The sequence below is a fragment of the Candidatus Zixiibacteriota bacterium genome, assembly GCA_017999435.1.
GTDB lineage: Bacteria > Zixibacteria > MSB-5A5 > GN15 > FEB-12 > JAGNLV01.
This window is the reverse complement of the sequence record JAGNLV010000003.1, coordinates 230,686-346,028: the sequence shown is the minus strand read 5'-3', so window position 1 is coordinate 346,028 and position 115,343 is coordinate 230,686. Positions and strand designations below refer to the sequence as shown.

Annotated in this window: 85 protein-coding genes, 1 tRNA gene and 1 pseudogene (2 of these 87 only partly in view); 61 read left to right on the top strand and 26 right to left on the bottom strand. The window is 63.8% G+C overall.

What is annotated here, in order from left to right:
* The 5 genes from KA261_09530 to KA261_09510 form a co-directional block, all read left to right on the top strand.
* Positions 1-1,279: the 3' portion of a trypsin-like peptidase domain-containing protein gene (locus KA261_09530; GenBank protein ID MBP7698038.1), read on the top strand. The gene continues 104 nt to the left of window position 1, outside the view; the window shows 1,279 of its 1,383 coding nt (coding positions 105-1,383); its start codon lies off the left edge, out of view; it ends in the stop codon at positions 1,277-1,279.
* The gene (locus KA261_09525) at positions 1,272-2,726 is read left to right on the top strand and encodes a PDZ domain-containing protein (protein ID MBP7698037.1); all 1,455 of its coding nucleotides are present in this window, start codon (positions 1,272-1,274) and stop codon (positions 2,724-2,726) included. Before KA261_09530 ends, KA261_09525 begins: the two co-directional genes overlap by 8 nt.
* A 371-nt stretch (positions 2,727-3,097) precedes the next feature.
* Positions 3,098-3,955, top strand: coding sequence for a T9SS type A sorting domain-containing protein (locus KA261_09520; GenBank protein MBP7698036.1), 858 nt, complete (start codon positions 3,098-3,100; stop codon positions 3,953-3,955).
* An 81-nt stretch (positions 3,956-4,036) separates the two neighbouring features.
* Positions 4,037-5,749 (top strand): serine/threonine protein kinase, encoded by a 1,713-nt coding sequence (locus KA261_09515; protein ID MBP7698035.1) that lies wholly within the window; start codon positions 4,037-4,039, stop codon positions 5,747-5,749.
* 146 nt (positions 5,750-5,895) lie between these two features.
* Positions 5,896-7,914: a tetratricopeptide repeat protein gene (locus KA261_09510; protein ID MBP7698034.1), complete on the top strand. Its 2,019-nt coding sequence runs from the start codon at positions 5,896-5,898 to the stop codon at positions 7,912-7,914.
* 24 nt (positions 7,915-7,938) lie between these two features.
* Here KA261_09510 and panB read toward each other — a convergent pair whose 3' ends face one another.
* From panB to KA261_09480, 6 genes are read right to left on the bottom strand one after another with little or no spacing between them, the layout of a single operon-like run.
* A complete protein-coding gene (panB, locus tag KA261_09505; protein ID MBP7698033.1) occupies positions 7,939-8,772 on the bottom strand; it encodes a 3-methyl-2-oxobutanoate hydroxymethyltransferase in 834 nt (277 codons plus the stop codon).
* Positions 8,773-8,784: 12 nt separating this feature from the next.
* Positions 8,785-9,450 (bottom strand): deoxynucleoside kinase, encoded by a 666-nt coding sequence (locus KA261_09500; protein MBP7698032.1) that lies wholly within the window; start codon positions 9,448-9,450, stop codon positions 8,785-8,787.
* On the bottom strand, positions 9,431-9,943 hold the full coding sequence (gene folK / locus KA261_09495) for a 2-amino-4-hydroxy-6-hydroxymethyldihydropteridine diphosphokinase (GenBank protein MBP7698031.1): 513 nt from the start codon (positions 9,941-9,943) through the stop codon (positions 9,431-9,433). The genes KA261_09500 and folK overlap by 20 nt, the downstream gene beginning before the upstream one ends.
* A 10-nt stretch (positions 9,944-9,953) precedes the next feature.
* Entirely contained in the window at positions 9,954-10,355 is a 402-nt protein-coding gene (gene folB / locus KA261_09490) for a dihydroneopterin aldolase (protein ID MBP7698030.1), read from the bottom strand.
* On the bottom strand, positions 10,352-11,533 hold the full coding sequence (locus tag KA261_09485) for a pyridoxal phosphate-dependent aminotransferase (protein ID MBP7698029.1): 1,182 nt from the start codon (positions 11,531-11,533) through the stop codon (positions 10,352-10,354). Before KA261_09485 ends, folB begins: the two co-directional genes overlap by 4 nt.
* Positions 11,534-11,536: 3 nt before the next feature.
* The gene (locus KA261_09480; protein MBP7698028.1) at positions 11,537-12,202 is read right to left on the bottom strand and encodes a class II aldolase/adducin family protein; all 666 of its coding nucleotides are present in this window, start codon (positions 12,200-12,202) and stop codon (positions 11,537-11,539) included.
* 315 nt (positions 12,203-12,517) lie between these two features.
* Here KA261_09480 and KA261_09475 point away from each other — a divergent pair, with 315 nt between their 5' ends.
* Together KA261_09475 and KA261_09470 are read left to right on the top strand one after the other, a co-directional pair.
* The gene (locus KA261_09475; protein ID MBP7698027.1) at positions 12,518-13,942 is read left to right on the top strand and encodes a trypsin-like peptidase domain-containing protein; all 1,425 of its coding nucleotides are present in this window, start codon (positions 12,518-12,520) and stop codon (positions 13,940-13,942) included.
* A 99-nt stretch (positions 13,943-14,041) separates the two neighbouring features.
* The gene (locus tag KA261_09470; protein MBP7698026.1) at positions 14,042-14,896 is read left to right on the top strand and encodes a sigma-70 family RNA polymerase sigma factor; all 855 of its coding nucleotides are present in this window, start codon (positions 14,042-14,044) and stop codon (positions 14,894-14,896) included.
* A gap of 58 nt (positions 14,897-14,954) precedes the next feature.
* Here KA261_09470 and KA261_09465 read toward each other — a convergent pair whose 3' ends face one another.
* A complete protein-coding gene (locus tag KA261_09465) occupies positions 14,955-16,466 on the bottom strand; it encodes a glycosyltransferase family 39 protein (protein MBP7698025.1) in 1,512 nt (503 codons plus the stop codon).
* Between the two features lie 2 nt (positions 16,467-16,468).
* Positions 16,469-19,054: a hypothetical protein gene (locus KA261_09460; GenBank protein ID MBP7698024.1), complete on the bottom strand. Its 2,586-nt coding sequence runs from the start codon at positions 19,052-19,054 to the stop codon at positions 16,469-16,471.
* A gap of 269 nt (positions 19,055-19,323) precedes the next feature.
* Between KA261_09460 and KA261_09455 the strand changes: the two genes are divergently transcribed.
* Positions 19,324-19,407 (top strand) — tRNA-Leu (locus KA261_09455).
* 110 nt (positions 19,408-19,517) lie between these two features.
* Entirely contained in the window at positions 19,518-20,603 is a 1,086-nt protein-coding gene (locus KA261_09450; GenBank protein MBP7698023.1) for a site-specific integrase, read from the top strand.
* Positions 20,604-20,811: 208 nt separating this feature from the next.
* On the opposite strand, the gene KA261_09445 is transcribed toward KA261_09450, so the two are convergent.
* From KA261_09445 to KA261_09420, 6 genes are all read right to left on the bottom strand, one after another.
* Positions 20,812-21,654 (bottom strand): hypothetical protein, encoded by an 843-nt coding sequence (locus KA261_09445; protein ID MBP7698022.1) that lies wholly within the window; start codon positions 21,652-21,654, stop codon positions 20,812-20,814.
* A gap of 499 nt (positions 21,655-22,153) precedes the next feature.
* The gene (locus tag KA261_09440) at positions 22,154-22,366 is read right to left on the bottom strand and encodes a helix-turn-helix domain-containing protein (protein MBP7698021.1); all 213 of its coding nucleotides are present in this window, start codon (positions 22,364-22,366) and stop codon (positions 22,154-22,156) included.
* Positions 22,359-23,480 carry a tyrosine-type recombinase/integrase gene (locus tag KA261_09435; protein MBP7698020.1) on the bottom strand — a complete coding sequence of 374 codons (1,122 nt, stop codon included), beginning with the start codon at positions 23,478-23,480 and terminating at the stop codon, positions 22,359-22,361. Before KA261_09435 ends, KA261_09440 begins: the two co-directional genes overlap by 8 nt.
* Complete coding sequence (locus KA261_09430; protein MBP7698019.1) at positions 23,470-23,922, bottom strand: hypothetical protein; 453 nt, start codon at positions 23,920-23,922, stop codon at positions 23,470-23,472. The genes KA261_09435 and KA261_09430 overlap by 11 nt, the downstream gene beginning before the upstream one ends.
* 280 nt (positions 23,923-24,202) lie before the next feature.
* Positions 24,203-26,092, bottom strand: coding sequence for a 7-cyano-7-deazaguanine synthase (locus KA261_09425; GenBank protein MBP7698018.1), 1,890 nt, complete (start codon positions 26,090-26,092; stop codon positions 24,203-24,205).
* Complete coding sequence (locus KA261_09420; protein ID MBP7698017.1) at positions 26,076-26,864, bottom strand: hypothetical protein; 789 nt, start codon at positions 26,862-26,864, stop codon at positions 26,076-26,078. The genes KA261_09425 and KA261_09420 overlap by 17 nt, the downstream gene beginning before the upstream one ends.
* 269 nt (positions 26,865-27,133) lie before the next feature.
* Between KA261_09420 and KA261_09415 the strand changes: the two genes are divergently transcribed.
* From KA261_09415 to KA261_09335, 17 genes are all read left to right on the top strand, one after another.
* On the top strand, positions 27,134-27,718 hold the full coding sequence (locus KA261_09415; protein MBP7698016.1) for a hypothetical protein: 585 nt from the start codon (positions 27,134-27,136) through the stop codon (positions 27,716-27,718).
* Between the two features lie 11 nt (positions 27,719-27,729).
* Positions 27,730-29,232, top strand: coding sequence for a type I restriction-modification system subunit M (locus tag KA261_09410; GenBank protein MBP7698015.1), 1,503 nt, complete (start codon positions 27,730-27,732; stop codon positions 29,230-29,232).
* A complete protein-coding gene (locus tag KA261_09405) occupies positions 29,222-30,181 on the top strand; it encodes a patatin-like phospholipase family protein (protein ID MBP7698014.1) in 960 nt (319 codons plus the stop codon). Before KA261_09410 ends, KA261_09405 begins: the two co-directional genes overlap by 11 nt.
* A complete protein-coding gene (locus KA261_09400; GenBank protein ID MBP7698013.1) occupies positions 30,178-31,314 on the top strand; it encodes a nucleotidyltransferase in 1,137 nt (378 codons plus the stop codon). The genes KA261_09405 and KA261_09400 overlap by 4 nt, the downstream gene beginning before the upstream one ends.
* Entirely contained in the window at positions 31,299-32,048 is a 750-nt protein-coding gene (locus KA261_09395) for an SEC-C domain-containing protein (GenBank protein ID MBP7698012.1), read from the top strand. Before KA261_09400 ends, KA261_09395 begins: the two co-directional genes overlap by 16 nt.
* A 128-nt stretch (positions 32,049-32,176) precedes the next feature.
* Complete coding sequence (locus KA261_09390) at positions 32,177-33,376, top strand: restriction endonuclease subunit S (protein ID MBP7698011.1); 1,200 nt, start codon at positions 32,177-32,179, stop codon at positions 33,374-33,376.
* Between the two features lie 11 nt (positions 33,377-33,387).
* Positions 33,388-34,635 (top strand): hypothetical protein, encoded by a 1,248-nt coding sequence (locus KA261_09385; GenBank protein ID MBP7698010.1) that lies wholly within the window; start codon positions 33,388-33,390, stop codon positions 34,633-34,635.
* Entirely contained in the window at positions 34,625-37,834 is a 3,210-nt protein-coding gene (locus KA261_09380; GenBank protein ID MBP7698009.1) for a type I restriction endonuclease subunit R, read from the top strand. Before KA261_09385 ends, KA261_09380 begins: the two co-directional genes overlap by 11 nt.
* The gene (locus KA261_09375; GenBank protein MBP7698008.1) at positions 37,831-38,565 is read left to right on the top strand and encodes a M48 family metallopeptidase; all 735 of its coding nucleotides are present in this window, start codon (positions 37,831-37,833) and stop codon (positions 38,563-38,565) included. The genes KA261_09380 and KA261_09375 overlap by 4 nt, the downstream gene beginning before the upstream one ends.
* A gap of 815 nt (positions 38,566-39,380) precedes the next feature.
* Complete coding sequence (locus tag KA261_09370; GenBank protein ID MBP7698007.1) at positions 39,381-41,510, top strand: sigma 54-interacting transcriptional regulator; 2,130 nt, start codon at positions 39,381-39,383, stop codon at positions 41,508-41,510.
* A gap of 754 nt (positions 41,511-42,264) precedes the next feature.
* Complete coding sequence (locus KA261_09365; protein MBP7698006.1) at positions 42,265-45,834, top strand: T9SS type A sorting domain-containing protein; 3,570 nt, start codon at positions 42,265-42,267, stop codon at positions 45,832-45,834.
* Positions 45,831-46,970, top strand: a complete 1,140-nt coding sequence (locus KA261_09360; protein ID MBP7698005.1) for a hypothetical protein — start codon at positions 45,831-45,833, stop codon at positions 46,968-46,970. The genes KA261_09365 and KA261_09360 overlap by 4 nt, the downstream gene beginning before the upstream one ends.
* Positions 46,971-47,058: 88 nt before the next feature.
* Entirely contained in the window at positions 47,059-47,802 is a 744-nt protein-coding gene (locus KA261_09355; protein MBP7698004.1) for a hypothetical protein, read from the top strand.
* A gap of 1,186 nt (positions 47,803-48,988) precedes the next feature.
* Positions 48,989-51,064: a tail fiber domain-containing protein gene (locus KA261_09350; GenBank protein MBP7698003.1), complete on the top strand. Its 2,076-nt coding sequence runs from the start codon at positions 48,989-48,991 to the stop codon at positions 51,062-51,064.
* Positions 51,065-51,234: 170 nt separating this feature from the next.
* Entirely contained in the window at positions 51,235-51,465 is a 231-nt protein-coding gene (locus KA261_09345; GenBank protein MBP7698002.1) for a hypothetical protein, read from the top strand.
* A 75-nt stretch (positions 51,466-51,540) separates the two neighbouring features.
* Complete coding sequence (locus KA261_09340; protein ID MBP7698001.1) at positions 51,541-51,705, top strand: hypothetical protein; 165 nt, start codon at positions 51,541-51,543, stop codon at positions 51,703-51,705.
* A gap of 383 nt (positions 51,706-52,088) precedes the next feature.
* Positions 52,089-53,027 (top strand): DUF1016 family protein, encoded by a 939-nt coding sequence (locus KA261_09335; GenBank protein MBP7698000.1) that lies wholly within the window; start codon positions 52,089-52,091, stop codon positions 53,025-53,027.
* A 497-nt stretch (positions 53,028-53,524) separates the two neighbouring features.
* Here the strand turns inward: KA261_09335 and KA261_09330 are convergent, their stop codons facing one another.
* From KA261_09330 to KA261_09320, 3 genes are all read right to left on the bottom strand, one after another.
* On the bottom strand, positions 53,525-56,755 hold the full coding sequence (locus KA261_09330) for a PKD domain-containing protein (protein ID MBP7697999.1): 3,231 nt from the start codon (positions 56,753-56,755) through the stop codon (positions 53,525-53,527).
* Positions 56,756-57,102: 347 nt separating this feature from the next.
* Positions 57,103-58,281: a terpene cyclase/mutase family protein gene (locus KA261_09325; GenBank protein MBP7697998.1), complete on the bottom strand. Its 1,179-nt coding sequence runs from the start codon at positions 58,279-58,281 to the stop codon at positions 57,103-57,105.
* On the bottom strand, positions 58,278-58,979 hold the full coding sequence (locus tag KA261_09320; protein ID MBP7697997.1) for a hypothetical protein: 702 nt from the start codon (positions 58,977-58,979) through the stop codon (positions 58,278-58,280). The genes KA261_09325 and KA261_09320 overlap by 4 nt, the downstream gene beginning before the upstream one ends.
* 397 nt (positions 58,980-59,376) lie before the next feature.
* On the opposite strand from KA261_09320, the gene KA261_09315 reads away from it, so the two are divergent.
* Together KA261_09315 and KA261_09310 are read left to right on the top strand one after the other, a co-directional pair.
* The gene (locus tag KA261_09315; GenBank protein ID MBP7697996.1) at positions 59,377-61,344 is read left to right on the top strand and encodes a TonB-dependent receptor; all 1,968 of its coding nucleotides are present in this window, start codon (positions 59,377-59,379) and stop codon (positions 61,342-61,344) included.
* 36 nt (positions 61,345-61,380) lie between these two features.
* Positions 61,381-63,561 (top strand): TonB-dependent receptor, encoded by a 2,181-nt coding sequence (locus KA261_09310; protein MBP7697995.1) that lies wholly within the window; start codon positions 61,381-61,383, stop codon positions 63,559-63,561.
* A gap of 25 nt (positions 63,562-63,586) precedes the next feature.
* Here the strand turns inward: KA261_09310 and KA261_09305 are convergent, their stop codons facing one another.
* Complete coding sequence (locus tag KA261_09305) at positions 63,587-65,038, bottom strand: O-antigen ligase family protein (protein MBP7697994.1); 1,452 nt, start codon at positions 65,036-65,038, stop codon at positions 63,587-63,589.
* Positions 65,039-65,331: 293 nt separating this feature from the next.
* Here KA261_09305 and KA261_09300 point away from each other — a divergent pair, with 293 nt between their 5' ends.
* The gene (locus tag KA261_09300; GenBank protein ID MBP7697993.1) at positions 65,332-68,994 is read left to right on the top strand and encodes a PKD domain-containing protein; all 3,663 of its coding nucleotides are present in this window, start codon (positions 65,332-65,334) and stop codon (positions 68,992-68,994) included.
* Between the two features lie 88 nt (positions 68,995-69,082).
* On the opposite strand, the gene KA261_09295 is transcribed toward KA261_09300, so the two are convergent.
* From KA261_09295 to KA261_09285, 3 genes are all read right to left on the bottom strand, one after another.
* A complete protein-coding gene (locus tag KA261_09295; GenBank protein MBP7697992.1) occupies positions 69,083-70,237 on the bottom strand; it encodes a glycosyltransferase family 4 protein in 1,155 nt (384 codons plus the stop codon).
* A 56-nt stretch (positions 70,238-70,293) separates the two neighbouring features.
* A complete protein-coding gene (locus KA261_09290) occupies positions 70,294-71,319 on the bottom strand; it encodes an NAD-dependent epimerase/dehydratase family protein (protein MBP7697991.1) in 1,026 nt (341 codons plus the stop codon).
* A 133-nt stretch (positions 71,320-71,452) separates the two neighbouring features.
* Positions 71,453-71,644 carry a ferredoxin gene (locus KA261_09285; GenBank protein MBP7697990.1) on the bottom strand — a complete coding sequence of 64 codons (192 nt, stop codon included), beginning with the start codon at positions 71,642-71,644 and terminating at the stop codon, positions 71,453-71,455.
* A 414-nt stretch (positions 71,645-72,058) separates the two neighbouring features.
* Between KA261_09285 and cysK the strand changes: the two genes are divergently transcribed.
* Together cysK and cysE are read left to right on the top strand one after the other, a co-directional pair.
* The gene (cysK, locus tag KA261_09280) at positions 72,059-72,979 is read left to right on the top strand and encodes a cysteine synthase A (GenBank protein MBP7697989.1); all 921 of its coding nucleotides are present in this window, start codon (positions 72,059-72,061) and stop codon (positions 72,977-72,979) included.
* Positions 72,980-73,051: 72 nt separating this feature from the next.
* Positions 73,052-73,723, top strand: a complete 672-nt coding sequence (cysE, locus tag KA261_09275; GenBank protein MBP7697988.1) for a serine O-acetyltransferase — start codon at positions 73,052-73,054, stop codon at positions 73,721-73,723.
* A 52-nt stretch (positions 73,724-73,775) separates the two neighbouring features.
* Here cysE and KA261_09270 read toward each other — a convergent pair whose 3' ends face one another.
* Together KA261_09270 and KA261_09265 are read right to left on the bottom strand one after the other, a co-directional pair.
* Positions 73,776-74,183 (bottom strand): hypothetical protein, encoded by a 408-nt coding sequence (locus KA261_09270; protein MBP7697987.1) that lies wholly within the window; start codon positions 74,181-74,183, stop codon positions 73,776-73,778.
* A 774-nt stretch (positions 74,184-74,957) separates the two neighbouring features.
* A complete protein-coding gene (locus KA261_09265; GenBank protein MBP7697986.1) occupies positions 74,958-75,761 on the bottom strand; it encodes a class I SAM-dependent methyltransferase in 804 nt (267 codons plus the stop codon).
* 53 nt (positions 75,762-75,814) lie between these two features.
* Here KA261_09265 and KA261_09260 point away from each other — a divergent pair, with 53 nt between their 5' ends.
* The 22 genes and pseudogenes from KA261_09260 to ftsZ all read left to right on the top strand — a co-directional run bounded on the left by KA261_09260 (position 75,815) and on the right by ftsZ (position 105,329).
* On the top strand, positions 75,815-76,867 hold the full coding sequence (locus KA261_09260) for a phosphoribosylformylglycinamidine cyclo-ligase (protein ID MBP7697985.1): 1,053 nt from the start codon (positions 75,815-75,817) through the stop codon (positions 76,865-76,867).
* 146 nt (positions 76,868-77,013) lie between these two features.
* Positions 77,014-78,243 (top strand): 2,3-bisphosphoglycerate-independent phosphoglycerate mutase, encoded by a 1,230-nt coding sequence (apgM, locus tag KA261_09255; GenBank protein ID MBP7697984.1) that lies wholly within the window; start codon positions 77,014-77,016, stop codon positions 78,241-78,243.
* Positions 78,244-78,832: 589 nt separating this feature from the next.
* Positions 78,833-81,538: a C10 family peptidase gene (locus tag KA261_09250; GenBank protein ID MBP7697983.1), complete on the top strand. Its 2,706-nt coding sequence runs from the start codon at positions 78,833-78,835 to the stop codon at positions 81,536-81,538.
* Between the two features lie 232 nt (positions 81,539-81,770).
* Positions 81,771-83,369 carry an apolipoprotein N-acyltransferase gene (gene lnt, locus KA261_09245; protein ID MBP7697982.1) on the top strand — a complete coding sequence of 533 codons (1,599 nt, stop codon included), beginning with the start codon at positions 81,771-81,773 and terminating at the stop codon, positions 83,367-83,369.
* Positions 83,321-85,546, top strand: a complete 2,226-nt coding sequence (locus KA261_09240) for a hypothetical protein (protein MBP7697981.1) — start codon at positions 83,321-83,323, stop codon at positions 85,544-85,546. Before lnt ends, KA261_09240 begins: the two co-directional genes overlap by 49 nt.
* Entirely contained in the window at positions 85,543-86,466 is a 924-nt protein-coding gene (locus KA261_09235) for a GNAT family N-acetyltransferase (GenBank protein ID MBP7697980.1), read from the top strand. The genes KA261_09240 and KA261_09235 overlap by 4 nt, the downstream gene beginning before the upstream one ends.
* Positions 86,457-87,704 carry a glycosyltransferase gene (locus tag KA261_09230; protein MBP7697979.1) on the top strand — a complete coding sequence of 416 codons (1,248 nt, stop codon included), beginning with the start codon at positions 86,457-86,459 and terminating at the stop codon, positions 87,702-87,704. The genes KA261_09235 and KA261_09230 overlap by 10 nt, the downstream gene beginning before the upstream one ends.
* On the top strand, positions 87,704-88,957 hold the full coding sequence (locus tag KA261_09225) for a hypothetical protein (protein ID MBP7697978.1): 1,254 nt from the start codon (positions 87,704-87,706) through the stop codon (positions 88,955-88,957). The genes KA261_09230 and KA261_09225 overlap by 1 nt, the downstream gene beginning before the upstream one ends.
* Positions 88,958-89,238: 281 nt before the next feature.
* Entirely contained in the window at positions 89,239-89,715 is a 477-nt protein-coding gene (gene mraZ / locus KA261_09220) for a division/cell wall cluster transcriptional repressor MraZ (GenBank protein MBP7697977.1), read from the top strand.
* On the top strand, positions 89,702-90,646 hold the full coding sequence (rsmH, locus tag KA261_09215; protein ID MBP7697976.1) for a 16S rRNA (cytosine(1402)-N(4))-methyltransferase RsmH: 945 nt from the start codon (positions 89,702-89,704) through the stop codon (positions 90,644-90,646). Before mraZ ends, rsmH begins: the two co-directional genes overlap by 14 nt.
* Before the next feature lie 8 nt (positions 90,647-90,654).
* Positions 90,655-91,137: a hypothetical protein gene (locus tag KA261_09210; protein MBP7697975.1), complete on the top strand. Its 483-nt coding sequence runs from the start codon at positions 90,655-90,657 to the stop codon at positions 91,135-91,137.
* Positions 91,137-93,215 carry a PASTA domain-containing protein gene (locus tag KA261_09205; GenBank protein ID MBP7697974.1) on the top strand — a complete coding sequence of 693 codons (2,079 nt, stop codon included), beginning with the start codon at positions 91,137-91,139 and terminating at the stop codon, positions 93,213-93,215. The genes KA261_09210 and KA261_09205 overlap by 1 nt, the downstream gene beginning before the upstream one ends.
* Positions 93,216-93,224: 9 nt before the next feature.
* On the top strand, positions 93,225-94,721 hold the full coding sequence (locus KA261_09200) for a UDP-N-acetylmuramoyl-L-alanyl-D-glutamate--2,6-diaminopimelate ligase (protein ID MBP7697973.1): 1,497 nt from the start codon (positions 93,225-93,227) through the stop codon (positions 94,719-94,721).
* 5 nt (positions 94,722-94,726) lie between these two features.
* Entirely contained in the window at positions 94,727-96,115 is a 1,389-nt protein-coding gene (locus tag KA261_09195; GenBank protein MBP7697972.1) for a UDP-N-acetylmuramoyl-tripeptide--D-alanyl-D-alanine ligase, read from the top strand.
* A complete protein-coding gene (locus KA261_09190; protein ID MBP7697971.1) occupies positions 96,115-97,203 on the top strand; it encodes a phospho-N-acetylmuramoyl-pentapeptide-transferase in 1,089 nt (362 codons plus the stop codon). The genes KA261_09195 and KA261_09190 overlap by 1 nt, the downstream gene beginning before the upstream one ends.
* Positions 97,204-97,207: 4 nt before the next feature.
* A complete protein-coding gene (gene murD / locus KA261_09185) occupies positions 97,208-98,599 on the top strand; it encodes a UDP-N-acetylmuramoyl-L-alanine--D-glutamate ligase (protein ID MBP7697970.1) in 1,392 nt (463 codons plus the stop codon).
* Entirely contained in the window at positions 98,565-99,689 is a 1,125-nt protein-coding gene (gene ftsW / locus KA261_09180; GenBank protein MBP7697969.1) for a putative lipid II flippase FtsW, read from the top strand. The genes murD and ftsW overlap by 35 nt, the downstream gene beginning before the upstream one ends.
* Positions 99,686-100,831, top strand: coding sequence for an undecaprenyldiphospho-muramoylpentapeptide beta-N-acetylglucosaminyltransferase (murG, locus tag KA261_09175; protein MBP7697968.1), 1,146 nt, complete (start codon positions 99,686-99,688; stop codon positions 100,829-100,831). The genes ftsW and murG overlap by 4 nt, the downstream gene beginning before the upstream one ends.
* A gap of 56 nt (positions 100,832-100,887) precedes the next feature.
* A complete protein-coding gene (locus tag KA261_09170) occupies positions 100,888-102,267 on the top strand; it encodes a UDP-N-acetylmuramate--L-alanine ligase (protein MBP7697967.1) in 1,380 nt (459 codons plus the stop codon).
* A complete protein-coding gene (locus KA261_09165; protein MBP7697966.1) occupies positions 102,258-103,055 on the top strand; it encodes a hypothetical protein in 798 nt (265 codons plus the stop codon). The genes KA261_09170 and KA261_09165 overlap by 10 nt, the downstream gene beginning before the upstream one ends.
* Before the next feature lie 6 nt (positions 103,056-103,061).
* The gene (gene ftsA / locus KA261_09160; GenBank protein MBP7697965.1) at positions 103,062-104,288 is read left to right on the top strand and encodes a cell division protein FtsA; all 1,227 of its coding nucleotides are present in this window, start codon (positions 103,062-103,064) and stop codon (positions 104,286-104,288) included.
* Positions 104,289-104,312: 24 nt separating this feature from the next.
* Positions 104,313-105,329 (top strand): annotated as a pseudogene (gene ftsZ, locus KA261_09155) (cell division protein FtsZ).
* Positions 105,330-105,860: 531 nt separating this feature from the next.
* On the opposite strand, the gene KA261_09150 reads toward ftsZ, so the two are convergent.
* Positions 105,861-106,706, bottom strand: coding sequence for a response regulator (locus tag KA261_09150; protein ID MBP7697964.1), 846 nt, complete (start codon positions 106,704-106,706; stop codon positions 105,861-105,863).
* 10 nt (positions 106,707-106,716) lie between these two features.
* Positions 106,717-108,378: a hypothetical protein gene (locus KA261_09145; GenBank protein ID MBP7697963.1), complete on the bottom strand. Its 1,662-nt coding sequence runs from the start codon at positions 108,376-108,378 to the stop codon at positions 106,717-106,719.
* A 254-nt stretch (positions 108,379-108,632) separates the two neighbouring features.
* On the opposite strand from KA261_09145, the gene KA261_09140 reads away from it, so the two are divergent.
* Genes KA261_09140 through KA261_09110 form a run of 7 tightly spaced genes read left to right on the top strand, consistent with a single transcriptional unit; the run spans position 108,633 to position 113,906 of the window.
* Entirely contained in the window at positions 108,633-109,784 is a 1,152-nt protein-coding gene (locus tag KA261_09140; protein ID MBP7697962.1) for a 4Fe-4S dicluster domain-containing protein, read from the top strand.
* Positions 109,785-109,798: 14 nt separating this feature from the next.
* Complete coding sequence (locus tag KA261_09135; protein MBP7697961.1) at positions 109,799-110,257, top strand: cyclic nucleotide-binding domain-containing protein; 459 nt, start codon at positions 109,799-109,801, stop codon at positions 110,255-110,257.
* Positions 110,244-111,113 carry an FAD/NAD(P)-binding protein gene (locus KA261_09130; protein MBP7697960.1) on the top strand — a complete coding sequence of 290 codons (870 nt, stop codon included), beginning with the start codon at positions 110,244-110,246 and terminating at the stop codon, positions 111,111-111,113. Before KA261_09135 ends, KA261_09130 begins: the two co-directional genes overlap by 14 nt.
* Before the next feature lie 4 nt (positions 111,114-111,117).
* Positions 111,118-111,897, top strand: a complete 780-nt coding sequence (locus KA261_09125) for an oxidoreductase (GenBank protein MBP7697959.1) — start codon at positions 111,118-111,120, stop codon at positions 111,895-111,897.
* On the top strand, positions 111,887-113,176 hold the full coding sequence (locus tag KA261_09120; protein MBP7697958.1) for a nickel-dependent hydrogenase large subunit: 1,290 nt from the start codon (positions 111,887-111,889) through the stop codon (positions 113,174-113,176). Before KA261_09125 ends, KA261_09120 begins: the two co-directional genes overlap by 11 nt.
* A gap of 6 nt (positions 113,177-113,182) precedes the next feature.
* The gene (locus KA261_09115; GenBank protein ID MBP7697957.1) at positions 113,183-113,662 is read left to right on the top strand and encodes a hydrogenase maturation protease; all 480 of its coding nucleotides are present in this window, start codon (positions 113,183-113,185) and stop codon (positions 113,660-113,662) included.
* Positions 113,663-113,717: 55 nt separating this feature from the next.
* The gene (locus KA261_09110; GenBank protein MBP7697956.1) at positions 113,718-113,906 is read left to right on the top strand and encodes a hypothetical protein; all 189 of its coding nucleotides are present in this window, start codon (positions 113,718-113,720) and stop codon (positions 113,904-113,906) included.
* Positions 113,907-113,952: 46 nt separating this feature from the next.
* Here the strand turns inward: KA261_09110 and KA261_09105 are convergent, their stop codons facing one another.
* On the bottom strand, positions 113,953-114,510 hold the full coding sequence (locus KA261_09105; GenBank protein ID MBP7697955.1) for a hypothetical protein: 558 nt from the start codon (positions 114,508-114,510) through the stop codon (positions 113,953-113,955).
* Between the two features lie 179 nt (positions 114,511-114,689).
* Between KA261_09105 and KA261_09100 the strand changes: the two genes are divergently transcribed.
* A protein-coding gene (locus tag KA261_09100; protein ID MBP7697954.1) for a transglycosylase SLT domain-containing protein crosses the window boundary here: on the top strand, positions 114,690-115,343 show its 5' portion. 180 nt of this gene lie beyond the right edge of the window; the window shows 654 of its 834 coding nt (coding positions 1-654); the start codon lies at positions 114,690-114,692; its stop codon lies beyond the right edge, outside the window.

The window sequence follows — 115,343 nt, the reverse complement described above, 5'->3', positions numbered from 1 at the left end:
CCGCGACCGGGTGCTCCCGGCGCTCGTGCATATCCAGCCGGTCATCAGGAACTACGACACCGGAGAACTCGAGAAGCAGGCCGTCATCGGCTCCGGGGTGATTTTTCACAAAGACGGCTACGTCGTGACCAACTACCACGTGGCCGGGAAAGCCGTGCGGATTATCTGCACCCTGTACGACAAGGAGCAGGTACCGGCGGAGTTTGTCGGGGGGGATCCAATGACCGATCTGTCGGTGATCAAGCTGGACCTCTCAAAGTATGACAAGCCGCTGCAGCCGGCGGAGTTCGGCGACTCCGATTCGATCCATGTCGGCCAGTACGTGCTCGCCATGGGCTCGCCCCTGTCCCTCTCCCGCTCGGTCAGCGCCGGCGTCATCTCCACCCGCGACCGGTATTTCGACGATGACGTGCGGCTGCCTACCGGCGAGCAGACCGGAAAGTACAATCTCTGGATTCAGACGGATGCGGCGATCAACCCGGGGAATTCCGGCGGCCCGCTGGTCGATCTGGACGGTCGGGTGGTCGGAATCAACTCGCGCGCCACCCTGTTCGCCAACAACATCGGGTTCGCCATCCCGGTCAACGTAGTCAAGGAAGTGACGGCGGCGATTCTCGATCACGGAGCGGTCGAACGAAGCTGGATCGGGGTCCACGCCCAGGCGCTCCAGGAGCTGGCCGATTTCTTCGGCGCCGACAGCGGCGAAGGCGTGCTCATATCCTCGATCGACCCCGGGTCGCCGGCGGAGGCACGCTTCCTGAAAGCCGGCGATATCATCACGGCGGTCGACGGGCGCCCGGTGTCGGCCCGGTTCGTCGAGGAACTGCCCGCATTCTACAACCGGATCTCCCGCATCCCCCCGGGGAGTGAGGTGACGCTCTCGGTGAAACGGGACGGCGCGACCATGCCGGTGCGCCTGCGGACCAAACGCCTCGGCGACCTGCAGGGGGAAGATTTCGAGGCCAAAGGATGGGGGTTTACGGTGAAAGCGATCACCCGGCAGATGCAGATTGACGCGACCCTTCCCGACACCCTCGGGGTCATCGTGGTCGGGGTGAAGCGCACCGGCCCGGCGGGGGAAGGGGGCCTGCGGGCGGGCGATGTGATTCAGAAAGTCAACGACGCTGCGGTGGGCTCCCTCGAGGAGTTCGCCGCGCGCTATCGGGAACTGTCGGCGCTGGACACGGAGAGGATCCTGCTGACGGTGAGCCGGACGGGATCGACGCGGTTTGTGCTCTTGAAGGCGGACAAGAACCAGGAGGTTACCCCCCATGAGTAAGCGCGGCCACGGGCGGATGGTACCGAGGCTTGCTCCGGCGGCGGTGTGGGCGGCCCTGTGGCTGCTGGCGCCGGCCGCTGCATTCGCTCAGCATTTCGATTTCCGCACCCTCGAAGAGAAGGTGCGCGCGTTCACGGTCGTCATCGACATGGATGTCGAGATCTCATTCGGGGTCCACTCCACCGAGCAGACCGACCGGTATCTCGGCACGATTGTCAACGACAGCGGGCTGGTTATTTTCGACGGTTCGGGGGTGGGGACCGAAACCGCTATCCCCTCATTCTCCGGATTCGCCGTCAAAACCCGGCCGGTCCGCATTACGGTCACCAGCATGGACGGAAAGACCTACGCGGGCGAATACCTCGGCTATGACCGCTACACCAACTTCGCTTTCCTCCAGATCGACGGCAAAGGGGACACCTTTACGCCCGTGGCGTTCCGGGGCGGCCAGGAGTTCCAGGTCGGGCAGTGGGTCGGCCTGTTCTGGCTGCTCCCGGAGTTCGTGAGTCCCCCGCTGGCGGCGGATGTGGGCATGGTTGCGGCGCGAGTGACTTCGCCGGAGGAGATGGCGCTGACCGTGGGATTCAGTTCGCTCCAGGCGGCCAGTGTCCTCTTCAGCGAGCAGTTGGAGCCGGTCGGGATGCTGGGAGCGCTGGCGGATCCGACCACCGGGGGGGATGACGGCTCCGGGATGCTCGGCACTTTCGGGGATGCCGGGATACCGCTCCTGGGCGTGGTCACGGCGGAGCGCCTAACGCGCCTGATCGCGGAACCGCCGCGCCAGGGGGAGGGCGGCCGCGGCTGGCTGGGCATCACCCTCCAGGCGCTGACGGCCGATATCGCCGCGTTCTGGAATCTGGAAACGCTCGGAGGGATCATCGTCAACGAGGTCGTCAAGGGCTCCCCGGCGGAGGAAGCCGGTCTGGAAGTGGGGGACGTCATTTTCGAAATCAACGGCCAGGCGATCGATGTGGACAAGGAAGAGAAGCTGCCGCTCTTCCAGCGGACCATCTCTGACCTCGGCCCGGGAGCGGCCGTCGAGCTCGGCGTGCTCCGACTCGGGCCCAGCACGATCGACACCCTTCACGTGCTGGTGACGCTGGCGGACGCGCCCATCGCCGCGGCCGACGCGAAGGAACTGAAGGTCGATGAGTTCGAGTTCACGGTCCGCGACCTCGTCTTCTCCGATTACATGATCGCCAATCAGGATCCCGAGAAGTTCGAAGGGGTCGTGGTCTCGAAGATCGAGGCGGGTGGGCTGGCCGAACTCAGCGGCCTGCAGATCGGCGACGTGATTCAGCGGCTCGGCTCCACACCCGTGCGGTCGGTGGCCGACGTCGAGAGTGTCATGACCGGAATGAAGGTTGAAAAGCCCCGGGAGGTCATTCTCTTCGTGTGGCGGGGCGGCAAGACAATGTTCGTGAATTTGAAGACCGACTGGCCGTAAGGCAAACGCCTGATCCGGCAGCAAGAACGGCTAAGCCGACCCGGCGACGGGTCGGCTTTTCTTTTGCGTAGCTGGATCGCCCCAACCGCAAGCGAATGCACAACGCACAGGCCCCGCCACCCGGCATAAATCTCCGGAGCCGATAGCCCCTCTCTCGTCGACAATCGTAAGTTGTTGACTTCGCGTTAATTGCGGGAGCCCACCGGCGGCGGGCCGCGTCGCTCACACCGCCGGCGTTTTTCGGGGACCCGGCATGAAGGTTGCCCAAAGGGGGGCCGGACCTGCCGGTCTCCTCCAACTCGTGCGCGGACGGATCGGCAGGGTCAGAAGACGCCAAAGCACAGAAGGATGATAAGGAAAGGGATTGCAGTATGAGAAAGCTGTTGTTAACGGTCCTGGCGGTGCTCCTCTGTGCGGCCGGCAGCGAGGCGGTTCCGCCGGTCGCCCCATGGGCGGCGCAGGTCACACTGGATACGGTCGCGGCCCGGCCCGGGCAGCACGTGGCCGTACCGATTCGACTGAGCAACAACGACCAAGTGAGCACCGGCATCTATATCCCGCTCCGCCTAGCGAGTTCCTCCCTCACGGTGGATTCGGTCAGCTTCGTCGGCTCCATCATGACGGCCGATTTCACCGGCATGGCCCACGTCAGTGCGTCGGGTCTCACAACGGTGGAGATTGCGCTGGCGCCGAATCTGGTAGCGCCCATTCCAACGATTCCGGCCGTCAACGGGATCATTGCGCGCCTCTGGGTGACGGTGTCGCCCTCGGCGCCGCTCGGGCTGGCCCGGATCGATTCCCTGGCGATCGACTCGGCGCTTTCGGATGGCGGACCGGCCGCCCGCTTGTGGAAGTACGTGCAGGGAGCGACGGCGGAGGGGGTGACGATGATGCCGGGGTTCCGGGCCGGTGGAGTGCTGGTGGAGTCGCCGACCGGGATTGAGGACGAGGAAAACCTGATGCCGGGGCGGTTTGAGCTGGCGCAGAATTATCCGAATCCGTTCAACCCGAGCACGACGATCGGCTTCACTTTGCCGACCGCGCAGGACGTGCAGTTGGTTGTCTACAATGTACTTGGGCAGGAGATCGCCACGCTGGTGAACGGTCGGATGGCGGCCGGGAGCCACCAGGTGACATTTGAGGCCTCGGGGCGGCCGAGCGGCGTCTATTTCTACCGGCTGACCTACGAGGATGGGGTCGAGACCCGAAAAATGACGCTCGTCAAATAAGAAATCAGGCCTTCGTGCCGATGATTACAGGGATAGCGGGATTCTCCGCTATCCCTGTTTTTCTTTGCCGATGGGCACGATATGACGCAAGCTGTCGACAACCCGGCGCCCCCCAAGGCGGTCCGGATCGGGCCGTACCTGCTGACGGCGAAAATCGGCCAGGGAGGGATCGCCGTCATCTACAAGGGCCGGCAGGAATCGCTCGACCGGGACGTCGCGATCAAGATTCTCTCGCCGAATCTTTCCACCGACCCGGACATTGTCCGCCGCTTCGAGCGCGAGTCGATGGTCATCGCCCGGCTCAACCACCCCAACATCGTCCACATCATCGACAAGGGGGAGGCGGGCGGCCGCTACTACTTCGTCATGGACTACATCGACGGGACCTCGCTGCGGGAGGTGATCGACTCGGCCAAGATCCCGCTGCGGACGAAACTCGAGATGATCGTGCAGGTGTGCAAGGCGCTCGACTACGCCCACAAGAACGGCGTGATCCACCGCGACATCAAGCCGGCCAACATCCTCATCGACCGCCAGGGCAATGCCCTGGTGGCGGATTTCGGAATCGCCCAGATTGTCGGGACGCCGGAGGCCGAGATGACGGCTTCTGACGTTGTGATGGGGACGCTGTCGTACATGTCGCCCGAACAAAAAGTCAGCTCAGCCGGGGTGGACCACACCACCGACATCTACGCCGTGGGCGTGATCCTGTACGAGATCCTGTGCGGGAAAAAGCCGCTCGGGAAGTTCAAACTCCCTTCGGAGATCACGGCCGACCTGGGAGAGGCCTACGACGGGATCATTTCGAAGTGCCTCGCCCAGGACCGGGGCGAGCGGTACCAAGCGGCGGTCGAGCTCAAGGACGCGCTGCTTGAGGCAATGGGGGGCGGGAGCCTGCGCGGCGACACCTCCGACCTGACCGTCTCCGGGACCGAATCGTTTCTGGGGAAATGCCGGTACCTCGACACCATCCGCGAGACCCAGTTCGGCTCGACCATCCTGGTGGAAAACCGGGTCAACAAGCGGCTCTACGTGATCAAGAAACATCACAAGGGAGAGGCGGGGCGCAAGGAGGCCAAGCTCCTGGCGACGCTCAAGCACGAGCACATTGTCGATATCTACGGAGCGGGCGGGGACCGGAAGTCGACGGTGATTATCGCGGAGTACATGCAGGGCGGCTCGCTGGCCGACCGGATGGTGCGGAAGTACGACTGGGAGAAAGCGCTCGCGATCATCCGTCAGGTCGCCGCCGCCGTCGACTTCGCCCACAAGAACAACATCCTCCACGGCAATCTCCGCCCCTCCAACATCCTGTTTGACAAAGACGACGTCGTGAAGCTCTCCGATTTCGCCCTGCCGATTCACTACGACGGTCCCAAGCAGAAGAACTGGTACAGCCCGCCGGAGCGGAAGAGCTCGCGCCAGGGGGATGTGTACGGGATCGGCGTGATCCTGCACCAGATGCTCACCGGGCGCAACCCGCGGTACGACGAGAACGACAACCTGGATCTCGACGACATCCGCATGTTCCTGCCCGAAGAGATCGCGGCCATGCTTGACCGGCTGCTGGCGATCCGGATCGCGCGGCGGTACAGGTCGTGCGCAGAGTTCCTCCTGGACTGGGAGGATTTCGACCGCCGGCGGCAGGAGGAGCGCCGGCAGCAGGAGAGCCGCGCGGCGGCGGCGCCGGCCGCGGTCCCCGGAAAACCGGTCTGGCTCTACCTGGCGATCGGAGCCGGGATTGCCTTCGCCCTGTTCACCGTGCTCTACCTCGCCGGCGTCTTCAGCCTCTGACTACCCCACTCACCGGCCGGTCCTCACCCGAGGCCGGCCCATTCTCCGCCGACCAGGGCCGCCGGGAAAGCTTGTCTTGCACCCGCCGCCGGTGTATACTGGCGTAAGTCTTCCTGCGGAGGGAACACGGCGCCATGGCGGCAACAATGCGAAGAGAGTTCATCGGGGTCGGCATCATCTACGCGCTCGCTACCGGGCTGGTGCTCCTCGCTTCGACCGTTCGGCCGAGGGGGCTCTGGGCTTTCTCGGCCGCGTCGTACTTCGGGGATCCGTGGGCGTGGGCGCCGGCGGCGGCGGCCGTGCTGTGGGCCGCCGCGGTCCTTCTCTATGGGCGGCGGGCCGGCGACGGGGGGGACGCGTCCGACGGCGGTCGCCGTTTCGCCTGGTGGGCGGTCAGCCACACGGCGCTTATGGCGGCGCTGTTTATCGGCCTGCGGGCCAGAACCCATTTTCTCGGCGACGGCTACACGCTGCTGGGGACGTACGCCACGGAGAATCCGCTCATCAAGTCGCGGGCGCTCGGGGAAGCGCTCGTGCACCTGTGGGTGCGCGACCTGGTCGGCGGGCCGACCAAGGCGGCGGCGCTGCTGAGTTTTCAGGTGCTGGCGGTGGGGGCCGGGCTGATCTACTTAGGGCTGGTCTGGTGGGCGGCCGCGCGGCTGTTTGAACACCGGCGCGAGCGCCTGCTCTTTGCGGTCGGGATGACAACCCCGGGGTACATGCTGCTGTATTGCGGCTACGTTGAACTGTACGCCCTATTTGTCACGGCCGTGGCGGCTTTCGGGCTGGTGGGTCTGCTGGCGGCGGAGGGGCGCATCCGCCGGTGGTGGATCCTCGCGCCGCTGGCGGCAGCCGCCCTGCTTCACGTCATGGGGGTCGTGCTGATTCCGGCGGCCGTGTTCCTGCTCCTGGCCGATACCGGGATCGGCCGCGCGCTGGGGCGCGCCTCGCGCGGCGTGAAAGCAGCGCTCGCGGTGGGTCTGCTGGCGGCCGTACTCGCCGTCTTCCGGCATGCGATGGCGACGTGGTCTTTCTTCCGGCTGGCGTTTTTGCCGCCGACCCCGAACCGGTTCACCGTCGGAGGGTACACCCTCTTCTCCGACACGCACCTGCTCGACTTTGTCAACCAGGCGCTGGTTCTGTTTCCGGGGCTGTTGGTGTGCGTGCCGGCGTTGATGCCGGCGCTCCGGCGGCGCGGCGCCGGGAAACGGGCGGTGATGTTTCTCGCGCTCTTTGGTCTCGGCGCCGCCGGCGCGGTGTTCATCTTCGATCCAAAACTCGGGATGCCGCGCGACTGGGATCTGTTCGCCTTCGCGGGCGTGCCGATCGCGCTCGTCTGTCTGTATCCGCTGGTCCGGCGGCTCCGCGCGGTGGCGGTCGCGGCGCCGGCGGTGCTGCTGGCGCTCGGCCTCAACGTCATCATCCTGGGCGGCCGGGCGGCTCTCCAGACGGCGCCCGAAGCCTCCGCCGACCAGTTCCAGCAACTCATGAACTGGGATCTGCCGAAGAGCCAGATCAGTTGGACCATCCTCGTCTCCTACTACCTTGACCGGGGAGACTCGACGCAGGCGCAGGAGTTGTACGACGCCTGGCTGGCCCGGTTTCCCGGCTACCTGTGGAATCGCGACGGGCTGGATCGGCTCCACGAGGGGAAATATCCGGAGGCGCTCGCTCTGTTTCGGCAGGTGATGCAGGCCAACCCGGCGTTCAGCCCGGCCTACGGCAATCTCGGTGCAACGTTCCTGGCCGCGGGTCGGCTCGACAGCGCTGAAATCTATATCGACATTGCTCTCGGAATGAGTCCGCATCAGCCGGTCAACATGGTGAACCGCGGCAAGCTCCTCTGGTTGCAGGGCGACAAGGATGGGGCGGTGAAGTGGTATCGCCGGGCGCTGGCGATGGATTCCACCGAGCATCGGGCCGCGCTCGGGCTGGCCGACTACTACCGCGACAAGCGCGACCGCGATCTCTATTTCCGGTACCTCGAGCTCGCCAACGCGTATGGCGGGGCGCCGCCGGGCCGGATGGCGGAACTGGGAACATACTTTCTCGCGACCGGGCGGCGGACACAGGGGGAGGAGTGCATCCGGCGCGCCGTGGAGGCCGGGCTGGACTCCGCCACGACGAACCGCTTGCGGGAGCTGTACCCGGACCTGGGCTTGTAGGGGATAAGGCGCCCGGGCGTCCGATCAGTGCGGCTGCGGGCCGAACGATTCGTCATCGCCGGGGAAATCGCCGGATTTCACGTCTTCGATGTAGCGCCTGACGGCGTCGGCGATGATCGTCTTCAGGTCCGCATATTCCCGCAGGAACTTGGGGCGGAAACCCTCCTCGTGCAGACCGAGCATGTCGTTGATCACGAGCACCTGGCCGTCGCAGTGCGCGCCGGCGCCGATGCCGATCGTGGCGGCCGTGTGGAGTGACTCGGTGATCTCGCGCGCGACGTCGGCCTGCATCAATTCGAGCACGATCGAGAAGCAGCCGGCCTCTTCGAGAGCGAGCGCGGATTCTCTCAGGTAGGTGCGGGAGCGTTCCTCGCGTCCCTGGACCTTGGGGCCGCCGAAGCGGTGGATCGACTGCGGGGTGAGCCCGATGTGCCCCATGACGGGGATGCCGAAGCCGACCAGTTTAGCCGCCAGCGGAGCGATTTCCAGCCCCCCCTCGATCTTCACCGCCTGCGCACCCGCCTTGAGAAACCCGCCGGCGTTGCGGATCGCCGTCTCCTCGGAGGGCTGGAAAGAGAGGAAGGGCATGTCGGCGATCACCAGGGCGCGTTTCGCCCCGCGGGCGACCGCGGCCGTGTGCGCGACCATGATCTCGGTCGTGATCGGAATCGTGGAGTCGAAACCGTGGAGCACATTCGCGGCCGAGTCGCCGACCAGAACGGCGTCGATACCGGCCGCATCGAGGAGGGCGGCCGTGAAAGCGTCGTACGCGGTCAGGACAGTGATCTTCTCGCCTTTGGCCTTCTTCGTGATGAAGGTCTGAATCGTGGTGCGCTTGGTTTGGCTGACTTTCGACATGGGCTTGCTCGCTCACCCGATGCGGGCGGTGTCGCCGGACGGGGAGTAGTACTTCTTGCCGGCGATCGGTTTGTGCAGCTGGTCGATGAGATCGTCGAAATGGCTCGGGTTGTTGACGAAGTCGATGTTCTCGGTCTTTACCACCAGCAGCGGCGTCTCGGTGTAGTTGAAGAAGTAGTAGTCGTAGGCCTTGTTGAGCACTTCGATGTAGTCGGTGTCGATCGATTTCTCGAACGGGTAGTTGCGGTGCCGAATGCGCTCGAGCAGTTTGGGCGTGGAGGCCTGGAGGTAAATCACGAGATCGGGCTTCGGGACATCCTGGGCCAGCGCCGGGGCGATCTTGTTGTAGAGGGCCAGCTCGCGGTCGGACAGATTGACCGAAGCGAAAATGGCGTCTTTGGCGAAGAGGTAGTCGGAGACGACGCGTTTGGCGAACAGGTCGTGGGTGCGAAGCTGCTGCTGCTGCTGGAACCGCGACATGAGGAAATAGAGCTGGCAGGACAGGGCAAAGCGCTTGCGGTTCTTGTAGAAATCGACCAGGAAGGGATTGTTGAAGGCGTCTTCATAGATGACGTCGGCCTCGATCCGCTCGGCCAGCATGGTCGCGAACGTCGTCTTGCCGACGCCGATGACGCCTTCGACGGCAATGTAATTCGGCTCAGATGAAACGGGCGGCATACTCTTTGTACAGCAGCACCTGGTTTCGGTGGTCATCGGTCACTGACGCGGCAATCGGTTCCCGGGTGACCGGATGCACGAGCTCGGGGTCGATCTGGAGAAGCGGGATCATGACAAACCCGCGGTGGAGCAGTTCGCGGTGGGGAACGGTCAGCCGGTCGGTCGCGATCACGGCGTCGCCGAACAGGAGGATGTCGAGGTCGATGGGGCGGGGGAGTTTGCCGCCTTTGTCGGTGCGGCCGAGGAGCCGTTCGATTTTCTCCAGCTCGTCGAGGAGTTCCTGCGCGCGGTAGGCGTACTCCGCCTTGACGACCTGGTTGAGGAAAGCGGGGTTCTCCCCCTCCATCCCGTCGGCCTCGCTGATGTAAATGGCCGACGCGTCGATCAGCTCGATGCCGGGAATGTGGGCGAGGCGGTCGCGGGCGGCCCCAAGGTTGCGTTCGCGGTCGCCGAGGTTGGATCCCAGGAGCAGGTAGACAGTGGTCGCGGGCATGCGGGTCTCCTCAGAGTGTAGAGCGGTTGTCGCCCACCAGTTTTGACGGATCGGCCTGATAGCGGGTGATCTCGACCTCGATATACCTGATATGGCCGGCTATCGGCGGCGTCAGTTTGCGCACGTGCAAAGTTACCCGGTACACGGGAAATCTGTCAAGCAGTTTGATGGCGAGGTCGGCGGCCAGGCGTTCGAGCAGGGCGAACGATTTCCCCTCGACCGTCTCGCGCACGACCGTGTACACTTCGTCGTAGTCGACCGTGTCGCGGAGTTCATCGGAGCGTCCGGCCTCGGCCAGATCGACCTCGAGCGCGCAGTCCACCTCGTAGCGCCGGCCGGTGGCGCGCTCCTCGGCGGTTACGCCGTGGTAGCCGTAGAAGGCCATGCCGACGATGCGGATGACGTCTTTCATGAGTCCTCCGGCGGCCGCAGCAAGTGGGGGCGCCGGCGGAGGCGCTCGCCCGCCTGGGCATAAAGTTCAGCGGGGGCGGTGAGGGAGAAGCGGAGGTATCCTTCGCCGCTGTCTCCGAACGCGGTGCCGGGCAGGGCGAGGATGCGCCCGCGCAGGTACAGGCGGCCGGCTGCAACCGCCGCCGACCGCCGCCGTTCCAGGCGCGCCCAGAGGAAGGGCACGGTATCGTAGCCGCTGACTGCCAGGCCGAGCCGGTCGACGAGCCGGACAGCCTCCGCCCTGGAGGCGGCGATGGCGGTCTGCAGGCGCCGGAGCGGTTCGCCGGGGAACTGGCGGACGGCGGCGATGGCCCGCTCGACGGCGTACGCCGGGAGGAAGGGGGGCGCCAGGCGCAAAGCGTGGCGCACACCGCTGATGATGTCCCGGTTGCCGGCCACGAATCCGAGAGGAAGGCGGGGCAGGCCGAACAGGTAAGAGAATGACCCGATTTCCGCCCCGTTACGCCGTCCCCCGGGAAGTGCCAGCAGCGAGGCCGGTCGGCCGGGGGCCAGCGTCAGGTAGGCGGCGTCGTTGATCACGCCGGTCTGGTGGCGGGCGGCCAGGGCGAGCAGATCCCCCAGTTCGCGTTCGCCGAGGACGGCCCCGGTCGGGTTGTGCGGGGTGTTCAGAAACAGCAGGCGAGCGGCTTTGCCGACCCGGCTCTCCAGCGGCTCGAAGTCAGGCTGCCAGCCATTCTTCGGGCTGACCCGGTAGACGATCGGTTCGCCGCCGCAGGCGACGGCCGCGCGGCGGTACAGCGGCAGACCGATTTCGGGCACCAGGACGGCGTCGCCGCGGTCGACAAAAGCAGTCGCGAGCGCCATGGTCAGGATCGTGACTCCGCCGCCGATGCAGATTTCTTTGTCGGGATGGAGCCGCACCCCGAAGCGCGTCTGGTACCAAGCCGCCAGTTCGCTCCGAAGGCGGGCGAGCTGTTCGCGGTCGGCCTGGCCGAGCCGAGCCGGGGGCGCCGGGTCGCCCTCATCGAACGCAATTGGCCAGGAGAAAGTCGCCAGGTCGGTGGCCGGCGTCTTGCGGATGAGCGAGCGGCGGGCCTTTTCCGGAAGGAACGCGGCCAGTTCGGGTGGGAGTTGGTAGAGCCGGTCGGCCTTTTCGATAACAACTTTCTTGGGGACCATATATCAGCGTCCTGAACCCCCCGCCCAAGGTTGCGCGGACCGGCGGCGCAGGTCGGTCAGGCGGCGGAAATCTTCATCAGGGATACGGGCGATTGTTCCTAACTGACGGGCCAGCAGAAGGATGCGGGCATAGTGTTCGACCGTCTCGTGGCGGTTGTAGGCCTCTTCCGGGTCGGCTCCGAGCGTGAGCAAGCCGTGGTTCTGCAACAGGAAAGCGTTGTGGTCTCGGAAAAAGGGCGTCAGGGAAGCGGGCACGGCATCGGTTCCCGGCGGGGCGTACCCGGCCAGGGCGATGGGGCCGACGAATAGAACGACCTCAGGGAGTATGTCCTCGGGGAGCGGTTCGCCGGCCACGGCGAAGGCGGTGGCGTGGGGGGCGTGCGAGTGGACGCAGGCGCCGACATCGGGCCGCGCGCGGTAGACCGCGAGGTGCATCGCGCACTCGCTGGAGGGGCGGTGCGCCCCCGAAAGCTGACGGCCCTCGGCATCCACCACGACCAGGCTGTCGGGGGCCAAAAAGCCCTTGGCGGCTCCGGAGGGGGTGACCAGTATGCTGCCGTCAGCCAACCGGATCGACAGGTTTCCATCGGTGCCGGCCAGAAGGCCGCGCTCGTAGAGACGGCGACCGAGCGCGACTATCACCTCGCGGGCGTCGCGGAGAGAATCCATTGGGCGCAAGGTAGGCCGTTTTCGTCCGTAAGTCAATATTTCCGCAGGAACTTCGGGGCCGGGCGGGGGTTTGACCAGGAGAGGATGCGAGAAGAATGAATCAATTGGGCGAGGGGTGCGTAGATCAGGCGGGGTTGGGCGGTCCGGGTGCGCGTGTGTGAGGACGAGTCAAACAAAATCTTGACATGGCGATGGAAATTTCGTATCATAATAGGCTCTTTGGCTGGAGGAAAGCGACAAGTGGATAGGACTGTCCGTTCCCCGCAGAAACACACATTTCGGGGGTTTACATCTGTCGCGGTGGCTTTTTTCGCCGTGGCGTGTGTGGCGGTGGGGGTGCTGATCTCCGCCGGTTTCGACCTTTCTCCCCAGTCGGCCGCCCAGCCGCCCGCGGGCGCGGGCGATCTCAGCGTCTACCCGGTGGTAGAACGCAACGGGGAGTTGGAGTCGCCCTTTGTCGCGGTGGTCGAGCGGGTGCAGGACGCCGTGGTCAACATCGCGGCGCGCTCGCAGGAACAGGATCTTCCCTGGTGGCACCAGCGGGCCGGCCTGGCGACCTCGTCGGGCAGCGGCTTTTTTTTCCGCAAGGACGGCTACATCCTGACCAACAATCACGTGGTGGCCAACGCGCTGGAACTCACGGTGCGCACGGCCGACGGATTTGAATACGAGGCCAAGCTGGTCGGCGCCGACTCGGCCACCGACCTGGCCGTCATCAAGGTCGAGCCGGAACACGACGCAACCGTCATCCCGTTCGGCGACTCGGACAAGCTCAAGGTAGGGGACTGGGCGATCGCGATCGGCAACCCGTTCCCGCAGCAGGGGCTGGACCGGACCGTGACGGTGGGGGTCATCTCGGCTATCGGCCGTAGCCAGCTCAATTTCGGGCTGGGGGAGACACCCGAATACCAGTACTACATCCAGACGGATGCCTCGATCAACCCCGGAAACTCGGGCGGGCCGCTGCTGAATCTGCGCGGGGAGTGTGTCGGCGTGAACGCGGCGATTTCTTCGCCGACAGGCGGGTCGGTCGGGATCGGCTTCGCCATTCCGATCAACCTCGCGCGGGCGGTGGTCCCGGACCTGATTGAACTGGGACGGGCGCAGCGTGGCTGGCTGGGGGTGTGGCTCGCCAACGTGACCGAGCGCGAGGCCAAGCGCCAGGGGCTGGATGCCGTCCGGGGCGTGCGCATCGACTCGGTGTTCTCCGGTTCGCCGGCCGAGCGGGCGGGGATCCGCAGCGGCGACATTATTCTGAAATTCAACGGGCGGGAAGTGAACAACGCCAGCCAGTTGTCGGTCCTCGTGTCGACCGTGCGCAGCGGCGACCAGGTGGACGTGGAACTGGTGCGGAACGGGGCGCGCCAGACGGTGCGGACGGCGATCGGCGACCGGGATTCGTACCTGGCGTCGGCCGAGACCGCTCCCGCGCCGGCCGAGGGTTACGATCTCTACCGCTGGCTGGGGATGGAGTTGCTGACGTTCACGCCGGAAATCGCGGCCGCCGTGTCGGTCGAGCATGTGCCGGGCGTGTATGTCGGGCGGGTCTACCCGGGTTCTCCCGCCGACCAGGCATCGATCACCCGGGGCACGATTATTTTGCAGGTGAACAACGAGGTTGTCAAAGCGCTGGACGATGTCGAGAAGATTGCCCGCGGGCTCGCCGGGACCAGGCAGCGCGTGCCGCTGATTGTCCAGGAGCCGGACGGATCGATCACCCGGAAGGTGTTGCGACCGTAACCCAGCGCCGGTGGTATAAACAGCAGTCGAGCAAGCGTGCCGCGCGGGGTCGCGCAGCGGTTTACCGCTACTTCTACAGGAAGGAGATAGTCGTAAACAGTGGCTAAACAGTCCCTTAAGTATCGCGATGAGGACAGATCGCTGGATCTGTACCTGCGCGAGATCGGGGAAACACCTTTGATCAGCGCCGAGGAAGAGGTGCGCCTGGCCCGTCGGATCAAGCAGGGCGATAAGAAGGCCCTGGAGAAACTTACCAAGGCCAATTTGCGCTTCGTCGTCTCGGTCGCCAAGCAGTATCAGAATCAGGGTCTGTCCCTGGCCGATCTCATCAACGAGGGCAATATCGGCCTCATCAAAGCGGCCAAGCGGTTTGACGAGACCCGCGGATTCAAGTTTATTTCGTACGCGGTGTGGTGGATTCGCCAGGCGATTCTGCAGGCGCTCGCGGAGCAGAGCCGGATCGTGCGCCTCCCCCTCAACCGGGTCGGCACCCTCCACAAGATCGGCAAGGTGTCCAGCCGGCTGGAGCAGGGGCTCGGCCGCGAACCCTCCCCCGAGGAGATCGCCAAAGAACTCGAGTTGACCGAAGGGGAGGTGGCGGATACGCTCAAGATCTCCAACTCGCACCTGTCGCTCGACGCCCCGTTTTCGGTGTCGGAGGACAACTCGCTCATCGACGTGCTCGAGGACGAGTTCCAGCCGTCGCCCGACGAGGCGCTCCTGAAAGACTCGCTGCGGGTGGAGATTGAGAAGGCGCTGGATACGCTGACGCCCCGCGAGGCGGAGGTGATCAACCTGTATTTCGGTCTGAACCACGAGAAGGCGCTGACGCTCGAGGAAATCGGCGCGCGTTTCTCGCTGACCCGCGAACGGGTCCGTCAGATCAAGGAGAAGGCGATTCGCCGCCTTCGCCACGCCTCGCGCAGCCGTTCGCTGCGCGCGTACCTGAACTGATCGACAACAGAATAGGCATCGTGAGAAGCCGGCCGCAAGGCCGGCTTTTTTGTCTGGGCTAGTCGGCTTTCGGGACGTACAGGCGGTCAGGACGGACCAGCCATCCCGCGCGAGGGTAAAACACGTGCTGCAGTTCGAACAGCGGGGCGCCGGGGGCATAGGCGGCTTCGACGTCCTTCTGGAAGAAGTCGCCGTCGAGGACAATCGCGGCAAACCGGCGGCCGCGAATGGCACGCGATATGGTGCCGGTCATCTCGCGAGTAATCTCGGGATGTTCGGCCGACGACCAGACATCGCGGATCGCCTGAAAGTGCGCCCACGTGCGCTTGCCGGCCATGGAGGCGTAGTAACCGTGGTAGGGGAGGTACACATCGCCGGGAATGGCGGCCAGGCGTTCGATGAGCTGGCGCCCTGCGGCTTTGTCCTCGGCCGCCGGAACGTGGTTCGACGGGTTGTACACACCGAGCGTCAATTGCAGGGCCGCGAGCAGATACGCCGCGAGCAAGCCGGCGCGCCACTTGGCTGTCCCGTCGGCCCGGATCGCCGCCTCGAGGCGCCCGAGGCCAAGGCCGAAGAGGAGGGCGATCAGGACGCAGGCGGGAATGAGCGTGTTGGTCCAGCCGCCGGGCTGGACGCGGGCGATAAACGCGATGGCGATCAGCCCGAGCGCGAGGGCAGCGTAAAACAGGCGCGCGTACCGATTTCCCCTGACCATCAGGCAGACCAACGCCGCAAGGGCAACCGGCGCGGCAATCGGAAAGGCCCGCAGGAGATCATCGACAACCACCGTGAGCAGCAGCGCGGGCAGATTCTGAGCGGTGAAGACGTTATCGCCGAGTTCAACGGCATAGAAATAAAACCAGCCGTCGGAGACGAGATTGAATGCCAACGAGGCGCCGCCGGCGACCACGATTGCGCCCGCGGCAGAGAGGAACGCTCGACGCCACTGCACAAACAGGCACGCGAACAACACGGCCGCGGCGACAGGACCAGCCGCCTGTTTAGTGAGGAAGGCGAGGGCGAACAGCACGCCGGAGACGACGGCGCCGCGAGTTGAGAGATCGAAACGGAACACATACGCGGCGGAGAGAAGAAGCGCAATGAAGAGCGAGTCGACCCGGGCGAGGTCATAAAAATACCCGGTGACCGGGTAAGCAGCCGCGAACAACCCGGCGGAGATGAGGCCCGGAAGGGCTCGTCCGGTCTCCCGTTTGACGAACAGGTACAAAAGGAGCATGGCCAGCAGCGCGCCGAGAATGGAGACGAGACGCAGGGGAAAGAACCCGGGACCTGTGATCACGCATAAAGCGGCAGAGACATAGTAGTACAGCGGCGTGTAGCGGAAGGGGACAAAATCAACCGTCGGTGCCACATATAGCAATCGGCCGTCGAGAATGCGGCAGACATGATCGACCACCGCCCCCTCCATCCATTCCAGCTCGAAGGGATAAGCCAGCCGCAGGGCGGCAGTGGCGAGGACAACACCGACAAATGCGAAGGAGCCGAGTCCCAGGACGATCTTAAGTCCACGTTCGACGAAACGGAAGAGGCGATCGGCGCGCGGCGGCATGCTCACGGCTCCGGAATTGACGTGGCGCGGGCGTCGGCGGCGAATTGACTGGCCTCGTGCCGGAAGAGCTCGTCGCCAGATTCGGCTGCGAGGTTGCTGCACGTGCTGACTGGGAGGGCGCGGCGGTCAACATTGGCGGGCAGGCGGCGGCCGAGGCAGCAGAAGCTGCGCGTCACAGGCTGACGCGACTCAACGAGATAGCGCTTCACACAAGTGACCGATGCCTCGTAAAGCCGGCGCGCTGAAACGGATCGCGCGAAGCGATAGTAGTCGGAGACGCCGGTGACTGCGGCGAGAATGCCCTCGGGGGCAGCGCCCGACGTAACGCGATGCGGATACTCCTCGATCCGGATGTAGCCGCCGGAATCCACCGGCGTCACCCACGGATTCCTCCCCGCTCGAGTCGGGACGAGGAAGTTGAAGTAAGTGTGACCGAGGTTGCGGAATTCCTCGTTCCCAGTCGTCTCCCACAAACGCATACTCACGCAGAGGGCCTCGCCCTGGGCCGTTCCGGAGTAACAAGCGGCCTTGCGAGTGGTTTCGCGCGGCGAACGGTTCTTCTTGTCAAAAGGATACGGCAGAGAGCGGGCATCGCGAACTGTATCGGCGCGTGACACCGGCTCGCGGATCCGTTTTGCGTCCCGGTCGAGCAAGTCCGGCTCTTGGGTCGCGGGACATGCACCCACAAAGTGCGGACATCGGTGAATCGCCTCGACCGGCTGGCAGTGGAAATAGCCATCGAGATCGATCATCTCGATACCGTCAGGGTTAAGGGGTTGGCGGAAGCTTCGGCCGCAGTCGACACCGACGCTGGTTGCGGGTGGATTGCCGCCGGGAAGGGCAACAAGACCCCGACTGAGGGTGCAGGCGTGGGCCAGGGAGAGGGTGTCGGGCGTCCGGGTCACCGGTGCAGGCAGGTTCAAGCTGTCGATAAGGTACTCCCTGCCGACGATGGCATCGCGGCGGACGTAGTGACCGGACATCATATCCCGGCCGTAGTTTGCTTTCACCCAATTGTCCGGCCATTCCAGGATGGCGATATACTGCTGTCTGAATCGTGGATCGTCATCAAAAGAGGCACGGTAGGTCCAGTTGCCGTGCGTGTGGATGAAGGTGGGCTTGATCTGGTCGAACACGTAGTCACGGAATTTTGGCGCTTTGCGATAGAGGGTTCTCGCGATTACTTTGTCTGTCAGGCGCCCCAAGTCGTACACTTTCAGTCGGGAGTACCAGAGCGGGGCGCCGACATCAGGGAGGAGCACGGAAGCGTCGGGGATGCGCAGAATGTCGGCGTAGCGGTCGAAGCGGAAGGCGTAGTCCTCGGCCACGCGCCCAAAGTCGACCACCGGCGCCTTGTAGAATGCCTGGAGTCGGGGCCAGTGCTCGCGGGCGGTCCCGCCCAGGAGAACGGCCCCGGTCAGCAGGACCAGGGCGTCGAGTGTCCAGCGCCGCTGCGTAATGTGGTCGAGCCAGAGGAAGGCCACCGCCCCCGCCAGCGCGCACCAGAAAAGGAAAAACGGGGTGGCGAAACGGTACTCCCCCATCCAGTCATCCGGCATGAGAAGGTAGACGCCGTAGGCGACAAACGTGAGAGCCACCATCATCACCAGAGGACGCACCCGGATCGACCGGGCCAGCAGCGCGGTGATCCCGGCCACCAGAATGAGCAGCAGCACCGCCCACCACTGCGGGCCGAAAAACGAAGAGAGAAGTTCGTCGGCTTTGGGGAGGAATTCCCCCTGCAGGGTCAGGGCCGGGATGAGATCCCGCGGCCGGGGCCCGCCTTTCGCGTAATACGTGTTGGGCAGCCAGTCCCCGAAATACCAGTGGCGGAAATAGAGGAAGCCGCCGCAGAGGAGACTGAGGTAGAGCAGGTACTGCAGCAGGTGGGAGAGTTTGCGGCCGACCAGTTCGCCCACCATCGAAAACGGCCGCAGAAGGACCGCCAGCGGAAAGATGACGGCGTAGGCGATTCCATCGGGGCGCGTCAGCCCAGCGGCCAACACCAGCAGGGCGGCTCCGAGCGGATACCGGAACGATGTGTGGTTGCGCTCGATATAGCGCAGGGTGAGCAGGAGGAGGGCGGTCGCGAGCAGCGCGTAAAGAGAATTCTCCAGCCCGGAGGTGGTCCAGATCACGAACGAGGCGTTGGCGGCGAGCAGCAGAAGAGCCAGCAGAGCGGCGGCGCGGCTGCCGTTGGTGAGCCGCACGACCGCCCGGTACATCAGGTAAAACGTGATGACGATGAGGCCGAGACCGACCAGTTTCGGCGTGAGGTACACGTCGAACGCCTGGAAGCGGATAAACGGGACCATCAGGAGCAGCCACAGCGTGTTGGAGTAGCCCTCGACCGGACTGGCGCCGGGCTGCGCCACCAACCCGTGCCCCTGGGCGAGACTGCGGGCATAGGCGAACGTGATCCCGGCGTCGTCGACCAGCCACATCCGCAGAGGGTACGCCAGGGCGGCATATACGGCGAGCGGGATCAGGACTACGAGTATGTCGCGCCAGCGGTGGCGGAGGTTTTCGGGCTGCAGGACAGTTTCGCCTCGTTGGAGGGGAAGGCCGGGATCGGCGTGAGTATACATGATGCCGCTTGCAGTCTCCGTTTGGCGGTACCGTCGCCGCCCCGGCCGAGAGCCATGGGGTCGGGCGCTCCGCCACGGTCTCGGGCGGGGCACGGTATCGTCTTTTCGGGAAACAAGTTGGGGACCGGCCGGGGCGAGGCGCAAGGTTAAAACCGGGCGCCCGGGCGACGGGGAATAGCCTGAAAATTGGGGTTGCGCGGCGGAGAATTGCCCGTATATTGGCCCCTACCGAGCCCGGTCGCCGGGTCCGGACGGATCTGACACACACTGCCGAAGTGGTGAAACTGGTAGACGCGCTGCGTTCAGGGCGCAGTGTCCGCAAGGACGTGGGGGTTCGAGTCCCCCCTTCGGCACTTAGATTTGATCGTTCCGATCAACTTTCCATTTGACAATGACTTAGCCTGTTGTATATTGGCCATAGCGGCGGTCTGTGACCAATTTGTGACCATGAGAAGACGCCACCATGGGTACGATATACAAGCGCGGCGATGTCTGGTACCTCGACATCCGCGTCAATGGCCGTCGCGTCAGACGCCGCGTCGGAAAGACGAAGAGGATAGCCGAACTCGCCCTCAGAGATGCTGAAGTCAAGGTCGCCCGGGAAGAGTTCGGCTTCAGCCATGCGAGGGTTCCGCTGCGGGAGTTCTTCGAGTCGTTTCTCGATTACAGCTGGGCGACTCATCGGCCGACAACGACAGACCGCTACCGGGCCGTCATCGACCACTTCAGGGAGTTTCTGCTTGGGATGCCGAAGGTCAACTGCGTTTCCGATGTCAGCCCCGAGGTTATCGATCGCTTCAAGGTCTTCCGCAAGAGCCCAAACGGAAATGCCACCGGCGTCCAGACGGATGGAAACGAGTCAACCAGGCCGGCCAGAGCCCGCACAATCAACTTTGAGATCGATACCCTCAGGCTCGTGTTCAATTTGGCAATCAAATGGGGGTATATTCGGGAGAATCCCACCAAAGGTATCGTTAAACTCAGAGTCGAGGAGAGCAAGTCGCCGCGCTTTCTTTCGGTTGAAGAGTGCAGGAGATTCCTGGATGCCTGTCCGTCGGATCTGTATGCAGTTTACTATACCTTCCTGCAGACGGGGATGCGCAAAGCCGAGTTGGAGAACTTGACCTGGGCCGATGTCGACCTGGAGCGGCGTCAGATCGCAATCCGTAGGAAGAAGGGTTGGCAGCCCAAGACGGGGGAGCGGGAGATCCCGATCAGTGACGGCTTGCTCAAGCTCCTGCGGCGGCTGCATAGGATTCGCGACTGCGGCGACTCGGACTACGTTTTTGCGGTCAAGACGTCCGGCAAAACCATCCACAACTACTTGCGCGACGAACTCATCAGAATCGCCAAGGCCGCTGGTATTGAGAATCTGACGAAAGTCCACACACTGCGCCATACTTTTGCCAGCCACCTGGTCATGCAGGGAGTAGACCTTCCGACCGTTCAGAAGCTGATGGGTCATTCGGATATTTCGACGACGATGGTGTACGCCCATCTCGCGCCGGATCATCTGTCGGCGGCGGTGAACAAACTTCCGTTTGGCTGAAATCCGCTTGCCCGGAGCTGGCCGGCCGACGGTCAAGAAGTTGATGGGGCACTCGGATATTCAGACGACGATGATCTACGCCCACCTGGCGCCGGACCATCTGGCCGAGGCGGTGGACAGGCTCGCGTTCGAGGATTGACTCACTGTACAACAGAAAGGGGCGGCTGGCGGCCGCCCCATTTTGTCATTTCGGTAGAACGGTCAAGGCTCACGGGCACGCAGCCGGGGCCGGCCCGCCGCGGAACACATGGGCAATGAGGTAGGTAAGGTCCGATATCTTCAGTTCACCGTCCGCGACAACGTCCGCCTCCTCCAGGCACAGCGGTGCAGGTCCACCTCGGAACACTGCTGCGATCAGATAGGTGATATCCGCGATCGTGATCCGGTCCTCTTCATCGAAATCAACATTCCCTCTGATGCCGTTGCAGCACTTGGTCCACTCAGCGAGGTAGGCAGACGTCTTGCTTCCCGCAATCGTGAATTGGCCCCCCGCGATCAGCTTGCCGTCGTAGACGGTCAGGGCATAGACATAGTTATCCATCCCCGACCCCAGGGGGGACCAACTGCTCCCATCCCAGGAGGCTACTCTGTTCGCCCCCACGCCGCCGGCCCTGGCGAAATAGCCCCCCGCGATCAGCTTACCGTCGTAGACGGTCAGGGCACAGACACTTCCATCTACGCCGGGAACGCATGGGGAGATGGTGGGATCCCAATAGATGTCATCGGGGTGGTCGGCGAGGGAAGCAGGAAAGGAAGCCTGGAAGTTCAGCTCACGGGTGGCGGGGTCGATCCGTGACTCAACGCCTTCGATCTCAAGCGGGCCTTCGTAGCCGGAGCGCCGAGCGGCGTCGAGGTCGAACCGGCCGTCGGCAGTGAGGAACCCGCCGATGCTGCGGCCGGAAGGCTGCGGGCCCGCCGGCACATGCTGGCCGAACGCACTGAACGCTGTCAGCCCCATCAAACCCGCGCACATTGCCGCTGTCAGAACGAGCCAATTCACCTGCTTCTTATCATGCACGCTCCCAGCGACCCCGCCATCAATCGTCCCCATACAGACCTCCTTCCTTAAGCAGAAGTTTCTGGGGACATTCCACTGCATTCTACTCGTTCCCGGCATTAGGCAAGGACCTTACACAGTAACTCCACCTTTCCTTCTCATCTGGTGAGAGGCCAGGCCGGCAGGCCGAATTGGCAATGCAATCAAACCAGATAACCACTATCGTTGACCAATCTTTCATTTCTGCATACCCCTGCGTTTGCGGGCAAGACCCTGCGCTTTGTACTCATTCTTACCTCAGGCACCGTTCGGATCTCCGGAACTGTGCCTGCAGACAACGCCAGAGCCGACTCACGAGAGTGCACCCTGCGCTGTTATGCCAAGAAATAGTGAGAGCCGCCCACGATATCAAGGGGAAAGGCGAAACCCGGCGACTTGCCGCGCTCATCGCCGCCGGGTCTCTCATCGTCCATGGACACCGTCGGCTCGACTGCCCACCATAGTTCAACAAGAACTCTGGTGGCCGGCAGACTTGGTGGTCGACCAGAAACCGTTACGACATCAACCGGTTCACATCAACCCGACGACTCGTGCGGCCATTGTTCGTCAGTGTCGCTATCCACTCGTCGAGATCCTCGGCCCGGAACCGCACGAGGTTTCGCAGCTTGACGTGCGGGATATACTCCTGACTCGTCCACTGGTAGATCGTGGACTTCTTCACGCCGAGCAGGTCGGCCGCTTCTTGCGGGGTCAGGAGTTTATTCATTGTAGCTACCCCCTTGCCGCCGGCGGTGCTTTTCCACTACAGCCAGAATCTCCTTAGCCATCTCCGTGTTGACTTCGCCGGAACCGGATGCATCGCCGGGATGAAAGTCCATTGTTCTGATGATTCCATCTACCTCCACGGCTTCCAGGCGCCCGTAGCTCGTCAAGGTCGTGGCGATATGCTCGTGGCCGAAGTTCTGGCTAATGGCGCGAAGCTGCTCGGCCGTCCGGCAATGGCGCATGGCGATGTGGAAGGCAGCATGCCGGAACGAGTGCGGATGGTAGTATTCGAGCCCGGCTTCGGCGGCCCGCCTCTTGAGGATTTCTCGGATCGGACCGGTGCCTTTCCAGAACACCGGCTCGACACCGATCGCTGAGAAGCAGAGCCCGTCGGCCTGTTCGATCTTGCTCCGTGGGAAGAGCGGATCGGCAGGGCCGAAGAGCTTGACCGTAATCAAGTACCTTGCCCAGTCCCGCACGTACCCGATCAACCGGTCGTCAAAAGCCATCAGGGTGGTGACAATCGTCTTGCTGAACTTCGTCTGAACCCCGGCGTTCGGGTCTTGACTAACCACCAGGCTATCGACATTCAGACACCCAAGGGGCAGTGTCGCAACCGCCTGATCTCGCATGGCGCTGACCAGAAGGAAGGCAATCAGGGCCTGATCCCGCCGGTCGATGTCGGTCTGAGGACTGATGGAGCCGGTGAGCTGGAGCACGTATTCCAGCGTCGGGCACCGGACCGGCCGGGACGCGACCACTTTTTGTACCGCCTTCTTGTCGAGGGCAAGGTATGCGACGTCGTCGAGGCTGATCCTCGATTTGTAGCCCGCCTGCCCGGACAGCCAGGTAAAGAACGCCCTGAGATATCGCAGGGTATGGTAGACCGTTCCGGGAGAGAGCGCCCGACCACCCGTTCCTTCCTCCAGCCATCGCTTGAACCCCACCGCGCGGGCGCGGTTGAACTTGCGGAAGTCCTCCCGGCCCGAGTATTCTTCGTAGCGGCAGATGGCTTGGTTGTAGGCGTCGATGGTCGATTCCGCCAGCCCATCCGCTTCGTCCAGCCGCTCGAAATACCGCCGTTTGATCTTGGCGTTGGCCACGTTAGTTTGCATGATACCCCTCCCTGCTCAAGTCAGTCTCCACGCAGTTACCGGCAGCACCCCATAAACGTCCATTACGCAGCGCGAGTATCGCCTCCCAAACCGAGCCCAAGAGCTTCTTCCGGGTGGCAAACCGCGTGAGGAGGCAGTCGCAAATGGGGCACTTTCCCTTGATCAAAGCGAACTCATCGTCGCGTCCCATCCGGCGGCCATCCCATTCAATGCGGAGGTCCCGGAGGTTCGATTCCCTCGCCGCCCGGCATCTGGGGCAGTAGAACTCAGAGGGCCGGAGGGGGCAGCTCCTCCTTTTGCGTCGGTCGGCGGCAAACCGCCTGACTTCCTCGCCCAGGAAGAGCAAGGGTCGGTCGCCTGGATTGATCGGGGACATGCCGTCTCGATGCCACACCTGAACGGTGCGGACATGGACGCCCAGCACGCGGGCCAGTTCGCGCATGGTGTAGCTCCTGCGGAGTTTCAGGAGCCGGGTTGGATGGTTTCGTCGCCTTTTCATCGCTTCACCAAACAAGGAGCGGCCCGGAAGGCAGGTTTGACTGTGGAAGAACCCTCCGGGCCGCGTCCGTACCGGATTGCTGTGGTTTGGTGTCAAACCATTTGCCTTCCGGTCGCTATTGGCGAAAAATCCGGTTGACCCTTGAAAAAGGTCGACAAAAGCCACGGCCATGGTCGTAAGCGACTGTGGCTGAACGAATTTGCTGGTGAAAAAAAGTGGGCGATTACGGGCGTGAAGATTCCGAAATTTCGGAATGTGAGCCACCACGGAAGGAGACGTCCCGGATCGTGAACTTGGTTACGTAGCCGGAGACCCTCGTGTAATTGGCAATCGGCGGGTCCTTCAGGCCAAATATCCGGCAGAGCCTCGCCTTCAGCGCCTGAACAGCCTTCTGGAGCCCCTCACTGGACTTGTTGCTCTCCCAGTAAATCTGGCCGCCCTGCGCCGCAAAAGCCTCAAGAAGCCGCCACTGGTTGGTGAACCGGTCGGTCTTGCGGCGATCGACAAACCCGAGCTCGTAGGCGCTGTAAGATTTCGTTATCCCGCGGCACGTGACTCGGAGCGTTTCCCGGGAAGTGATCTCGATCGTGATCTCCTCCCAGCCGGCCCCCTCGGGCGTCGGAAACGGTCGGAATGGCAGTTCTGCAGTAGGCTTGCGGCACGCTCCTTCGGTCAGGATGCCCAGAAGCGAGTCTGGGTCGATCTGCCCCAGCCGGATGGCGTCCGCACGGGCTCTGATCTGGGCGTTGATGACCTCCCCGACCTGCCGAGCGTGGCGGTGCAGCAATTCGAATATCCTGAGTGGCTTTTCGACCCCTTTCCCGTCAACGTACGGCAAAACCGATGAGAGCCGCTCGTGATGCGTCCAGAACTGAACCTCGTCCATCTGCTCCAGTTCGCGGTTGTGACGGATGAGCGATTCGACCATTGTCCGCTCCGTCGGTTTCGTCTTCTTGGGGAGAGGACCATTGAAGATATCCGTCACATACTTATGCCCGGGGTCGTACGTCTCCAACTCGTTATGCGCCGTGGAGATTCTCCGGTCCACACACTGGGAACAGACGCCGCAGTGGGGGTGCTCTTTCGTGGTGCCGTGGGTGTGGGTGCAACTCTTGGATAGACCCACCAACTCAGACTGGCCGGCCTCCTTGATCACTCGCACTATATCCGACTTCGTTTTCCAGAAGTACGGATTGTCGACCTCGAAAGGCCGGCCGGTGACGGCGGTCAGGAGCCGGGCGTAGCCGTGAAGCGTTCTCGGATGAGTCGTGCGGCTGGCTCTGGCGCCCACCACCTGTTCCACCGGAGCGAGATTGATGCTCGTTATCCCGTTCTCGTAAAAGCAAATGCGGTCCATATCGTGCATGATGGCCACGGCGGCCGCCAGCATGGCGTACAGAAACGACCTGGCGCGTTGTGTGGTGTCGCTTCCGGTTGCCCCGCGCCGGTTCACCCATACCGGAATGTGCACCGCCTGACCTCCGCGACCGCCCAGCGCTTGCAGTCTCCTGACAATTTCCCGCTGGCGACTGTCGACAGGAGCGACCGAGCGATGACTCACCAACGCCAGTTTCCTGCCGTGGTTGACGAGTCCGTCAACCGCGCCGGCGAGCGAGTCGAGGCCGCCCGAGAACAGCATGACCTCATCCGGTGGAAACCACGGCCCGTCCCGGTTGAAGTCAATCAGCAGGTTGATCGGGATTTCTCTGGTCAGTTGCGCGAATTTGAAGTCCCAGCGGTCGTCCGACAGGAAGTTGAGTGTCTCGCTGAGCGCCTTCTGCACCGCCGGCCTGGTCCAAATGTCAAGACGTCTCACCGGGATATGGAGCTCAAAATTGCGGTACCAGTCGCTGCCATGGCGGCGTTGCTTGGGACCGCCTCTGGATACCGCCTGATCCGCGCTGTAGACATAGGCGCCGATCTCAAGCATATCGAGACAAATATCCGGGATATCGCGGCCTATGGGCTCACTGATGTTATCGAGCCTGAAATTGACGTTGCCGGTTTCCGGATGCCAGTCCAGTGGAATGACGTTGAGGTAATCCGCGGGGTCTCGATCCCCGGCCCGTTCGCCCCCGCACTCGAAGAGAAAGGCTCTATCCCCCGTGCCCATGGCCGTTGCCTCGCTGGAGTTCGCCGGAGATTTTCTTGAAAGCTACATGGGCGTAGCGGGAGACGTTTTGGCGGGTAATCCCTTCCTGATAACTGGTCTTGGCAAACCAGCCGGGGGTGAATTCGTCTGCAATGCGGACCGATTGCCGAACCCAGGTGTCAAACGCCCGATTGAAAGCCGTATGCTCATCTATGCTCCGAAAGCGGGAGCCGGGGCCGCCGACGTGGCGGGCCAGCTCGCGGCTGAGGTAGTACGCGAGGTAGCGGCGGGTGAACACCGAGTAGAACTCGTGCATGAGGCCCTTGAAGCGCGATCCGGTCAGTTGACGCCGGACTACTTCCTGGGCTGTCCGGGGAGGGGCGGCGAGCAGCGACGGCAGCTCGGCCGCAGTCTGGCGCATGAGTGACTCGCCGAAACTGTTGACGGCGATTTCCTGGAGGTCGGTACGATTCGAGAACCGGCGGAAAGAATTGTCGATGCGTGACCGGAGGCTGGCCAGGAGCTCAAGTGCGGAGGCATCCGAACCGACCTCAAACCCCACCACCTGCAACCTGTCAACGAAGTCAACCGTCTTGGCCGATTCGGCAAACTTGAATATCTCGGTGAGAGCCTCGGTGAATCCGGGATCGTTGGGGATGTGCCGGAAACTGACAAGGGCGGCCTCGAAGCTGGCCTTGGCGATCTCAGTCAGAGAGCCCTCGCCCTCCAGCAGCTTGACTACCTCCCGCCACCTATGGGTCTGGGGCAGAATACCCAGACGGACATTGCCCACCGGTGTGTCACCTCCTTATCCTAAATATACGCCGTAAAGGCAATTGTGGCAATCACTTTCTGCCGATCGGATTGTCACCTATTGGACGGTGAATCGGGGAGGTGACGAGGTAGCCAGTAGAGGCTCGTCGATCCGGTCGGCGGGTGCTGGAGAAGGATACGCAAAATCCGACAAACAGTATCGAAAATACAAAAGAAAATTGTTGCGAAATGGAAACATAATGGTGATATTTTTGTTGCAGTATGCGAAATACAATTGATGAGGCGATTGTGAAGCGGAAACTTGGCGAGATTGCAGACATCCAGCTCGGATATCCTACCAAGGGGAGGGTCAAACCGATCAACGGGAGCCCGTTCAGGCTCGTCCAGATCAAGGATTTCGATGAGGATCGGAATCTACAGGTCGAAAGGCTCACCCCTTTTGAGCCGCCGCGGCATCCCTCCGCGTTCCTGCTCCAGCCGGGAGATGTCCTGTTTCTGTCACGCGGGCACGACAACTGGGCCGTTTTCATGGGCAGGAATATGGGAAATCTGATCCCGGTCGCCTACTTTTTTATCATTCGCCCAAACACCGGCGAGGTCCTGCCCTCCTTTCTCGCCTGGTATCTCAATTCTCCTCCAGCGAAGGTGTTCATGGAATCCCTCGCACGACGGGGCAGCCACATGCCGGTGGTGCCAAAGTCGGCGCTGGTCGACCTTCCGGTCGATGTGCCGCCGATGCCTGTTCAGCAGGCTATTGCCGAACTGGACCGGCTCGGAAGGTGCGAGCGGCAGATCGAGAAGCGGTTGGCGGAACGGCGGGCTCTGCTGGTGTCTCGGATCACCCTTCAAGCGGCACGTAATCACTCCAAATAGAGGACACAACTATGGCGAAAGAGGTCAATCAGAAGGAAATCAACGATATCGTTTGGAAAGCATGCGATACGTTCCGCGGGGCTATCGACCCAGCGGAGTACAAGAACTATATCCTCACAATGCTCTTCATCAAGTACGTGAGCGACTGGTGGAAGGACAAGCGGGAGGAATACCAACGGAAGTACAAGGGCGACACCGGCCGGGTGGAGCGGGCCCTGTCGCGAGAACGTTTCATCCTGCCGAAGGGCTGCGATTTCGACAGTCTGTACAAGAAAAGGAACGCCGCCAACGTGGGCGAGGAGATTGACAAGGCGTTGGCGGCAATTGAAGACGCCAACAAGACGAAGCTCGAAAACGTCTTCCGGAACATCAGCTTCAACAGTGAGGCAGCCCTTGGGGAGGCCAAGGAGCGCAACCGACGGCTCAAGCACCTGCTCGATGATTTCAACGACAGCCGGCTTGACCTGCGCCCAAGTGTGATCAGCGACCACGATGTGATCGGCGACGTGTACGAATACCTGATCGAGAAATTCGCCGCCGGAGCAGGCAAGAAAGCAGGCGAGTTCTACACCCCCCGGCAGGTGTCGCGCCTCCTCGCGAAGCTCGTCAACCCGAAACCGGGGGCGCTGATACTCGACCCGGCGTGCGGGTCGGGGTCGCTGTTGATCCGGGTGGCCAACGAGATCGGGAACGACAACTATGCGCTGTTCGGGCAGGAGAACAACGGTTCGACCTGGGCGCTCTGCCGCATGAACATGTTCCTGCATAACAAAGACAGCGCCCGGATCGAGTGGTGCAACTCGCTGACCGCGCCGAAACTGGTCGAGGAAGACCGGCTGATGAAATTCGATATCGTGGTGGCCAATCCGCCGTTTTCGCTGGACAAGTGGGGGTACGACGAAGCCCGGGTGGATATCTACAACCGGTTCCACCGGGGAATCCCGCCGAAAAGCAAAGGGGATTACGCCTTCATCAGCCACATGATCGAGTCGGCGGTCGAGGGCAGAGGGCGCATTGGCGTGATCGTCCCGCACGGGGTGCTGTTCCGCGGCGGGGCGGAAGGGCGCATCCGGCAAAAGCTGATCGAGGAAAACCTGCTCGATGCGGTGATCGGGCTGCCGGCGCAGTTGTTTTTCGGCACCGGGATACCGGCGGCGATCCTCGTGTTCGACAAGGGGCGGGGGGAGAAGACCGATGTGCTGTTCATCGATGCCAGCCGCGAATACGAGGACGGCAAGCGACAGAACAAGCTGCGGGATCAGGATATCGAAAAGATCGTGGCATCCTACCGGAGGTACGAGACCGTCGAAAAGTACGCGTACCGGGCGACCATCGAGGAGATCCGGGAGGCGGAGTACAACCTGAATATTCCCCGGTACGTGGACACGTTCGAGGAGGAGGAGGAGATCGATATCGAGGCGGTGCAGAAAGAGATAGACGAGCTGGAGCGCCAGTTGGCCGAGACGCGGGCGCAAATGAGGGCGTATCTGAAGGAGTTGGGGTATGGGGGGTAGGTTTCAGATACTCTCTCTGGATGGCGGTGGTATCAAAGGGATCTTCTCGGCGGCAGTTTTGGCCGCCATTGAGGACGATCTTGGAACGACGATAGTGAACCACTTCGATCTGGTTGTGGGGACATCGACAGGCGGGATAATAGCTCTCAGCCTTGGAATCGGCATGAGCCCCCGAGAGATCGTCGAGTTCTACGTTCAAGAAGGGCCGAAGATTTTTCCGCAGAGTTTTCGCACCTCAGGGCGTTTGTTCACGCGAAAATACGGCTCCGAACCATTGGCCTCCGCGCTGAAGGCCTGTTTCGGAGAAAGGCGATTGGCCGATAGTCAGAAACGGCTCGCTATACCCTCATACAACCTCGATGCCGACGAAGTTTACATTTTTAAGACCGCGCACCACACGCGCTTTCAGCGGGACTATAAGGTCCCGATGTGGAAAATAGCCCTCGCAACGAGTTCGGCACCTACATACTTTGGCGTCTGTCGAGAGGTCGATTCCATCCGCTTGATCGACGGCGGTGTTTGGGCGAACAACCCAGTTGTTGTTGGTATTGTCGAGGCAATAGGTATCTTGCAGCAGCCTGTTGAGTCGTTACGCGCTTTTAGTCTCAGTACAACTTCCCCGATCCAGAAGAAACCAGAATCACTAAGTAACGGTGGTTTTTGGCAGTGGCGAAAAGCTGCCGTCGACGTAATCTTGCGGGGGCAAAGTGTGGGTGCCCACGGTCAAGCTTCGCTTCTACTCGACAAGGACAGGTACCTGAGATGTGATCCACTCGTTCACGACGAACTGTTTGCTCTGGACAAACTAACGGCTGAAGGCCTATTGTCGAACGCTGCCCACACAAGTCGTCACCTAACGCCGGAGTTCAAGCGAATGTTTTCGGCACACATGGCATCCCCTTTTGTGCCGTGCCACACGATAACACCTGTTTCAGGAGAGGTTAAATGAGCACAAATGATAACATCCCGATGAATGAAGTTCTCAGCCAGATGGCCGCTGAGCTTGATATTTCGGAAACTGACTTCAACAAAGCGGTTGGACACTACGAAGCTATAGGGGACTGGCTGGGGCGAGATGGCTCCTCCATAGCCGTTCTTAAGCCCAATATCTATTCTCATGGATCCTTCCGCTTGGGCACGATTGTGAGACCGATCGGGGATGATCCGGAGTACGACATCGACTTAGTGTGTCGTTTAGAGGTCAACTCGCAGAATACCAAACCGGCACAGCTGAAGAGACTCGTGGGCGACCGGCTTCGAGAGAACGAACGGTACCGAGACATACTCGTGGAGAAGAACCGCTGCTGGCAAATCAAGTACGCCGGGGCATTCCACTTGGATATTTTACCCGCCACCCCCGATGGTCAAATGGGTTCCGACGCCATTCTCATACCCGACAAGCGTCTATCATGTTGGAAGTGCAGTAATCCAAAGGGATATGCAGTCTGGTTCATGAACCGAATGAGGCCTCAGTTCGAAAGCCAGAGGAAAGCACTGGCAGCAGCAAGGGGCGTCCATATAGATCAGGTCCCCGAGTTCTCCGTCAAGACGCCCCTCCAGAAGGCGATCCAGCTTCTCAAGCGACACCGAGACATCAGGTTCGGCGGACACCAGTGGGAAGAAGCGAAACCGATTTCCATGATTATCACGACACTGGCCGCCCTCGCATATCTGGGTGAGCCGGATGTCCATTCTGCACTCACAAACATCGTGGACGCTTTGGCCGCTTACACACCATTGCTTGCGCACGGTCAGGTGCGGGAGCGGTTTGCGGGAGAGAGAATACTGACGAGGGACGCTGGCGGCCGATGGTACATCCCTAATCCGATCAATCCCGCTGAGAACTTCGCTGACAAGTGGCATGAGGCCGATAACTTGGGTGCCAGGGCTTTCTTCCAGTGGATCCAATGGATAAAAGCCGATTTGACCGCTCTCGGTATGCCGAACAGAACCGAAAACGAGAAGGTTCTGCAGAAAGCCTTCGGAGCCAGTGTCGCCAATAAGGTAATGGAGAGCTACAACCAACCGGCAGTACCACAATTTCGCATCTCTCATCCGAGTAAACCATGGTCGCCACGCTGATACAAGAAGAATTGGTCCAACTGGTGATCGGTCAATTTGCGGGACTGCATGCCCAGTTTCCCGAACTTCGGCTAAAGGTAGCCGAAGACGGATCTGTCCAGATCGTCGGTCGCTTAGCCTTTTCGGCGGAACATGGCGGCATCGAAATCAAGGACGCGTATGACGTTCTCCTGCGAGTGCCTTCTGACTATCCGCGCCGAATCCCATCTGTTTTTGAAACAGGGGGCCGAATATCAGAAGATCACCACAAGTATGATGATGGGTCGCTCTGCCTCGGAGTCCCGCTCGATCTTCGCCGGAGGTTTGCAGCCAATCTGACACTGTTGAGATTCGTCGAAGAAGCCGTTGTCCCATATCTGTATGCTTACTCGTATGTCGAGCAACGGGGAGAAATGCCGTTCGGTGAATGGTCGCATGGCCTTCGCGGAATCCTGGATTTCTACCGAAGCGAGTTTTCCACGGAGGATGACTTGATCGTGTTAGGGTTGCTGCGCATACTGGCAGACGACGATTACCGGGGACACCAACCGTGTCCCTGTGGAAGCGGCCATAGATTGCGAAACTGTCATGGTCACAAGCTCCGGGAGCTCCAGGCTCTTCAATCACCGGATGGATTCCTCCTTGAATACCTTGATGCCGGAAACATGATAGCTGGCTCTGGCATACAGATACCGCCTGAGTCTATCAGCAAGAGAGTCACAAAGTACTTGAAAGAGAAACACCATGAGATCTGACCACCTATCCACGTGGAACAATACGTCCCGTCCCGCGAAGTCATCCCATGCAGTTGATCAGTCGGGCAGGAGCGAGATAGGATGGCACGCACCTGCAGTGATGCGGGAGTATCTGAAGGAGTTGGGGTATGGTGCCTAAGGGGTGGAAGCAGCTGGAACTAGGTGAAATCGCGACGATCATCTCGGGCGGGACACCAGGCAAAGGGAAGGCAGATTTCTGGGGGGGGAGCATTCCGTGGTACACGGCGAAAGACTTGAAGTGGTTCAGACTGAGGGATTCGCTCCACCACCTCACCGAACTGGGGAGCCGGTCAGGCGCGCGGAAAGTGCCCGGAAATACGATTCTAATCCTCGTGCGTGGCATGACCTTACACAAGGACGTCCCGGTTGGATTGACCCCCTGCTCGTCAACATTCAATCAGGACCTCAAAGCGATAAGTGGCAGAACCGGGGTTAGCAACGACTACCTGGCCTACTTCTTGGCCTTCCGGAAACACGTGTTGCGTGGTTTTGTAGACCACTCGGGTCACGGAACTGGGAGGCTGCAAAGCGATTATCTGAGAAACCTGCCAATCTTGGTTCCACCTCCGACCGAGCAACAACAGATAGTTAGCATTCTCGCGCGATGGGACTTGGCGATTGAGCAGGTGTCGAAGTTGATTGGCGCCAAGACCCGGCTCAAGAAAGGTCTGATGCAGCAACTGCTGACCGGGAGGCGGCGGTTTCCGGGGTACGAGGCGTGCACGTGGAGGAAAGTGAAGCTTGGTGAGGTCTTTTCAGAGAGGTCTGAATCGAACAGACAGGACCTTCCCTTGCTCTCCGTAACCTCGGACCGGGGCATCATCCCGAGAGATGAGGTTGACCGGAAGGACACATCGACAGATGACAAGAGCGCGTACAAGCGAATCGCCCGAGGCGACATCGGTTACAACACCATGCGCATGTGGCAGGGTGTTTCAGCTTTGTCGGAACTGGAGGGAATTGTCAGCCCTGCGTACACCGTAGTAACACCAGGGCCTGATGTTGATGCCTTGTTTGCCGCATACTTCTTCAAGTTTCCGCCGATGGTTCATCGTTTTCGGCGGTTCTCGCAAGGTTTGGTCGACGATACACTGAACCTTAAATACAACAGTTTCGCGCACATCAGGGCCGAACTGCCTTCAGTTCAGGAGCAGCGAAAGGTAGGTGACGCTCTCCTCTCGGTAGATAAGTCCATTGCCTCGATGATCGAACTGAAAGGTCGCTTGCAGGAGCAGAAGCGCGGCCTGATGCAGGTGCTACTGACGGGCAGGGTGCGAGTTGGAGGAAAGGCAGGGCAGCATAAGTGATAGAACCTTTGATGGAAACGCTGTTTAACCGGGGGCCTCTTGCCACCATCCTTGACAAGAATCGACAAGAAGCCGTGGACCACGTGCAGAAGATTCCGCGCGAGCAGTTTTCTTGCAGCATGGACGATGTGGTTTTGGCTCATGTTATGTCCAAGCTGCAGCACGAACCTTTATGCCTGCACCGGCAGCTGTTCACTTGGGATATCGATGACGGGCGAATCAGTGGCTGGGATGGCTCGTCGGTCAGCGGAGTCCGCGCACGCGTGACCCTGCCATTCACAGGCGATTTCCAGTTATGGTACTATCTCCCGAACACCCACCGGTCAGTGATTCCCCGAGCTCAAGTTCAGACAGACGGCTTTCCGAGTGGAGCAGGTGCACTGGTGATCATAGTCGAAGTGCCTGACGACAGGGCAGAGAGGGACCTCGCCGGTGAAATCAAGTCAGTAATCGACAACATCGAATATCATGTTGATCAGGTGCGGGGTCAAATCGAGCGTCACAACGAGGTTTTGCAGAGGGATGTTCGCCGCGCGATAACGGCGCGACGCAAGAAGCTGGCACTGTATTCGACTGTGGCAAAAACAATTGACATACCGCTGGAGCGCAAGGAGGGGGCTCCCACCTTCCATCCATTGGAGGTGAGACGAAAGCCCGTCGTGCCTCTCTCGAACAGCCCCAAGGGCCAGGAGGAACGCGGACTCACCGATGAGGCCTATGAGGACATCCTGTCAATCCTTCGCCATATGGGGCGAACGCTCGAATCACTGCCATCGGCCCCCTCCAAACTTGATGAGGAGGAGCTTCGGGACTTCCTGCTGGCGAGCCTCAATGCGGTCTACAAGGGGCAGGCCACCGGTGAGACGTTTCGCCGGAATGGGAAAACCGATATATTGATCACGGCTGAGAATCGGGAGGCGTTTGTGGGTGAATGTAAGGTCTGGTACGGACCGAAGACGGTGGGCGATGCTATCAACCAGATGCTGGGATACCATACATGGCGGGACTGCAGATCGGCACTCATTGCGTTCAATAAGCATTACGCTGGGTTCTCGACGATACAGAAGAACCTGCCCGAACTACTCATGAAGCATCCGAATTTCGTTTCTGACTTGGGGACAAAACAGCCCGGCGAATGGCGGCTTCGATTCAAATTGGCAGATGATCCAGGGCGGTTCGTGGCGGTGCATGTGTTCCTCTTCGATCTCTACGTTAAGCCGAACAAGAAGAAGATGGGGAGGGAGAAGGATGAATCCTGACCAACTGCGCATAGACGAGATGCGGACCTCCCAGGTACCGGCGCTCCAACTGCTGATCAACCTCGGATTCCAGTACATACCGCCGGCAGAAGCGGTTGAGTTACGCAACGGGCGGACGTCGGAGGTGATCCTCGAACCGATCCTCGTTGACCAACTCCGGACACTCAACTGCATCGAGTTCAAGGGGCGCACCTACCCGTTTACGGAAGGGAATATCCTGACGGCGGTGCAGGCGCTCAAGGACTACCTGTACGACGGCTTGATTCGCACCAATGAGAAGCTGTACGAACTTTTGACCTTAGGCAAGAGCCTGCCGCAGTCAATCGACGGCGACACCAAGCATTTCAGTCTGCACTATATCGACTGGGAGCGGCCGGAGCGGAATGTCTACCACTGCACGGCGGAGTACGAGGTCGAGCGGACGGGGGTAAAGCAGGAGCGGTACCCCGATATCGTGCTGTTCGTCAATGGCATTCCACTGGCGGTAATCGAGTGTAAGTCTCCGTCGATCCAAACCAAAGACGGCCTGCCGGTCGACCAGGCGGTGTCACAACAGATACGCAATCAGAAGGACGACCAGATTCCCGGGCTGTTTGTCTACACGCAACTTCTCCTCGGCGTAGCGCAGAACGCCGCCAAGTACGGGACAACCGGCACACCGGCGCAATTTTGGGCGGTTTGGCGGGAGGATTTCAGCAAGGACGCGGAACGGCAGCTGGCGACGCTGGTGAACAAGAGCCTGTCACCGGAAGAAAATGACGCGCTGTTCATGCGTCCGTTCAACGTGACGCGACAGCACTTCGAGGAGCAGGACAAGGCGGGGGGACGACTGGTGTCGGCGCAGGATCAGGCGATCTACTGCCTGTGCCGTCCGGACAGGCTGCTGGAACTGGCGTACCGGTTTGTGCTGTTCGATGCCGGCACAAAGAAGATTGCGCGGTATCAGCAGTATTTCACGGTCCACCGGATCATGGAGCGGGCGCACGAGCGGCTGCCGGAAGGGAATCGGAAGGGAGGCGTGGTGTGGCACACCCAGGGGAGCGGGAAGTCACTGACGATGGTGATGCTGGCCAAGGCGCTGGCGCTGGATACGGAGATCCTGAATCCGCGGATTGTCCTGGTGACCGATCGAGTCGATCTGGACGACCAGATCTGGGGGACGTTCCGCAACTGCGGCAAAGAAGTGGTGCAGGCACGGACGGGGCCGCATTTGATTCAGCTTCTTCGCAAGGGGAGAGAAGAGATCATCGCCACCGTGATTGACAAGTTCGATGCCGGGGTGGGACGGGACGAGGTCCCGGTGGAGGACGACAATATCTTCGTGCTGGTTGATGAGGGCCATCGGACGCAGTACAGGGTGCGTCACGCGAAAATGCGGCTGGTGTTGCCGAAGGCCTGCTATATCGGTTTCACCGGCACGCCGGTGGCGCGGAAGGAGAAGAACACGATCCAGAAGTTCGGGGGGCTGATCCAGCCGATCTATACTATGACGGACGCGGTCAAAGATAAGGCGGTGGTGCCGCTCCTGTACGAGGGGCGGCAAGTTGACTTGTACGTCTCGAAGGAGGAAATCGACAGTTGGTTCGACAAAATGACGAGGGGGCTTTCAGACAAGCAGAAGGCCGACCTCAAGAGGAAGTTCTCGACTACGGAACAGCTCAACAAGGCGGAACAGCGGGTGGCGAGGATCGCCTGGGATGTGAGCGTGCACTACAGCACTACATGGAAGGGCACCGGACTCAAGGGGCAGTTGGTCGCGCCGGATAAGGCGACGGCGCTCTTGTACAAGCGGTATCTCGATGAGTTCGGGATGGTGACCTCGGAGGTGATAATATCCGGGCCGGATGACCGCGAGGGGGAGACCGATGTCGACGAGAGGAATACGTCGGAGGTGGTGGAGTTCTGGCGGAAGATGATGAAGCGGTTCGGGTCGGAGAAGGACTACAACCGGGAGTTGATCAAGGAGTTTGGGTCGGAGGAGGGGTTCGATATTGTGATCGTGGTGTCCAAACTGCTGACCGGGTTCGACTGCCCGCGGAATACGATTCTGTACCTGACCCGTCCGCTCAAGGAGCATACGTTGTTGCAGGCGATCGCACGGGTGAATCGGCTGCACGAAGGAAAGAATTTCGGGTATATCATCGACTACCGGGGCATCCTGAAGGAACTGGATTTTGCACTCGATCTGTATGGGGATCTCGATGAATTTGATCGCGCGGATCTGCAGGATCTGGTGACCGATGTCGGGGCTGAGACTGCCAAGTTGCCGCAGCTTTACTCGGACCTGTGGGATGTGTTCAAGGGAGTGAAGAACAAGCAGGATGTCGAGGCGATGCAGCGGCACCTTGAGGACGAGGAACGGCGGTTGAAGTTCTATGACCGGTTTTCGGATTTCGCACGGACGCTCGGGATCGCGATGTCGTCGGAGAAGTTTCTGCGGGATACCGATCAGAAAGAACTCGACCGGTACCGGACCGATCTCAAGTATTTCAAAAACCTGCGGTATGCGGTGGCGCATCGGTTTGCCGAAACGGTCGATTTTGGGGAGTATCAGGAGCGGATTGCCAAGCTCGTGAACACTTATGTCGGAGCGGGCGAGGTCGAGCAGGTGGTCAAGCCAGTTGATATATTCAACACCGACAAGTTTCGAGAGGAGGTCGACAGGGTGGTCGAGCCGGCTGCCAAGGCCGATACGATAGCGCACCGAACGCTGCGCACGATTCACGAGCGGTGGGCGGAGGACCCGGCGTTCTACGAGAAGTTCTCGAAGATGCTGGAGGCAGCAATCGAGGCGTTCCGGAAGGAATGGATTTCGGCCGCCGAGTACCTCAAGCAGGCTGCGAGTATCATGGAATCGGTGCGGAACAGAACCGGTGACGAGATTCCGGATGAATTGCAGAGGGAGGATGTGGCAAAGGCGTTGTACGGGGTGATTCGGCGAATTGTCGAGCGGTACACCGCGGATGGAGCCAACGCGTCGCGGGTAAGCGCTGAGGCGGCGTTAAAGATGGACCGGGTTCTGGAGAAACTACGTATCACCAACTGGACCACCAACAGTGACCGTCAGAACCAGATGCGGACCGAGATGGAAGATGTGCTATTCGAGATCAAAGACCGTCATGGATTTGAGCTCAGTTTCGAGGATATCGACAAGATCATGGATGACTGCATTGATGTGTTCAAAGTGAGGCGGCCGTGAGTAGGCGTAAGATCAAGTATTCTGGCGGGCGGCATGCGATCCAATACGGGCTGCGGCGGATCGAGTACGATTTGACCTATGGTGACCGCCAGGATCTGGCGATCAGTGTGCATCCGAACTTGAGGGTGTCGGTGAAGGCCCCGATCGGCAAGGCGCCGGCGGAAGTGAAGAAGCGGGTGCTGCGTCGGGCGCGGTGGATTGTCCGACAGTTGGTGGATTTCGAGCGGTTTCAGCCACTGCCGACAGAGCGGCAGTATGTCAGTGGGGAGACCCATCTGTACTTGGGTCGGCAGTACCGGTTGAGAGTGATCGAGGGCCATGAAGACGAGGTCAAGCTGGTCGGGGGGTACATAGAGGTACGGACCGGACAGAAAGCAAGTCGGGAGAGAGTGAGGCGGATGGTAATCGGCTGGTTCACGCAGCATGCGAAGGTGGCGCTGGAACGGAGGTTGGACCAGTGCGTGTTGACTGCAAATCGGGCCAACCTGCCCCGCCCGCCGATCCGGTATCGGCCGATGAAGCGTCGGTGGGGCAGTTGCACCAAGAACAACCGAATTACGTTGAACCTTGAGTTGGCCAAGGCCCCGGTGCACTGCATTGACTACGTCATCATGCACGAGCTGTGCCACCTGCGATACAAAAACCACAGCCGCGGCTTCTGGCGGCTGCTGTCCCGGTTGATGCCGGATTGGGAGAAACGGAAGATGCGGTTGGAGCACGTGGTAGTGTGAGCAGACCATCGGTTTGAAGGTTTCCGATGTCCGTAGGTGACAAATCGGACTATTCCTCGTTGACTATGCGTTCAGGCGGCACTTTTGGCTTGACAAATCCTGACAATCTGTGGTTAATTAATCAGATGCAGTTGGCCGAGCGATCAGCTACGGTTGGACGGGCGCAGGAGAAATCCTTCGGCCACCTATCGGTTTGAATGACACCAGCGAGACGGTCAACGGATTACGTATGAGTAGTTTCAGACTCAGTCGACGGTTCTGGTTTAGGCATCGGTGATCTATCCGGTATTTCTATGTGGAGGTGAGCACCGTCCGAGTGAGTGGCGGGGTCGACGGCTTGCCAGAACAGATGTCGTTGGCGGATGACCAGCAGGTCGGAGGCGACAGTTGGTGTTGGCAGGTATGAACCGAGGGATTGTCTCTTGCTGAAACAGGCCTCATCGGGACGGCGACTAAGATATTGATTCTGGGAGAACTTTTGGCGTTGGCGGATCCTTCAGCTGAGGTGAGGTAAGTTATGAAGCGACTGGTCGTAGGGCTATTGTTAGTAGTGATGGGGCTGGCGATCGGGTCGCCGGCGGTCGAGAGCCGAGCATGGGACCCGCAGAATCCGCCACCATGGATTCCGCTGGAGGCGGCGCCAAGTCGGTCGAGTGGGGACGATGGCGGTTGGGGCGGCATCGAGACGACGCACAAAGGGAGCCATATTTGCTCGTATTTCGATCGGTGCGTCTGGAAGTGGCTGATTTCCCCGTTTTTCCCAACTTTTCGCGAATCTTCAAAGCCAAGGCCGGCAGTAGTTACGGAGGGGGCCGATGAAGAGCCATCTGCGCCAGCTGGATGTAATTGAGGAGTTGATTGCTGCCGGTAAGATCCGGGAGGCTCAGGGCCAGCTGGATAAGATTGACACTGACTCCGTTCCCGAGAACGAGCGGGGATTGTACTACCTTCTGGGTGCCGAAGCCGCGATGCACGCGGGAGTGTATTCTCCGGAGGCAATCGAAAAAGCCATTGTGTTGTTGCGTTACCACCCGGACACCCGTCTATTCGCCCGTGCGAAACATGTGAAGGGGTGGTATCAGGCGGCTACCGGAGAATTCCTTGCTGCGCGAGCTACTTTCATGGAAGCGTACGTACACTTCAAGCGTTGTGAAGATGAACTCAGTGCCGTAATCGCCTTGAACAGGGTAGCCTACTGCCAGTCGCAGTCCGGAGATCTTGTCGGAGCGGGAAACACCTTGGTGCAGTGTCTGGAGATGGCAAATACATTGGGAGATGTCCGTCGTGTAGCCGTTGTGGCTCACAACCTCGGGAAGATCCGAAGGATGAACGGGTGCCTCCGCGAGGCCCAGCGCATATACGCCAAGTACGCCGTGACACCCACCCCCGGCAACGCAGAATCCTATATCTACTACTGTTGCGTTGCATCTATCCCAGTGGCATTGCTGGGAAGAATCGACGAGGCACGACGAATTATCATACAGGCTAAGCCGTATGTCGACCAGTACGCGCGCGAAAACGCCGTCTACCACGAAAACCTCGGATTGATTGAGTTTCTCGGCGGGGACTTCCGCACTGCCGAACAGACGCTTCTGGCTGGCCTCGAAATCGCCCTCAAGGTGGCCGCCCGTTCCTCGCTCGTGTCCCAGAACAAACGCCTCCTTGCCGATGTCTACATTGCCAGCAAAGAGTGGGGACAGGCCGAGGTTTACGCGACCGAGGCCCTCCAGATTGCCGAGCAGATTGGTGAGCGTCCCGAAGTTGCTGCAAGCCGCAGGGCCCTGGCGCAGATTCATCACAACTGGGGCCGGCGAAAGGAAGCTCGCACATCATTCCAGCAGGCACTTGACGCGTTCGAACAGATGGAGTTCCGATATGACCTGGCGGTTACCCGCTATCTGGCAGCGATCTCCGGGCTGTGGACTCGGCGCGAGTGCGCGGCGTTACTCTACCTGGCGCGTGAGTACTTTGTATCTGAAGGGATCGATCACTTTGTGGCGGCAGTGGACGGTGCCTTCAGGAGTAGGCCACTCCCGACAGCTCCCGACGAGGATTCAGGAGGCTGCGGGGTGCCTGCGGTCATCGGTCGCAGCGACAAGATGAGAAGGTCGGTAGAAGCTGCTAAGCAGGCCGCCGCCACGGAGCTGACGGTTCTGCTCACGGGCGAGACGGGGACCGGCAAGGATTTGCTCGCTCGCTACATTCATTACCATTCCGGCCGGCAGGGTCGGTTCGTCTCGGTCAACAGCGCGGCGATTCCCGGCGAGATTATCGAGTCGGAGCTCTTCGGCTATGCCAGGGGAGCGTTCACCGGCGCTGCTGAGAATCGGCAAGGTCTGATCGAAGAAGCAAACGATGGGACGCTCTACCTGAATGAGATTGCCGACTCAAGCCCCGCGTTCCAAGCCAAGCTGCTTGAGGTGTTCGAGACTCGGCAGGTGCGCCGGTTGGGCCAGAACAAGCTGCGGAATATCACGTGTCGCCTCATTGCTGCCACTAATCACGACCTTCAGGAGCTGATAGCACGGAAGGAGTTCCGGCAGGATCTGTTTCATCGGCTGAACCAGGTACCGATTCATCTGCCACCGCTGCGCGAGCGGGCGGAGGATATCTCGCTGTTGATCGAGCATTTCCTGGTCGAGCGGGGAGTTGATGTGAAGGAACATGCCGAGGTAATAGAGCGGTTGAGCCTGTTGTGGTCGCTGAGACAGTGGCCCGGGAATGTGCGGCAGTTGCAGACGGAACTGGCGCATCTGCTGGTACAGGCGCAGCGGGACTTGTCGCGGCTGATCGATCTGGCACTGGCGAGTGAGCCCGAAGGGGAGCAGTTGCGGACGGTACTGACCGCGACGGCTTGGAATCGGCGACAGGCGGCGCGGGTGCTCGGGGTGTCCGAGGGAGCAATCCGCAAGCGTATTCAGAAACACGGGCTCTCGAAGAATTAGGCTTTCTCTGTCCGTCATTTTGCCATTCATTACCGCGGCATTGGACTCGGGGCGGCTCTCCTTCGCATGCGAACCCGGCTTGCTGCCGCGAACGTCTGCGAGCATTTCCACCCTCCCACGCCAATGCTAATCACTCAAATGCCAGCTTTAATAATTCTCCTGCGTACCAAAACAGCAGAAATGCGTACCAGATTGAGGTGTTCGCGTACTTGCAATAGCCGAGCGTGAACCAAAACGGACCGAACGCGAAAGAACTCGCGCTGGGTGCGAACTACGGCCCTTTGGATGACTTCAGTCGTCCGTCCCTTATTATCCTTTCAGATTCCTAATACCGTTGGCGTCAAGCGGTTGAAAAAGCAGCTCGTCAGTTTCACTCGATTTGGCACACTGTTTGATGTGCGGTCTTGCACAAAGGCATAATGAGTGTGTCGGGCTCCCATTGATACGTGTGGGCCACGAGCAGGACGCTTATGACCGAAGAAGTCGTGTCAGAGGATTAGAAATGAAAGCCAGTGCCTTGAGATCAGCGAAACAGGAATTGCATCAAGCTGATGTAGAATCAAGCTTGTCCCATCATTCCTCTGTCCTCTGTACTGGTTCTTCAAACGATGGCAGCAGTCGATGACCATGTACAGTTCTCCCAAAGAGAGCAGCGAAGAGTGTTTGCGACTCACCGCTGCCTCGAATGAGTCAAGAAAACAAGCGGCGGGTGTTGACAAAGCCCGCGATCAAATGGAAGCAAGGAGTTGCGCACATGGAACGACGAAGACTATTGACTCCATCGACGCTGTCTGCTGTCATCGTGATTCTCTCGATTTCGGTGACAGTGTACGCAGGCGACACGGAGCCGGTGCGGGCAGATGTGACCGACGCCGACGCCTTCTATCTGGCTCTCCATGTCCTTGAGCAGGCGCTCGCCAATCCCGTGGATTTCAATCTCGCCCAATTCAACTGCTTGCTCAGTGAAGAAGACAGATCGCGCTGCGACGAATTGGTCGCCGCAATCCACGAGCGACTGGCCGCGGTCAGTGGAACCTCCCCTGCCCGCTTGGGCTTGTCTCTGGAGGGAATTGCTGGTCGCGGGGACACGGTCGGCGTACGGGTTCAGGCGCTCGCGCAGACCGGCCTGATGAACCGTCAACGGTTCTTCCAGATCGACTTCGTACCTGGCCCGATTGCCCCGGTAATCGTTTATCCGACTAAGCTGCTCGAGCAATTTGGCCGTCTTACCTGTGAGGCAGCGGCAGCTGTGGGTGCTGATGCCGATCGGAGCCGACGGTTCCACACCGAGGCCAACGGCACGAACAGTTCTTCTCTCGTGTCTAACAAACTCCTCCTACCGAAGCCGATCTATGGCAGCTATACGCGAATGACCGCGACAGTGAGCCAAGCAGAGTTCGATTGTCAAATCTTCAACCGTCCGTCTGCAGTATTTGCCATGGTCTATGATGATCCATGGAACTGGCTGGACCATGAGTTTCTCTTTGTCGCCGATCCCAATTGGAACCGCATCGTGGCCTCTTCCAAGAACCCTGGCCGGCCGGACGAACTTCATTGGCTCCAAGCGTTTGGGGGTTATGGCACCGGCACTCATCAATTCAATCAGCTGTCAGGAATAGCCTACGTAGGGCAGCACTGGTACGTCGCCGACGGTTACAATAAGCGGGTACAGGTCTACGATGTAGACTGGGATACTGGTGAACCAGCGTATCTTGAGACCCTCTCCGGGTTCGGTTATTATGTGGCAGATGTGGCGGCTGCTCGAATTCCATGGGGATCAGATCCTATTAACGACCTGTATCAAGTCGCCGTTCTCGATCAAGGGAACAACCGAGTCGCTATCTACAACTATGACGGCGACTTCCAGCGGTACTTTGCAATCCCTGGATCGAACGGCACAAGCCTCTGCTTCGCCCGCAGCAGCTACACCCATTACCCCATAGAGTGGATCTACATCACCTGCGCCGGCAACAACCGGGTTGTGCTCATGAACACCAACGATGGCCGAGCTTACTACACACCACAGTTCATGTTTCCGTCCGATGCCTACCTGACCTCGGTAACGGTCGATGGCTACGGTACAGTCTATGTGGTTGACAGTCGCCACAGCACGGTCTACGTTCTCACTTCCGGATTGGACGAGGTCATTGCGACCTTTGGCACGACCGGAACCGCCAATAATCAGTTATACTGGCCGCAGCGGTTCAAAATCGCCGAAGGGTGGGCATACCAGGAGGGCACGCGCAACGCACCGATTATTCTCGGTGACGCCTTTGCCACGGAATTCTACAGTACCAACACTGGGGTCCGTCGCTTCAAACTCGGTTGCGATGTCCTCTATGACTCCCTGTTTTACGAGCCCTATTGGCCGTCAGGCCAGTCCGATCGCGTGGTCTGCAAATGGGCTCAGAGCGGGGCTTCGGAGTCCTGGCGCAAAGTCTACTGCGGGAGTACACTGCTAAAAGAGGTGCACGACTCCCTAAATTTGCCATGGCGGCACCACTACTTTCAGTACAATCTTGCTCCGGAGGACCCGGATTCGGCGTGGTATCGCTTTACGATACGGGTCAAATCGAAATACGGCACAACGGACACGACCTTTACGGACTCACTGTATGTCACGCGCTATCCCGATCCGGGAGCCCGCATTGTCGTTGAGGACAAGGGCGTGATTGACCCGACGGGTGAATTCGAGCCCTATTGTCTCCACGTTCACCCAGCGCGCTGGTGGAGGGTCTATATCGACGCCTATGACAATTACTATGATTCGCAACTGACCTTCTGGTGGGCGCAACCGGACTTCGGCATGATCTACAGCGACACTGATGCAGCGACCGTGGATTACTGGTATGACGGCACTCCCCCTTTCCAGTGCATCACGCCTCTGTGCAGCTTATGGTTACAGATCACTCATTTTCCGATCAGGAAGGGTGATGTTAAAGGGGATACTTCCGGTACGTTTATCACTCTGCGAGCACTGGTGTCAGTTGATCCCTATAGCCCCGAAAAGTGGTACGATCAGTATGAGTGGATAGATGAAGTAATCGGATATGGCAAGATATATCTTGCTCCCTGCTATACACCTTGCACACCGCCCTGCCCACCTCCTTCCAACGGATGCCCCATGCTCTACGCTTGGAACGGAGCCGACTACGGATTCGTAGACAATCTGCTTCCGGAGTCGGAGCAGCCGGGCTCGGCCGGCCGTGACGTCGAGGACAGCTATCCGATATATGCAGCGCAACCCGATGCTGACGGTCGGTTTCGGTTTCTGATTACTGAGGAGGAGCAGGAGGTATCGGAGTTTGACCACTTCAGCCTCGAACTGTGCCAGGTACCACCTGGTGAGGGTGAGGTGGTGCTTCCCGATGGTCTCGATCAGCCGGTTCGGCTGACCGGCGAGCCGATTGCTCCGGTTTCCGCTTGGGACGAGCGGGGTCGAGATGTGCTGCACCTGCTGACTGAGGAGGATGGCAACCGCTTCGAGGCCACCGGATCCGGTCGGCTTGAATTGGAATATGAAATGGGTTCTTCCGAAGAGCCGCTTCTACTCGGTCCTACTCCGCCCTCAAAGATGCTCTACAAACCAGCAGTTGACGGAACGGAGGGCGAGAACGTCATTACCGTGTACGCAAGGGACCGGCAGGGGAACTGGGTAGAGTGCCGCCAGCTCTGCGCACGAGTCAGGGGTGAGGTGAACCTGACTGATTTGGCCGGCTATGTGGTGGATGGCCGGCTGTTGGTGCGGGTGGCCTGGACACAGCAGATTAGCCTTGACTGGTTGCCCTACCAGACCTACGAACGGATCGATTGCCGGTCGGTGGGGGTAGAATTAGTAGATGCCATCCACTCTGAACTCGGGGATGTTCGATCCATGCTCACCGCTGTCGATCAGGAGAAGGCAAGACTCCGGCCCGGAGAACGGCTGGAGTTGGTGTTCCAAGGCTCCGATCCCGCGGTTGCGCAGCCCGAAGGGAGCCTGCTGCTGTTCAAGGCGGTCGGGCGGTATGACCGGCAAGCGAGTGCCGACGGCGTACAGACGGCCCGCCTGTTTGAGTTTGCGCAGAACTATCCGAATCCGTTCAACCCGAGCACGTCGTTCCGTTTCTCCCTCCCAACGGCAGCGCCGGTCACCTTGAGAATCTACAACATCTTGGGGCAGGAAGTGGCAACCCTTGTCGATGGGGAGTTGGCGGCGGGGAGCCACGTGGTGGATTGGGACGGCCGGGACAATTTTGGTCGACCGCTGGCCAGCGGGGTATTCCTGGCCAAGCTAGTCGCCGGCGAACACACCGCGACGAGAAAGGTAGTGGTGGTGAAATGAAGAACTTGCTTCCCCTGGCAATAGCCTTAAGCCTGCTTGGATCCGCCCTCTCCTGCTGTAACTGGATCGAATGCACGCCTCCCGATACGGACGAGTTCGGGGTCGACAGCGTGATCTTCGAGGATCCCCAGTGCTGTGCTGAGGGTTACTCCTACAAAATCAGCGGCAACTCTCCCGCCGGCGGCGGGTATTATAGGGTAGGACTTTTTTCCGCAGGGAGACTTGTCCTACAGGGGAAGCCCATACACGTCACGGACGGGGACTTCTGCTTGAGGGAGCTCTCTCTGGTGATTACTTATCTTGACGAGATTCCACCGGGGCTGTACTTTGCGAGGGTGTTGGCGACGGCTACACCGGATGAAATCGAATTTCTCTCCGACGTCATTGTAGCTGCAGAAGCGGGGCCGATACAGGTACCGGACTTGGCAGCGGGTGACTGCATCGACTGCTGTACCGAGCAGTACGGACACGCGGGAATTCAGAAGGAGAATCATTATGGAGCGGATGTGGTCGGCGCTCGGGCCGACATACTGGTGCGCTATCCGAACAAGCTCTGCGGCTCGCCCGCCGAGACACTTACCACCTCCAGCCTCGCAACAGTGACGGTGGTCTACGACACCTCCATCGGATACAACGGCCATATTTGGGCTCAAACAGGGTTCTTGAAATGGAGACCTTCCGGATTTACGGATCAGATCAACGCACGTATGTTCGAGGTATGCGAATGTTCGTCTCCGGATCCATCTTGCTTCTACTCGATCACGGATTATGAACACCCGCCTTCAGCGGGTCAACCTCACGAGTTTCAGGTGGAGCTCCAACCCTCCACGGGTCAATGGACGGTGTACATTAACGGGGTACCGTGGAAGACATCGCGGTCGATGGCAATCTGGCAGCAGGTAAAGGGCTCCTGGACTCAGTTCGAAGGTGAGGTAACCCGTCGCGAGAACGACATGGTGGGGGCGTATGGTGACGAATGTGTCTTCTCTGATTGCTCTACCAAGCGAGCTGGGGGAACATACCAGATCGTCACGTTTCGACTGAACGCACGGTTATATTCGACTGATTGGGCTGAGTGGCAAGCCGACACTGTTGGCGAAAGCTCGATCAAAGTCTGGGACGTTAACCCGAGGTAAACAACAGGGTTGCTTACGTAACCTTTCACCCAAACTTCAAATGACCGGAGGATACATGAGTTGCCCCTCCACATTCGCAGGATTACTCGTGGCTGTCACGCTGCTCGCTTCGGCGGCGGCCCAGGATAGACCGGGGCAGCGCGAGGGTGACCCCGCCGTCGAGTCGGCCGCCGAAGCTCTTCAGGTGCTCTATGCCTATACTGGTTTTCCGGAGCTCAACGCGATTCCGGCTAAGGCCGCCGGAGACTACGCGTCGCTGACGGCTTTTTCGGATTCCACGGGACTGTTTCTCAGCGATTCCCTCAAGGAGCGGCGGGTGTGGCGCATCAACCTCCCGCCAGTGTTCTTGGATTTGCCCGATTGGAGTGACGACTGGGTTCGGAGGTATAACCCGAAGGACTTCGTCGCTTTCATTGACTCCACCACGGGCAAATTGGTTTCGATCTTCTCTGTTGCCTCAGCGTCCGAGGCGACTCTTCCCCCCCTGTCCGCTCGTCGCGCCGCCGAACAGGCTGAAGATCTGTGGCTGGGCTTGCCTGACGACCTCCCTAAATGCAAGTTCTTGCAGGCCCTCAACTTCGCCGTGGGGTCGAGTCCCCTGAAAGCCAAGCAGATCATTGCGTACTATGTGGCGATCAGGGATAGGGACAGTATTGGCCAAGTGCAGTTGGTATGGGACGTAATTGGGCGGGGGGTACCGCTACCCAAGCCACCGGCGTTCGCAGGTGAGTCGGGTCCGCCACTGCCTGAGGATAGGTGTATCGTACGGACGCTGGTGGATGCTCGTACAGGGAAACCACTGTACTCGGTGACCGTCTTACCTGGGCAGTAGTAACTCGCGTACTGCAGACAGCCAAGGCCCCACCGGCCCTCCTTTGTCTACGGTGAATGGACCTGGCGGCGTGAGATTGATGGCAGCGAGACGGACATGCCGGCGATATCACTCCGCCCATGCGTCTTCTCCGATTGCGAGTACAAAGTGGACGACGGCTGTCATGGTTTGGGCAAAACCGGCCAGCGCTGGTCGCATGAAAACCGGCTGCTCGAGCAGGCGGCATCTCCAGGCAGCTTAATGTGGTCACCGGACCGGGGGTAGTAGAGGTTCGGAGAGATGTGATTACGCCCGATACTGTCCCACCGGACGGGTACTCGATTGTCCCAGACTCCCTCGGTAAGTTCTACGACGTTTTCAGCGGGGCCTCTTGGGTCGGCAATGTTACACTCTGCTTCACTTACGATGAGTCCTGGCTTACGGGTCCGGAAGACAGCCTCCGTTTATTCCATTACCATGACTCGTCCTGGGGAGATGTAACAGTCGACGGTTCTCCCGACACCGACCAAAACACACTCTGCGGTCGGACGGCTACCCTGTCGCCATTTATCATTGCTGAGCCGTATTGCTGCGAGCTGAGAGGCGACGTAACTGGCGACGGTCTTGTTAAGGTGGCTGACATCACATTCCTTATCGCATACGTGTGGCGGGGCGGCCCACCTCCGAATTGCAGCCTTCATGCTGACGTCACAGGTGATGACCCAACGTACGTGAACGTCGCTGACGTCACGTTTCTGATTGCCTACGTTTTCAGAGGCGGGCCGCCGCCGGTAGCCTGCCCGTGAGTTGACCTATGAGATGCATATATGTAGGCCCGTGACTTCGGTCACGGGCCTTCTCTTTGTCGAACGCGGCCGCTAACCGAGGTGAAAGCTGCTCGGGACCGGTGCCGTGCATTAGAAGTGAGTTGGGGGTTGTGCGTTTCGTCAAGCGCCCGACAGCAACGAATCCATAGCCTGCGAACTACCCCCCACGCCGCTCCCCCCCAGCGGCGGTCACGCGTGAGCATCCCGTCTGCACTGCCGGCTCGGAGCAGCCAAACCCCGTTCAATACAGCGTTGACAAATATGCAAATGGGGCTATCTTATTCATATCGAATCATCGACAGCGAACAGTTCGGTTCCTGTCGGAACGTTCCATTACTCGCAGGGAAGATATGATCATCAACAGCCAAGGAGAATCCGCCATGAAGCGACTTCATCTCATATCCAAACTCATTTCGGCCATGCTCATTGTGGCGTGCGCCGCAGCGCTGGCGCTCGCCGCCGTTCCAACCACGTTCACTTACCAGGGACGGCTAACCACATCGGCCGGCGCCAATGTTCCCGACGGCAGTTATCTGATTCGCTTCGTCATCTACAACGCTCCAACCGAGGGGGTGGTTCTCTGGGACAACGGCTACCGACACGTCACCGTAATCGGGGGGTTGTTTGCCTATACTCTCGGGGATTCCACGGCCCTGCCGAGCACACTCTTCACCGGCGACACCACGCGGTACCTTGGCATCAAAGTAGGCGCGGACCCGGAAATCATCCCCCGCGTGAAACTGAACACCGTCCCCTTCGCCTTTAAGGCGCTATTCGCCGATACGGCAGCCATGGCCTTCGGAGTCGCCGGCGGTGGCGGCGGGTGGACCGACGGCGGACCTACGGTCCGGCTGACGACGCTCACCGACAAGGTCTCGATAGGTACGAATGGAGCGAACAACAAACTCGATGTCACCATGACCGATGCAACGGGCGGCACCGCATACTTCAACCTCGACAACGCCGCCAACCCAACTCCTGCACTCTACAGTGCAACCAGTGGATCGGGGCACGGGATTTCCGGCAGTGCAGTGAGCGGCAGTTCAGCTGGAGTCTTTGGTTATTGCGGTTCGGGCTATGGCGTGCAAGGCTCCAGTGCGTCTAAGTATGGTATCTACGGGACGGGGAGCAAGGGAGTGTTCGGTGAACATCCGACCTCGCACAACTACGGTTATCTGGGAGGCCTGAATGACGGCGTGTTCGGAAAGGACACCAGTTCCGGTTGCAGTGGAACGCTGGGAGGTGAGTATTTTGGCGTTGCAGGTTCAGCCCAGCAGGCAAACGAAGTTGGTATATTCGGCGAGTGTACTTCCGGGGTCGGCATTCGCGCTTCCAGTACAGACAGCACAGGGGTATACGCTTCAAGTGCGTTCGGTCTAGGAGTGTACGGGCTCGGGCGGCGCGGAGTCTATGGGAAAGGCTCCACCTATGGGATTATGGGAGAGCATAGCAGTAGCGGCAACTACGCGACGCTTGGCGAGGATACACGCGCGATTCTTGCTGAAGCGATAGGAAAGTACGACGAGGGGTTATTGGCGCTAAATGATTCCGGAGGCGCAATAGTCACTATCGCGTCGAACCGTACTGGAGTTCTTGCCCAGACTGATACCGGCTCAGGTCATTGGGCAGACTGCTCCGGCGCACTGGCTTATTACGGCAAGGCGGTCTGCGGCTTCGGTGATTCGGCCGGATTCTTCACTGGTAACGTCAAGATCACCCGCTTCTCAGAACACATCGGAGGATTGACACTTCACACCGACAGTCACAATGATCCCGGCCGCTGCGGCATCTTTTTCAGCAATAATCAGCTTGGGACGTTGGAAGGAGACGACACTGAGGATCAGTACTTCGGCTTCTACTCCGGATTCACGGGTAACAGATCGTATGACGCGCACCTTGCGGTCTACGGGAGAAATCCGTCGGGCTGGGGCAGTCGGATAGAGATGTACCACAATGGCACCGACGGCTATCTGGCCACCGACGTCGGTGATATCGCTCTCTTACCCAATCTCAACGTCGGTGTCGGTACCTCCACACCCGGCTACAAGCTCGATGTTGCGGGCTCATGCCACGCGACCAGCTTCCCCACTTCGTCGGACGACCGTCTCAAGGCGAATGTGGCGCCAATTGTCGACGCCCTTGAGAAGATCGAGCAGATAAACGGCGTTTCTTTCGATTGGAATGAGCGATACGACTCCCTCGGACGGTCCTCCGGTCATCGGGAAATCGGCGTCATCGCACAGGAGGTTGAGAAAGTACTTCCGGAGTTGGTTACGACCTGGGGCGACCAGAATTACCGCGCCGTCGACTATGGTCGGCTCACCGCCGTCTTGGTGGAAGCGGTCAAGCAGTTGGCAAAGGAGAACTCGTCGTTGAACGCGGACAACTCCGCAATTCGTCAGCGCCTTGACGAACTCCAGCACAAGGTCGAGCAGCTCATGAAGGTTGACCAATAGGTAGTCGCACAGGGCAGCGAGGATCTGGCCTTCTTTGTGTAGGCGGCCAAGATGTGACCTCGAGTACTGCCGACCAGCAGCACGGGCGTGGCAGTCGTGTCCGACCGCGACGGGGACCGAAAGCGTGGGTGCTGGCCGCGGGGGACGGATTCCCTGCGCTCGGGCCGGGAATGAATGATGCCGTCAACGCCCTGACCGTGTTCAACGGCGCTTTGATCGCAGGCGGCTATTTCACCGCGGCAGGCGGGACCAGTGCCAATTACATTGCCGCTTCGGACGGTTCCACCTGGTCGCCGCTTGGCTCGGGAATGAATGACTGGGTCAATGCCCTGACCGTGTTCGACCGCACCCTGATCGCAGGCGGCCGCTTCACCGTCGCAGGCAGCCTGGTCTCCGCCTAAATCGCTGAGTGGACCAAGTGCTGCAACGGTATCAGAGGGAATGTTGATTTCGATGAAGAGGACAAGGTCACGGTCGTGGATATCACGTTCCTCATCAACCATGTCTTTCGCGGCGGGCCTGCACCGGACTGCCTTGCCGAGGCGGATGTGACGGCGGATGGAAAGTTGGCTGTTGCGGATATCACTTTCCTCATCGCCTACGTGTTCCGCGGTGGCCCGGCTCCGGTAGCGTGCCCGTGAGTTGGCGGTGAGATGCGGATATGTAGGCTCGTGGCTTCGGTCACGGGCCTTGTCTTTGTCAAACGCGACGGGCGGCTGGCAGCCGAGATGGATGGGACCCGTGTCGTCGATCAGCTGCGAAGGGCGGTTCGTGCGTTTCATTCTACGCGAGAGCATAAGGAATCCGTAGTGTGCGACTACCACCCACGTTTCTCCTCCCCGTGGCGGGGCCGAATCGAGCTAAGGAGCGGCCAGCGTCAGAGCGCGGAGTCTGAGAAAGCGGTTGCCTCATTGTACAGTGCTCGTTAATTTGTGGCGTGGTCATAATCGAGCGGTAGCACAACAGCGAGAGTTCTGGGTATCGCGCAAGAGCACATAAATGGAATGAGGCTCAAATCCGCATCATGAAAAGCTATTTCCGCATTCTGCTTGGCAGTAAGAACTGTTTTGCTGAAGAGGCGTACAGGAGCAACTGCATCGCGGCCGGATTCATCACCGACCGAGACCTGACACATCATTTGCCCGACAACTGGCGGGATTTCAACAGAGAGTTCATCCCTGTCTGGATGAAGCAAAACCCTGGCAAGCCCAAGGTATCGGCCGGCCTGGCTTGCGGCATGCTGTGGACCGTGGCCAAGGGCGTTCAGGTAGGGGATGTCGTACTCTGCCCCGACGGCAAGGGGAATTACTTCGTCGGTGAGGTGACGGGCGGATATGAGTACAAGAAGGGAGAAGAACTGCCGCACCGCCGCGTGGTGCGCTGGTTCGACCGGCCCTTGACCCGTGACGAGATGAGTGAGCCGCTCCGAAAATCGCTTTCGTCGGGCCCTCCGGTCATCAACGTCTCCCGGCATGCCGCCGAGATCGAGCGGCTCATCGCCGGGGGCCAACCACTGACCATTGTCAGTACTGACGCGACCGTTGAAGATCCGAGCGCTTTCGCGTTGGAGAAACACCTGGAAGACTTCCTTGTACAGAACTGGCATCATACGGAGCTCGGTAAGCACTACGACGTATTCGAGGAGGACGGGGAGTTGGCAGGGCAGCAGTACCAGACCGACACCGGACCGATTGACATTCTGGCGGTCAGCAAGGATGGAAAGGAAATTGTCGTCATTGAACTCAAGAAGGGCAGGGCGAGCGACGTGGTGGTCGGGCAGGTGCAGCGGTACATGGGATACGTGAAGGAGGAGCTGGCGGAATCAAACCAGAACGTACGCGGGGTTATCATCGCCTTCGAAGACGACATAAAGCTCCGTCGGGCACTGGCCGTCGCTCCGAACATTGACTTCTACACGTACAAGGTTCATTTCAAGCTCGAAAGGAAGAACCAGCGGCGATGAATGCGGTGGGACACGATGCGTGCGCGATGTCGGCATCCTTAGACCGTCGGCCGGGCCGCGCGACTGAGGTGCTTGTGTCCATTTTGTGCCCACGTGAGGGTCAAAACCTCCGCGTCCGACAGAACTCGATACAAAAGCATAAAAACGCCTAAACCCATCCCGGATAATGGCTTACGGCGCAACCCGCTTAACGGCATAGCATTACAGAAACGCTGCCTGTAGAGTCCCCCCTTCGGCATGATCTTCTCCTCCCCTCTCTCCTCTCCCCTACGGATCTCGTGGTTTGCGCGGCGGCGTGCGGCGTGCGGAAGCGGGGCATGGTCCCGGCCCATAAGAGAGGCGATCGGCGGGAGGATCAGCGGGGGGATCGGCGGGATAATCGGCGGAGCCCTCGGCCGTCGCCTGCGGCCACAAACGAAACCGGCCGGAGCCGAAGCTCCAGCCGGTTAGTGTGAGCCGATTGGCGCGCGGCCGTGCCGCGCCCGCGGTCGGGACGGCTACTCGCCCCGGAAGATGATCCCGACAAGGCGTGTGATATCAGCCACAGTGGTCTGACCGTCGTGGTTGACGTCGCCGAGATACACCGGATCCGGCGCCGGGCCGCCCCGGAACAGGTAGCCGATCAGGAACGTGATATCGGTGACCGTCCGGCTGTCATCGCCGTTGACGTCGCCCGAGCGGTGGCCGATGATGATCAGGTCGGTGCACAGGTTGAACGCGGTGCCGTCGAGGTACTGCCCCTTCACAGCCAGCGGATAGACCGCTTCGTCCCACATGAGTTCCGGTTCAGGGAGAGCGGCCAGCGAGTCGATGTAGTACTGCACGAGGGCGGGAATACTGTAGCGCATGCGCAGCACCAACTGGCCGGGGAAAATCTGGTCAAGGAACGGGAACGACTCGGGGGAGCCGACCAGGTCGGCGGCGAACCCGTGGAGCGGGACCGCATCGTTGATCATGAGCGTCGCCGTGTCGACATCGTCCGGCCCGTAAGGGTCTGCGAAATTGCCGATCCAGGCATAAGACTGGAGCGGATTAACCGTGATCGGCGTCTGGAGCCAGGTGCAGGAATCGTCCGCCCACAGGCACAGGGAATCGAGCGTCAGCGGCCCGATGTGGCGGGCGTAGAACTCGTACTGCACCCAGGGGATGACCACCAGGCGGTCCTCCTCGCACTGGCCCGGGACCCAGGTCCGGTACGCCCGGTTGTTGCTCTCGTCCCATTCCGGGATGGTGCCCAACGGGTCGACGACGATGTAGATGTCGTGGGGGAGCAGGTCGGGAACCGTCCAGTTGACCTCGAGCACGACGGTCTGACCGGAATCGATGCTCGCCAGGATTTGATCGGGGCCGATCTGCTGGACGAGAACGTTCGGGTCCCCATCGTAGAAACGGATCAGCACATTATGGATGGTCGTGTCGAACTCGGAGTTGAAGAAGATGTCCGCTCGGATGGTGATGAGATCCCCCTCCGTTCCCGTCGCCGGGTTGAAGGAGATGTTCTCGGGTTGCAGATCCAGATCGATGGGCGAGATTTTGACGGGCACACACAGGGAGTCGGCCTTGCCGTAAGAATCTCTCACCTCGACGCAGATGTAATCCTCGGTCGGCGCCGGCCACGAGTGGGCGGGGGTGCAGGAAGCGGAGTCGGCGTAGTCGTTGTAGATGCCGTCGCCGTTGAAGTCCCATGCGAACGAGACGATCGAGTCGGGGCACTCGGAATCCGGATCCTCGGCATCGGGATCGTACGACGCGCAGGCGTCGAAGGTGATGACGTCGCCGGGGTGGCCGGCGTAGGGTCCGCCGAGCACCGCGACCGGCGCCTTGCACCCGCGCGAAATGACGATCGTCTTCTGGTCGTCGCCGGTCTGCACCGGGTCGTTGTCGTCGTAGACGCGGAGAGCCACGGTCACGTCGCCCAGCGGATCCCCCGGCGGGAGAGGGACTCCCGGATGGGTGACGACCTGGCCGATGGCGTCGGGATTATCGAAATCGATGCCGTCGCTGACATCGAAATCCCACCGCCACTGGAGGATCTCTCCGCAGGGGTGGTTGGAGGCGGATCCGTCGAGCACAAACGGCTGGGAGACGCCGACCGTATCGGCGGAGTTGATGATGGCGTCGGGGACGCAGGTGACCGGCTCGAGCACAAGGATGCACCAAGTGTGGTCATGGATGCGGGCGTCGCCCAGGTAGCCGTGATGGATGAGGAATTGGCCGGTGGTCGCATTCTGGCGGCCGGGAGCCAGCAGGTAGCGGGCGTAGTCGGAATACCAGTCGAAGTAGCCGGCGGTGGTGTCGAGATCCTCGATCGGTTCGGGGCGGGCGATGTCGCAGCCCTTCTTGATGCCGTACATGGCGTACGGGAACCCCTTGCCGTAGTAGTCGGACCAGCCGAGGAAGAGCTGCTGCATGGCCCGCTTGACCCGGCCGCTGTCGGTGGGAATGCCGACAAAGGACATTTCACACAGGCCGGCTCCGGTCATCGGCACGTAGCTGGTGGCGTACGTGCTCGGGTAGTAGGTGAAGCGTCCGTTGGCGAGCTGGCTGGCGTTGATCCAGAGCCGCAGTTCCGATTTCACGCAGGGCGGCGGCGAAATGCCCCACTGCTTCTCGGCCGCCTCCAGGCCGATCGTCGGCCACTGGGAGACGGAGTTGTCCGAGGAGCTGTAGTTGGCCGAATAGCGCCAGCCGCCGCGGCCGGACTCGTTCTGGGCCCAGGCGCACCAGTCGACCATGTCGACGAGGATCTCGTAGTAGGAGCGGCCGATGACGTTGGCGACGCCGGTGCCGGCGGGATGCGTCTTCATCGCGTCGCCCGAACCGGCTAGCGCCATCATGATCGGCCCGGCCTCATACGGGGATCCCGAGACGGGGTAGATGCCGAGACCGTTGGCGTCGGTGTTGCCGGGAGCAACGGCTTCCGGATCGCAGTACGTCTGCAGGCCGATCGCGACCGGTCGCAGGTTGGCGGTGAGGTAATCGAGCCCCTGCTGGATGCACTCGACGTAGATGTTCTCGTTCGGATCGTCGCTCGGAAGGTAGCCCTGATTTTCAAAACAGAGAACCGCCTGCGCGGTCGCGCTGACATAGTAACTCGAGTACCCGATCCAGAGACCCCCGGTGTTCTGCGAATTGTAGAGGTACCGCAGTCCGTCCTCCACCGAGGCGTTGATGCTGTCCTTGAGCGTCGGCGTGCCGATGACGTCGATGATGACGGTATCCCGGTCGGAGAATCCGTCGGCATCGGTGACGGTCAGGACGGCGCGCTTAATGCCGGAGGACGCATAGGTGTGGGTCGTGGCGATATATTTGGCGTTGCTCACCGATCCTGTGACCGGGGCGCTGCCGTCGCCAAACTGCCACTCGAAGGTCAGGGGGGGCGCGCCGTTCTTGACGTTGCCCCAGATGGTCAGGATGCGCCCGACCCAGGTGTACGGTTCGCCGCGGCCCACGAATTTGCCGGGCATGACATTGACGCTGGGAGCCACCTTGGGGTCGCCCAGCGACGGAACAATCTCGGGCTCCAAGGCCACCGCCTCGGGGGCGGGAAGAGTGAAACCTTCGCTGAACGCGGGCGGGAGCACGTCCTGACTGCCCGCCGGTTTCGGCTGCCCCGTCGGGTTCGCGCTGCCGGAGGCTGCCGCGGCGCCGCCGGTGAGAATCGCGACGACGGCGAGCGCCGCGAGGAGACGCGCCAGCCGCATCGAAAAGACCGCTACATCGTTCATGTGAATCCACCTTGCTCGAAACGAGCATCTGTCCAAATTCATCCGTATTCACGAGCCGGACTTCTTGAGCCGGCCGTCGGTCGCAGCCGCAGGGGCGACAGCCGGAGCCGGCCGAAGAGAGCGCCGGCGTTCTCATGCCTGAGGATCCTGCGGCGCATCCGTGGCGAGGCGTCGGGCGGCCGCAGGCGGTCGCCTGTCCAGCCGGCGGTTGCGTTCCCGGCCCGGGCCGCGCGGATGCGCACTCCGATTACCTCGCTCCCCCGATCAGTCACCTCCCTTCGCCGCGCCCGCCGGGACCGGCGACTGCCGGTCTCTTGCGGCGGTGCCGGCGCCACCGCGTTGTCATTCTATTCCATCTTCGGCGCCAGCGGTTGCAGCAGTTTCTCCAGAGCCATCACGCAGTACGCCGTCACCAGGTCGGGGTTGTTTTCCCACCAGCGCCCGTTCTCGTTGACCCAGGAACCGTCGGACTGCTGTATCGAAATCAGTTTGTCGGCGAGATCGCCCCGCCAGTCGTGGGCGACGCCGCCGCTGTCGACGAGCAGGCTGTCGCCAAAGAGCGAGAGCGCCTTGGCCATCACGCTGTAGAAGTAGAAGAGACCCTGGCGGCCGAGCTCGGGATTTTCCTCGACCGTGTAGTTGGCGCGAATCCAGGCATACGCTTTCTGCACCCGCTCATCCTCCCGGCGCAGCCCGGCGTGGATGAAACTCTTCATGCCGGCATAGGTCATGCCGCCGTACGACGTCGTGCCGCCGGCTTTCGACGATCCCGGGTAGTAGATGAAGCCGCCGTCGTCGCTCGACCACTCGTAGTCGTTGTACTTGCGGTAGTTCTGCGAACGCTGGAGGAACAGGATGGCCTTCTCCCAGAAAAGCTCCTTGTTGGAGACTTCAGCCGTCTCCTGCACCGCGTCCCCCCGGTATTCCACCTTGCCGGCGTACTCGGCGGTCGGTTTGAAGTCCTCGGATGCCCGCAGCGCCTCGAGGGCGAACTGCATGTTGGACAGGTCGGAGCGCTCGTCGCGATTGTAGCCGATACCGCCGTAGGTCGAGCTGTCCGGACTGATCCCCTCGTCTTCGTCGGCCTGAAGGCTGAGGAGGTAATCGCGCGCATTGATGATGATGTCTTTGTAGGCCGGGTTGTCGGCGGCCACGAGGGCCATGAGGCAGATGGCCGTGTTGTAGGCGTGCAGTTGCGGTTCGATATCGGGGTAGAGGCCGCCGTTGGGCCGGACATTGGCGAGCACAAACGCCAGGCCGCGGTCAATGTTGGCCCAGTACTGCTCCTTCACGGCCGACGGCGCCTGGAGGAAAGCGGTCGTCGCCAGCCCGGTGATCCCCACGTAGTAGCTCCACGAGCCGTTGTCTTTCTGCGTGCCCGCCAGGTACTGCAGGCCGGCCGCAACGCTTCGCTCGACCTCATGCCGCAGCGAGAGGTCGAACGGGTGCGCCGGCTGGGCAGGCAGGGGCGGGGCGATCAGGAGAGGAAACGCCGCCAGGATCGCGACGGCCGCGAACGTCTTCATTTGTCTTCTCCCGTGCGCAACGGCACTGTGATAATCAGGACCACCGGTGTGCCGGGGGGCGGGACGAGCGCTTCGTTCACGCCGTAGAAGGTATCGTCCGACCGGGCCGAGGCCGGGTTGTTGAGGATGGCGACGGGATCGGAATAGGTCGCGATGATCGATCCCTCAAGGTCGGCCTGGAGCCGATCCAGGTGAATCATGGAGCCGGTGAACACCCACGGAGTGGTAGGCGCCACCACCGAGTCGTGATAGTCAAAGAGCAGCTCGGAGGCTGGCACCACCACCGAATCCCCCTCCGGGCCTAGCCAGGCGACCGAAATGTCGACGCTGTCCCCGCGCGGGGGGACGGAGTCCCCCTGGAAGGCGAGGTTCTGGCCGAAATCGAGACCGAACAGGAGCAGAGCGGTCTGGAGATGGAGCGGCTGGACATCGAGAACCAGCACCGACTCATGACGCTTCCCTTCGGATGTGACCGCCAGGTACTCGACGAGACCGGTTTTCTGGTTCACCCAGCCGGGCGCCGAAACCGTCAGCGCCGAGATGTCCATCAGGACATTCCCGACGCGAATCTCATGGTCACTCACGTACCGGACGAGGGTGTCCGCGGGGGGGGAGGGTACATCGGTTTCCGACCGCACGCCCGCGGCAGCCACAGCCGCCAGCAAGCTCACGAGCGCGGGGAACAGGGAGTGTGTCATAACATTCTGTTCGGATCGGCGGCCCGGCACTGGGTCAGAGTCGCTCGAAGAAAGGGTCCTCGCCCTGCTCTTTGTCTTGGCCCAAGCTACGCACGGAACGCTGCGCTGTCAAGGATAAATCGTTCAATTATACTACGATCCGCGCCTTGACTTCGCGCGAAACGATGGTATCTTGTGGGCAGGCGGCGGGGCGCCCGGCAAGACGCAGGCGGTTTCCCCAGGCCCGGCTCACATCGACGACTTCGGAGTGCCGAAAACACCCTGTATGTACTTTCGTGCGGCCACACTCTGCATCGTGACAGCGGGAGCGGCTTTGATCGGACCTGGGGCTGTGGGCGCTCCCCAGGCCGCTCGCGACACCGCCGCGGTGCCGGCTCAGGGCCAGCCGGATACAGCCGTGGTCTCGCTGTCGGACATCGTGGTCGAGGCCGACCGGATCCCGCTCGCCGTCTGGGAGGTCCCGGCGGCGGTGACGGTCCGGGCGCTCGGGCCGGACCGCGCGCTTCGCTACCGCACCCCGGCCGACCTGGCCGCCTCACTCCCCGGTCTCCGCGCATATCCCTCCGGCAACCCGTGGGGACAGGCGGTGGTCGATGTGCGCGGCTTCTACGGCGGGGGGCTGGCCCAGTACCTGCTGGTCAGCCTCGACGGCATCCCGCTGAACGACATCTCGACCGGTCTCGCGCCGCTGACCGACCTTGGCTTGGAGGCGATCGGGCGGGTCGAGGCAACGCGCGGCCCGGTCTCGGCCCAGTACGGCGACTTCGCGATGGGGGGGTTGCTCGGATTCTCGACCGCGGAGCGGGGACACCACCGGATCGGCCTGGCGTTGACCGGATCGGCCGATGATGCGCTCGGTGCGGTTGTCACTATCCAGAGGCCGGCCGGTCCGTGCGATGTGCTGGCCTCAGGCGGCGTTCGTCGGAGCCACGGATGGCGGGCCCACAGCCGGTTTGTGCAGGAAACAGGCCTGGTGCGGGTGATGTCGACGGCGGCCCGCGCTGCGCGCCTGTGCGGCATGCTCTCGTTTTCGCATACCGAAGAGCAGCAGCCGGGGGCGGTGACGGAGGCGCAACTGGCGACCGATCGGGCGGGAGCGGCGCGCGATGCGTACGGCAACCCTCTTGAGGATGACGCCGAGAGCCGCTGCTTTACCGCCGGTTTCTCGGGGACGGGAACGCTTGGGCGGCGTGGCCAGTGGCATGGCAGCTCCTGGCTCCGGGTGACCGACGCCGACAAGATCGTGACGACGACGCAGGCGATGGATTACCGCCCCAGGGTCATATCGGCAGGCGGAGAGGGGGCCGTGGAAATGCAGGCGACGGCGGCCGGCCGACCCTGGCGCACAAGCCTTGGGGTGTCACTGGATTGCGGGCGGTTGGACTCGGAGTACCGGGAACGGCAATCGAAAAACGTGATCGTGGGGGGCTCCGGCTGGCGCGCGGCGGTGGCCGCTTTCGCCCGGACCCGGCTCGAACTTATGCCGCGGCTGGCAGTAACCGGCGGGCTTCGCGCCGACCACGCCGCTACCGAGTTTGAGTATGAGGCCACCAACCTGACTGCCCTCTCCACGACCCAATCTCAATCATGGTTCCGGTTGTCGCCGAGCGTCGCAGTCAGTGTCGCGGCCGGACGGGGCGTGCAGTGTTACGGAATGGTCTCGGGGGCCTTTAAGTCCCCGACCCTGAATCACTTGTATGGATCCGCTCCATTCAACGCCGGCCCGCCCACTAACTCCTTCATCCTGCTATCGAACAGCAACCTTGAGCCGATGACCGGGACCGCGTGGGAGATCGGGACGAAATTCCGCAACCGCCGCGGCGGCTACGGTACGGTGAGCATCTACCACTATCGGCTGCGGGAGGAGATCGATTTCGACCAAGGGGCCATGTGTTATATCAATGTCGGACGGTCGCATCACACAGGTGTGGAAATCGCCGGCGGCGGGCCGGTGCGGCCGGACCTGACGGTTGAGTTTTCGGGCATCTACACCCGCGCCGTGATCCGGTCCGGCGAGCACGCCGACCACCGGCTGGCCGGAGTGCCGGAGTGGTCGTATCGGGCGGAAGCAGTCTATGCCGTGGCGCCGGGTCTGGCGGCGGGCGTTCTGATATCCGGGCGGATTGACCAGTGGCTGGATGCCGCCAACACCCGGCGGCTCTCCGACCATGCGGAGGTCGCGGTGATGTGCGGGTATGGCTGGCGGGCGTTCCGGCTGGATGTGCGAATCGATAACCTTTTTGACGAGCGATACGAATACGACGGGTACTTCGATCCGTTGCTCGCCCAGGTCGGACAGCAGCCGTACCGGTACTATCCGGCGGCGCCCCGGCAGGCAACTGTCTCGCTGCGGGTTGAACTCTAACCGGCGCGCCTGCAAGTGATGAAGGGCAGAGGCAAGGTGAACAGAGCAGTGAGTATCGGCACGATCATTGCGGCAGCGGCCGTGCTGGCCGCCGCCGGAACGGTGCGCGGCGCCGAGAGCACCACAATCGCCTCATCGGACACCGTCGCCGCGAGCCGGCCGGCCGGGGATTCGGCCGCCGCCGGGCCGGAAGTCGAACTGGGGACAGTTCTCGTGACGGCCACCCGCAGCGCCCACCGCAAGCTCGATCTTCCGGCCGCCGCCTCCTCGCTCAGCGGAGCCTCGGCGCGGAGCGAGCGGCTGGCGCGGACGCTTCCGGATGCGCTGGCCGAGGTTCCCGGCGCCATGGTGCAGAAAACGGCGTACGGCCAGGCCTCTCCGTACTTGCGGGGGCTTACCGGGTTTCACACGCTCCTGCTCGTCGACGGCATCCGGTTGAACAACTCGGTCTTTCGTTCCGGTCCCAACCAGTACTGGAGCACGGTTGACCTCCATTCGGTCGAGGCGGTCGAGGTGGTCATGGGCCCGGGATCGGTGCTCTACGGCACCGATGCGGTCGGGGGGGTCGTGAATGTGATCCCGCCGCATCCCTCGGCGCTCCTGGCGAACCGCACGGCGCGTCCCGGCTGGCAGTACCGCTACGCGAGCGCCGAGGATTCGCACACGGGCCGGATCAGTCTCGCCGCGGCGCCGGCCGAACACCTCGGCCTTGCGGTCGGCCTCACGGGGAAACTCTTCGGCGACCTCCGCGCCGGAGGCGGGGTCGGCGCGCAGCCGAAAACCGGCTACGATGAGTGGAATGTGGACGTGCGCGCCGAATATTCGCCGCGCCGAAACAGCCAGCTGGCGGGCGCATACCAGCGGACAACGCAGGAGGATGTCTGGCGGGCGCACAAGACGATCTACGGGATCAGCTGGGAAGGCACGACCGTCGGCAGCGACCGCCGGTGCGTGCTGGACCAGGAGCGCGACCTGGGATATGCGCGGTACACGGTGTTCGACCTGTCGGGCCGGGTCCAGCGGCTCTCGGGCACCCTGTCGTGGCACCGCCAGAACGAGGAACAGGACCGGGTGAAGAAGGACCGCACCGCGCGGCGGCAGGGGTGCACGGTGCGTACGGTCGGCTTGTCGGTCGAGACGGAGCTGGCGCTCCTGCAGGCCCGCGCCACGGTCGGGATCGACCTCTACCGGGACAGGGTTTCCTCGTGGGCCTCGGACTACGATGCGGCGGGGGCGCTCGTGCAGGAGTCGGCCCAGGGGCCGGTGGCCGACCGCTCCACCTACGACACCTGGGATTTCTTCGCCCAGGCCGAATGGACCCTCGGGCGGTTCAGCCTGCTGGCCGGGGGGCGATTCTCGTACGTGGGGGTCGACGCCGGGCGCATCCAGGACCCGCTTCAGGCCGACCGAGTGTACTCGCTGGAACGCGACTGGCGGCACGCGGCCGCAACCGGCCGCATCATGTGGCGGCCGGCCGAAGAGTGGCGGATTTATGGAGGGGTGTCGCACGCCTACCGGGCGCCGAACCTCTCGGACCTCACCCGCTTCGATATCGCCCGCACCAATGAACTCGAAATCCCCGCCCCCGACCTTGAGCCCGAAACCTTTCTCTGCTATGAAGCCGGCGTGAAAACGCGCCGGGGGCGGTGGTCGGGGGAGGTCGCGGTTTTCTACACGGCCATCCGCGACCTCATCATCCGCGTCCCCACCGGCGAGATGCTCGAGGACAACTACGTGGTGACCAAACGCAATGCCGCGACCGGCTATGTGACCGGACTGGAGGCGCGCGCGGCGGTGTACCTCGGTGCGGGGCTTACGGTGGCCGCGGGCGGCGCCTGGATCGACGGACGGGCGGACAGCTACCCGACCTCCTCGGGAGAGGAAGCGCGGGAGCCGCTCGACCGGCTGATGCCGCCGGAATTCACGTGCGAGGCGGTCTGGCGCTCGGCCGATCGGCGCATGTGGGCCGGGGGGGAACTGACCGTGGCGGGCCGCCAGGACAACCTGTCCGCAGCCGACCGCCAGGACACGCAGCGCATTCCGCCGGGAGGGACGCCCGGGTACGCGGTGGTGCAGGTGCGGGCGGGCGTGAAGGTGGGGCGCGCGGTGACGGTGAGCGCGGCTCTGGACAACGTGTTCGATGCGGCGTACCGGATCCACGGTTCGGGCGTCAACGAACCGGGGCGGAACCTGGCCGTGAGCCTGACCTGGGAGTGAGGGGGTGGGGCTCGCCCCAGGCCAATCAAGTCTCCGCTGGCGGGTAACCGCGCGGTCCTTTCGTATCCGGAGGGCCAGCTTCCGTCTCCCAGGCCCAGGCGGCGGTGAGTCCGAAAAGCAGACCCATCACATAGCCCTCCTGCCCCCAGGTCCACGCCCGCATATACAGGAGCGTGATCGCGAAGACCAGCATGCCGGCAAACAGCGCCGCCGATACCTGCTGGTGGCGGTGGGCAAGCGGCCGCCGAAAACAGCGGTACGCGGTGCGCACGCCGGTGAGCGCCAGAAGAACCAGCGGCACGGCGCCCAGCAGGCCTGTTTCCGCCAAGTAGTGCAGCAGGACGTTGTGCGCCGACATGCCGCGGATATAGAACCACACCGGTTCGAGGCGAATCTGCGGCACGACCTCATCGACAACCCGGAAATTGCCGATGCCGATGCCGGTGAGGGGATCGCTGAGGAACGCGCCGATTGCCGCTTTTGCCAGCACCACGCGGAGCAGTACGGTCTCCTGCGGGTCGCCGATCGACTCGACCAGAGTCCGGATCCGATCGATCAAACCCGTGAACAGGAGTTCCTGGAGCACGATGACGAGGGCGAGAATGGCGACCAGGGGGAGGAGCATCCCGCGCAGCACGCGCCGGGTTGTGATGGTCTGCTCGCGGCGGGCCTTGCGCCACCCGAAAAACATCAGGAGCGGCACCACCAGCAACACCGCGAGCATCGGCCCGCGCGATCCCGCCGCCAGCATACCGAAGCCGATGAGGAGTGCGGCGAAGATGTACCGGAGCCGCTCGGCGTGCCTTTCGGCCCACACCGCGAACGTCACCGCCATCGGCAGCGCCGTCATCGACAGCGGCTCGTAACCCAGCCAGGCCGGCCCGAAGACGCGCTCGCGCCCGCCGGCGAGAACAAACAGCACCGCGTTGATGAGCGAGAGCGCCGCCACGAACAGAACGTACCGCCTTAGCACGCAACGAACCCCCAACTCGCTGCCGAACTTGAAAGTCAGACGGTAGGCTGCGTAGACCACCACAATACGAACAACAGGGATGATCGAATAAGCCTGGTTGTGGGCGAAGAAAGCGGAGATCACGGTCCCACCGATGAGCGCCAAAAACGGCCCGTCGATCCGGCTCAGGCGGATAGCCGTCGAATCGCGCAGGAGGAAGTCCAGCAGAGCGATCACCGCCAGCAGCGCCAGGAGCAGGTCGGCCGGGCTGATCGCCATCGTGTCGGTGACGTAGTAGGGGAGGAACAGCCCGATGGAGATGAGAAACAGGGTGAACAAGAGGCGGGGGAAAGCGAGCATCACGAGCGCGGCGAGGGCGGTGAAGTAGGCGGCGGCGACCAGCGCGCGGTAGTGCGCCGCGATCAGGAGCGCCGGCGCGAAGGGCAAAAGGAGCAGCACGGCCCAGCGCCAGTCGGCCCGGGAGCGGCCGCGATCACCTGCGTCGTCGAGAGCCTTCACGTTCATGGGGCGAATATCGCCGATGGCGCCCGCCGGGACAACAGTTTCTTCGCCGCCCGGCGCCCGCCCTCTTTTCACTTGTCGGAACCTCCGCGCGGCGTATATTGAGAACGAAGCCCGTTCAGCAGGCCGTATCGCATCGATTTAATACGAAGAGCAGGATGCAGCGCCCGACGAATCCGCCGGTCCGGCGTCCGAGGAGGTGATGCGACCCAGACAATCTTGCCGTCATGAGCCTTTGACCGTGAATCACGGAACTCACCATTCGGACAAGAACAGGAAGACTCACAGGAGGAACAATGAGAACGCTGGCAACGGCCGGGCTGCTTCTCGCCCTGGCCGCCGCGGGAGGAATCTCTGCCGAAACCCCGCGACACGTGGAGAACCCCAGTGTGACGCAGGGGCTCCCGAGTTTTCTGGGTCATGTGCCCGATCGATTCATCGTGGTCCTGAAAGAAGGGGTGGCGGTCGACCACGCCAAGGATCTGCGGGCGCCGACGGCGCTCGCCGCCCTGCCCGGTTTTGCGGACCTGCAGGGGCGGTTCCAGGTGAAAGCCTTGCGGCCGCAATTCCCCGGCGCCGACCGGCAGACGCGGGCCGCGGGGGACGCCGGCCGGCTCGCGCGGCACTACAAAGTCACGATCGGGACCGGATCGCTCGACGAGGCCATGGCCGCCTACGGCGCCCTGCCGGATGTCGACCACGTCGAACCGATCGGCATCCACACCCTCTTCGCCCTCCCGAACGACCCTTACTACGACAACCCGCCGCCGGAATACCCCTATGACCAGTGGCATTATTGGGACTCTTACGGGATCCGTGCCCACACCGCCTGGGACAGCGAGACGGGCGACCCGGCCGTGATCGTCGGGGATCTCGATATCGGCACCATGTACAATCACGGCGATCTCGGGGGGAGCAACCCGCCGGGACCGAATGACGCGAGCACCAACGGGAACATCTGGGTCAACGCCTACGAGGTGCCCGGCAACGGAATCGACGACGACGGCAACGGCTACACCGATGATCTCATCGGCTGGGATTTCGTCGACCGCACCGACTGGTATTCCTACCCCTGCATCGATATCGACTGCGGCGGCGCCGACAACGATCCCTCCGACGGCAACGGCCACGGGACGCACACGGCCGGGACGATCGCGGCGATTACCAACAACGGCTACGCCGTGGCGGGGGTCGCCGGCGGCTACGGTGAAGGCACCTTCGCCGGCGGCGGCACCGGGGTGAAAGTGGTGCCGTGCCGGATCGGTTACGTGCTCGACTACTGGATCTACGGACCGACCGGCGTCGTGATCATGGATTATGTCGCCGAGGCCATGTACTACATGGCCAACCTGAAGCTGGCCGGCTGGAATGTCGCCGCCATCAACTGCTCCTTCGGCAGCTCCAACAGCGGCGGGCTGGGCGCGGCGGCCGATTTCCTCATCGCCCAGGACGTCGTCATCTGCGTGGCGGCCGGCAACTCCAGTTCGAGCACGCCGAGCTACCTCGGCGGCCGCGGCGACTGCCTTGATGTGGCGGCCACCGATCAGAGCGGCAACAACGCCAGTTTCACCAACTACGGCTCGTGGGTGGACATCGCCGCGCCGGGGGTGAGCGTGCTCAGCACGATTACCGATCCGGCCGATCCCGGCGTTGACTACATTGCGACCATGGACGGCACCTCGATGGCCTGCCCGCACGCGGCAGGCGTGGTCGCGCTGCTGGAGTCGTTCAATCCGGGGCTGAGCGCCGCGCAAAAGATCGCCCTCATCACCGATCCTGCCAACACCAACCCCTACGGCGGATCGCGCGACCTCGGAGCGGGGATCATCGACGCCCGCAAGTGTCTCGATGCGGCCGGCGGCGGCTGCGACCTGGCCGCCGATTTCAGCGGCACGCCCGTCTCCGGATGCCTCCCGCTCACCGTAAATTTCACCGATCTGTCGACCGGCACGGGGATTGACGGTTGGGCGTGGACGTTCGGCGATGGCGGCACGTCGACCGCCTCGAACCCCGGCCACACCTACTACGCGGCGGGGACCTACACGGTCACGCTGACCATCACCAGCAGCAACCAGGGCTGCAACGCCCAGGCGGCTAAAGCGGCGTACATCACCGTCAATTCGCTGCCCTCGGCGGCATTCGTCGGCAGCCCGACCTCGGGCCAGGCGCCGCTCACGGTGACTTTCACCAGTCAGTCGACGAATGCGACGGCCTTCAGTTGGGACTTCGGTGACGGCGGCACGTCGACCGCGCAGAACCCAAGCCACTCGTACGCGGCCGCCGGGACCTACACGGTGGCGCTGACTGCGAGCGGGGCGTGCGGATCGGATACCGAGACGAAAGTGGGCTACATCACCGTCACCGAGCCGCCGCAGCTGCCGCCCGCGGCCGAGTTCACGGGCAGCCCGACCTCAGGCACGGCCCCGCTCACTGTCCAGTTCACCGACCTGTCGGCCAACGCGCCGACCGCCTGGAGCTGGGATTTCGGCGACGGCGGCGCCTCGACCGCGCAGAACCCGAGCCACACGTATACGGCCGCCGGAACCTACACGGTGTCCCTGACCGCGACCAACGCGTACGGCTCGGACACGGAAACCAAGCTTGGATACATCTCGGTGAGCGAGCTGCCGCAGGCGACGCGGGCGTATCCATCGGCTGATCTGCCGGCGGCGGGGACGGTGACCGGCACATTCGCCCGCCTGGCGGCGAGCGACAATGTCAGCCAGACAATCACGGAGGTGCTGTACACCGGGCACCCGGTCAAGACCTACAGCTACCTCGAGCACAAGTGGACGATCGACGTCGGCAGCGGCGGCGCCGCCATGATGTTCGTCGTGGAGGCGTCTCGCCCGGCCAACAGCGACAACGACAACATCGCTTTCGCCTACTCGACGGACAACGCGGCGTACACGACGCTGGTGACGGTGGCCAGTGCGGCCGAGCAGGCGTATTCCGCGGCCCTGCCCGCCGGAATCACCGGCACCGTGTACATCCGCGCCGTCGATACCGACCGCAACTGGGGAAAGACGTCGCTGGATCAGGTCGCCATCGACCAGATGTACATCGAGTACACCGCCGGTCCGACCGCGCCGAATGCGCAGTTCGCGGGCATTCCCGCCTCGGGGGCCGCGCCGCTGACGGTGCAGTTCTCCGACCTGTCGACGGGCGGCCCGACCGCGTGGAGCTGGACTTTCGGCGACGGCGACGCCTCGGCCGCGCAGAACCCGAGCCACGCGTACAGCGCCGTGGGCACGTACACGGTCACGCTCACGGTGTCGAACGCCTACGGGTCGGACGCTGAGACCAAGACCGACTACATTACAGTCACGGACCCGAATGCCGCGATGCACGTCGGCGGCATGGCCGTGACGCGCGCGAAGGTCGGCGCGAACTACTTCGGGGGGTGCGTCGTCACGATCGTCGACCAGAACGGATCGCCCGTGGGCGGCGCGACCGTCTCCGCCGCGTACGACGGCGCCACCTCCGGCAGCACGAGCGGCGTGACGGCGGGCGACGGCACGGTGACGCTGCGGTCGAGCGGTGTCAAGAAGCCGAGCGGCGAGTGGTGTTTCACCGTGACCAACGTCGCGCACGCGAGCCTCGCCTACCAGGCCGCCGCCAACGCCGTGACCCGGGCCTGCGAGAGCGGCTGGGTGTACGGCGAGGACCTTGGCCCGCTGGCCCGGACCGCCCCGGCGGGCTTCGACCTCGCCCAGAACTACCCGAACCCGCTCAACCCGGCGACCGAGATCAGCTTCTCGCTGCCGACCCCGCAACACGCGACTCTCGAAGTGTTCAACGTGGTCGGGCAGCGCGTGGCGGTGCTCGCCGATGCAAGCTTCGGCGCGGGAATACACACGGTGACCTGGGATGCCTCGCGGGTGTCCTCGGGCATGTATTTCTACCGTCTGACGGCCGAGGGCTTTGTTGAGACAAAGAAGATGCTGCTGTTGAAATAGCAGCGGGAGAAGCCGCACGCCGGCCGCCGGCGGGCGGGCGAACAAGCCACCCGTGGCCAGGGGCAGGAGCAGTACGCTCCTGCCCCTGCTATTTGGATCCGGCCGGGGCCGCGCCCGCGAGACCGCGCAGGAGCGTCTCCCACTGCGCGCACTGCCGGTCGTGCGTGAAATTCGCCAGGACGTCGCGCCGCGCCTGAGCGGCCATCCGCCCCGCAAAGTGCGGGTCGGCCAGAAAGCGAATGACCGCGGCCGCGCAGGCGGACTCGTCCCCCGGCGGAAAGCGCAGGCCGTTGCGCTCGTGGGCAATCAGGTCGACCGTCCCCCCCGCGTCGGTGCCCGCCACCGCCAGCTCCGACGCCATCGCCTCAATCGTCACCATGCCGTAGGTTTCCGATTGCGAGGCGAGGATGAAGATATCCATGGCGGCGTAGGCCGTCGCCGGCTCATCGAGGTGGGAGCGGAAATGAACGAACGGCGCGAGGCCGAGGTCATCGGCCAGGCGATGGAGGTGCGCCTCGTAGTCGGCGTGTTCGCCGCGTGTCGGTGCACCGACGACCAGCAAGTGCAGCGGGCGGCCGGTTTCATGTACGCGCCGCAGCGCTTTGATCGCAACGTGCTGCCCCTTCTTCGGATCGAGCCGCCCGATGATCCCCGCCAGCGGAACGTCGAGCGGCAGCCCGAGCTGCCGGCGGGCCTGCGAGCGGGGGGGCTTCCGGAGAAAACGGTCGGCCTCGAGGCCCAGGGGGATGACATGGAGGCGTTCGGGGCGGATGGGGGTGCGCTCCGCCACTTGCCGGGCCAGCGACGGAGCGGGCGCGACGAAAGCATCGAGCCGGCGATACTGCCAGGCGTGGAGCAGGTCGCGCTTGTCTCCCGCGATGTGCATGTGCTGTTGGTAGACGACTTTCAGCCGGTTGCCGGTGTGGATCTTGGTGAGGACCGCCATCAGCAGATCGCGCGACTGGTGCAGGATGAGCACGCGCGCGCTGTCGGCGGCGGCCATGCGGGCCAGGGTCCGGGCCCCCAGCAGGTCGGAGGCTTTCGAGCGCGATTGGAGCGCCCGGGCGGGCAGGCCCCATGCCGCGGCCCAGGTTAGCAGCGGACTGCCCGGCCGGGCGAAGAGGACCGCCGGCCAGCCCCGCCCTCGCATCCAGTGGAGAAAGCGCAGGACGTTCATCTCGAGCCCGCCCCAGGCCTGCGAGGAGCAGTACGAAGCGATCGGGAAGGTCTCGTCGGCCGCCATGCGCCAATATATCGGGGGGCCGCCGCCGCGGCCAAGCTCTTTGTCGCCCGACCCGCTCAGGAGGGCGAGGGGCGGCTCCGCCGAAGGATGGCGTCCTCCTGCGCGTAGTCGAAGCGGTCGGCCGGGTGGTCCGGCGGATGGGCCAGCTCCCATTCGAGCGTGCGGGCCAGCCCCGGTTGGAGATCGACGATTTCTCCGTACCCCAGTTCGTTGCGAATGCGCGAGGAATCGACGTCGAGCTGTGGCCTCCAGTCGAGGGGGGTCCGGAGATAGTCCGGCAGATCGCGGTCGGCCACGGTGACAATATCCCCCTCCCACCCGAGGGCCGCGCCGATCGCCCTGATCCACGCCGCCTCGGTCAGCGCCTCCGCCTCCCCAACATTGTAGACCCGGTGGCGACCCGCTCCCCGCGCGACGGCGAGACAGAGGGCGTGGGCGCAATTGTCGCGGTAGCCGCGGATTCCGCGCCAGTCGGCGCGCACCGTATCCAGCAGGAGGGCGGGGCGCCGGTCGCTCATGCGCCTGGCGTAGCTGTAGAGCCGGTGTTTGGGATCGTTCGGCCCGTAGACCATGGGCAGGCGGATCGCGCATGCGGGCAGCGGCCCGCGCTGAATCTCCCTCTCCACATGGATCTTGTCGTAGTCGTAGAAGGGATCCGCCGGTCCCTGGGCGTCCTGCCGGTAGGGATACTCATGGTCCCGCAGCGGGGAGTCCTCGGTGAGGCGGCCGGAAGTCGCGCGGCCGGTTTCCCGGCGCAGGATCAGGCCGAAATTCCTGTACACATCGCAACTGCTCGCCGCCACCAGCCGCCCCGCGAGGCCGGACATCGCGGCCACGAGTTCCCCGGCCTGCGGTCCGGTCAGGGCCATCATGTCGAGCACGACATCCGGCCGCAGCCGCTCCCACTGGCGGCGGTAGTCGGCGAGACGGCCGCGGTCGCCGTGAATATGGTGAACGCCCGCGGGCACATCCTGTTCGGTCTCGCCGCGATGAAACACGGTCACACGGTGCCCGTCCGCCAGGAGTTGGGCGGCGACGACGGGTCCCATGAAGCGGGTGCCGCCGATGATGAGGATGTTCATACGGGCAGTGCGCTGCGCTGCGGCCGGGTCGGAGCTCCTTGATCCCGGTCGAAGGGGAAGAAGAAAAGAGCGCGGTCGCACGCGGCCGCGCTCCAGGCATATCTGTCGTTCCCGCCGGGCGGGAAGTCAGCGCTCACTCTTCAATGTGGATGCATTCCTCAGGGCAGCTCTCGGCGGCTTCCCGAACGGCATCCGCTTCTTCCGGAGGAACTTCGTCAACGATCACATCGGCCTGATCGTTCTCATTCATCTTGAACACGGCCGGGCAGAGCTCCTCGCAGATGCCGTCGCCGCTGCACAGTTCGTGGTCCACGCGTACCTTCATCGTAACCTCCTTAGGGTCATCTCGGATGTATGTCGTTCACATGCTTTCGCTTCACAGGTCATGGCGTCCCACGCTCCCGGCTCCGGCGTGTTGGGCGCCTTCGGCCTGATTTCGAAGCGAAGCATACACAAAAACCGGGTGATGTCAAGGGCGGCTTTTGACTTCCGTCAAGCCCTCAGCCGATTTTTTTTGGGCGTGACCGGCGGAAATTTCCGGGTGCGTTGGGCGGCGTAATTTGTTATAGTATCTGAGGGTCTTCATGAAGCACATGACATTTCTGGGGATGCCCTGATGTGCGCCGCGGCGGCGGCCGGGCACTCGCGTGTCCCGCGCCGGGCCGAACGGTCCGTCCGGGGCAAGGCCCCTCAATGAACTCAGGTAGATGGACGATAACAACTTATAGGAGTCAGTCGAATGAGATTTAACGACATTGTTGAGGCTATCGGGTACACCCCGCTGGTGCGCGTCAACCGCCTGACCGATGCCCGTTCCGCCACCGTGTTTCTCAAAATGGAGAACTTCAATCCCGCGCACTCGGTCAAAGACCGCATCGGACGGTCGATGATCGAAGCGGCCGAGCGAGCGGGAGTGCTGAAACCCGGGATGACGATTGTCGAACCGACCTCGGGGAATACCGGAATCGCGCTGGCTATGGTGGCGGCGGCGAAAGGGTACCGGTGCGTGTTGACCATGCCCGACACCATGAGTATCGAACGGCGGGCGTTGTGCCGGCAGTTCGGGGCCGAGATTGTCCTGACGCCGGGAGCGGAAGGCATGAAAGCGGCCATCGCCAAAGCCCGGGAGATTGCCGAACGCGGGAATTGCTGGATTCCGATGCAGTTCGCCAACCCGGCCAACCCGGAGGTGCACCGCCGGACCACCGGACCGGAAATCATCAACGACCTGGGGGAGCTGCGCCTCGATGCCTTCGTGTCGGGAGTAGGCACCGGCGGAACTATCACCGGCGCGGGGGCGGTGTTGAAAGCCGAATACGGCTGCCGCATCATCGCCGTCGAACCGACCGATTCTCCGGTGCTGTCGGGCGGTCAGCCGGGGCCGCACAAGATCCAGGGGATCGGGGCGGGGTTTGTGCCGGAGAACTACGACCCCGCGGTCGTGGATGAAGTCATTCAGGTGACCAACGACGATGCTTTTGCCATGGCCCGCGAACTGGCGCGCCAAGAAGGGGTACTGGTCGGGATCTCCTCGGGCGCTATCCTGTGGGCGGCGCTGCGGGTGGCTGAGCGGCTCGGACCGGGGAAGAACGTGGTCAGCATCATCTGCGACACCGGCGAACGGTACCTCTCGACCCCGCTTTTTGATAAGGAGCCGTAGGCCCGCGGCCGACAATGAGAGTAATGCACCAGATCCGTCAACCCAACCCAAGATCGGAAGTCGGGAACGACTATGCTGGCAACCATCGAGGACATTCGGGCGTGTTTTCGCAATGACCCGGCCTGCCGGAACATCGAGTTTCTGCTCTATCCGGGGTTCCACGCCACTACCGCCCATCGGTTTATCCACCTCCTGTACAAGGCGGGAATCCCCTTTCTCCCCCGCCTGCTGTCGCAGATCGTCCGCTTTCTCACCGGGCTGGAGATCCATCCGGGGGCGACCATCGGGCCGGGGTTCTTTGTCGACCACGGAATGGGCGTGGTGATCGGCGAGACGACCGAGATCGGGCGGAACTGCGTCCTGTTTCATAATGTAACACTGGGCGGAACGGGCAAACACCAGGGCAAGCGCCATCCGACGCTCGGAGACAACGTCTTTGTCGGGACCGGGGCGATTCTGCTCGGCCCGATCACGGTCGGTGAAAATGTCCGCATCGGGGCGAACAGCTTTATCGTGATGCACGATGTGCCAGCGAATACCACGGTCGCCGGAGTCCCGGCCAGGATTGTCCGGCGCGGGCGGCAGAAAGTGGATGAGGAGCTGCCGGCGACAGTGCTCGATCACGGGCGGAGCGTCCACACGGAGATCGGCGAGCACAACAACCGCAACGGGCGGAAACCGGGCATACGGGAAGTACGGACCGACGGCTCCGCGCCGCCGGAACGGGCGGCCTCGGGAAGTTAGGTTCCCGCAAGACACGGGCAACGCGCCCGGCGCCCGGCAGCCTGCTGGCCCATCACTCGTCAAGGCTGCGCTGGGTCGCCACAATCGATGTGTCGTCAGTCAGCACCTGAGGCGACCCGTCGTGAGTAATGATGCACCGATAGCGCATCGTTACGGTGACAGGCACTCCATCGGCATCTCTCATCGGGTAGCACATTGCCATGGCAACGGCCGCCCGCACATAGTCGGCAAACTCCTGGAGGGGATGGGATTCCGTAATGTCTGTCAGCTCGACCCGGCCGTCATGCCGAAGGACCAGGTTCCCCTCCACGCAGGCGGTGTCGAAGAAGAAGTCGAGCTTGCCGGCCGGGATCACCACCGGGGGGAGGACGACATGCGGTTTGAGGGGCTGTCGCGGCAGGAACAGTGAATCGAGCCGGTACGGCGAAGCGTGCGCGATCCAGTCCGAGAGCGGCCGCATTCCAGGATACGCATCTTGGTCGCCCAAGCCCAGGCCGTACACAACCTCACCCGTATCCGCCCCAGAGTTGGGGGAGCCGGCAACAAATTCAGGTCCATACTGGCCGACCCTGGGGACGTCTGCATGTTGAGGTCGCGGGCCTGAGCTGTCCGGTGCCACGCGAACCTTGCCGACATACCCCCGGTACCAATCGGCATCACCCGCAGCACCTGATTGTGCGCAAGCGGATTGGAGAGGGGGAAACCGGGCGGCACTCCCTTGGCCGGCAGCCACCGGATCCTCGGCCGTGGTCGGCGACGGCGCTATGGCCAGCAGGAGCAGGATGGCGGCCGCCGCCGCATGAACCGAGGCAGCCGCGAGGAGTTGAATCTGATGCTGTCGTCCGCGGTGATCGGTAATCCCTCGAATCGCGCTCGGTATGCGATATGTGCTTTCAGAGCTTGTCCGCATAAGGCACCCCCGTGAGCTTGGAATAGTATAGTCAGCGGTTGCGACGGCCCGCAACAGTCAATCTCGCGCCCGCGAATTTGGCCGAGCTCCTTAAGGCAGACGCCGCGGCGGAGGAGTCAGGGGGCGGCAGCGACAACCGCACGGGGAGTGCGGAGAGGACGGCGGCGGCCTTTTCGCGCATAACCGGCCGGGAATGGCGTTGGCCTCGATCACTCGCGGCTCACGCGCGGACCGCCTCGCGGTCTCAGTATCTACGGCGGGTTCGCGCAGGAAAGCAGTGTGCCGGTCCGGCCCTCCTCCGATAGGCAGGCACGAAGGCGGGCGTCAACACAGGCGCAGGACGAGGATCATTCGCCAGGCGCGGTCGCCGGCGTCGAATGGGACACCGGTGTCGAGATCGCCATACCAGGCGACAATGGCGAACCGGCCGGAGAGCCTTATGAGCGCACGAATGAGACCGGCCGAAATCTCCCGCCACTGCTCGCGGGATTCATGACGCGCCGCGCCGGAGGGCCCGGAGACGGCGTACGAAACGGTGCCGGTCGTGATTTCGGAAAGCGGATCCGTGACCGCATCGCTTCCCCAATCGACGGTGACGGAGAGGCCGTCGCGGTCGACGGTCCAGAGGTTGCGGGTGCTTCGCTGCCGAGTGAGAAAGTCGCGCGGGTGGCTCAACTCGATTATGTAGATGCCGCCCGGGTTGAGGTTGTCGGCCACCGCGTCCAGGTGGGCGGCCACGTCGTCGTCGGTCAGGAGCAGGTGGAAGGTGGCCATCATGCAGCAGGCCAGGTCAACGGGATGGGGGAGGGTGAAGCGGCGTATGTCGGCCTCGAGGATGGCGCACGGGAGGTTCTCCCCGGCCGCCAGGCGGGCGGCGTAGGCAGCCATCTCCGGCGCGCGGTCGACGCCGAAGGCCGGGAGGCCGCGACGGGCGAATTCGCGGCAGTACTGGCCGGGACCGCAGCCGAGTTCGACAACGGAAGCGGGATCGCGCCCGCTCGCGCGGCGGGCCGCCGCCAGCAGAAAATCGACTGCGCGGGCATAGTCGCGAAAACTGAAAGCGACATCGTAGAGATGCGGGAGAGAGTAAGGATGATCGGCCACGGTCGGGTCTCCAAGGAGGTCCATCCGGGACATCCGGCGGACGTTGACATTTGCATACCCCTTCCGTATATAGCGCCATGACAGCGAAGACACCCAAGAAAAAACTGACCTACGCGGACGCGGGCGTGGACATTGCGGCCGGGGACGAAGCGGTGGCGCGGATCAAGGCGCTGGCGCGCGGGACGTTCAACGCACAGGTGCTGAGCGAAATCGGCGCATTCGGGGGATTCTTCCGCCCCGACTTCCAGGGAATGACCGCGCCGGTGCTGGTCGCGTCGGCCGACGGCGTGGGGACCAAGCTGAAACTCGCGTTCATGACCGGGAAACATGACACGGTCGGCGAGGATCTGGTCAATCACTGCGTCAACGATATCCTCGTCCATGGGGCGCGGGCGCTGTTCTTTCTCGACTACATCGCCGTGGCGCGTCTCGAGCCGCACGTGGTTGCCGATATCGTGGCCGGCCTGGCGCGGGGCTGCCGCAACGCCGGGGCGGCGCTGATCGGCGGGGAAACGGCGGAGCTGCCGGATTTCTACGCGCCGGGGGAGTACGACCTCGCCGGGTTCATCGTCGGCGCCGTCGAGGAGGCGAGGATCATCAACGGCGCCTCCATTCGGCCGGGGATGGTTTGTCTCGGGCTCCCCTCGAGCGGCCTGCACACCAACGGGTTCAGCCTCGCCCGCAAGGCGGCGTTTGAGATCGCCGGGCGCCGCCCGGGCGACCGGATCGAGGAGCTGGGGACCACCGTGGCGGAAGCGCTCCTGGCCGTGCACAAATCGTACGCGCCGGTCGTGCACCCGCTGCTGCCCCAGTTCCCTATTCACGGCATGGCCCACATCACCGGGGGCGGCCTGCCGGGGAATCTCAACCGCGTCCTGCCGAAAGACTGCGATGCCTGGGTGCGGAAAGGTTCCTGGCCGGTGCCGCCGGTGTTCGACTGGCTGGGCAGAGCAGGCGACCTCGACCGGGAGGACATGTACTCGGCCTTCAATATGGGGATCGGGTTCGTCGTCGTGGTGGAGGCGGAGCAGGCGGACCAAGTCGTACGCACGATCGAGCGGTTGGGAGAGAAAGCCTACCGGATCGGGGAGATCCGAAAGGGGGAGGGGAAGGTGAGGCTCACTGACTGATTAAGCTCCCTGCGGCTCCGCGCCGAGCGACCGCATCGCAGGGCCGGGGGCAGGGCGCGGGAAAGGATCGCTTCCGGGCGGCTGAGCCATGACGGAAACACAGGATCAGTTCTGAGACAGCGACGTGAGACGGAGATATCAGGAAGATGGTCAAGAGAGTGGTGCTGCTCGTGTGCGACGGTCTGGCGGATCGTCCCATTAAGGAGTTCGGATACAAGAGCCCTCTGGAGGCGGCCCGGACGCCGCACCTGGACCGGCTGGCGAAAGAGTCGGTGTGCGGGATGGTCCACACGCTCGGGCGCGGGCGGGTGCCGGGATCGGACGTGGCGCACCTGGAGATTTTCGGTTACCCGATCGAGAAGTACTATGCCGGGCGGGGGCCGATCGAGGTGTGCGGGCTGGGCATGAAACTCCAGGGGGGAGACGTGGCGCTGCGGGGGAATTTTGCGACGGTCGACAAGGACTGGAATATCGTGGATCGCCGCGCCGGACGGATCAACCACGTGGCGCCGCTGTGCGCGGCGATCGACGGGATTGAGATCGACGGCGTGAAGTTCCTGGTGCATCCGGGAACAGGCCACCGGGCCGGAGTGATCATGCGGGGCGAGGGGCTGTCGGATAAGATTATCGACGCCGACCCGCACGGGCCGGGCGAGCCGGTGCGCACGGTGACCGCAACCGACGCCAGCCCGGAGGCCCGGCGGACGGCCGAGGTGCTCAACAGGTTCCTCCGTAAATCGTACGAGGCGCTCGGCGGACTGGACCTCAACCGGCAGCGCGCGAAGGAGGGGAAGCTCCCGGCCAACATCCTCCTCGTGCGCGGCGCGGGGCAGCACATCCACGCCCCGAGTTTCTCCGAACGTTACGGTCTTAAAGCCTGCGCGATCGCCGGCGGCGGGCTGTACAAGGGTGTCGGGTCGTTTGTCGGGATGGATGTCGTCGAGGTGCCGGGGGCGACCGGGCTGCCGGACACGGATATCGCGGCCAAGTTTCGCGCGGTCCTGGCCAAGCTCGCCGAGTATGATTTCGTGTTCGTGCACGTGAAGGCGGCCGATTCGCTCGGCGAGGACGGCAACGCGCCGGGGAAGAAAGATTTTGTCGAGAAGATCGACGCGGCGGCGAAGATCCTCGCGGAGGGCCTGCCGGAGGACGTGCTGCTGGTGGCGACGGCCGACCACACCACGCCGTGCGAGATGAAGGCCCACGCGGCGGACCCGGTGCCGATCATGTTTCGCGGAAACAACGTCCGGGTCGACGGCGTCGCGGCCTTCGGCGAACGGGCCTGCGCCCAAGGGGGACTGGGTTTCATGCTCGGGCGGGAAATCATGCCGCAGGTGGTCAATTTCCTCGGCAAAGGACACCTCGAAGGAGCCTGAGCCGGGTCCGGGCGCCCGGCGAAGCAGCGGAGAAGGAGAGAATCGGCGGGCTGCGACCCCGGACGGTCCCGCCTCCCTCCCGACCGGAACACCTGCCGGAGCGCCCCGCCATCGCAAATGTCCTTGACAGGCAGTCCCCGCTCGCCGCAGATTAGGACCATACGAACGCAGAGTTGATCGGCGCGGCCGTGCCGGGCGAGACGGCATTACCGTTCGGCTGCGCCGGGAGTCAGGGCTGTGAGGGTCCCCATTACCGGCAGCAGGTGCTCTTTGGCCGATCGGGCGGTCCGCCCGCTTGGGCGGCATGTCGCTCCGAAGTGTGCGCCGGGTGTGGGTGACCGCGGGCGAGCAACAGTGAACACGCAGGGTGATTATCATCGAACGGCGGCCTGCGCGATGCGGCGCGCGGCGGATTTGAGGCGCCGCCGGGCAATTCCGCATCGCTGCACTCGTCGGAGAAGCGGCCGATGCCGGTCCCCAACCGGCGAAGGACCAAGCACTTACATACCTGAACTGTTTGACCCAACTGACCGTCAATCGATATGGTTTCCCGAGGCAAAGCCGTCGGGGGACAAAGGGAGGTGCTATGATGTCGGAATCCAGGTCGTATGCGACCATCCGCGCGGCCGGGTTGCTGCTGGCGGCGGCCATCGGCGCCGCACTGCTGGCGTCCTCGGTGCCGGCCACGGTGGCGACACCGGAGGAAGCGGCCCGGGTCAGCCAGAACTGGCTCACCTACATGGTGTACCAGCAGGGCAACTGGGCGGGCGAAAAAGCGCCGCAACTACTGGGGAGCGAAGAAATCACATTCCAGGGTATGGTGGTAGGCTACCATTTCCGCGTCGCTCCATCCGGGTATATCGTGGTCCCTGTTCTGAAAGAGCTGCCGCCGATCAAGGCGTACTCCGAGACCGACGTACTCAACGTGAAGAATCGGCAGGGGATGGGGGGACTGCTGCGCGAGGTGCTGTACCAGCGCATCGCGGAGTATATCAAAGTGTACGGGAGCGCCGATGCGGCCCAGCCGGCCACCGGCGACGTCTTCTTGGACCGCAGTCACGGACGGGAGTGGGAGATGTTTCTGCAGAGCGAGGCGAGTCTGACCGCCGAACTGTACTCGGGGCGGGCCGGGCGGCAGGTGACGGTCGGTCCGCTGCTGGCCTCGACCTGGCACCAGACCGGACCGTACAACAGCATGTGCCCGGTCGGGGATGCCGCCTGCCTGGACTGCGCCGACCCGGGTGAGGACCCCTCGCCCCCGTCGTCGGACACCGCCGTCGTCGGTTGCGTGGCGACGGCTGCGGCCCAGATCATGTACTTCTGGAACTGGCCGCCCTCGGGCACGGGTTCGTACAGCTATACCTGGGATGGCGATCAGACGTGCGGGCAGCCGGCGGGCAGCACGCCGGCCCAGACGCTGTCGGCCAATTTCTCCGATGCGTACGACTGGGGGAACATGCGCGACAGCTACACGGGGGGGGAGAGCCAGGCCCAGAGAGACGCCGCCGCCGAGCTCTGCTATGAGGCGGCGGTCGCGGCGGGGATGGATTTCGGCGTCTGCGGGTCCGGCACCAGCACCGACACTGTCCTGACCGCCTTCCCCATGTACTTTCGCTACAGTGCGGCCACCATCGACAAGGAGAACCGAACCGATCACACTGCGGACGAGTGGTTCCAGCTGCTGGCCGCGGAGGTGGATGCGGGCCGCCCCGTGCAGTACCGGATCAACAGCCATTCGATTGTCTGTGACGGCTACCGCGATACGCCCTCCGACCAGGTGCACATGAACTACGGCTGGGGCGGGGGCGCCAATACCTGGTACGCGGTCGACAATTTCTACTGCTACTGGATCGCGGGCGAGATCTGCCCGTGGGATGAGGAGTACATGATCAGGGGCATCCAGCCCGACAACCTGCCGCCGGTGGCGCAGTGCGCGGACGTCACGGTCGACGCCGACGACAATTGCCAGGCGGCGGCGGCGTCGATCGACAACGGCTCCTACGACCCCGAGGGGTACGCGGTCACGCTCGAACAGATTCCGGCCGCTCCGTACCCGCTGGGGGCAACCCTGGTCACGCTCCGGGTCACTGACCCCCAGGGCGGCGTGGCGACCTGTGAGGCGACGGTGACGGTGGTGGATGTGACGCCGCCGATTATCACCTGCCCCTCCGACCGGACGTTCGAGTGCGACGATATCGGCGACTTCGGGTGGCCGACAGCGACCGACAATTGCGATTCGGATCCGGCCATCACCCTGGCGTCGCGCGATTCCGTGCCCGGGGGCTGCCCGCAGGAGTACCGGCTGGTGCTCGGATACAAGGCCGAGGATTTCTCGGGCAACGCGGCCGGGTGCAGCCAGACGATTACGATCATCGACACGACCTCGCCGGTAGTGGATTGTTACGACACGCTGGGGTTTGTTTTCACGTCGCCGACGGAAGCGGAGGTGTTCTGGGATGCGAGCGCTACGGATAACTGCAGCCCGGCGCCGACCGTGACGTGCGACCCGCCATCTGGCACGACTTTCCCGATCGGCGAGCACACGGTCACCTGCATCGCGGATGACGGGTGCGCGAACACCGACACCTGCGCGTTCACGTTCCGGCTGGTGCCGTTCGATCTCCACCCGACCTCATGCCCCAACCCGATCGCGGTGAAATCGGTGGTGCCGGCAGCGATCCTCGGCACGTCGGATTTCGATGTTCTCGACGTTGATCCGTCATCGCTGCGGGCAAGGGGGGTGGCGCCGCTGCGCTGGACGTATGAGGATGTGTCGACGCCGGTGGGCGACGACCCCAACCAGAACTGCGAATGCACGCGGGCGAAGGGGGACGGACGGAAGGATCTGACGCTCAAGTTCGACCACGCCGCGCTCGTGGCGACTTTTGCGCCCGGCGAGCTGGTGGACGGCGGCAGCGTCATGCTCCAGATCACCGGTCTCCTGAAGGACGGAACGCCGCTGGCCGGCGGCGACTGCCTGATCCTCCGGTACAAACCGAAAGACACGCCCGCGGAGTCCGGCCCGGTGGCGGTGACCGAGCTGGGGGCGTGGAACAGCCCGAACCCGTTTAACCCGGCGACCGTGATCGGGTACCAATTGCCGGAACCGGGGCATGTGAAGATCACCGTCTTCAACATGCTCGGCCAGGTCGTGGCGCACCTGATCGACCAGTGGCAGGAGGCGGGACAGCACTCGGTCTCCTGGTCCGGCGAGCGCGCCGCCTCAGGTGTCTACTTCTACCGCCTGGAAGTCGGGGAGGCCCAATTGACCAGGAAGATGCTCCTGCTGAAGTAGCCGTTTCGTTTCACGCCGCAGGATACCGCAGCCCCCGGCCGGGCGATCGCCGGCCGGGGGTCTTTCGCGGTCCGATCGGGCGCGCTCGCACCGGCCGACTCCTCTTAAAGGCTTGTGCCGGGAGGACCGGCAGGGTACTTTCTCCCGTACTTCGGCCCGCCGGCGGAGGGAAGCCGCCGGTCACCGCGACCCGACCGGTGAACGGGCGGTCCGAACAAACCGGAGATCGGCAATGGCACTGGCCACGCGCATATGGCGGGTGATCCTGCCCGACGACGTCAACGTTCGCCGGCGGCGGCTGGAACTGACGGTGTGGGCGTTTGTCCTCTCGCTGGCGTTCTACCCCGGGCCGTGGGGGTTTCTCGCCTGGGTGGCGCTGGTGCGGCCGATCATGATTTTCGCCCGACTGGGAGGAAAAGCGGCCTTCCGCTCGGCCTACCTGTTCGGGTTCCTGTTCAATCTCTTCTCGCTGTACTGGGTGGCGCTGGTGACGCCGCCGGGGATGATCACGGCAGTGGCCATCGTCGCCCTCTACTACGCCGTCGTGCTGTGCCTGTTTGTTCGGCTGCACCGCTGGAAAGCGGCGGCCGGGTATGTCGCGCTGCCGCTGGTTTGGGTGGGGATGGAATATTTCCGGACGCTGTCGGAGTTCGCCTTTCCCTGGTCGGACCTCGGGTACACGCAGGCGCACTATCTCTGGGTTCTGCAGATCGTGTCGGTGATCGGGGTGCACGGGCTGTCGCTCTTGATCGTGGCCGTGAATGTGCTCCTCGCGCAGGTGTTCCGGCCGTCGCTCTCCTACGAGCGCCGGGTCGGGGCGCTCTTCGGCGCGGCGGCGACCGTGGGTCTGGTCACGGCCTACGGGTGGGTCGTGCTGCCGCCCCATCCGAAGCCGGGGACGTTCGGGGTGGCGCTCCTGCAGGGGTCGGTGCCGCTCGATGTCAAGTGGTCGCCGGACTCCGTGGATGAGAACTTCGCCCTCTACGAGCGGCTGACGGCGAGCGTCGCCGACAGCGCGGTCAAGCTGTTTGTCTGGCCCGAGACCGCGGCGCCCTGCTATATCACGCACGCCCCGGAGTGCCAGGCGGCCGTGGGGCGGATCGCCGCAGAGTCGGGGACCCCCCATCTGGTGGGAACGCTCGCGGCGCGCATGGTGGGGGGAAAAATGCGGCACTACAACTCGGCCGTGCAGTTTGACGGCCAGGGCGTCCTCACTGCGCAGTACGACAAAGTCAAACTCGTGCCGTTCTCCGAACACGTACCCTACCAGGACCACCTGCGGTTTCTGGAGAAGGATTTCCTGCGCAAGTACCTCACGTTCATCGACGAGGGAGGAGTGCAGTGGTGGTCCGATTTCTACCCGGGCGATTCGCTCAGGCTCTTCGCGGTGGGCGACATCCAGTACGCGGCGCTGATCTGTTTCGAGGTCGCCTTTCCCGAGTACGTGCGCGCCATGGTGCGCCGGGGGGCGAATTTCCTGGTCGAAATCACGAATGACACCTGGTTCGAGCGCTCGGTGGGAGTGCACATGCACTCGCGGGTGTTTATCACCCGCGCGGTGGAGAACCGCTCCTGGGGAGCGCGCGCGGCCAACAGCGGGCTGACGTATATCGTGGACGACTACGGGCGGATCCGGGAGGGCCTCGATCTCTACGCCGTGCAGGTGCTGGCGGGGAAAGTCGGCCTCCTGTACAATTACTCGGTGTTCACGAGAATCGGCGATGTCGCGGGGCGGGGGTCATTCTTGCTTACGGCGGGGATCATCTGTATATTCATCGCACTATGGTGCCGGCAAAAACTCTCGCGGTTTTCCTCGCGGGCGCGGTCCTGATCCCGGCGGCGCTGCCGGGCGGGGCGGCCGCGGCCGGGGAGTCCTGGACGACGCTGACGTCGTTCAAGACCGTGCGGGCGTTCGCGGTTGTGGGTGACACGCTCTACGCCGCCACGCCCGGAGGGCTGCTGCTGATCGCCGACTCGAGTTCCCCGGGCCGGGCCTACCTGCACGCCGATGGTCTCGGGACTAACGATCTCGAGGATGTGCTGGTCGATGACGCGGGGACAGTGTGGCTGGCGGGTCTCGGGCACCTCATCCGGTTTGACCGGCCCGCGCCGCGGCAGTTCCTCTTTGTCGACCGCGACGGGCAGGCGATCCGTCTGCAGGCGCTGGCCGACGACGGCGACCGCCTGTGGGTCGGCGTGCACGGGGGGCTGGTGCTGTTCTCCAAGAGCGACGATGGCGGGCAGATCGAAGACAGCTACCCGATGTTCGGTACTCTCACGCCCTCGCCGGCCGTGGTCGATGTCGCGCTCGTGAACGACACCCTCTGGCTGGCCACCTCGGCCGGCCTGGCGGCGGCGCCCGCGGCCAGTCCGGTGCTGCTGAAGACGCCCGGGACCTGGACGACGTTTGCGGCGGCCCGGTACCCGGAACTGGGGCGGGACTCGATCGCGACGGTGGAGGCGTTCGGCGGGGAGATCTATGCGGCGACCTCTGCCGGCGCGTTCCGGCTCAATCGGGACGGGGCGGATACGTCCTTTGTCCCGGTCGCACTCACCGCCGGCCGGGCGGTCACAGACCTGGTGGCCGAAGGGGACTCGCTGTTCATCTACCACAGCGGCGGGCTGGCAGTGGTGACGGCCGGCGGCGCGGCCGATCTGCCCCGCGCCGGACTCAGCCTGCCGCCGACCACCGGGATCGGCTGGGAGGGGCTGCGCTGGGTGGGTATGCGCGACAGCGGGCTGTTCGTGGGCGCCGCCGGGCAGTACCGGGAGTACCCCCACACCGGGGCGCCGGGCAACGACGTCCGGACGATTCTGTTCGGACCGGAGGGACGCATCACCGCCGGGTTCGGCGACAAGATTTTCGCGCAGTACGACGGCGACCGGTGGATGCGCCGGATCTTCTACCGCCGTGGCGACGGCACCATGGATCTTCTGGCGGACGGGCGGGGCGATATCTGGGCCGCATCGTGGGGCGGCGGGCTGTTCCGGATCCGCGGCGATTCCATCACCCAGTACACCGACAGCAACTCCACCGTGGTCGGGGTGGTGGCGGGCGATCCGCTCGAATACACGGTGGTGCGGAGCCTGGCCACCGACGGCGTCAATATTTTCGCCTCGCTCTTCCAGGCCTACAACAAGGACGTCGTGGCCTGGGCGCCGCTCGACCGCGTGCACGACGAGGCGGCCTGGGGAGCGCTGGGCGTGCCCGAAGGGCTGGCCAACGAGTATGTCACGGCGCTCGCGTATGCCGACGGCGAGCTGGCGGTCGGGACTATGGCCCGCGGGGTCTACCTCTGCCGGCTGGGCAGCGCGCCCTACCGGGGGACGGCGATCACCGTGCGGCATTTCACCGACGACAACTCCCGGCTCATCTCCAACGCGATACGGACGGTGGCCTACGCGCCGAACGGGGAGGCCTGGATCGGGACCAACCTGGGAATCTCGCGCTGGGACTCGGGCATCGAGCGGCTGGTCGATGTCGTGCTGCCGGTCGGGGTGGGGACCGACGTGGCCGCGATCGTTTTCGACGGGCGGGGGAACGCCTGGGTGGGAACGCGCGGCGGACTCGTGCGGCTCGACGCCACCGGGGGGGCGCCCGACATTTTCACCGCCGCCACCAGCGACCTCGTGTCCGACGAGATCCGGGATCTGGCGCTGGACCGGCGCAGCGGCGACCTCTACATTGCGACGGCAGGCGGGGTGTCGGTCCTGCGGACGCCGATCGAGAACTTTGTCGAGACAGTCGGGGATTCGGTGGTGCCGATCCCCAATCCGTTCGTGATTCGCTCCGCCGCCGACCGGCTGCGGTTCAACCTCGACCGCCCGGCGACCGTGAGCATCTACACGGCGGCGGGGGAACGGGTGGCGGAATTTCCGGTCAATGAACCCTGGGACGGCCGCAACGACCGCGGCCGCGCGGTGGCCTCGGGCGCCTACGTGTATGTCATCACCGATGAGACGGGAGCCTCGCACCGGGGCAAGATTCTGTTGGTGCGGAAGGAATGAAAGCGATCTGCTATCATGATGACGACATGCCGGAGGAGCCGGTCAGGGCACTGACCGGCGATTCCTTTCTGGCATCGGCGGCCTTCGCCTCGCTGTGGGCGGTCCGCGGGGGGCGGCGCGCCGTGTGGGCCGCCCAGGCGGGGGAGGGGATCGCCGGGGTTCTCCCCGGCATCGAGTTCGGGCCCGCCCCGATAAAACGATTCATGGCCATGCCCAACGGGCTGTATGGGCGAGTGTTCGCGGCCGAGGGGTCCGACCCGCGCAAGACCGGAGAAGTGCTCCTGGAAGCGATCGCCGAGGCGGGGTATGTCAAAACCTACCTGTTCGACTTCTTCGGCTGTTTCACCTCCGGTACGGGGCCGTTTGCAGTGGCCCTGCAAACGGCGCTGCTGGTCGACATCGGCGATCCCGCCTGGGAACCGCCCGACCGGAAACTCCGGGGCGAAATCCGCAAGGCCGAGCGGGAGGGGCTGGCGGTCGGACGGATGGTCTGGGCGACCCACGGGGAGGGATTCCTGACGCTGCTGCGGGGAAAAGCGCACCGACGCGGCGGGGAGGCCCGCTACGGTGCGGATTTCTGGCAGGCCCTCGCGCACGCCGCGCAGCAGGATGAACGCGTGGCGTGGTACTATGCGAGCTTCAACAACCGGCCGGTGGCGTCGCACATCTACTTCGTCGAGGGCGACATGCTCATCGGGTGGCAGATGTACTACGACCGGAAGTTCTCGCCGCTGAAGGCTAATGCGTACCTGATCGCCCGTGCCTGCGCCGAGGCGCGCGACCGGGGCGCGCGGACGCTCGATCTCGGCGCGACGCCGGAGGGGGCGGGCGGAACCGAGTTCTTCAAGCGGCGCTGGGGCGGACGGGAACACATCTACCCGACGCTCACGCTGCGGCGCGGAATCGGGCGGTGGCTGTGACCGGTGCGCACCTGCGCGTGCTCGTGCTGGCCGATGCGCGGTCGGTTCACACGCAGCGATTCGCGGCCGAGTTGCGCCGGCAGGGGTGCGCGGTGCTGGTGGCGTCGCTGGAAGGATCGCCCGTTGACCCCGCCCTGGGCGGCGCTGAAGAGGATCCGAAGCGGACCGCTGCTCCGGAGGCCGCGGGTGCGCCGGGAGAACCGGAGGAGGGGTGCGGCGCCTCGGTCCGGCTGCGGCGGCGGTTTCCCATTCGGACGGTCGCGTATGCCTGGGCGGCGCGTGAGGTCGAGCGGCTGATCGAGCGGTGGCGGCCGGAGGCGATCAGTGCGCACTATGCCGCGGGGTATGGTTACCTGCTCAGCCGGGTGCGGCGGCGGCCCCCCGCGACGCTCCACGTCTGGGGGTCCGATGTCCTGGTCGTGCCGCACAGATCGCGGCTGCACCTGCGCAAGGTGGTGCGGGGGCTGCGCGCCGCAGACCACATTTTCGCCGACTCCCGCTACCTTGCGGAAGAGGCGGGGCGGCTGGCCGGAGTGACCAACGTCACGGTTCACCCGTGGGGGATCGAGCGGCGGCACCTGCAGCGGCGCCTGCGCGTCGGGTCGATAGGGCGGCCGCTCCGCATCATCGTCCCCCGCATGCATGAAACCGTCTACGATAACGAGTTTGTCCTCGAAGCGCTGCGGGAAATGATCATTCGGGGGGAGGCGACGGTGACGTTTCCGGCGTTCGGGTCGAGGTACGAGCGGTTTCGGCGGCGCGCGGAGGGGATGGGGTTGCGCGTCGTTTCTCTGGAGGCGGGCGCGGCGCGGGACGGCACGGGAACGGAAGCCGATCCTCGCGGCGCCGTCTGCTGCTACGAGAAGAGGAACCGCGACGGGTTTCTCGCCCTCATGGCGGCCCATGATGTGTATGTGTCGGCGGCGCGATCCGATTCCTCGCCGGCGACGCTGATCGAGGCGATGGCGCTCGGTCTGGCGCCGGTCGCGGCCGATATCCCGGGCGTGCGGGAGTGGCTGACGCCCGAAAGCGGGTTTGCCTTTCGGCCGGGGGATGCGGAGAGCCTCCGGACGATTCTCGCGCGCTTGGCGACCGGGGAGGCCGGCGGCGCGGAGTGCGCGCTCGACGGCCTGCGGAGGCGCAACCGGGAGCAGGTGGAACGGGAAGCGATATTCGAGGACAACATCGCGGCACAGCTGGCGGTGATGCGCGCTCTGTGCGGGAAAGCGGGGCACTGATGCGGCGGGCGCTGCTGGTGTGCTACTATTTCCCGCCGCTGAGCGGCGCCGGCGTGGCGCGGCCGCTGGCCCTGTTCAAACATCTGCCGGAGTTCGGCTGGGAGTGCCACGTGCTCTCGGTCAAGCCGGTGGCGTACCGGGCGTTCGAACCGGAATTGCTGGACGGGCTGCCCGGCCGGCACATTTACCGGGCGGGATCGTCCGATCCCCAGCGGCTCATGCGCCTGATGGGGATACGAACGGTCGCCGACCGGGTGATCCGCAAGGGACGGGCGCTGGCCGACTGGTATTTCCCCGACCCCAAGATCGGGTGGGTCCGACGGGCGACGGCGCTGGGACGGACACTGCTGGCGAACCGGGACTATGACGCGATCATCTCGACCTCGCCGCCGGTCTCGGCACACCTGGTTGCGCGCACGCTCAGCCGGGAGTTCAAGCGGCCATGGATCGCCGATTTCCGCGATTATTGGACGATCCACCGGCCGGAGCAGTTGTACGCGAACCGGCCGCGCCGCCGGCGGCGGGCGCAGCGGCTCCTGGCGGCAATTCGCGATGAAGCAAGCGAAGTCACGGCGGTGAACGAGACGGTGAGGGAGTATGTCGGGGCCGGGACCGTGATCTCCAACTGCTACGATGAAGCGTTGGCGGCGGGGTGGACTCTGCCGGCCGGAAGCCCGTTCGTCATCGGCGTCCTCGGCGCACTCAACGAGATCACGCCGGTGGCCCCGCTCCTGCGGCTGCTGGCCCGCCTCCGGAGGGAGCGGCCGGAGGTGTTTCCCCGCGTGAGAGTGCGGCAGGTCGGAGAGGTCGACGGGCAGTGGCTCGAGCGCCAGATCGATGCCTGCGGCGTGCAGGAGATTTTCGATCGCTACGGCTGGCAACCCCGACGGGAGACGATCGCGATCCTCTCCGAGGCGTCGCTTATGTACCTCGGGGTGGCCTCGGCGGAGGAGCGGGGGCTGTCGACCGGCCGCGTCTACACGATGCTGGCTTCGGGGCGGCCGATTCTCGCTTGGGCGCCGGAAGACTCGGAACTGGCGCGCCTGCTGGCGCACACCGGCAGCGGGGTCTGCTTTTTCGGCAGCGATGATTCGCCAGCGGTGAAGTACCTGGCCGATCTGGTGCAGGCGCACGGGGAGGGGAAGACACCTGTGACTCTTCGACCGGCCTATGCCGAACCTTACTCCTCGCGGCGAATGACGGAGAAGTTCGCAGCACTGCTGGACCGTCAGAAACCACAGAGCTACCGGTAAGGGATCGGATCGACCGGTCAGGTTCGATGCTGGGCTAAATGGGGGGGCGCGCAGAGTTATCCACATAGTTATCCACACAAGTGAATAGGGTGGCAGGAACCGTCAGGTCTTATGGTTCCTTCATCATCAATTTTCATTCGGCGTTATCAATTGCCGTGATGGAACTTACCGCGATGTTTTTTCTCCGGCGGGGGGCACAAAAAGTCTTGACTTGAGGCAATAAAATGTGATATTTGTGGGCGTTCTTGGGTCGAAGTGGAGAAAAGTGGAGGAAACGCCTTGTGAACGGGTTCGTCGGCCGGTATAACACGACTCTCGATGAGAAGGGTCGCTTCGCGCTGCCGGCCAAACTCCGGAGCATCCTGGGTGCAGGCGGCAAGCCGCAGTTGGACGGCGCGCTGATTCTGACGAAAGGGCTCGAGGGGTGTTTGAGTCTGTACACCGAACCCGAATGGAACGATATCGAGAAGCGTCTTTCCTCACTGAGTTTTACCCAAAGAGATTTTCGTTACTTCGGCCGCCGCTTTTTCTCGATGGCGGCGTGGGTGACTCCCGATCGCAGCGGCCGCATTCTCGTCCCGACGCATTTAATCGCCGAGGCCGATCTCAAGAAGGAGCTGCTGCTGATCGGTGTCAACAAATGGATTGAGGTGTGGAATCCGGAACGCTACGAGGATTACCTCCGGGGGTACGAGGCCACCTACGAGGATGTAGCGGAGCGGCTGTTCCCTCGCCCGAGCGGCGATGACCGGACCTGAGCCCATCCATGTCCCGGTGCTCCGGGACGCGGCAGTGCGGCTCTGGGCGGCGCGGCGGGACGGCGCGTACCTGGATCTCACGGTTGGCGCCGGGGGCCACCTGAAAGCACTGAGTGACTATCTGGACGGAACGGCCCGGCTGTACGGCATCGACCGGGACCCGGCGGCGGCGGCGGCCGCGGCCGCCCAGCTTGCGGGAGCGCCGCAGACGGTGACGATCGCCAGAGGGGCTTACGGAGAATTCGAAACGGTGACGGCCGCGTTCGGCGACCGGACTTACGACGGCATGCTGATGGATCTCGGTCTTTCGAGCCTGCAGTTGGACGATCCCCGGCGCGGTTTCACGTTTCGCCATGACGGTCCGCTGGATATGCGTTTTGATCCGGAGTCGGGCGGTCCTACGGCTGCGGATCTGGTGAATTCGCTGGGAGAAAAGGAGCTGGTCGATCTGCTGCACGGGTACGGCGAGGAGCGCCGGGCCAAGCGGGTGGCGCAGGCCATAGTCAGGGAGAGACGGATGCGGATGGTGCAGACAACATCGCAGCTGGCCGGCCTCGTCGAGCGCATCGCCCCGGCCCGGGATCTCCACAAAACGCTCGCGCGGGTGTTTCAGGCATTCCGCATTGCCGTCAACGGCGAACTGGAGCAGTTGGCCGCGACCATGCCGCGCCTGCTGCCGCGACTGCGGGCGGGCGGGCGGCTGGTCGTGATCTCCTACCACTCGCTCGAGGACCGTCTGGTCAAAAGGTTCTTCCAGGCCGAGGCGAAAGGGTGCGTGTGTCCGCCGGAGGCGCCGCTGTGCGCGTGCGGGCGCGCTCCGCGGCTGAGGATTCTCACGCGCCGCGCCGTCGTGCCGGACGAGACGGAGGCGGCGGCGAACCCGCGGGCGCGCTCGGCCAAGCTGCGGGCCGCGGAACGGGTGGGCGCGTGAAAAAGACCGTGCGAAAATTCAAGGAGACGGTGGAGATCCGGTCCTCGCTGCTCGTGCGTGTCCGCTCCCACCGCTACTTCCCGATCGGCGCGGTGGCCGGCGTGTTTCTGCTCGCCGCGTGCGTCCATATCTGGCAGCGCGTGCACGTCATCCACCTCGCCCAGGAGATCGCAGTCCTCCGCATGGAGAACCGGCTGCTCGGCGACGACACGCGGAAAGTGCACGCGGACCTGTCGGCGCTCTCGATGTCATCGCGGGTGGAGACCTACGCGGCCGATTCGCTCGGGCTGGCGCAGGTGGCCGCGACCGAGCTGATCACGCTGGTGCCGGAGGGCGTTCAGGCGCCGTCGGTCAAAGACGACCTCCACATGGTGGTGAAAATGGCGGAGCGCTGGGCGAACGTCCTGCCGAGCGTGACCCAGGCGCAGGCGAACGCCGGCGAACTGATCAGCCCGGTCATCGACTCCCTGGCCAACGGAGGGGACGACTGATGCATCGGACGCGCACCGAACGAATCCGACTCGGCATCCTCTTCTCGCTCGTCTGCCTGTATTTCCTGGCGGTCGCGGCGCGCCTGGTCCACCTCCAGGTGGTCCTCCACCAGAAGTACGCCGACATCGTGCGCATCCAGTCGGAGGGACGGGTGAAAATACCGGCCGAGCGGGGCCTCATTTACGACCGGTACGGGCGCCTGGTCGTGAACAACGTCAAATGCCCGTCGCTCTATGCCTACCCCGGGTCGCAAACGGAGCTGGAGAACGCCGCCCGCTATGTCGAGAAAATGTTCGGCCTGAAGCGGGGAACAGCGCGCAGAGAGTACAACCTCGAGGTGAACAAGTTCAGCTGGATCAAGCGCCTGCTCGGCGACGAGTTCGCCCGGCACATCGAAAAAACGGCGCCGCCCGGGCTGTACCTGCGCGATGAGACGCAGCGGGTGTATCCCTACGGACTGGTCGGCAAGCAGATTCTGGGTTTCACGAATATCGACAACCAGGGGCAGTCCGGGCTGGAGCTGGCGTGGGACAGCCTCATGAAGGGGGAGGACGGGGAGGCGGATATCCGGCGGGACGGTCTGCGCAACGTCTTCCGCGTCAAAGAGCAGGCGGCCGTGAAACCCAAACCGGGGCAAGCGCTCGTCCTCACTATCGATTTCAACCTCCAGGAAATCTTCGAACGGCAGCTCCGCAAGGGGGTCGAGGAGTACGGGGCGAAGGCGGGGATGGGGGCGTTCATCGACTGCCGCACCGGTGAGATTCTGGCCATGGCCCACTACGATCCGAAAGAAGAGCACCCGGAGAAGCCGGTCAAGCTGCGGGCGATCAGCGACCAGTTCGAACCGGGTTCGTCGTTCAAAGCGATCACGGCGGCGGCCCTGCTGGAGGCGGGGGAGGTGGACTTCCGCGAGTACACGTACTGCGAAATGGGGGCGTGGAAAATGGAACGGGGCGGGACGCTCAAGGACGACAAAAAACACGGCAACCTCACGTTCCGCGAGATCATGGAGCTCTCGAGCAACATCGGAGTGGCCAAATACGGAATCCGCCTGGGCGGCGAGAATCTCTACGAGGCGGCGCGGAAGTTCGGGTTCGGACAGAAATACGGCATCGGGCTCGGGGCGGAAGAGAGCGGGCGTGTTTCCAAGCCCCGGCGCTGGGCGGACCGGGCCGTGGCCTCGCTGGCCATGGGGCACGCGGTGGCGGTGAACTGCCTGCAAATGGCCAATGCCTTCGCCGCCATCGCCAACGGCGGCGAACTCCTCCGCCCCCACCTGCTCATGTGCTGCGTCGACGAACACCAGAAAGTGACCCGCCGGTTCGGACGGGAAGTAATGCAGAAGGTGATGGAGGGAGTCTGGGCCGATACCCTGAAAGCGGTCCTGCGCGGCGTTGTAGAGCGGGGGACAGCGACGAAGGTGAATTCGAAAGCTGTCGCCATCGCCGGCAAGACGGGTACCGCCCAGATTCCCGACTCTGTCACCCACCGCTACAAAGACGAATACACGGCCAGCTTCGCGGGCTTCTTCCCGTACGAGAAGCCGGCCATCGCCGGGATCGTCATGCTCATCGAGCCGAACCCGATCCACTACGGCGGCTACACCGCGGGGCCGATATTCCGGCGGACGGCCGAGCAGTACATGATCCTCAACCCCGACCTGTTCGACTCCGGCAACCAGCTTTTGGCCGAGCGGTCGAGCAGCCGCGAAGGCACGGTCGAGGCCCCCAACCTGGTCGGCCGGAGCCTGGCGGATGCGGCCGAGGACGCGGAAGAGCGCGGGTTGACGATCCGGGCCAACCGGACGGAGGGGATGATCGTGTGGCAGTATCCGCCGGCCGACCGGCTCATGTTCGCCGAGGATGACCTGATCGTGGTAGTGGAATCGCCGGTCGAGACCGGGTTCGTAATGGCGGATTTGACCGGGCTGTCGATCAGGGAAGCATCGGCGTTTCTGGACTTCGCCGGTATAAAGTGCAGAATTACAGGGCGCGGCAAAGTTATCTCACAATCGATCGGTCCCGGCCAGGCGGCCGGGTCGGAAGACGTATGTCAGCTGGAATGTCGGCCGACATAGGAGGCAGCCATTACTCTGCGTGAGCTGGTGCACGGGTGCGCCGGGGCGGTGATCACCGGCGATCCCGAGGTTGCGATCGAGCATCTCGAGTACGACTCGCGGCTCGTGCGGCCCGGCACCCTGTTCTTTGCGGTGACCGGGTTCACGCGCGACGGGTACGACTTTGTCGCCGACGTTCTTTCGCGGGGGGCGGTGGCGGTCATGGGCGAGCGCGAATCCCATCCGGCGGTCCCGGTGCACGTCCGCGTGCCCGATATCCGCCAGGCCATGGCCGACGCGGCGGCGAAGTTTTACGGCTTTCCCGGCAAACAGCTCTTCGCCATCGCCGTAACCGGCACCAACGGGAAGACGACCACCTGCTACCTGCTCCGGTGCATGCTCGAGGCGGCCGGGCGGAAGGCGGGACTGGTGAGTTCGACGCTCTACGACGTGGGCGGGGAGCAGTTCCCGGCCGAACGCACGACCCCGGAGGCGCTGGACCTGCAGCGGCTGCTGTTTCTCATGCGGAAGAACGGGTGCGCGGCGGCGGTCATGGAGGTGTCTTCGCACGCCCTCGCGCTCAAGCGGGTCGAGCACATTCTCTTCCGGGTGGGCGTGTTCACCAACATCACGCGTGACCACCTCGATTTCCACAAATCGATGGCGGAGTACCTGGCGGCCAAGAAGCGGCTGCTGGGCAAGCTCGCCGGCCCCCACGCCTGCGCCGTGCTCAACCTCGATGTGCCGGAGTTCCGCGCCTTTTTCGGCGATGCGCGGTCGGAGCATATGAGCTACTCGCTCCAGGACACGCACGCGGACGTCTACGCGAGCCGCTACGAGATCGAGCCGATGCGGACGGTGTTCGACCTGGCTACGCCGGCGGGGATGCGGACGGTGACGTTCCCGCTGCCGGGACGGTTCAACCTGATGAACGCGGTGGCGGCGGCGGCCGGCGGGCTCGCGGCCGGAATCGACCTGGACACGGTGGTGGCCGGGCTGGAGAGCGCGACCCCGGTGCCGGGGCGGTTCAACGCGGTGGATGCCGGGCAGCCCTTCGGCGTATATGTCGATTTCGCCCACACGCCGGATGCGCTCGAGCGGCTCTGCCAGTCGGCACGGGAGATGACGGCCGGACGGGTGCTGCTGGTGTTCGGGTGCGGCGGCGACCGCGACCGCGGGAAGCGGCCGCTTATGGGAACGGCGGCGACCACCATGGCCGACTACGCGGTGGTCACGAGCGACAACCCGCGGACCGAATCGCCGCTGGCGATAATCGAAGACATCCGGCCCGGCCTGCGGGGGGACCGGTATGCGATCGAACCGGACCGCCGGAAAGCGATCGCACTCGCCCTGCGCGCGGCCGCGTCGGGGGATGTCGTGCTCCTGGCCGGCAAGGGCGCGGAGCGGTACCAGGAAGTCAACGGCGAGCGCCGCCCCTTCGACGACGTGGAGGAAGCGCGGGCGGCGCTGGCGGCAATGGGATACAAGAAGGCATCGGCCGGGGCAAATTCAACGGCACGGAAGTGATAAAGTTGCGTTTCGATCAACTGGCCGCCATCACTGGCGGACGCGTCCACCGGGCCGCGGACCGCACCGCCTCCTTCCGGGGCGTCTCCATCGACACCCGGACGCTCGCGGCCGGCGAGCTGTATGTGGCCATCCGGGGGGAGAAGCACGATGGTCATGAGTTCGTCGCGCAGGCGCTCGAGCGCGGCGCGGCCGGTATTCTGGCCGAGTTCGACCACCCCGAGCTGGCGCGGCTTGCGGGCGACACCCCGGTGATTACGGTCCCGCACACGCACGAGGCGATGATTGCCCTGGCCCGCCACTACCGGCACACGGTCGCGGCGCGCTTCGTCGGGATCACCGGGTCGAATGGGAAAACCACAACCAAGGAACTCACCTACCGGCTTCTCGCCGCGGTGGAGCCGCGCGCCTACCGGTCGCCGGGCAACCTCAACAACCTCTACGGCGTGCCGTTGGCTATTTTCCGGATTCCCGCGGACTGCCGGGCGGCGGTAATGGAGATGGGGATTTCGACCGACGTCGAAATGCCCCGCCTGGCGGAGATCGTGCAGCCCGATGCGGTGGCGATCACGAACGTGAGCGCGACCCACCTGGAGTTCCTCGGAACGGTTGAGGCGGTGGCGCAGGCCAAGCTGGAGCTCGTACGGGGGGCGCGGCCGGGCGCGCCGGCGGTGATCAACGCCGACGACCCCGTGCTCGCGGCCGAGGCGAAGAAGGTGCGGTCCGATTACGTGACCTTCGCCCTCGACCGCGCCGCGGATTTCCGGCCGGACGCCTGGGGGATCGACGACGCGGGGATGATGACGGTCGTGCTCGAGGGGCGGACGTTCCGGATGCCGCTGGTCGGGAAGCACCAGGTGTACAACCTGACCTGCGCCTACGCCCTGTTCCGGTCGCTAGGCTACCGGTTTGACGGCGTGGAGACGGCGCAGATAGAATTGGCGTCGGCGCCGATGCGGGGGCAGTTGGTCGCGCGCGGGGGCGTGCGGGTGCTCGTGGATTGCTACAACGCCAACCCCGAAAACGTCAGGGCGGGCCTGGCGGGGTTCTTCGCCCTCCCGACCGCCGGGCGGCGCGTGGTCGTGCTCGGCGACATGCTGGAGCTCGGCCCCGAATCGCCCCGCTACCATCGGGAGAGCGGCGCCGTGCTGGCGCGCTACCCGTTCGACCTGGCGGTGCTGGTCGGGCCGCGCTCGCGCGAGACGCTCGAGGGAGCGGTCGCGTCCGGGGCCGACCGGGGGCGCCTGCGGCACTGTGCCGACGCGGCGGGGTGCGCGAAAGAGATCGCCGCCATCGTGCAGAAAAACGACCTGGTGTACCTGAAGGCCTCGCGGGGGATCGGCCTGGAAGCGGTTCTCAACGGCCTGGGCGAACCGGGTGAGGAGGTTCTGTAATGCTCTACCACCTGCTCTATCCACTGGCGCACCAGGTGTCGGGGCTCAACCTGTTCCGGTATATCACGTTTCGGACGGCCGGGGCGATGGCGACGGCGATCTTCATCTGCCTCATCCTCGGGCCGTTCTTCATCGGGCTCCTGCGCAAGCACCAGGTGAAGGAGAGGATCCGGGCGGAAGGGCCGGCGTCGCACCAGAAGAAAGCCGGAACGCCGACCATGGGCGGGCTCATCATTGTGTCGGGGATCATTATCCCCACCCTGCTCTGGTCGGATCTGACGAATTTCTACGTGCTGATGGCGCTGCTGGTGACGGCGTGGCTGGGACTGCTGGGCTACCTCGACGACTACAGCAAGGCCCTCAAGCACCAGCGCAACGGAATGGTGGCGCGCAAGAAGTTCATGGGGCAGGTGGGGCTCGGGCTCGTGTTCGGAGGCCTCCTGCTGTGGGTGGCCCCGAACGGTCTCTACGACGGGATGACCGGGATCCCGTTCTTCAAAAACTACATGCTCGACCTCGGCGTCCTGTACATCCCGTGGATGATCCTCGTGCTCACCGGCGCCTCGAACGCGGTGAACCTGACCGACGGGGCGGACGGGCTGGCGATCGGGCTGTCCGGACTGGCCTTCCTCGCTTTCGGCGGGATCGCCTATCTCACCGGGCGGCTCGATTTCTCGAGCTACCTCCAGATCGAGTACCTTCCGGGCGCCGGCGAGCTGACCGTGTTCTGCGGGGCGGCGATCGGGTCGGCCCTCGGGTTCCTGTGGTTCAACTCGCACCCGGCCGAGGTCTTCATGGGGGACACCGGGTCGCTCGCTCTCGGCGGCGCGCTCGGCGCGATCGCCATCATGCTCAAGAAAGAACTGCTCCTGGTGATTGTCGGCGGCGTGTTCGTCGTCGAAGTGCTGTCGGTGATCATCCAGGTGCTCTCATACCGCTACCGGGGAGGCAAGCGGGTGTTCAAGATGGCGCCGATCCACCACCATTTCGAGCTGCTCGGTTGGCCGGAGGAGAAGGTGGTGGTGCGGTTCTGGATTATCGGGGCGCTCTGCACGCTGGCCACGCTGGCGACCCTGAAAGTGCGGTAGGACAATGACGCGGGAAGAAAGGATACGCGGACGCAAGGTCGGGGTGATCGGGATGGCCCGGTCCGGGCTGGCGGCGGCGCTGCTGGCCAAAGAAATGGGCGGCATCCCCTTCGTCACCGACAGCGGCCGGCGCGAGGCGCTCGCGCCCGCCTGCGCCCAGCTTGAGAAGTCGGGCGTGCCGTTCGAGACCGACGGCCACAGCGACCGGATCCTGCAGAGCGACTACGCCGTGATCTCCCCCGGCATCCCGCTCTCCGCGGAGATCGCCCGGCGGATCCGCGAGCGGGGGATTCCGCTCTTCTCGGAGATCGAATTCGCCTCGTGGTTCTGCCGCGGGCGTATCGTCGCGATCACCGGATCCAACGGCAAGACGACCACGACGACGCTGGCGGGGGAGATGTTCGCGGCGGCGGGCCGCCCGACCTGCATTTGCGGCAACATCGGCCGGCCCTTCGCCGAAGCGGCCTCGAGCGTGCCGCCCGACGGGGTGGCGGTCGTGGAGGTGTCGAACTTCCAGCTCGAGACGATCGCCGATTTCCGCCCGGCCGTGGCCGCGATTCTCAATATCACCGCGGACCACCTCGACCGGCACGGGACGATGGAGGAGTACAAGCGGACGAAGTACCGGATCACCGAGAACCAGGGTCCCGACGACGTGCTGGTGACGAATCTCGACGATCCGGTGACGTCCGGCGAGCGGATCGCCACGCGGGCGGCGCGGGTGTATTTCACGACGGGGGACGCGACCGAGGCGGGCGCGTTCGTGCGCGCGGGGGTGCTCTGGCGCCGCAAAGACCGGGCCGAGGAGCCGGTCATCCCGGCCCGCGATATCCTCATCCCGGGGCCCCACAACCTGCAGAACGCGGCGGCGGCGACGGTGATGGCGACCGTGTTCGGCGTCGAGGCCGCCGTACTCGCCGGGGTCCTGCGCACGTTCCCGGGCGTCGAGCACCGGCTCGAGCGGGTGCCGAGCGTCGCGGGCGTGCATTTCATCAACGACTCCAAGGCGACGAACGTGGATTCGGTCTGTTTCGCGCTGCAGTCGGTGGACACGCCGGTCTACCTGATTCTCGGCGGGCGCGACAAGGGCGCGCCCTATGAGCCGCTCGCGCCGCTGGCCCGGGGAAAGGTGCGCGGCGTGGTGGCGATCGGGGAGGCCCGGGAGAAGATCTTCCGGGCGCTGGGCCGGGAATTCCCGGTGCAGTTCGCCGACACTCTCGAGGAGGCGGTGCAGAAGTGTTTTGCGCAGGCGCGCCCCGGGGAGACCGTCCTGCTCTCGCCCGCCTGCGCCAGTTTCGACATGTTCGACAACTATGAACACCGCGGCCGGGCCTTCAAGGAGGCGGTCGCACAATTGAAAAATGGTAAGAAAAACCACAACCCGGTTGCTCCTTAAGGGCGGCTACGATGAGAAGCTGCTGATCGCCTACCTCGTCGCGGTGGTGGCGGGAATGGTGCTCGTCTACTCGACCTCGTCGATGCTGGCGGAGAGCCGGTTCGGCTCGCACCTGCACTTTATCGGGCGGCAGTTCGTCTGGGCGATTATTTCGCTCGCCGCGATCTGGCTGGTCTGCCGCATCGATCTCCAGCGGTGGGCGGTGTGGTCGTGGCTGCTGTTCGTGCTCACCCTCGGGCTGCTGGCGCTGGTCTTTCTCATGCCGGCGCGGAACGGCTCGCATCGCTGGCTCTTCCTCGGACCCCTCACCCTCCAGCCCGCCGAGCTGTTCAAGTTCGTCATGATCTACTTCCTCGCCTTCTCCCTGGCCAACCGCAACCGCGACGTGACGAAGCTCAAGCAGGTGTGGATGCCCTACGGGCCGATGCTCGGGGCGGGGCTGGTGCTGATCGTGCTGGAGCCGGATCTCGGGATGTCGATGGTGATATTCGCGACGGCGGTGGGGCTGTTCTTCTTGGCGGGGGCGAAGATCAAGCACATCGCCTACGCGGCTCTGCCGGCGATGGGCGGGGCGGCCCTGCTGGTGTTCGTGATCGGGTACAAAAAGGCCCGCGTGATGGACTTCCTCGCCTCGGTCATGGATCCGCTGGCGGGGAGCTACCAGTCGAAGCAGGCGGCGCTCACGCTGGGGGCGGGCGGGATTTTCGGCGTCGGGCTCGGCGACGGGCGGCAGAAACACTTCTTCCTGCCCTACCCGCACACCGACTTCATCTTCGCCGCCGCCGGCGAGGAGATCGGGCTCGTGGGGCTGCTCCTGCTGCTGTCGCTTTTGGGGTTCATTCTCTACCGGGGCTTCAAGATTGCGGCCGACCAGCCGGACCGGTTCGGGTTCCTGCTGGCGAGCGGCGTGGTGCTGTCGCTGTTCATCAATATCGCGGTCAATGTCGCGGTGGTGACGAGCCTCATGCCGGTCACCGGGTTGCCGCTGCCCTTCATTTCCTACGGCGGCTCATCGCTCCTCATCACGAGCATAACTATCGGCGTCCTGCTCAACCTGTCGCGGCGGATGGTGGGGAGGGCGAAGCAATGACGGGGCGGACGCAGGAGTACCGGCTGGTGTTCGCGGGCGGCGGGACGGGAGGGCACCTCTTCCCGGCGATTGCGATCGCTGACCGCGTCCGCGAGCTGCTTGCGGGGACGGCCCCGGTGGAGATTCTCTTTGTCGGCACGCGGCGCGGCCTGGAGTACCGGATGCGCGACGCCCTCGGCTATCCCCTCCACGTTATCAACGTCCGTGGACTGGTGCGCGCGCTGTCGCCGGCCAACCTGCTGGTGCCGTTCGTGCTCGTCACCGCGCTCGTCCGGGCCTGGCTCCTGCTCGGGCGCTTCCGGCCGGATGCGGTGGTGGGGACGGGCGGCTATGTCGCCCTGCCGGTGTTGAAAGCTGCCCGCTGGCGCGGCGTACCCACCGTGCTCCAGGAACAGAATTCCTTCCCCGGCATCACCACGCGCCAGGGGGCGAAACACGCGCGCAAGATCTACCTGGGGTTCGACGGCGCGCGGCAGTACCTCCGCACGGAGGCGGAGGTCCTCACGACCGGGAACCCGGTGCGGCGGGGGCTGAGCGGCGGCGACCGCGCCGCGGCGGCGGCGGCCTTCGGGCTCGACCCGGCCAAGAAAACGATCCTCGTGCTGGGCGGCAGCCAGGGAGCGCGGGCGATCAACGAGGCGGTGCTCCGGAGCCTCGCCGGCGGCGCGCCGGCGGACGGCTGCCAGATTCTGTGGCAGACCGGAAAGAGGGATTACACGGAGGTTTCTGCGAAGGCAGGCGGCACGGCAGCGCGCTGCGCCCTCTTTCCGTTTGCCCATGACATGGCCGCGGTCTATGCCGCGGCCGACCTGGCCGTCGCGCGGGCCGGGGCGCTCACGCTGGCCGAGCTGGCCGCCTGCGCCATCCCGGCCATTCTCATCCCCTATCCCCACGCGGCCGGAGACCACCAGCGCAAGAACGCCCGCGACCTCGCCGCCGCGGGTCTCGCCCGGGTGATCGACGAAAACGATCTTCCCCGGCACGATTTGATCGCCGAGGCGGCCGACCTGCTGGAGGCGGCCGAGTACCGGACCATGAGAGAGAAACTGGAGTCCGCGCGGCGTCAGGGACGGCCGGCGACGGACATCATCGCCGAGGACATCATCGACCTCATCAACCGTGAGAGAAAGGCGCGGGCGTGAAAACGGCAGTCACCACCAAACCCAAAGAAATCGCACCCTTTGCGAACGACAGACTCATGTTTGGAAAAATCCGCAAGCTGTATTTCGTCGGGATCGGCGGCTCCGGCATGTCGGGGATCGCCGAGATCCTCCACAACCTCGGCTTCGAAATCAGCGGCTCCGACCAGACGGCCTCGGACCTCACCCGCTATTTGGCCGAACGCGGCCTGCGCATCCATGAGGGGCACGACGCGGCGCACCTCGGCGATGCCGAGGTGGTGGTGATTTCGTCCGCCGTCGGCGAGGCCAACCCGGAGGTGGTCGAGGCGCGCCGCCGCGGCATCCCCGTGATCAAGCGGGCCGAAATGCTGGGCGAACTGATGCGCCTGAAGTACTCCATCGGGGTGGCGGGCACCCACGGCAAGACGACGACGACCTCGATGATCGGGCGCATCCTCCAGTCCGGCGGGCTCAAGCCGACCATCATCGTCGGCGGAATCGTCGCCGAGCTCGGCACCGGGGCGTCGCTCGGCGAAGGCGAGTACCTGGTGGCCGAGGCCGACGAATTCGACCGGTCCTTTCTCGCGATGTTCCCGACCATGGCGGTGGTGACCAACCTCGAGGCGGACCACCTCGACTGCTACCGCGGCCTGGATGACCTCGGGCACGCCTTCCTCACCTATATGAACCGCGTGCCCTTCTTCGGCTCGGTCGTGCTGTCGGCGGACAACGCGCAGCTCATGCAGATGCGCGACCGCCTCGCGCGCCCCTACGTGACCTTCGGCTTTTCCGTCGAGGCGGACTACCGCGCGGTGGAGGTGCGGCTCGAGCCGGGACGGTCAGTCTTCTCGCTCTACCGGCGCGGGCAGTACCTCGGCGACATCCTCCTGCGGGTGCCGGGGCGCCACAACGTCGCCAACGCTCTCGCGGCGGCGGCCGCCTGCACCGAACTGGGTGTGCCGTTCGAGCTGATCGCCGACGGTCTGCGCGGATTCACCGGCGTCGGGCGCCGCTTCGAGATCGTCGGCGAGGCCGGCGGCGTGACGGTGGTCGACGACTACGCCCACCACCCGACCGAGGTGGAAGCGACCCTGCGCACGGCGCGGGACGTGTACGGGCGGCGCGTGATCGTCGTCTTCCAGCCGCACCTGTTCAGCCGGACGCGGGATTTCGCCGATGAATTCGCGCAGGCGCTGGCCATCGCCGACCAGTGCCTGCTCGTCGACATCTACCCGGCGCGGGAGAAGCCGATGCCGGGAGTGACGGCCGATCTGATCCGGGAGAAAGCCGCCGCGCGCGGTCTCGGCCAATTCACCTGCATCGGCGAGCGGCAGAACGCGGCGCGGGAAGTGGTCCAGCGGGCGCAGCCGGGAGATATCGTCATCACCATGGGGGCCGGCTCCATCACGCTGGAGCGGAAGAACATTCTGGAGGCGCTGAGGGAGCGGTGGGGATAAGCGGCAGAAAATACCGGTTGTTCGCCCTCGCCGGCCTCCTGGTCGGCCTGGGGCTCACGGTGACGGTCAATTTCACCGATGCCTGCCGCCTGCGCGCGGTGACGGTCGACGGCAAGCCGGTCGAGAACTGGCGGCAGCAGTTTGCGATGCTCCGCCCCGGCTCTCTCGCCGCCCAGCCGGTCGAGCGGCTGGCGAAGAAGCTGCTGGCCGACGAGGACGTCTACAAAGTCGACGTGCGGTTCGAATTGCCGGGGGGGATCGATGTCCGGACCAACGAGTTCCGGCCCGTCTGTTTCGTGGTGGGGATGGAGACGGGCAAGCTGTTCGGGCTGAACCGGCGGGCCCGCCTCATTGCGCTCGACGCCCCGGACATCAACTGGGAGCAGCCGGTGTTCACCGGCCTAACGACGGGGGCGCTCCACTCGATCTGCGCCGACCCGCGGGTGCTGCCGGTGATCGACCAGCTCGAGGACCTGCGCGAATCGCGCGCCGACCTCTACCGCCTGTTGGACGAGATCGATTTCGGCGAACGCGAGTACCTGGAGGTGACGTTCGCCGGACTCCCCTACCGCCTGCGGGTGCGGCCCGACCACGTGCTTGAGGATTTCGACCGGTTCGTCGAATTCACGGGCCGCTACGATGCCGACCTCTCCGGCGTGATCCGCATGGACCTGCGCTACGAAAACATGATCATCTGCGCACTCTCCGACGAGGAGATGGAGCGGCGGGCGGAAGCGGCCCGCGAGCGGGCCAAGGCCGAGGCCGCGACCCAGGAGGCGAAAGACTGACCGGCGATGGCGACCGAGAACATCATAGCCGCCCTCGACATCGGGACCACCAAGGTGGTCTGCCTGGTCGCCGAGATGGACACCGACGGGCGAATCTACGTCATCGGCCACGGCCAAGCCCCGGCCGAGGGGCTCCGGCGCGGCGTCCTCGTCGACATGGAGCGGACCGTGCGGTCGGTCCGCAAGGCCGTGGATGACGCCGCGCTCGTCTCCGGCACCGTGATCGACCGGGTGACGGTCGGGATCGCCGGCGAACACATCCGGTCGATCAACTCGCACGGCGTGGTGACCGTGACCCGGGCCGACAACGAGATCACCGCGGCCGACGTGCGCAAGGCGGTCGACGCAGCCCGCGGGATCGCCATCCCGGTCGACCGCGAAATCATCCACGTCATCCCGCAGGAGTATTCGGTCGACGACCAGACGGGGATCAAGGACCCCATCGGCATGTCGGGCGTGCGGCTGGAGGTCGAGGCCCACATCGTGACGGCCTCGGTGACGACCGCGCGCAATATCTACCGGGCGCTCGAACGGTGCGGGCTCGACGCCGACCATATCGTGCTCGAATCGCTGGCCCTGTCCGAAGCGATCCTGACCGACGACGAGGCCGAGCACGGGGTGGTGGTGGTCGACCTCGGGGGGGAGCTGACGAACATCTCGATCTTCCACGACGGGGCGATCCGGCACACGGCGGTGGTGCCGCTCGGAGGGCGGAACGTGACGAACGATATCGCGATCGGCCTGCGCACGACGGTGGAGCAGGCGGAGTCGCTCAAGATCGCGCACGGCGCGGCGCTCGCCTCGCAGGTCGACCCGGAAGAGATGATCCCGGTCGAGAGCGCCGCCGGGCACGAGGCCAAGGAAATCTCGCGCAACGTGCTCGCCTCGATCATCGAGCCCCGGATGGAGGAGATCCTCGCGCTGGTGATCCGCGAGCTGCGCCGCGCGGACGTCGACGACATGCTCGCCGGCGGGGTGGTGTTGACGGGGGGCGGGTCGCTGCTGCCGGGGACGATCGCGCTGGCCGAGCAGCTCCTCGACATCCCTGTCCGGCCGGGGCAGATCCGCGGTTTTACGAGCATTCCCGACGAGATGAACAACGCCTGTTTCGCCACCGCGCACGGCCTGCTCCTCTACGGCTTTCACAACGAACCGGAACTGGCCGGCACGGCCCGGGGGAAAGTGCGGGGTTTGCTGAAGAAATTCGAGAAATGGATTTCCAATAAGTTCTAACACAACAGCCTCATGGAGGAACCGATGGCTGAGGGTAAACACAGTTTCAATTTCGCCGAGGATTTCATCGGCTACGCGAACATCAAAGTAGTCGGTGTGGGCGGCGCAGGCGGGAACGCGATCAACCGGATGATCGAGGCCCGCCTGCAGGGCGTAGAATTCATTGCCATCAACACGGACGCCCAGGTGCTCGATGCGAACCGGGCGGACAAGAAGGTGCAGATCGGGATCGAGCTCACGGGCGGTCTCGGCGCCGGGGCCAATCCCGACGTGGGCAAGCGGGCGATCGACGAGAGCCGTGCCCAGGTGGCCGAAGCGATCGGCCGCCCCAACCTCGTCTTCATCACCGCCGGCATGGGCGGCGGCACCGGCACCGGGGCGGCGCCGGTAGTGGCCGAGCTGGCCAAGGAAGCCGGGGCGCTTACGGTGGCCATCGTCACCAAGCCGTTCCGCTTCGAAGGGGCGCACCGGATCAACCGGGCCGAGACCGGCCTGGAAGAGCTGCGCTCGAAGGTCGATACGCTCATCACCATCCCCAACGAGCGGCTCCTGCAGATTGTCGACCGCAAGACCACCCTCGCGGACGCCTTCAAGGTGGCGGACGAGGTGCTGCACCAGGCGACCAAGGGGATTTCCGACCTCATCACGATCCCCGGCCTGATCAACTGCGATTTTGCCGACGTGCGCACGGTCATGCTCGAGCGCGGCGACGCCCTCATGGGCACGGGCTGGGGGAAGGGGGAGGAGAAAGCGGTGGATGCGGCCCAGGAGGCGATCTCGTCGCCGCTCCTGGAAAACGTCTCGATCAGCGGCGCCCGCGGCGTCCTCATCAATGTTACCGGCGGCGAGGACATGACTCTTTTCGACGTCAACAACGCGACCTCGCTCATCTACGAGGCGGCGGGGAACAACGCCAACATCATCTTCGGCGCGGTGATCGACCCGACGATGGCCGACGAGATGCGGGTGACCGTCATCGCCACCGGGTTCGGCGGTGTCGAGACCAAGCGCGCCCAGGTCGAGAAGGACGAGCGGGAGCGGGCGGCGCGCGAAGTCCCCTCGGGCGCGCCGATCTCGCTCTTTCCCGAGAGCGCCGTCGCGCGGCCCCCGGAACCGGCGCCCGCGGCCGAGCCGGAAGAAGTGCTGGCCGCGGCCGGCGTCCCCGAGTACGGCGACCGCGGCGGCAACGGCAACGGCAACGGCAACGGCAAGGGGAAACCGCGCGTGCCGATGTTTGCCGACACCGACCGGACCGTGCCCGCGTACCTGCGGCGGCTGACCGACAACCGGTAGCGAAAGAAGCGACTATCGAAACGCGAATACGTTAAACGGAAGACCGGAGACCAAGCGAAGGAAGGAGACCAGCGAGAGAGAGATAAACCAGGGAACGGACGCCGGCACGCTCCACGGCCGGCGCCTGTTCATTGCACCCAAGAACCGTTACATCAGGAAATAGGGCTCGCGCTCTATTTGTGTACTTGGTTCCTCCACAGTGCCGTCGGCCAAACTACCCTGCCGGCGGCATTTTTTTTCGTGAGAGAGACGGGGCCGCCGAATCCGCAACGCCGGCGGTCACTCGGGATAGCGCTTCCGGACCTCGTCGATGAGGCGCTGCTGTTTTTGTTCGAGGCGCTGGCGGCGCCGGCGGAAGACTTTGCGGATCGCCCCCACGAGTTCATCGGTGTCCGGCGGTTTCATGAGGTACTCGCTCGCGCCCGCCTTGATCGTCTGGACCGCCGAATCCGCCGAGGGGTGGCCGGTCATGATGACAATCTCGACGTCGGGGAACTCCCGCTTCATGTGGCGGAGCGCCGCGAGGCCGTCCATGCCCGGCATCTTGAGATCGAGCACGACGACGTCGACGAACGACTCGCGCAGAACGCGGAGCGCCTCCTCGCCGCCGGAGGCCGCGCTGACCGTCATGCCCCGCCGGCGCAGCACCGGCGAAAGCGCGGCGATGAGCTCGTCCTCGTCGTCGACCAGGAGCACGCTGACTTCCTCCATGGCGGCGGACTCGAAACCGTTTTCATCGACCACCCGGCGCGCGCCGAGGGCGTTCCGGATATGCTCCACCAGGTCGCCGATCTCGCACGGTTTGGCGAGGTAGACGGCGACGCCGGATTCGGCGGCGGCCGCCGCCTGCGCGGCCGAGGCGTAGCCGGTGAGGAGAATGACCGGGAGCTGCGGCCGCAGGCCGTGGACCTGCCGGAAGACCTCCAGGCCGTCAACGTCGGGCATCTTCACGTCGAGCACGACGGCGTCGAAGAAGTCCCCCTCCAGCAGGCGGAGCGCGGCCGTGCCGCTGTCGGCGGTGGTGACCCGGAAGCCGCGGCGGGTCAGCGCCTGGGCGGTCGACGCGAGGAAATCCCGCTCATCGTCGACCAAAAGCACGCGGATCATCTGATACGGGTTGTGCATGTGGATCCCTCTATGGTCTCGCGGTGGAATTGTCGGGGTGCGGGAGCGGCAGCTCCACCCGCATGGTGGTGCCGCGGCCGACGGCGCTCTCGGCGGTGATACGCCCGCCCCACTCGCCGACCAGGCCGTAGCACACGGACAGCCCGAGGCCGGTCCCCTGGCCGACCGGTTTGGTGGTGTAGAAGGGTTCGAAAATGCGTTCGAGCGTGTCGGCCGGGATGCCGACGCCGTTGTCGGCGACCTCGATGCGGAGGCGGTCGCCGGCGGCGCCGGCGCGAACCCAGACGTCGCCGCCGCCGGGCAGCGCGTCAACCGCGTTATTGATGAGGTTGACGATGACCTGTTCGAACTCGATGGGGTCAACCAGCACCGGCCGGAGCCCGGCCGCCGTCTCGAGATGGAGAGCGACGTTGCGAACACCCGCGCGACGGCGGAGCAGGGCGATGATCTCCTGGAGACGCGGGGTGATGTCGGTCGGTTCGGGCGCGGCTTCGCGGCGGCGGCCGAACTGGAGCATCTTGCGCGTGATGCCGGCGCAGCGCTGCACCTGGCGGCGGCAGCGCTCGACCGACTCGAGCAGGTCGCCGCGGGTCGGTTCCGGCAGGTCACTCGCGCGGAGCAGGTCGGCGAGATTGGTGTGCTCGGCGCTGATCACCGCCAGCGGGTTGTTGATTTCGTGGGCGAGGCCGGTGGCCAGCTCCCCGATCGAGGCTAGGCGGGCCGAGCGGACAAACGCGCGCGACAGCTCCTCGCGCTGCGCATTGGCGCGGTCGATCTGACGGCAGAGGTGGCGGGTGGCGATGACGGTCGTGACGATGAGGATGAGGACGGCGATGAGCACAACCTGCGCCCCCCGGGTGATCGCCTGGTTGACCGGGGCGCGCAGCGCCGTGCGGTCCTGCTCGACCACCAGCAGCCAGCGCCCCGACTGGAGCCAGGCGGTGAGCAGGATGAGGTCGGTCCCGGCCAGGGTGGCCCGGTAGTCCGCCGCGCCCTCGTGGGGAACAAGCGGGATGCCGCGCGCCGTGTCCAGAAGGGCGCCGCGCCGCGACGCAGTCTGGTAGAGCCCGCGGCGGCTGACGATGTAGGCGTCGCCGCCGTTGCACTTGCCCGCCTGCACCAACGTGTCGAACCGCGCCGAGTTGATCGTGCCGCGGAGAATCCAGAAACCCTCGGCGGCATTCCCGGCCCGTACCGCAATCACGCAGTGGGGCGCGCCGCGAAATCCGAGGAAAACATCGCTGAGGGAAACGCCGCGCTCCATGGCCTCGCCGAACCACTCGTCCCCGCGATAGTTGCGGCCCTTGAGGTCGAAGGGACCGGCATAGGCGAGGTGGTCCCCCTCGGCGTCGATGACTCCCAGGTCGGTGAAGCTGTTGTCGCCGGCGCGGTTGAGTTCGGCCAGAAGGGTGTCGAGTTGCGCATCGTCGGCCAAACGCGTGCGCGTCTGCGAGGCCGCCAGCACCTGCAGGAGACGGATGTGCTCGGAAAGGTCGGCGTCTATAGTGCGGGCGTGCGCCCGAACGAGCCCGCGGAGCGACTCCAGAGAACGCTGCTCAAAGAGGCTGCCGAAAACGATCCAGGCGCCAAAGCCGGCCAACGCCAGGGGCAACAGGGCCGCCAGGAGCACGGCTGCAGTAATCCGCCATCGCAGGCCAGGGGCCTTCGCCATCGCTCACGTGTGTCGTCTGACGGCACTTCGGGGCGACCCCAGAGCGAGCGCCGCGGGACGGGGTTCACACACCCTCGAAGAATATGTGGACGTTTAACTAGTTTGTATACCATGCGGGGCGCGGTTTGTCAAGACCGATCGGGACCGCCCCGTCCGCCGGGCGCGCCGATTTTCGGGACGGGGGCGCACTTTTCGCTTGACACCCGGGGAAGCGGATGTAGATTGCGGTCGGAGTATATGTGAAAAAAATCACAATGTCGACACAGACACACCATACCTATCAGCCGCGCGTCATTGAGCGGAGTCATCTCCAGGCTCTTTTCGATGCGCTCGCCCGGCGCGGTCACCGCTTGCTGGGCCCGACCGTCAGAAATGGCGGCATCGTGTACGATGACATTCAGCGGGTCGAGGACCTGCCGCTCGGATGGACCGACCATCAGGAGGGCGGAACCTATCGGCTCACGCACACGGGAACGGCCGCGGTCTTCGGTTACGTCGTCGGCCAGGGGTCGTGGAAGAAGTATCTGCACCTGCCGACGGCGACGCTCTGGGAGGCGGAGCGCAGCGCGGAGGGTTTCCGGACCGCGCCGGCGGCGGAGCCGCCGCCCCGGCGGGCGTTCATCGGCGTCCGGCCATGCGAGCTGGCCGCCATCGCGATCCAGGACAAAGTGTTCACCGCGGGACCGTACGCCGACCCGCTCTACCGGCGCCAGCGCGAGAACCTGTTTCTCGTCGCCGTCAACTGCACCCGGCCCGGCGGGACCTGTTTCTGCGGCTCGATGGGGACCGGCCCGGAGGCCCGCAGCGGCTACGACATCGTGCTGACGGAGCTGTCGGCGAATGGCCGGCACGTCTTCATCGCCGAGGCCGGTACGGTCGAGGGAGAGGCGGTGCTCGCCGAACTGGCGGCGCCCCCGGCGGGCGAGAGCGACCGGCAGGAGGCGGCGCGGGCGACGGCCGATGCCGCCCACCACATGGGAAGGCAGTTGGACACGGACGGTCTGAAAGCCCGCATGGAAAAGGCGGTCGAACACCCGCACTGGGCGGAGATCGCCGCGCGCTGCCTCACCTGCGGCAACTGCACCATGGTCTGCCCGACCTGTTTCTGCACGACGGTCGAGGACTGGACCGCTCTCGGGGGGGAGAAGGCCCAGCGGGTGCGCAAGTGGGACAGCTGTTTCACCGTCGATTTTTCGTACATCTTCGGCGGGAGCATCCGGCCCTCGCCCTACTCCCGGTACCGGCAGTGGATGACGCACAAGCTGGCCTCGTGGGTCGATCAGTTCGGCACCTTCGGATGCGTCGGCTGCGGCCGCTGTATCACCTGGTGCCCGGTGGGCATAGATATAACGGAAGAAGCCCGAGTATTCGCACACAGCCTCCAGCGCGCGGAAGCGCATACCTGAGTCAGGAGGAACCTATGGAGACCCTTGAGAAAATTCTGTCGGAGCACTCCTTCTTCAAAGACCTCTCGCCTGCGCACAACGCGATTATCTGCGGGTGTGCCGCCAACACGGTGTTCCCGAAAGGGGAGTTTCTGTTCCGGGAGGGCGAAGCGGCGGACAAGTTCTACGTGATCCGCCAGGGCAAAGTGCTGGTGGAGACGCACGTGCCGCACCGCGGACCGGTAGCCATTCAGAGCCGGGAGGCGGGCGAGGTGCTGGGGTGGTCCTGGCTGGTGCCTCCCTACCGGTGGCATTTTGACGCGCGGGCGGTCGAAACAACGCGGGCGATCGTGTTCGACGGCAAGTGCCTGCGCGAGAGGTTCGCCAGCGACCATGAACTGGGATACGAAGTCATGCGCCGGTTCGTCACCGTCATCGCCGAACGGCTCGACGCCACGCGCATGCAGCTCCTGGATGTATATGGCCATCACTAAGACAAATGCCGCAGCCGAGTCTCCGGCCCTCCTCGATCCCATGCTCGGGCAGCCCTATCGCATCGGGCGGGTGGTCAAGGAGACCTACGATACCTTTACGCTGGAGCTGGCGCCGACCGAGGAGGGGAACGGGTTCGCCTTCCTCCCCGGTCAGTTCAACATGCTCTATGTCTACGGGGTGGGAGAAGTCCCGATATCGATATCCGGCGATCCGGCCAAACCCCGGGCCCTCATTCACACGACGCGCGCGGTCGGGTCGGTCACGAAACAGATGCAGAAGCTGCGCAAGGGCGACGTGATCGGGGTGCGCGGTCCCTACGGCACCGCCTGGCCGGTCGAGGAGGCGAAGGGGCGCGACGTGGTGGTGGTGGCGGGCGGGATCGGACTGGCGCCGCTGCGCCCCGCGCTCTACCATCTCCTCAAGCACCGCAAGCGGTACGGCAAGGTGATCCTGCTGTACGGCGCGCGGACGCCGGACGACGTGCTCTATCCGAAAATGCTCGCGCAGTGGGGAGCCCGGCCCGAGATCGAGGTGCTGACCACGGTTGACCGCGGCATGGGGCAGTGGACGGGGAATGTCGGCGTGGTGACGACGCTGGTTCCGAAGGTGACGTTCGACGCGGCCAACTGCCTGGCGATGGCGTGCGGGCCGGAGGTGATGATGCGGTTCACGGCGCTGGCGCTGTCCAAGCGCGGGCTGGCTGACGAGCAGATCTACGTGTCGATGGAGCGCAACATGAAATGCGGAATCGGCCTGTGCGGCCACTGCCAGACGGGGTCGCTGTTCGTGTGCAAGGACGGGCCGGTGTTCCGCCTGGACCGCGTAAAACCGCTCTTTACGCAGCGGGAGATATGACATTATGGCGAAGTCAGTCAAACCGAAACTCGCAGTGTGGAAGTTCGCCTCGTGCGACGGCTGCCAGCTGAGTCTGCTGGAACTCGAGGATGAACTGCTGGCGATAACCGGGGCGGTGGAGATCGCCAACTTCCTCGAGGCCTCGCGCGAAGTGGTCCCCGGGCCCTACGATGTATCGCTGGTCGAGGGGTCGATCACGACGCCCCACGACGCCGAACGGATCCACAAGGTGCGCCGGGCATCGAAACTGCTCATTGCCATCGGCGCCTGCGCGACCTCCGGCGGGATCCAGGCGCTCCGCAATTTCGCCGAAATCCGCACCTACATCCCGGCCGTCTACGCGCGCCCGGAGTATATCGAAACGCTGCGCAAGTCGACCGCGATCGCCGACCACGTCCACGTCGATTTCGAGCTCCGCGGCTGCCCGATCAGCAAGTACCAGCTCCTCGAGGTCGTCAATGCCCTCCTCAACGGCCGCAAGCCCAACGTCCCCCCCTACTCCGTCTGCCTCGAGTGCAAGCGGCGCGGGACCGTCTGCGTCATGGTCTCCCAAGGGCTCGCCTGCCTCGGCCCGGTCACCCAGGCCGGGTGCGACGCCCTCTGCCCGAGCTACAACCGCGGCTGCTTCGGCTGTTTCGGACCGAAGGAGACCCCCAATCCGTCGTCGCTGGCGAACTGGTTCAAGGAGCAGCAGATGTCGAGCGACGACATAGTCCGCACGTTCCGCCAGTACAACGCGTACGCGGAGCCATTCCGGAAAGAGAGCGAAGCGCATGAAAAATAGAACGATCACGGTGGACATGCTCGCGCGGGTCGAGGGGGAGGGCGGGCTGACGGTCCGGGTCAAGCAGGACAAGGTGACCGAGGTCCGCTTCAACATCTTCGAGCCCCCGCGGTTCTTCGAAGCCTTCCTCCGCAACCGGCGGTTCTCCGAGGCGCCGGACATCACCGCCCGCATCTGCGGCATCTGCCCGGTGGCCTACCAGATGAGCTCGGCCCAGGCGATGGAGGCGATCTGCGGGGCGGCCGTCGAGGGTCCGCTGCGCGATCTGCGCCGCCTCTTGTTCCTCGGCGAGTGGATCGAGTCGCACGCTCTCCACGTCTACCTGCTGCACGCCCCCGACTTCCTTGGCTACGCGAGCGGCATCCACATGGCCGCCGACTACCCCGACATCGTCAAGCGCGGGCTGCGCCTGAAGAAGATCGGCAACGACGTCATGGTGCTGCTGGGCGGGCGGGAAATCCACCCCATCAATATCCGCACCGGTGGGTTCTACAGCGTGCCCTCGCGGGCGGCCGTGCTCGCGCTCAAGAAGGATCTCGAGTGGGCGCTGGAAGCCTCGCTGGAGACGGTCAAGTGGACGGCCGGGTTGTCGTTCCCGGATTTTGAGCCGGACTACGAGATGGTGGCCATCCGGCACCCCGAGGAGTACGCCATCACCGAGGGGCGGATCGTCTCGAACCGGGGTATCGACATCCCCTTCAACGATTTCTTCAAGTACTTCGAAGAGGAGCACGTCAAGCACTCGACCTCGCTGCACGCGCGGGTGATCGAGCGCGGCCACTACCTCGTGGGACCGCTGGCGCGGTACAGCCTGAATTACGGCCAACTGCCGGAGATCGCGCAGCGGGCGGCCCGGGAGGCCGGGCTCGGCCCGACCTGTCGCAACCCCTTCAAGAGCATCATCGTCCGCAGCGTCGAGCTCGTCTTCGCCTGCTGGGAGGCCCTCCGCCTCATCGAGCGCTACCAGCCGCCGGCGCAGCCGGCGATTCCGGTCCCCCCGCGGGCGGGCACGGCCGCCTGGGCGACCGAGGCGCCGCGCGGCATGCTCCTGCACCAGTACACGCTCAACGGCCACGGGCTGATCCTCTCGGCGCGCATCGTCCCCCCCACCTCGCAGAACCAGAAGGCCGTGGAAGACGACCTCCTGCACTTCGTCGAACGCAACCTCCACCTGTCGCAGGAGGATCTCACCTGGCAGTGCGAGCAGGTGGTGCGCAACTACGACCCGTGCATTTCGTGCTCCTGCCACTTCCTCAAGCTGCGCATCATTCGCGAGTGAGGAGGTATGGCCGCCGCGCCCCGCATCCTGGTGATCGGTCTGGGCAACGACTTTCGATCGGATGACCGGGTTGGCCTGTATGTCGCCCGGCGGGTCGAGGCGGCCGGACGGCCCGGAGTGGGGGTCATGATCGGGGTGGCCGACGCGCTTGATCTCCTCGACTTGTGGAACCGGGCTGATTTCGTGATCCTCGTCGATTGCGCCGTCTCCGGCCGCGAGGCCGGCACGGTGCACCGCTTCGACGCCCTCCGGGAGCCGATCCCCGAGGATTTGTTCTGCCGCTACTCCACGCACGCCTTCAGCGTGGTCGACGCCCTGGCGCTCGCCGCGGCCATGGGTCAGATGCCCCCCCAGCTTATCGTTTTCGGTATCGAGGCCGATACCTGCGCACCGGGGACCGAGATGTCGCTTCCGGTTGAGCAAGCGGCCGAGCACGTGATCGGACGGATCTGGACCGAAATCGACGCTTTTGTCGAAACCCGGTGAGAGGGGGGCGAATCTTTCTCCGGCCCGGCGCGTACCGGTGTTCGGAGGCGATGATATGGCGACTTTCCTTCTGTGGTTGATTCTGCTGGCTGTGGCGTGGCCGCTGGCGCTCCTCGCGCTCGTGCTCTACCCGATCGTCTGGCTCCTCCTGCTGCCGTTCCGCGTGGTCGGGGCGGCGGTCGACGGCGTGCTGGAGCTGCTCCGGGCGGTGCTGACGCTTCCCGCCCGCATCCTCGGGCGGTGACGCTCCCACCGGGGAGAGTTCCGCATTCCTGAAGCAGGGCGCTTACTCAGAATCGGATTGTGACCCCGAAAGCGGGCGGGCGGCCCTGTGCGGGAGGCGCCGCGTAAACCCCGAACACCATTCCGCGCTGGGCAAGGCGGCGGTTGTAGCGGTGCACCTGGAAGGGGGTGGTGGCGATGTCGGCAAGCCAGGAGCCCCAGAAAAGCACGAGGCCGCCGGCCATGAGCGCCTCGCCGGTCTCATCGTCCTCCTCGTTATCGAACAAGTCCAGGCCGCCCGAGGCGAAGCCGGCTATGATCGCCCCGGCGCCGACGATTTCCGCGACCGTCATGACCGCGCCGGCCGCCGGGGCGCCCGCGTAATAGTTGCCGGCGCCGTGTATGAAGGGGCCCGGAAATACGGCGGCCAGGAAAAGCCCGCTGGTCACCGACCGAGGTTCCAGGCGGGCCGCGGTGTCGGAGGGAACCGGCTCGGGCCGGGCGGCCCGGGGCGAAACGAACGGCGCCAGGAGCATTGCTCCAAACGACCAGATAACGAGCGATTTGAATACTCTCACGAGATCCTCCGACAGCCGCGAGCGGGCGACGGTTTTCCCAGCGCCCATGTGTCCGCCGACCGATTATACGCAAAATCCGGCCGCGCGGCGACAAAAACTGTCACAAAAATCCGGCGCCGGTCTGTTTTATGGCGACAATTGCCGTCCCGGACGTAACATCGGAAGAACGCAGCCACACTGAACGGCGGCCGCCGAGGCTGACTCGGCGGCGGAAGAGAACGGAGATCATGACCTTGACAACCGACCGTCGGATGTTCCTTGCTGCCTGCGCGACCGCGCTGCTGCTTCCGGAGACGCTTGGGGCGCTGGTCCCGCAGGACTCGGCGAGCGCCGATTCGACGGCGGGCGCGCTGGATAACGACCGGGACCTGCAGAAGATCCTCCGGGAGCTGCCGCAGGCGCGCGAACATCTTCCCCGCCTCCGGGCGGCCTGTGCCAGACACGCGGGGATTTACCCGATTCCGCCGGTGCTGGCCGCCAAGGTGCTGGCCATCGAATCGGGCTTTGCCGACGACGCTATCTCGTCCTCCTTTGCGGCGGGTGCGGCGCAACTCATGCACACCACCGCGCGAGAGTTGGGCGCCGCGCTCCCCGAAGCCGACGTGTTCGCCGATCAGGACGAGGTCTTGCGGCTCCGCGGAGCGTTCCAGCGAAAGATGAGCGAGGCGGTGGCGGCTTTTCAGGAAGGCGACGACGCGGGGGCGCGGGCCCAGCGGGCCGAGGCGGAGACCCTCAGAGAGGACTACGATCTGCTCCACGCCACCACGATGGAGAGCTTCCGGCGGCGCATGTTCGCCCTCACGCCGGAGGCGCGCCGGGCCTACGACGCCCGGTTCGACCCGGCGGTGGCCGACGACCTGGTCGTGCGCTACCTCGCCATG

Excerpts from the sequence above, each read along its gene's own strand:
- KA261_09525 (MBP7698037.1), top strand. The coding sequence starts at position 1,272 with ATGAGTAAGCGCGGCCACGGGCGGATGGTACCGAGGCTTGCTCCGGCG.
- KA261_09520 (MBP7698036.1), top strand. The coding sequence starts at position 3,098 with ATGAGAAAGCTGTTGTTAACGGTCCTGGCGGTGCTCCTCTGTGCGGCC.
- KA261_09515 (MBP7698035.1), top strand. The coding sequence starts at position 4,037 with ATGACGCAAGCTGTCGACAACCCGGCGCCCCCCAAGGCGGTCCGGATC.
- KA261_09510 (MBP7698034.1), top strand. The coding sequence starts at position 5,896 with ATGCGAAGAGAGTTCATCGGGGTCGGCATCATCTACGCGCTCGCTACC.
- panB (MBP7698033.1), bottom strand. The coding sequence starts at position 8,772 with ATGTCGAAAGTCAGCCAAACCAAGCGCACCACGATTCAGACCTTCATC.
- KA261_09500 (MBP7698032.1), bottom strand. The coding sequence starts at position 9,450 with ATGCCGCCCGTTTCATCTGAGCCGAATTACATTGCCGTCGAAGGCGTC.
- folK (MBP7698031.1), bottom strand. The coding sequence starts at position 9,943 with ATGCCCGCGACCACTGTCTACCTGCTCCTGGGATCCAACCTCGGCGAC.
- folB (MBP7698030.1), bottom strand. The coding sequence starts at position 10,355 with ATGAAAGACGTCATCCGCATCGTCGGCATGGCCTTCTACGGCTACCAC.
- KA261_09485 (MBP7698029.1), bottom strand. The coding sequence starts at position 11,533 with ATGGTCCCCAAGAAAGTTGTTATCGAAAAGGCCGACCGGCTCTACCAA.
- KA261_09480 (MBP7698028.1), bottom strand. The coding sequence starts at position 12,202 with ATGGATTCTCTCCGCGACGCCCGCGAGGTGATAGTCGCGCTCGGTCGC.
- KA261_09465 (MBP7698025.1), bottom strand. The coding sequence starts at position 16,466 with ATGCCGCCGCGCGCCGATCGCCTCTTCCGTTTCGTCGAACGTGGACTT.
- KA261_09460 (MBP7698024.1), bottom strand. The coding sequence starts at position 19,054 with ATGTATACTCACGCCGATCCCGGCCTTCCCCTCCAACGAGGCGAAACT.
- KA261_09450 (MBP7698023.1), top strand. The coding sequence starts at position 19,518 with ATGGGTACGATATACAAGCGCGGCGATGTCTGGTACCTCGACATCCGC.
- KA261_09445 (MBP7698022.1), bottom strand. The coding sequence starts at position 21,654 with ATGGGGACGATTGATGGCGGGGTCGCTGGGAGCGTGCATGATAAGAAG.
- KA261_09440 (MBP7698021.1), bottom strand. The coding sequence starts at position 22,366 with ATGAATAAACTCCTGACCCCGCAAGAAGCGGCCGACCTGCTCGGCGTG.
- KA261_09435 (MBP7698020.1), bottom strand. The coding sequence starts at position 23,480 with ATGCAAACTAACGTGGCCAACGCCAAGATCAAACGGCGGTATTTCGAG.
- KA261_09430 (MBP7698019.1), bottom strand. The coding sequence starts at position 23,922 with ATGCGCGAACTGGCCCGCGTGCTGGGCGTCCATGTCCGCACCGTTCAG.
- KA261_09425 (MBP7698018.1), bottom strand. The coding sequence starts at position 26,092 with ATGGGCACGGGGGATAGAGCCTTTCTCTTCGAGTGCGGGGGCGAACGG.
- KA261_09410 (MBP7698015.1), top strand. The coding sequence starts at position 27,730 with ATGGCGAAAGAGGTCAATCAGAAGGAAATCAACGATATCGTTTGGAAA.
- KA261_09405 (MBP7698014.1), top strand. The coding sequence starts at position 29,222 with ATGGGGGGTAGGTTTCAGATACTCTCTCTGGATGGCGGTGGTATCAAA.
- KA261_09400 (MBP7698013.1), top strand. The coding sequence starts at position 30,178 with ATGAGCACAAATGATAACATCCCGATGAATGAAGTTCTCAGCCAGATG.
- KA261_09395 (MBP7698012.1), top strand. The coding sequence starts at position 31,299 with ATGGTCGCCACGCTGATACAAGAAGAATTGGTCCAACTGGTGATCGGT.
- KA261_09390 (MBP7698011.1), top strand. The coding sequence starts at position 32,177 with ATGGTGCCTAAGGGGTGGAAGCAGCTGGAACTAGGTGAAATCGCGACG.
- KA261_09385 (MBP7698010.1), top strand. The coding sequence starts at position 33,388 with ATGGAAACGCTGTTTAACCGGGGGCCTCTTGCCACCATCCTTGACAAG.
- KA261_09380 (MBP7698009.1), top strand. The coding sequence starts at position 34,625 with ATGAATCCTGACCAACTGCGCATAGACGAGATGCGGACCTCCCAGGTA.
- KA261_09370 (MBP7698007.1), top strand. The coding sequence starts at position 39,381 with ATGAAGAGCCATCTGCGCCAGCTGGATGTAATTGAGGAGTTGATTGCT.
- KA261_09365 (MBP7698006.1), top strand. The coding sequence starts at position 42,265 with ATGGAACGACGAAGACTATTGACTCCATCGACGCTGTCTGCTGTCATC.
- KA261_09360 (MBP7698005.1), top strand. The coding sequence starts at position 45,831 with ATGAAGAACTTGCTTCCCCTGGCAATAGCCTTAAGCCTGCTTGGATCC.
- KA261_09350 (MBP7698003.1), top strand. The coding sequence starts at position 48,989 with ATGAAGCGACTTCATCTCATATCCAAACTCATTTCGGCCATGCTCATT.
- KA261_09345 (MBP7698002.1), top strand. The coding sequence starts at position 51,235 with ATGAATGATGCCGTCAACGCCCTGACCGTGTTCAACGGCGCTTTGATC.
- KA261_09335 (MBP7698000.1), top strand. The coding sequence starts at position 52,089 with ATGAAAAGCTATTTCCGCATTCTGCTTGGCAGTAAGAACTGTTTTGCT.
- KA261_09330 (MBP7697999.1), bottom strand. The coding sequence starts at position 56,755 with ATGAACGATGTAGCGGTCTTTTCGATGCGGCTGGCGCGTCTCCTCGCG.
- KA261_09325 (MBP7697998.1), bottom strand. The coding sequence starts at position 58,281 with ATGAAGACGTTCGCGGCCGTCGCGATCCTGGCGGCGTTTCCTCTCCTG.
- KA261_09320 (MBP7697997.1), bottom strand. The coding sequence starts at position 58,979 with ATGACACACTCCCTGTTCCCCGCGCTCGTGAGCTTGCTGGCGGCTGTG.
- KA261_09305 (MBP7697994.1), bottom strand. The coding sequence starts at position 65,038 with ATGAACGTGAAGGCTCTCGACGACGCAGGTGATCGCGGCCGCTCCCGG.
- KA261_09300 (MBP7697993.1), top strand. The coding sequence starts at position 65,332 with ATGAGAACGCTGGCAACGGCCGGGCTGCTTCTCGCCCTGGCCGCCGCG.
- KA261_09295 (MBP7697992.1), bottom strand. The coding sequence starts at position 70,237 with ATGGCGGCCGACGAGACCTTCCCGATCGCTTCGTACTGCTCCTCGCAG.
- KA261_09290 (MBP7697991.1), bottom strand. The coding sequence starts at position 71,319 with ATGAACATCCTCATCATCGGCGGCACCCGCTTCATGGGACCCGTCGTC.
- KA261_09285 (MBP7697990.1), bottom strand. The coding sequence starts at position 71,644 with ATGAAGGTACGCGTGGACCACGAACTGTGCAGCGGCGACGGCATCTGC.
- cysK (MBP7697989.1), top strand. The coding sequence starts at position 72,059 with ATGAGATTTAACGACATTGTTGAGGCTATCGGGTACACCCCGCTGGTG.
- cysE (MBP7697988.1), top strand. The coding sequence starts at position 73,052 with ATGCTGGCAACCATCGAGGACATTCGGGCGTGTTTTCGCAATGACCCG.
- KA261_09270 (MBP7697987.1), bottom strand. The coding sequence starts at position 74,183 with ATGCGGCCGCTCTCGGACTGGATCGCGCACGCTTCGCCGTACCGGCTC.
- KA261_09265 (MBP7697986.1), bottom strand. The coding sequence starts at position 75,761 with ATGGACCTCCTTGGAGACCCGACCGTGGCCGATCATCCTTACTCTCTC.
- KA261_09260 (MBP7697985.1), top strand. The coding sequence starts at position 75,815 with ATGACAGCGAAGACACCCAAGAAAAAACTGACCTACGCGGACGCGGGC.
- apgM (MBP7697984.1), top strand. The coding sequence starts at position 77,014 with ATGGTCAAGAGAGTGGTGCTGCTCGTGTGCGACGGTCTGGCGGATCGT.
- KA261_09250 (MBP7697983.1), top strand. The coding sequence starts at position 78,833 with ATGTCGGAATCCAGGTCGTATGCGACCATCCGCGCGGCCGGGTTGCTG.
- lnt (MBP7697982.1), top strand. The coding sequence starts at position 81,771 with ATGGCACTGGCCACGCGCATATGGCGGGTGATCCTGCCCGACGACGTC.
- KA261_09240 (MBP7697981.1), top strand. The coding sequence starts at position 83,321 with ATGGTGCCGGCAAAAACTCTCGCGGTTTTCCTCGCGGGCGCGGTCCTG.
- KA261_09235 (MBP7697980.1), top strand. The coding sequence starts at position 85,543 with ATGAAAGCGATCTGCTATCATGATGACGACATGCCGGAGGAGCCGGTC.
- KA261_09225 (MBP7697978.1), top strand. The coding sequence starts at position 87,704 with ATGCGGCGGGCGCTGCTGGTGTGCTACTATTTCCCGCCGCTGAGCGGC.
- rsmH (MBP7697976.1), top strand. The coding sequence starts at position 89,702 with ATGACCGGACCTGAGCCCATCCATGTCCCGGTGCTCCGGGACGCGGCA.
- KA261_09205 (MBP7697974.1), top strand. The coding sequence starts at position 91,137 with ATGCATCGGACGCGCACCGAACGAATCCGACTCGGCATCCTCTTCTCG.
- KA261_09190 (MBP7697971.1), top strand. The coding sequence starts at position 96,115 with ATGCTCTACCACCTGCTCTATCCACTGGCGCACCAGGTGTCGGGGCTC.
- murD (MBP7697970.1), top strand. The coding sequence starts at position 97,208 with ATGACGCGGGAAGAAAGGATACGCGGACGCAAGGTCGGGGTGATCGGG.
- ftsW (MBP7697969.1), top strand. The coding sequence starts at position 98,565 with ATGGTAAGAAAAACCACAACCCGGTTGCTCCTTAAGGGCGGCTACGAT.
- murG (MBP7697968.1), top strand. The coding sequence starts at position 99,686 with ATGACGGGGCGGACGCAGGAGTACCGGCTGGTGTTCGCGGGCGGCGGG.
- KA261_09170 (MBP7697967.1), top strand. The coding sequence starts at position 100,888 with ATGTTTGGAAAAATCCGCAAGCTGTATTTCGTCGGGATCGGCGGCTCC.
- ftsA (MBP7697965.1), top strand. The coding sequence starts at position 103,062 with ATGGCGACCGAGAACATCATAGCCGCCCTCGACATCGGGACCACCAAG.
- KA261_09150 (MBP7697964.1), bottom strand. The coding sequence starts at position 106,706 with ATGCACAACCCGTATCAGATGATCCGCGTGCTTTTGGTCGACGATGAG.
- KA261_09145 (MBP7697963.1), bottom strand. The coding sequence starts at position 108,378 with ATGGCGAAGGCCCCTGGCCTGCGATGGCGGATTACTGCAGCCGTGCTC.
- KA261_09140 (MBP7697962.1), top strand. The coding sequence starts at position 108,633 with ATGTCGACACAGACACACCATACCTATCAGCCGCGCGTCATTGAGCGG.
- KA261_09135 (MBP7697961.1), top strand. The coding sequence starts at position 109,799 with ATGGAGACCCTTGAGAAAATTCTGTCGGAGCACTCCTTCTTCAAAGAC.
- KA261_09130 (MBP7697960.1), top strand. The coding sequence starts at position 110,244 with ATGGCCATCACTAAGACAAATGCCGCAGCCGAGTCTCCGGCCCTCCTC.
- KA261_09125 (MBP7697959.1), top strand. The coding sequence starts at position 111,118 with ATGGCGAAGTCAGTCAAACCGAAACTCGCAGTGTGGAAGTTCGCCTCG.
- KA261_09120 (MBP7697958.1), top strand. The coding sequence starts at position 111,887 with ATGAAAAATAGAACGATCACGGTGGACATGCTCGCGCGGGTCGAGGGG.
- KA261_09115 (MBP7697957.1), top strand. The coding sequence starts at position 113,183 with ATGGCCGCCGCGCCCCGCATCCTGGTGATCGGTCTGGGCAACGACTTT.
- KA261_09110 (MBP7697956.1), top strand. The coding sequence starts at position 113,718 with ATGGCGACTTTCCTTCTGTGGTTGATTCTGCTGGCTGTGGCGTGGCCG.
- KA261_09105 (MBP7697955.1), bottom strand. The coding sequence starts at position 114,510 with ATGGGCGCTGGGAAAACCGTCGCCCGCTCGCGGCTGTCGGAGGATCTC.